Below are 114,382 nucleotides of genomic sequence, written 5' to 3'. Positions count from 1 at the left end.
CTCTTTCATGTAGGCGATAGGGCTAAGACCTTGCAGGCCGTTCCGGCTCATGCCGCTAACGTGCCAGATATCACGCGCCGCAAAGCGCCCGGATGAGCCATCCGGCAGAGTGGTATCATAAAACATACTCTGCCCGGTTGCCCGCTCGAATGACTGCAACGGCAATGTGCCAAACGGATCAAGCCGCGTAAGTGCCACAGGTCGCATAAAGGCATCCCGCGAGACATACGCGTAGAAATTCCCGGCCATCAGCAGATCACTCATCAGGATTTCCCGAAAAGCGAAGCGGCTTTGCGCGTCATTTGGTCGCCCGTTCATCAGATGATAGAGCGGATCATCCGTCAGCCGGTGCGTGCCAGTGCCATCGTGCTGGCAATAGTGCATAGGCACCATGGCAAACACGCCAGACAGGATGCGCAGGGCCTGCATGACGGCAGGCAGCGAAAGCGTGGTGCGCTCATTGACCAGCACGCCAGAGCGGGAAGGCCCACCCATTGGAAACGAAACCCATGGCCCACCTGCCTGAAAATTATCAGCAGGAGAGCTGACACCAGCTTCCGCATGAAGGCGAGGCTCCCGGCGTGCGGATACCGGCGGCCCAGATCCACGCAGGAAATCCAGAAGCCCCATTATTACATTCCTTCGTAAACGAAACCTTGTTCAGCTCCATGCAGAGCCACACCCAGCGCCATGATCAGAGACACAGCACCGTCAATCTTGTTTTCCACTCGCTCTTTGCGCGGGTAGATGTTGTCCTTTGCATCCGTGTGGCAGACCACGTTGGAGATGCACCATTCCAGAACCGGGTTGCCGTCATGGTGCAGCCTTCCGGACAACACCAGGGCCTCCAACTCTTTCATAGCTTCGGAAAAATTCTGCACGGTCTGGCGATATTCGCGCATGGGCACATCTTTTTCAGACATGCGCTGCGCCAGTTGGGTAGCCTGCCATGGGTCATAGGCAACATCCGTGACGCTGAAGCTGTTTTTATCTTCCAGAAGGCCGGTTTCGACTGTTTCAAAGTCTGTCACATCACCCGGTGTGGTCTGAAGATATCCTTCAATCGCCCAGCCCTGATATTGCGCGTTTGCTGCCTCATCTACAGCCCGCTGAGGCAGGTAGAAGGTGGCAAAGGCGTAATAGTGAGTCACACCATCTATCTGACGCTGGAACAGCCGGATTTTGCACGCAAGGTCGATCTTGCTGGCCAGATCCAGTGCCTCAATGCAGTCATCACCGGCAAAATCATCAATGGACAGCCCATAATCAGCGCATTTTTTCCATGCCTGCATGTCCATCCATGCCTGATCCGCATTCACCCAGGCATCCAGATGCTTGGTTTTGAAGTTGTTCTGCGCACTGGCGAGCTGCATGGCCTTGTTAGCAAGGCCTGCAACGTAGTCAGGCATGACAGAAACACCCCAGTTCGGGTTGGCTTTTTGCCACGAGGCAGGGTCTGTCCAATCATCACCATCATCTATGGTGTAGATGATGCCGAAAAACTGCTCATCTTCTGCCTGATCGCCTTTGAGTGGGTAGGGGCTCTCTTCCCAATCCGCCAAAACCTTGCGCAACACGGCTTCCAGATAAGTCCAGAGCTCATAACCAATGCCGGATCTGTTTGAGCCTGCCGTTGTGATGGCCCAGATCAGGGATTGGTCACGCTTGCCGGCACCAGTTTCCACCACGTCATACACTTCACGGGTTTTATGGGCATGCACCTCATCCAGACACCCAAAATGGATGTTCAGACCGTCCTGTGTATCGGCATCACGCGAGAGCGGGCGGAAAATGCCATCATTGCAGGCCGAGATAATCCCGCGCTGCTGAACATCCAGCCCATACTTGCTTGCCAGAGGTGGCGTTTTACGCGTCATGGCCTGAGCATCACCAAACACGATCTTGGCCTGGTCACGCGTGGTGGCCGCAGAATAGACTTCTGGCCCAGGCTCACCATCAGCCGTGAGCATGAACAGCGCCACCCCAGATGACAGTGTGCTTTTGGCATTCCCACGCGGCACGCCGATAAAGGAACGCCGGAAGCGCCGGAAGCCTGTTTTCTTATGCAGCCACCCGAAAACCGTGGTCAGAATGAAGCACTGCCAGCCTTCAAGTGCTATCAGCTCACCATCGCGGGCCTTGGGGCCTTTGATATGCGGCATAAGCTCCAGAAAACGGCAGATGCGTTCTGCTTCTTCCTTATCAAAGCGATACGGCCATTTCTTCTGCTTGGCCCGCGCCAGATCCTGCTGCTGCCGCTGGCATGCTGCCACCACCTGCCATGAAGCCGGAATTTTCCCAGATAGGACATCCTTGATGTACCGCTGCGCTTTCCGAATGTAGGGGTAGCTGGCCATACTCACACGTTGTCAAATGGGTTGAACAAGTCACCTTGCCCGACATCCTTCAGGCGCATGCGGGCAACGGGCGAAAATCCATAATTGGAGCCAATGCTGGTCATGAGCCTGATCTGTTCAGAAATGATGCCCAGCTCTGGCCGTGTCCGGATCATGCGTCCTTGCCTGCCATGCGTCTCGAAGGTTTCCTGACCGGCATCCTTCAAGGACTGTTCATGCTTGCGCCACCGGCTGAATGCTTCGCAGTAGGCCGCGATGCTGTCATGATCCAGAACTGTGAAAAGCCCGCGCTCCACTAAAGGAGGGACAAGGCGCTCCCACGCAGCCCGTGCCACCTCATCCAGAAAATCTGGTGGCGCCGCATATTCGGACGGGAGCCGGACACCATCTTCGGGGAGAGACCGTTTTCCCGGATTGCCTTCAATCACACGAAGGTGGCGTGGCTTTGGTTTTCTACCTCTCATGATGACCTTCCCTCATGCGAATAGGCAGGAGGGTTTCCATCCAACCATCCTGGTAACTTTTTTCCTCAATTTCGCGGTTGCAAAAATTTGCCCATGGCGCGGTTCAGGTGCTCGCCGCCGGCAGAGATTTGACACCCCCCACCCGTTTTGACGTGTTTTTCGTCAAAAATGGCGGTTTTCTGCCGTTTTTTGCCGATTTTCAGCGGTTCCAGCTATGATCTCGGCTTGTTCTGGCCGAATGATGCGACTGGCAAAGCGTTCTCAGGTTGCTTGGATCTAGCCGCCTGGACGGATTTTCCCGCACGCTTTCGATATGATCCACGTTCAATCTGTCACGCGGCGTTCTGCATCCAGGCACGCAGCAGTTTGGATGCAGCGCCAAGTGTTGGGCGCGAACCTTTTCCCAGGCGGCATCGTAACCGCGTTGGCGCGATGTGCCGCGCTGCTTATCGAACTCCTGCCGGCGTTGCGCTTCTGGCTTATGCCAGCGCGGCCGGAAAACTGGAGATCTGACAGGCATGGTTCGCTTTCATTTGGGCATAAAAAAAAGGCCGCGTAGCCTGTTGGCTGCACGACCCCTGATCATGGTGTCTAAAAAACTGCATTTTCCGGAATTTGAGAAGTAAAAAATGCAGTTAGGCGTAATTTTTTTTCGTGATGTCAGCTATCCCTCTGATAAAAAAGGTTTTTGCTGTTTTGTCACTCACGCCCAAAACCTTACCAATCTTGCCCCAGCTATAGCGATGCCGATGTGACAACGGGTGGATCATCATCCACAGCAGAATGGCGCGACGCCACGCATCGTTAGAAATACCCTGAACCCAGGTGAATGCCTCATCCATGCGGCTGATGGCAGCAGCTGTTGGCATGGGTGGCCGGACTTCACTTTCTGCCGTGAGTGTCAGCAGATCATCCATGTCCATCAGCGTTTCGCCCCAGCCTTTGCCCCAGCCTGCTGGACGAATACCGTGGGCAGGCAGGCAGGCCAGTGTGTATCCGGCCTCAAACAACCGATCTTCCACGGCCTGTGCCATTTCCTGCCCGCTTATGGGCTTGATGGCTATTTTTGAGGAAACCTGCGCTGTTACCATCATGTTTCCTTTCTGTTACCTTTAATATCTATATATCTCAGTTAGTTATTAGTAATGGTAACAAGGTAACAAAGGTAACGCTTATTTCTTGCTCAAAAAGGGTAGGAGCATGAGGAAGGGATTTTGCATATATAGACGCAAAAAAGGCGTTACCAGTGTTACCTTGTTACCATGCTGTTTTCATTGGTTTTTTTGGTAACTCTTTGTGTTACCGCGGTGTTTTCAATCTAGGATATCATCATCGGATAGACCAAGCTCGCACGCTCGAACCCAAAAACACCCACGATGAACAGACCCTTTGGCGATTTTCACCAACTTAGGATTTTTCCGCACACTCTCTAGTCTGCTGAGATCTGTTATCCATCTATCACCACTCCAGTTTGAATCTGTAAACAGTTTTTTCAGCATGGCGCTACCTGGCCATATCCAGACACCTGCGCCATCAGAAAGCCGCGGAGCATCGCGTCCAGATTTAGATTTAGGCTCATTGGCACGGATAACTCGCATACCATATTGCGCTAGAATGGTTTTTGCATTGGTGCGGGAGAATTCCAAATCTGGCACATCACCTTCCTGACGTTCAAATTCTTCATCGCTTAAGCATCGTGCAATCAGGTCACTTAGCAATCTCTTTTCGGTAGTGCGCATCATCTGCACTTGCTGCGACATCAGGTAATCAATCATGCGCTGGCTGCCATCATCCGTTTCCACCAACTCGGCCGTACGAATATACCCGGCGACGCACCGGACAACATGATCTGCCTCTGTTTCTGTTGGCACGGTATCATTGGTGAGCGTCCACCAACCAGCCAGCAATGAGCCCATCTGATCCATTTCACGCGGCTGACATCCTGCGCGACCCACGGCGGCACGGAGAACAACGCGAGCAGCACCATAACGCTGCCAACCAGCCAATGTGCGACCCCATAGCTTTGGCCCGATTTCCTTTGCCCATTCAGCAAATTCCCGATGTTCTGCCGTATGGTCTGCTCCATTCTTTGGCGGACGCATTTCCACCAGTGTAAAGCGGCCTAGATGCTGCGCCTCCATATCCGGTGGCCGGATGGATGCCATGATGATGGAACCAGCCACCGCAATCTTGCGGGCGATACCATCCGAACCACCGCGCGCGCCTTTTGTGCCTTCGCCACCGGTTGCGGACAATACCAGATCCAGCAGAGCACGGGCAGCACGTTGATCCACACGGTCAGACGCTTCATCCACCAGCATGGGAATGGCACGACCATCCACCATCTGTTCAATACCGGCCTTTGATGCGTCATTCGTGGCGAATTTGAGCGGAATGGCATTTTGCAGCACACGTAGCAGGGAAGATTTACCGCAACCGGCAGGGCCTGTTAGAAATCCGGCAGGACGCCACGGAATGGCCGCGCCATAATACGCGCAGGCCAACATGCCCATAACAATGATATCGCTGCCTTCCAGCCGGAAATCCCACAATTCCCTGACTTGGCGCTGAAATTCCCGCGCATCAATCGCCTCGCACGGCTCTGCTGGACGTGGCTCAGCTGGTGCAGCAGCCCAGATCTGATTGCCAATGCGCGTGCCTGGTAATTCCAGCTTTGAACCCACCAGAACACGGTCGCCACAATGCACCACCGGCATACCTTCTGACGTAGGCCAGATGCCCGGACGGCGGATCTGTATGTGATCACCGAAAAGCCCAGCAGAAAAGCACTCACGCTGAAGGAACTGGCAAGTGTGATTGATATTAAAGTCAACCACAACTTCACGCGCTGTTTCATTGCCTTCTGCATCCTTGTCTTTGACTTTTGCCGTTTTCGGAAATGTTTCTTTCAGCCAGTCGATATTGCCACCGAACAACGCCACCAGATCTGGCCGGCGTGTCATTTGCGATGCCTTGAGCACGCGCAGCTGACCAACGCGATCAAGAAAGTAAAAAGACCCGTCCAGATGCCCGATGGTGACAACAGGGCAGGGCTTCTTTTCTTTGGTTTTGGGAGGGCGTCCACCATTATCGGCATTTTTGCCACCCTCAATAACTTGGAACTGCCGTTCTGCCGTATTGATGGCCGAGCGGATGGCGTCTAGGCCGCTTTCTTCATCTTCCGATAACATCGTTGAAATCCTTGCCTTTTGGCGGCCAAGCCACATCTACCGTGCGCCCTGCTGACAGGTGCGTGTCTATGGCTTTACGCAGGCCTTTTTTGGCCGCCGTGCTTTCATCCCGATCTGCCAGAATGAGCACGTTGCGTGCTGTATCCGGCAGACGGATTGTTCCGAGATTTGCGAGAGAGATTGCTGCGAGTATCCGCAGATCCGGACGGGCCATGGCAACGGAAAGGCACGTTTCTATGCCCTCACCAATCGCAATCACCTCATCCGGTAAAACCTGTTTAAGTGTTGTGCCGGCGGCACCTTTGCGCAACCGGATACAGGCACCACGGAAACTGCCCAGAACTTTCTTGGGAATTTCCAGTTGTGCCTTGGCCCATTGACCACCATGCTGGCCGAGCCACGTCTGATGCACGGCAACGCACCGCCCGTTCAGATCTGTGATGGCAGCCAGCATGGCAGGCAATGGGGCATTGATTTCTGCACAGTAATGCTCTGGCGCAAACCGCAATGCACCAGGAGGCCGGTCAAACTTTTCCAGCTTGATACCGCGTGCCTGTAAATAGAAATCTACTGGTGTGTTCAAGATATTTGGCTGGGCATTCATCCAGATATCCCGCGCACGGATAACACGCTTTTTAGCGTCTTCTTCCTCTTTTGCCTTAGCCTGTTCAGCTTTTTCACGGATTTCCGCACGGCGGACTTCCACCGTTTCCGTGCTCAAGCCCAGCCAGTTGCAGGCCCAGCGATATGCCGCACTCAGATCTCGGTTTGTCAGGCAATGCGCGACCAGATCCAGCGGATCGCCACCGATATCTTGAGAAAAGTCTTTCCACACACCGGCTTTTGCACCGTATAGATGCACAGCCAGTTTTGTGCCTGGCTCACCTGCTACAGATCCGGCCATCCATTCAGCGCCGGTTTTTTTGCCACCGGGCAGCAGCTCACGCGCCAAAGCCTCCATCTGGCTGGCCAGCATGGCGGAAACTTCCGCAGCTTTCAGCTTGCCGCTCATGCTGCGTTCCGAACAATAAAGCGCTGCACGGGAAAGCCGTAACCCAGCACGTTAAGCACCGGCATAACCCCACGCCGGGCATTCTGGATGTTGGATAGATGCCCTTTGCTAATACCAAACCGGCGTGCAGCAGCTTCCTGCGTTCCGCAACGCCGGATAAAAGTATTCAGTTTTTCTTGGATTTCGCGGAGTGATGCAAACCGACCACTGCCGTCCCGCGCTGGATAGCGCAAAACTTTCACCAAGCCAAGAGCTTTGCAGACACCATCACTGATGGATTGCATAGCTTCTGCATCACGCACGGACTGTTCTTTCAGCCCATGTTTGCGGGCAAAGGCAGCAAGGCTTTTTTCCGCAGCGATGGCGTTACGCAACCGACCGCAGAAATCATATCCGTCCAGCAGCACCTCAGCCATTGTAATACGCCGCATGCCGAATGGCCTTGCGTGGTGCACGCCATGTGAAACCACCGGACACACGCGACTGCATGGAAAGATCAGGCTGCACGCGCGCGCTTTCACGCAATGCTCGTACATTGAGGGGACGACGGCGGAAAAACCGGCGTGCGGATTTTGCGTTTTTAAGACGCGACATAAGAAGAATTCTCCTGCGCTGCATGCTTTTTCTTGCGACCGATACCCAGGGCATTGCGGCGCAAATAAATGGCGCGCTCAGATATATTGAGTTTATGAGATTGGCGTTTGATACTAAAACCACAGCGGGCATAATGCCGGATTTTAGGATCTAGCTCCCGCCAGTTGAGTGCCTCACGCGCCATCAGCGATGCTCACCTGCAATGGTTTGCCTTCAGCAATGATCTTGTGCGCTGTGGCCTCAATATGATGCAATGATGTACGGGCACGTTGCGCATGTATGAGGATTTCATGCGCTTCCTGCACATCCACATTGCCATCTGCCATACTTTCAAAGCCCTTTTGCAGAACTTCGCTGGTAGCCTTGGCAAACTTGCCCATATCGTGCGGCAGCAGACCGTTGCCGAACTTGACCGGCACCAGGGCAAAACCTTCTGCCTGAGCCATAACGGAAAGAATAAGCGGTTCTTGCGCTTCTTTATCCAGCTCAACAGCAACATCTACCGGCACCACAGATGCTTTTTCACGGTTGCAGTAATCGGAAAGCTGCGTGATGCCGACACGCACAGCGCGGGATATTGAATCCAGCCCACCGCAGGCTTTGATGGCCGTGCGTGTGGCTGTTTTGATAGCTGCGGTTAGCATGGCGCATGACCCGCAGCAGAGGTGCTGGCAGCGGCATTGATGCCGCTGTCAGCTACGTCCATCATGCATGTGTCACCAACATGAAAGGACGATTCTGATGGAGAAAAATGATCCTCAGAAATCTTTGAGAGATATGCACGAACTTGAAGGGGCGCGCGCACGTGCAGAAGCCATGAAAATAGCGTTAAGGGTTGCAGTGAAGTTACTGCCTCACGAAAGTCAGTTAGAACTGCAAAGTATTTTGCAGAATTATTGCTCCGGCGCGATGCCATTGTTAGGAATGGATGAAGCGCTTCAGATTGTGAAAGATAGCTCACCGCCGACACCCCACATGCAGTAAAAATTCCGCAGTAATTTGGCGCATTCTTTGGCGCTGTTTTTCAGGAATAGGCGGGAATTTTTTTGGGCACTTTGCACTGGCCTGATCACAAGCAGCAAAATAATCTTCCAGACCGGTCATAAGTGGATCAGGGTTGCTGGTGGCGGCATCGCTGCCGCCACCAGCTTTTGGAGACGGCTGTGCTGAAGGAATATGTCCCTCCATGTGCGAAGCCCTTAAAGAAGAATGCTGCCGACCTTGATCTTCCCGCTCTTTTTGACGACATTCCTCCAGCCAATCCAGTGTCTCATCCACCCAAGTAACGTAGGGTTTGAGAAACCACTGCACGGCGCGAAACTGCGCAAGATAAGATCCAGTATCCTGAGTTAATGCGCGTGCGCAATCGCACATCCAGACCGGATAAAATCGAGCAACCCAAAGGGTTTGCGCCAATTTATTGCTCGTATGCGCCTTAGCTTGCATGAAGGTGTTTGGTTTAGGTGGGTAATTCTGTTTCATGCTGCGCCATCATGCTTTGCAGGCAAAGAAAGACGTTCGCTCGCATCTTGCGAAGGATCTGAAACGGTAAACGCAAACCGCCGGGTTTTTGAGCGAGGGCATACAACTACGGTATCGCCCACGCTTACCGGCATATTTTCACAGATAGCCGGTTTTCCGTTCACCTCAAGCGCCCCGCCGCGCACAAGTCTACGAGCCTCACCATTCGTTCTGCAAAACTGCGGCGCATAGATCGGAATAAGACTGAAGAGTGCGAAAGATGCCCGAAACGATTCCGGCTGACAGGGTGAGGGCTTGGGCTTACTGCTCTGGTTATGGTTCATGCGAGTTCACCCTCATGTTTCCCGAGAAAAGGAGAGCTACCAGCAGCGGCATTGATGCCGCCGCTGGCTACGTCCATCATGTATGTGGAACCAACATGAAAGGACGATTCCGTGTTTCTTCCCGATGAAGATCCCAATGCTGCAAAACCAGGCATTAGGAGAATTGAAGTACTGCCACCTTCTGATGGTCGGTCCAGAGTGATTTTGTGGCCTTTCCACCAGAACCCTGAGAAAGAAACTTTTTTGGAAATATCAATTTTGATGGGGCCAAATGACTTATTGCCTGAAGCTAGTTTTGGTGCATATGAGGCAAGAGCTTTAAAGAAAGTTATCGATTTCTGCTCCAAAAGACTTGAATCTTTAGAAGCAGAAATGAGCAAGTAGGTATTGATTCCTTGAAAAGGAATTTTGTTACCTGCGGCATGGTTGGTTTCATGGAAATCGGTCATGCCGCAACTCCAGCGTTTTCAGGTTTTAGAAAGATGTCTGGACGCAGTTCTTCGCGCGGAATACCGAAGGCCTCCTCAATGATTGGACAATATTGTGGAGGCACAACATTCCATTGCGCTACGGCTCCACGCGTAATCCCCAATTCTGCTGCGATCTTCGCAGAAAGCCCTCTGCGTGATCGTATCAGTTCCATCCCAGTAACATCGCTCATGAATTACGCTTAGCACTACTGAGCGAATGAGGCAAGGGATTTTGCTTAGTGCTGATAAGCGGCCATTAAGGCAGTATCGATACATGGAATTGAAAGACCTAATACGTGCTGCCCGCAAAGCTAAGGGGCTATCTCAAGCTGCTTTGGCAGACTTGCTTCACGTTAACAAAAGTGCAGTTGCGCAGTGGGAATTAGGCTCTACACGTCCAACTAATGAAAGTATGGCAGCTCTAAAGTCTGTTCTTTCTATCGGTGAGCAAATCTCTCCAGTTGGATCTGCTCCATATGCAGGTGAGATCGTTGAAGATCCCGATGAACTCGCCCTTCTTCGTTTCTGGAGATCTCTGTCTATTGAGAAGCGGCGCGCAGTCGTTGAGCTTCTGCATATTGGCAGACCTTCTGACCGCTAATTTTCGCTTCTTTCTATGCATCACCCTAAAATCTAAGTTCAAGTTCACATTATGTTCTTATTGGCACCCACGCTAGGGATTAGTCAATAAATTTTACGCGCTAAGAATTTTGCTTAGATACACTAATTATTTTCCTTGACCGCTTAGTAATGCTAAGCGTAAACATACCCCCATCGCCACAACGCGATGGAGGAATGAATGACACTTATTGCGGAACTCCGCACGGTATCGGATGCTGCGCTAGAGCGCTCCCGTGCTGCATCGCAGCTGATCACGGCCATTGGCCCGCTGCTAGACCCAACATTACCCACACCAAACGCCATGCAGGCCGCCCGCGTGCAGCGTGCTGCCCTGAAACTGGTGGATACCGCACTGGAAGAAAGCGGCGCAGATGCCACCCGGTACGTAGGCTTTGGCTTGGCGGCCCTGTATTGTGGCCTATCACCAGATACCTTCCATAGCCTATGTGAAAAAGGCAAAGGCCCGCGCTGCACCATAGTTGAAGGCAATGGCCTGTTTACTGTGGCTGCTCTGGATGAATGGATGGAAAGCATCCACCAGAAGGAAGGTGCGTGATGGTTGATCCAGCATCCGCGCTCACGAGCATTGCCCCCTTCGGTACAGAAGGATCCCGAACAAAAGCAGGGCCGGTAGAATGCCTTGGTTTTACAATAAAAGGTGAAAACCAGCGCAAGATTTTCTTGTTTCGCGATAGCGTTGGTCAGGTAAGGGAATTAAGGGAAATCCAATTATTCCGCCGACCGGATATTGTTGCGTTGTTTGGTGGAGATATTAGCTGGCTGAAAGAGCATTTTCCAAAGAAATCTACTGTCAGCAAAGTTTTTCCGAGTGGAGAAGTCGCCATTGGCGAGATGGTGGTTGATTTTGTAATAAGGGACGCAGCAGCTTGCCTTATTAAAGGCTGCTACATACAGCATCTTACAACCCCCCATACGGCAGATGTTCAAAATCCCGCTGAAAAGGCCACTATCATTACTAATGATAGTGAGAATGCGAGATCAGAACGTGCTCCTGTTCTGAAAATCCTTTTCTATGCATTTATGCTTGCTGCAGGAGCATTTGTGCTGGGCTCACGCGCAGGTAGGACGGCATGTCATGGTTAAAGCTCCTGCGCCGCCACGCCCAATTCCGCCGACTAAAAACGGTATTGGAACGCCCCGTCCATCAATATTCACGCAGCATACAACTCCAAGAGGCGGATATGATGCAGCATTACCTGCAATCGCCATAGTGTTTACTGCTGGAATATTGGTCGGTTTTGCCTTTGCTTTTGGGGTTTTGAATTAAATGCCCGAACGCAGCAACATACGCGTGCCTAATCAGGATGCCCGCTTGCAGGATCTGATTACACAGTTTCTCCAGCAGGCTGACTACATGGATCGCGTTTCTATCGACTTCCGTGCAGAACTGTTCATTCCCGCAGCAAAAGCTTTTGAAAACATAGCTACCTGCATGCGCGAACAGGCCAACGAACTGCAACCGCACCTCAAACACACAATTCTTGCAGAGGATCATACCCCATGACCTGCACACAATCCGCCACGTTCCCTGGCATGCGCATTATTCCCGTAGCCCGTGATGTTGTGGTGAAAGACCCATCCGGCAAAGGCCGGCACGCATACCCAACCATTGGCCGTGAAACACGCACGCTGATGTTTGGAAAAACACCCGTAAAACACACGGTAGTTTTTGCTGATGGCCAAACGCTGAACTTTCCACCAGCTTGGATTGTGCCGATTGCGGACGCACCGCAGCATGGATCATTGGCGGAGTGCATGGAATGCCCCGATACCAGGCAACACTAACGCGCAATCAGGCAGGCAGATACCAAGGCACGGTAACAGACCAGCGCACAGGCAATCAGATTGAATTCCCTGATTGCAGCAAGGAGCGCAAAGAAGGCCGCTGGATTGTATCGGGCAAAAGCACAACACCCAGCCTGCCTGAATGGTTTTTGGAAATGCGTTCGATGGGTGATGGCCTGTTTGAAATAACAGCCACAGAGGACAGGAATTTTCTCATCCGGTTTCCTGAATGCGAGCAGGACGAAATAGACGGACAGAGCGGCATCATTGGCTGGGCAGACGATGTGCAGCTGATTGAAGCGCGAAAGGAGAGGGCGGCATGAGCAATCCAATTATGGAACGCTCATATGTAACAGATCTTCTGGTTACAGCATTGCTGGAGGCTGGTGTTGGGCAGATTGTCCAATACAAAGATCTCCAGCAGCTGGTGAACCATGATGTTCAGGGACGGCACAGATATCTTCTGGAACGTGCCCGGCATATCTGCATGCGGGATCATAAACGCGCCTTCACAACCGTGATGAATGTTGGCCTCCAGCGTACAGCAGCAGAAGATCTGGTGAAGTTAGGGAAAGGCCAGATCAAACGCGTGCGGAACGCCGCCAAAAAAGGTGCGGTTATTATGGATACCGTGCAGCGCGCCGATCTGACAGAGCAGCAGGCACTTGAGCACGATGCCACACGCGGGATTCTTGCGGCCATACAAACCGCCAGCAAGCCACGCAAAAGCATGCAGGCATCCAGAGCAAATGCAGATCCACAGGTGAAACTATGAGCACGGCGCAGAACGGTTGCGGCCTGCTAGCTAGATGGCAGGCAGACCGGAGCCGTTTGGTTCTATCATGCGTCACGGCGCTCCGCTGCGCTCCACACCACAGCATGCCGCAGCGCATCACTTCACATCGCAACGCTACGGGGAGCAGAGCTTCGGTTCTGTTCCTCGGAACGGTGCTTATCGTTCCACGATGCGCCATAGCGCGTCGCAGCTCCCCGCTCCGCTCCGCGCAGCAACACAACACAACACAATGAAAAGACGGGCGGCATCATGCTGCCCGTCACCTAACGGAACAAAACCATGATCATTCGCAAATGTAACGTTAATATCAAAGGAATTTCACCTTATTCACCGTCCAAACCCATTGCAGAAAAACCAAAGGAATATTCCCACAAGGAATGGGAGGAAATGCAGTGGCGTAACAAGGCGCACGTTGATGAACGGACAGGAAAAGTTTTTGTGCCGTTTATGTCTTTCAAAAAGGCACTGACATCATCAGCAAAGCTGACAATCCGCAAGGTTTCCGGAAAGGGAAATAAGACGTTCTCCAGCATTGTCCAGGCGGGCATCATGATTGATACGCCGCTGATGCTGGACATCACCCGTGATGATCTTATTCCGGAAAGCTTCCTATGCTCAGCTACAGGCGACCCAACAGGGAAAGGCTCACGCGTAATGCGCACCTTCCCGCGCATTGATGATTGGGGCGGCATGCTGACTTTTCATATTTTCCAAGAAGACCTCTCGAAAGATGTTTTTGAAGAATATCTGGAAGAAGCCGGCATGATGATTGGTGTAGGACGCTTTCGCCCAGAAAATGGCGGCGTAAATGGCCGCTTCCAGATCCAGAAAACCGAGTGGGAAACACTATGACTGAAACCCGCGCACCGTTTAACGGGAAGAAGAAAGATCCCATAGGCGTGTTCGTACGGTTGCATGATGGCATGTTGAATGAGAAGCAGATTGCCGCTCTGTGCAACCCTAAGCGCTCTAGCACAGAAAACATCCTTACCATCGGCACCCCTGTCACTGGCGGCGAGATGGACTACTATGCTCAGATAATCTGGTTTGAAGACGCTCCAGAGCCTGAAATTGTCGCGTGGCGGAATAGAGATATTAAGAAAGGTGATAATGTAAAGGTTGTCCGTCAATCAGATGCCCTCGCAAAACTTGTCGAGCGCGATGCGGAGATTGCGCGACTAAACCAGAAGATCACCAAACTGAAAGATATAATTGCAGGGGCAATGATACAATCGTGCTTACATGGTGCGGATGGAGATATTGGACGACTACGGCGCGTTGAAGCTGAACTGGAAGCAGTCAACGCCTTGAACAGATCGGAAGGAATGAGCCGTGAAAACTGCCCATGAGCCAACATGCTGCCGTATTAGCGCCCTAGCGCAGAGATGGGATTGCTCACCAACCAAGATCCGCAGAATGGTGGAAACTGGCGAGCTTCCATCCCTGCGCCTAGGCAGAATGGTGCGGATACCTATGCAGGCCATCAAAGAATTTGAAGAAAAACAATGCCAAACTCAGACGCAAAAGAGCCCAGATTGTGCCGAGTCTCCAAACGAAGCACATGGCACATCTATTACCAACGCAAACGCATCTCTACGGGCTGCGAGGATAGGGTTTCGGCTGAATTAGTCCTTCATAAGTTCAAGGAGGGGCTTCTAAAGCCAGAAATCCGGGCTGCTGGCATTTCTGGTATATTAGATGCGTATCATGCAGACCGCGTGAACAATGAAAAACCCGGAGCGGAACGCATAGGCTGGTCTCTCAAGCCGCTGAAGGTATTTTTTGGGGATAAGCCACCAGAAATTATTACACCCGATTCGTGCAAGAGATATACGGCGTTCAGGCTAGATCAGGGCGTTCAGATCAGCACTGCCAGAACCGAACTAGGTACACTACGCGCTGCAATGCGGTGGGCTGTTAGAGAGGAAATTGTTTCCAAAGCCCCGCGCACAAAGCTTCCACCGCGTCCAGATGCACGCCAGCGCTGGTTAACCAGAAGTGAGGCGGCTGAATTGGTAGATGGCTGTGTTGCCCACCATATTCGATTGTTTGTGCTGCTGGCGCTGCACACAGCAGCCAGAAAATCTCACATACTTACACTGACATGGAGCCGTGTAGATCTACAGGCGCGGATCATTGATTTCCGTGACCCAGCTAAACCACGCACCAAAAAGGGCAGGGCACGCGTGCCTATTAACGATACGCTCTATGAAGCCCTGAAAGAGGCTTATGAGCTGCGTGAAACAGAATTTGTTGTGGAATGGGCTGGTGATCAGGTTTCCTCCATCAAAACAGGCTTCAGGGCGGCAGCCAAACGCGCTGACCTGAGCGGAATTACACCACATACGTTGCGGCACACGGCAGCGACATGGATGGCGCAGGCCGGAATATCTCTGTGGGATATTGCTGGCTATCTAGGCCACAGCAATATTAAGATGGTGGAAGAAACATACGCCCACCACTGCCCAGACTATTTGCGGACAGCAGCAGGCGTTTTGGGGTGATTCTCTCGCTAAAATAAGCAACAGTGCTCGCTTGTGTTCATGAACACAGACACCCGGAAACTGGCGGAAATCCATGATCAAAAAGAGCGTTTCAAGAGCGGGCAAAATAACTTAACCCGTTGAAATATAACAACGGGTTACAGTATTGCAACACACGGCGCTGGCTGTACGTGCGGATATTCCATTTGAGCAAAACCCGGATGTTACAGCGCTGGATACCTATGCAACGGCCCCGGCCACCCACCATCATTTACGCAGTGGGCTAGATATTACGCTGCACCAGAACGGACAAACCCTGCGTATTCTGGTTGTGCATCTTAAAGCCGGATGCCCGGATAATCTGCCCCATGCTACACGCCCCACCTGCGCAACTCTTTGGCAGCAATTTGCCGTGCTGGATGCTTGGGTAGCCATACGCACCCAACATCATGAAGCCTTTGCCATTATGGGAGATTTCAACCGCCACCTTACGGTGCATGACCCACTATTTCTCACGCTTTTACGCATTGCACCGCTAGATCTGGTAACGGCAGGCACAGCAAGCCCCTGCCAAAACGGCAGCTACTTTATAGATCATATTATTCTGGGCGGAGCCGCACGGGCATGGAAAATACCAAACTCCCTACGTGTAACTCCTTTGGCAGAAGAAGTCGGTCAAACACTCTCTGACCACTGCCCCGTTTCCATCACGCTGCAACTGCCATCCGCCAAAGAGCAGCCGCAGCCATAGCGCCCGGAAACAAAAAAAGCTGCCGCACCCAAAGATGCGGCAGCCTTATTTTACAAGCTATCAGCCTGAAATATTACATGCGGCCAGCAGGCGCACCGGAACGGCCACCATTACGAGCACCACCACCGGAACGGCGCGGGCCACCACGGCCACCACCCGGAGCCCCCCACGAGGCGCACCGCCGCCGCGCGGGCCACCACGTCCTCGGCCACCGCCACCCAGAACAGGCGGACGCATGGTGGAAGCTTCTGCTTCATCAGAGTGCCAAGGATGATCCCGAACCACCGGCACAGTTTTGCCAATGGTGCGTTCAATATCGCGCAGCCAAGCCCGCTGTTCTGCATCACAGAAGGAAACAGCCCAGCCATCACGCCCGGCACGTGCTGTACGACCAATGCGGTGCACGTAGCTTTCCGGCACGTTTGGCAGATCGTAATTAAACACGTGGCTGACATCGTCCACATCAATACCGCGGGCGGCAATATCCGTTGCCACCAGCACTTTAACAGAACCAGAACGGAAGCCCTTCATGGCCCGCTCACGCGCACCCTGAGACTTGTTGCCATGAATGGCTTCTGCCACCACGTTGTTCTTGTTCAAAAATTCCGCAACCTTGTTGGCTTCATGCTTCATGAGCGTGAACACCACAGCGCGAGAAACCTTGGGAGATTCCACCATGTTCAGCAGCGCATCGCGCTTATCACCCGCGCCATTTACAAACATGACGGCCTGCTGAATACGATCCACCGTGCTGGAAGGCGGCGCCACTTCAACGCGTGCCGGATCATTCAGCAAAGATGCCGCCAGATCTTCAATGCTGCGCGGCATGGTGGCGGAGAACAGAAGCGTCTGGCGCTGTTCTGGCACAAAGGTCATGATACGGCGGATATCGCGCACAAACCCCATATCCAGCATGCGGTCTGCTTCATCCAGCACCAGAATTTCCAGACCAGACAGATCAATAAAGCCTTGGCCCATCAGATCAAGCAAACGGCCCGGCGCAGCCACCAGCACATCTACGCCACGACGCATGGCTTCAACCTGTCGGCCCTGCCCCACGCCACCAAACACAACGGCCTGCGTAAACTTCATATGGCGTGCGTAAGCTTTAAAGCTATCGCTAATCTGGGCCACAAGCTCACGCGTAGGCGCCAGCACCAGAACGCGCGGCTGTTTGGGCGTGTTTGCACGTGGGTTTTTAATCAGATGTTCCAAAATAGGCAGCGCAAAAGATGCGGTTTTGCCTGTGCCTGTCTGGGCCAGGCCCAGCAGATCACGCCCCTGCAACAGATAGGGGATGGAACGTTCCTGAATAGGAGTGGGTGTATCATAACCCTGCTCTGCCAATGCCTTCAGCAGTGGTGGAGCAAGAGCAAGATCGGAAAATTTAGTCATCAGGGCCAACCTTATTTGTGCAGCCTGAAAACGAGATCGAGAGACCGCACCCTTTTCAGTTATGCACTGTATGTTTTGTGGCGCACACGGAACATTTTTGCACCGGCTTGCAGCTGAGCGCCCACAAAATTTTGAACACATCAAGATCCATAAAGGAAATTTTTGAACTGCGTTCGTTCCTTATAAACCTTGTAAAGCTGTATATAAGGGGACTTCCCAAACCTCGCAAGGCTTCCGTACCATATTAGTCCTAAAATGATGTTCGTGTAATGTTGAGGAATTTTTAGAAATCGGGTGAAAAATCGTTATAACATTGCCGCATTTGAAAGTTTATTGCTGATATCTTAAAGGTATTTTTGAAATATTCCTATTTAGGAAATTTCGGAAGATCTTCACAAAAAAGGCATAAATCTAACATTATTTTTAGGCAACTTATTGGCAGCAAGCCTTCAAACCTTAGTCATTTCGGCGCCGGAGCAGGAAAAGAGCTTGCTCGCCAAACAGGTTTGCCATTCGGATAGAGCGCCGCCACGGGGCACGCTCCCCTTCCTCATCCACAGCCATCCATTGCTCTACAATGTAGCCATCCTGCTTACACAGTTCCAGAAAATCCCGAATGGTACAGGGGTGGATGTTTGGGGTTTCATACCACGGTGTGTGCCACACAGATGTCATGGGCATGCGGCCGCTCAGCAGCAGTTTAAGCCGCAACTGCCAATGCCCAAAATTGGGAAATGAGACAATAGCGTGCCGCCCAATACGCAGCATTTGCCGCAGCACTTCCCGCGGGCGCGCAACAGCCTGCAAGGTGCGTTGCAGCACCACATAATCAAACGCGTGGTGCGGATAATGCGCCAGATCGTGGTCGGCATCCCCATGCACCACGGGCAGCCCATGTGCGACAGACTTGGTAACAAGCTCCATGTTCAGCTCAATACCGCGCGCATCACACCCACGGTAGCGGAACAGATGGTCAATAAGCGTACCATCTCCGCTGCCAATATCCAGCACACGGGTGCCGGGGGCTATCATTTCGGCAATAAGCCGCTGGTCAAGACGCATCAGGCAAGCCCCGCATGTTCGGCCACACCACACAGAAAACCACGTACCGTGCGGTCAAAATCCGGTTCTTCCAACAAAAAGGCATCGTGCCCCTTGTCTGTTTCTATTTCTACAAACGAGACATTGGCCGCCGCCCGATTAAGCGCACGCACCAACGTACGGGCAGCCGATGTGGGAAACAACCAATCGGACGAGAACGACACCACACAAAACCGCACCGGCGTACCCGCAAAAGCGTGTGTAAGTTCGCCATCATGGTCTGCGGCAATATCAAACCAATCCATTGCACGGGTAATGCTGAGGTAGGAGTTGGCATCAAACCGCCGTACAAAGGTAGAACCCTGATAACGCAGGTAGGATTCCACCTCAAAAATATCGCTGAACATGGAAACAGGGCCTTCTGGCCCCTGCCCACCAACAGGCCCGCGCCGCATACGGCGGCCAAATTTGCGCGTTAAGGCTTCTTCCGAAAGATAGGTGATATGGCCCATCATGCGGGCCACAGCCAAACCACGGGCAGGCACAACATCATCCGCCCAATAGCGGCCACCGCGCCAGTCTGGGTCTGCTATAATAGCCTGCCGCCCCACCTCGTTAAACGCAATGTTCTGGGCGGAATGGAAGGGCGCTGTGGCAATGGGCATGGCTGCCAGCATCATCTGTGGGTAGGTCACTGTCCATTCCAGCACCTGCATGCCACCCATGGAACCGCCAATAACGGCAAACAGTTTTTCTATGCCCAAAGCCCGCACAAGTTTGTGCTGCGCGCGCACCATATCGCGGATGGTAATGGGCGGAAACGCCGTACCCCAAAGCTCCGTGCCATTGCCTTGGGCATCTGTGCGGGTAGAGCGCGGGCCGGTGCTGCCCATGCAGCCCCCCAGCACGTTGGAGCAGATAACAAAAAACCTGTTGGTATCAATAGGCTTTCCCGGCCCAACCATCCGGCTCCACCAACCGGGCTTGCCCGTAAGCGGGTGTTCTTCCGCTACGTACTGGTCCCCCGTAAAGGCATGGCAGATCAGGATGGCGTTATCCCGCTTTTCTGAAAGCGTGCCATAGGTGCGGTAGGCAATATCAACAGGGGCAAGGGTAACGCCGCAATCCAGCCCCAGCCCTTCGGCAAACCGGACATGCTGCTGTTCACCAATGGCCAAGGGTGTTGTGCTGTTCATAAAAACGCCGAATGCTCCAAACAATCCCCTCCGGCATACGGACGTTTACAGGACAAGGCAAGTCCGGTTTCCAACGGCCCTGCCCTGTTACGCCCGATGTGCTGGAAAGTTCCGCCCGGTCCTGTTTCAGTGTTCCATTTTAAGCGCAGCCAAGAAGGCGCTTTGCGGAATTTCCACCTTACCAAACTGCCGCATGCGCTTTTTACCTTCCTTCTGCTTTTCCAGAAGTTTGCGCTTACGGGAGATATCACCACCATAACACTTGGCCGTTACATCCTTGGAAAGTGCGCCAATGGTTTCACGCGCAATCACCTTACTGCCAATGGCCGCCTGAATGGCAATTTTAAACAACTGGCGGGGGATAAGATCCTTCAAGCGTGCGCAAATCGAACGCCCGCGAGATTCCGCAGCCGTGCGGTGCGCAATAAAGGACAGTGCATCCACTGGCTCCTGATTAACCAGAATGGAAATACGCACGAGGTCACTCTCCTCATACCCATCCATCTGGTAATCAAAGCTGGCGTAGCCACGGGTAAGAGATTTCAGGCGGTCATAGAAATCAAACACCACTTCGTTCAGTGGCAGGCGATACACCGCCATCGCACGGCTACCCACATAGGTCAGATCTACCTGCACGCCGCGCCGTTCTGTGCACAGCGTAAGCACCGCGCCCAGATATTCATCCGGCACCATGATGGTGGCTTTAATCCACGGTTCCTCAATGGTTTCAATCAGGGAGGAATCGGGCATATCCGCCGGGTTGTGCAGTTCTTCCCGCTCACCATTGGTGCGGGTGATTTTGTACACCACGGAAGGCGCTGTTGCGATGAGATCCAGATCGAATTCGCGCGACAGACGTTCCTGAATAATTTCCAAATGCAACAGGCCAAGGAAGCCACAACGGAACCCAAAACCAAGGGCTGCGGATGTTTCGGCCTCATAGTGGAAGGAGGCATCGTTCAGGCGCAGCTTGGCAAGGCTATCGCGCAGTTTTTCAAAGTCATCGGCCACAACGGGGTAGAGGCCACACCACACCACGGGAATGGAGGGTTTGAACCCCGGCAAAGGCTTTTCTGCCGGGCGGCGATCATCTGTAATGGTATCACCCACATTACAGTCTGCCACGGTTTTAATAGCCGCGTTGATAAAGCCCATTTCACCCGGACCAAGGCTTTCAACACTGGTCATGCGCGGGGCAAACACGCCCACCTGATCCACCTGATGCACAGCGCCGGAGGACATCATGCGCACTTTCATACCGCGCTTGAGCCGCCCTTCCTTAATACGCACCAGCACGATCACACCCAGATACGGGTCGTACCAGCTATCAATCAGCATGGCCTGCAAGGGCTTTTCCGCATCACCTGTTGGAGGTGGCAGGCGGGTTACAACGGCTTCCAGCACGCCTTCAATATTCAGGCCGGTTTTGGCGGAAATTTCCACCGCATCATCAGCCGGAATACCAATAACTTCTTCAATCTGGGCCTTTACGCGCTCAGGCTCTGCTGCGGGCAGATCCACCTTGTTGAGCACGGGCACAATTTCGTGGTTGGCATCAATGGCCTGATACACGTTGGCCAGTGTTTGCGCTTCCACCCCCTGAGAGGCATCCACCACCAGCAAAGAACCTTCGCACGCCGCCAAAGACCGGCTGACTTCGTAAGCAAAGTCCACGTGTCCGGGGGTGTCCATCAGGTTCAGCACATAGGTGTTGCCATCCTTGGCCGGATAAGTCAGCCGGACAGTTTGCGCCTTAATGGTAATGCCACGCTCACGCTCCAGATCCATGTTGTCCAGAACCTGATTGGTCATTTCACGCGCGGTTAGGGCACCGCACGCCTGAATCAGGCGGTCAGCCAGAGTGGATTTCCCATGATCGATATGTGCGATGATGGAAAAATTGCGGATGAGCGAAAGGGGTGTATCGGTCATGCTGCTCCTTTAAGCGAAACGGAAAGAAAAGTCAGCCGCTTCCGCACGGGCTTGGGCCATTATCAGATAAATTTTTTCCCTATTGCGCACACTGCCGCATTTGGCACCAGCCCGCAGCCTGTTTTTTAGCCAGATATCAGCACAATACGGTGCAGCCATACGCCAGCAGCGGCCGCGGGCACAGGTTGCAAGGCGCTGCGCCCAAAGGGCTGGATGGCCCGCACAGGTTTTTCTTGCAAAATGCCCACCACCGGGGCTTGCCCTGCGCGTATCAGCACCACGCGGTCTGCCCCACGTGGGTGCAAGGCAGGTTGCACCACCAAGGAACAACCCAGCCGCAATATGGGTTCCATGCCTTCCGTATCTACCCGCAACATATAGGCCGAAGATGACGGCAGGCTGAAAAATGTTTCCTCCTGCTCCCACAATCCTCCGGCGGGCAGGCCTGCACGATCCAGCACGCCGCCCTGATCCAACCATGAAAGCGGCAAGCTGCGCATAAAGCATGGTGCCGGAGTTTTTGCCCCATCTGGTTGTTCATACCCCCAGAGATGGGCCTCAAACTGAGCGAGGGAAACACGCAACACATCCAGCGCACGCAGCAGGCTTGGCAGCGCAGGCCAGCGCCACACGCCATGCCCCGTATGGCGGCGCGAGGGGTTAAAGGTCGTGGCATCCAGCCCCGCCGCCCGCGCCAAGCCAGAGGGCGTAAGCCCTCGCTCCTGTGCCAGCGTATCCAGTGCGTGCCATATGCGCTCTGCCGGTATCATGGTTTTTTGGTGTGGAGCTTTTCCTGCTTCAGCACATCGCTGGCGTGGCGGGCTGTGCCTTCATCGGTAATAAAAAAACGCCCCTGTGCATTCTGCTGCGCAAGGCCCTTACCAGCCAGACGTGTCAGGCAGGGATCATCCTTCATGCCAGTTGGGCGGCCTGCATCCCCCGCAAGGCAAAGCCTGTGCAGCGCGGCGCGGCAACATGTTTCAAGGTAGGGTTCGTTCCACATGAATGCAGGATCACGCATCCCGCACGCGGCGGCAAGAGGATGTTTTCATGCAAAGCCGCTCCCCCAAACACAAAGCGGGCACACGCATGATACGTGTGCCCGCCAAAACCTGCCCACACAAAGCAGAGTTAGTGTTTTACCTGCGCATCTGGCAGCGCATAGGCCACCACGTAATCCCCCAGCTTGGTGCCAAAGGAACCATGGCCGCCATCTACCGAGAGCACATATTGATGGCCGTTTTCTTCATACGTCATGGGAGTGGATTGCCCCCCTGCTGGCAAACGATCCTGCCAGAGCTGCTGGCCTGTCGTCACGTCATAGGCGCGGATATACATATCCAGCGTGGATGTCAGAAACGCTACACCACCTGCGGTAATGATTGGCCCACCCAATGAGGGCACTCCAACACGAAAGGCCAGTGGCACGGGGGAGCTATCACGCGTGGTGCCATTGCGGTGCTTCCACAACACCGTGTTGGTGCGCAAATCCAACCCTGCCACATAGCCCCAACCCGGCTGTTTGCACGGAATACCAATGGGGGACAGGAATGGGTGCAAGTCCACCCCAAATGGTGTGCCATATTGTGGCTGCAAACCAGCCTCTCCACCAGAAGGGCCTGCATTCTGCGGCGGCTCTGCCGGGTTATTTGGCCCACGCGGCACAAGCCTAGAAACAAACGGCACGGCAATGGGGTTGGTAAACGCTACCTCCCGCACCGGATCTACCGCCAAGCCGCCCCATTCAAACATGCCCAGATTACCGGGGAACACCAGCGTACCCTGCGTGGAAGGCGGCGTGAATGGCCCCTCATACCGCAGGCGTTTGAACATGATACGGCAAGCCAGTTGATCAAACATGGTTGCGCCCCACATATCCGCATCCGTGAGGTTGTTTTTGGGGCGGAATGTAAGTGCGGAGAACGGCTGGGTAGGAGAAAGGTGATCCCCCGGAGCAGCCCCCTGCGGCACAGGCATTTCTGGCGCGGGTACCAGCAAATGGCCATTGCGCCGATCCAGCACAAAAATATTGCCTGTTTTGGCGGGTGCATACAATGCGGGCACAACGGCGCCATCGGCCTGTTTTATGTCTACAAGGCTGGGTTGAGATGGCACATCCATGTCCCACAGATCATGATGCACTGTCTGGTAAAACCACACTTTGCGCCCGGTATCTGCATCCAACGCCAGAATGCCAGAGGCATAGCGCTCCTGATCCGGCGTGCGGTGGCCACCCCAGATATCCGGCGTGGCAACACCCGTGGGAATGTAAATCTGGTTCAGCCGCGCATCATAGGCCGACGTAATCCATGAATTGGGAGAATTGGCCACGTAATGATGCGTGGCGGAGGGCAGTTCATTGGGGTTCGGGTTGCCCGGATCAAACGCCCATATCAGCTTGCCGCTATACAGATCATACCCGCGCGTAACGCCTGAAGGTTCGTGCGTGGAGTAGTTATCTGTAACCGCGCCAGAAATAATAGCTACCTTGGAGGTAATAACCGGCGGGGATGTGGGCTCGTAAAACCCCGGCGTGCGCATGGGCATGCCATCCGTAAGATCCAGCGCGCCATCACGCCCAAAACCACGGCACAGGGCACCGGTATCGGCATTTAGGGCAAACAGGCGACCATCATTGGTGGGCAGGAAAATACGGTGTGCGCAATCATCCGCCACGGCAACATCGTGGGCCTGTTCTTCCGCCACCGGCGTTTCTGCGTAAGACACGCCGCGGCATGTCATGTGCTGATAAGAGGCGTTGTAGGTAATTTTGGGGTCAAAATGCCAGCGCTCATGCCCGGTGGCGGCATCTACAGCAAACAGGATCTGGTGTGGTGAGCACAGATACAGCGTATCGCGCACCTTTATGGGCGTGGCTTCATCTGTAATTTCTCCCGGATCATCCGGGCGCTTCAGATCATGCGTGCGAAACACCCATGCCACTTTCAGATCCCGCACATTGCTGGCTGTAATCTGAGAAAGTGGGGAGTATCTGTCCCCCGCCTGCGTGCGGCCATAAGCGGGCCAATCTGCTGCGGGCACAACCGTATTATCTCCCGGCAATGGAGAGGATGAAGCCTGCACACCAGCCCGAGGCAGAACACCCGCAACATCCTGCGGGTCTTGCGTAAGGGCATAGCCATACACACCGGCCCCGGCCACAACACCGGCCAGCAAGGGCGCGCTGTTCCAGCCAGAAGACGGCAACAATCGAGAAGAAACAAAAGGCAACACAAGCCACAACCCCAGTGGCAACAGCACATCACCACGCGGGGCCAAGGCCCAGAAATCAAACCCAGCTTCCCCAACAGACCATACAAGGGTGGCCGCAACCAGCACCGCGTAAAGCCACAGAGCCTCGCGCCGCCGCCGCCATAGCAGCGCCGCCGTAGCCAGCAGCACAACGCCGCACACCACGTAAAAGCAGGAGCCGCCCAGCAGGGCCAGCCAGATGCCCCCACCTGCAAGAAAAACGCCTAATATTGCAAAAACTGCTGCGGTAATCCGCAATACAATATCTGGCTGGTGACTATTTGTTTGTATCATGTTGCCTATTTTCTGCCCTGCACACGTTCACATCCAAATTTTTCTGCACAAGAAAAACCGTTTCAGAATAATCAATACAACAGCGCGGCATTGCATCCCAAGAAAATACTGTAAAAGACACAAAAAACCGCCTGCTGCAAATATGTTAGCGCACTTTTTGTAAAATTTGCGCCGCCCATGGTTTTAAGCACCACGCAGTTGGTGGGAGCACCTGCCGCCGTAATATCGCACCGCGCCATCACGCGACCTTCCAGATTTTTGTTTTCTTCCGCTGCCGGGTAAACGGGGGCTGCCGTGTTGATACGGTTAAGCCGCACAGTTTTATCTACGGCAGACATGGCGTTGATAACGGCGTATTCGTCCTTATCTTCCGTGGTATGACGCCAGTTGTACAAGGTTTCCAAACTTCTGGATAAACCTTCTGTGCCATAATTGAGTGTATAAGCTGCTTGGCCCGGCACCTTAACTTTCACGCTCAACCGAGGTGCCTTGGCAATCTCCTGTGCCGTGGCAATTGGCAGAAAGATACCGAACACTTTTTGCGGTGTGTCATTCGCAAACACCAAGGGAAAATTATAGTGCTGCTTGTTTGGCGTATCTGCCTGTAACTGCACAGAAACACCCGCTGTTGGCTGGTTTTTGGGCCACTGCAAGCCAAGCAGGAACCGGCTATATGTTTGGGAATTGAAGGAAAGCGCCGCGGTATCTGCCAGATCCGCCCCTGTAAGCACATACATGCTCATTACCACCAGGCCATTACTTTGCCCATCTGCCGTCAACAGCGGTTGCGTAGGTGCGGGTGCAGGGCGCGAGTAAATAAAGCACGCTTGTAGCGTCTTGGCGTTTTTCAGGCTTTTGGCAATATAATCCTTATCATCCTGCTGAAGCGGCAGTTGCACAGCCAGCTTGCGAATATCCTGCGCACAGTAAACCTCGCCCCATGAGGGAGACAGCGAAGTAACATTGAGCAAGGAAGGCTTATCTGCCGAAAGCGCAGGATTACCTGCACCAGAAGCTGTTGCAGATGCCGGGGGCTGCACCGGCGCAATGGCTTGCGGCGCAGTAGCAACATGCCCACCGGGCACAGAACCAGAAGTTGCACACCCCGCCAGACACAAAAGCCCGAGCGCAGAAAAAATGCGTGTTTTCAATACCATTCAGCAATCCAATACAAAAAAGCGCGGCCCCTAAGGAGCCGCGCCTTTTATTTCCGATATCTTCCCTAAAGGAAAGAAAATCAGACGGAGTAATACATTTCAAATTCAACCGGGTGCGGTGTGTGTTCGAAACGGTACACATCATCCCATTTCAGGGTGATGTAGCTTTCGATCTGATCTTTGGTGAACACGCCACCAGCCAGCAGGAACTCATGATCCGCAGCCAGAGCTTCCAGAGCTTCACGCAGGGAGCCAGCAACTGTCGGGATCTGCTTCAGTTCTTCCGGCGGCAGGTCATACAGATCCTTGTCCATGGCATCGCCCGGGTGGATCTTGTTTTTAATGCCGTCCATACCAGCCATCAGCATGGCAGCGAATGCCAGATACGGGTTGGCTGTGGGATCTGGGAAGCGCACTTCAACGCGCTTGGCTTTGGGGCTTGTTGCGTACGGAATACGGCACGAAGCAGAACGGTTGCGGGCGGAATATGCCAGCAGCACAGGTGCTTCAAAGCCCGGAATCAGGCGCTTGTAGGAGTTGGTGGATGGGTTGGTGAAGGCGTTCAGCGCCTTGGCGTGCTTGATAATGCCGCCAATGTAATACAGGGCTGTATCGGACAGATCTGCATAACCATTGCCAGCAAATGTGGGCTTGCCGTCTTTCCAGATGGACTGGTGAACGTGCATGCCAGAGCCGTTATCACCATAGATAGGCTTGGGCATGAATGTTGCTGTCTTGCCGTAGGAATTGGCAACATTGTGCACACAGTATTTGTAGATCTGCATGAAGTCTGCTGCGCGCACCAGCGTTTCAAACTTGGTGCCAAGTTCGTGCTGAGACTGCGCCACTTCATGGTGGTGTTTTTCAATCGCCAGACCCATTTCGCCCATGGCTGCCAGCATTTCTGCGCGCAGATCGCTTTCGCTATCCACTGGCGGCACGGGGAAGTAACCACCCTTCACACCCGGACGGTGGCCCATGTTGCCTTCAGGATATTCCTTCAGGGATGCATCGGGGCCTTCAATGCTGTCGAGCTGGTATTTGCCATAGTTCGGGCCGGTGCCAAACAGCACGTTATCGAAAATGAAGAATTCAGCTTCCGGGCCAAAAAATGCCGTATCACCCAAACCGGAGGACTTGAGGTACTGCTCAGCCAGCTTGGCGGTGGAGCGCGGATCGCGGTTGTAAGGCTGCCCGGTGGAAGGTTCAATAATATCGCAGAACAGGATCAGCTGCGGACGAGCAGAGAACGGGTCCATCACTGCGGATGTCGGATCCGGCAGCAGAACCATGTCGCTTTCGTTAATGGCTTTCCACCCGCCGATGGAAGATCCATCAAACATGAAGCCATCGGTAAAGCTATCTTCCTCGATGGTGCTGACATACTGGCATGTATGATGCCACTTGCCCTTTGGGTCCGTAAAACGCAGATCCACCAGTTCCACAGAGTGTTCCTGAATCAGATCAAAAACCTTGGCAATTGCAGCAGCCTTGCTGTCACCCGCCGGAGCTGTTTTCTTTACCATGCTCTCTTCACCTAAGCTTTGTCAGCATGCCGCACTTTGCGGGCACGCGGTCTGCGGGAATAATGTACGCGCATCTTAGCGCCCCATACCTACGCATGGAGCGTGTTAGATTGCGTCTTCCCCTCGTTCTCCGGTACGGATTCGCACCACGTCATCCACCGGACTCACGAAAATCTTGCCATCGCCAATGCGGCCTGTGCGGGCCGCTGCGGAAATGGCTTCTACCGCCCGCTCCACCATGGAAGCAGGGCAGACAACTTCAATCTTCATCTTGGGCAGGAAATCAACAATGTATTCCGCGCCGCGATAAAGCTCCGTATGCCCCTTTTGCCGACCGAAACCCTTGGCTTCGATTACGGTAATACCCTGCAATCCAAGCTCATGAAGGGCTTCTTTCACCTCATCCAGCTTGAAGGGCTTGATTATGGCCTCGATCTTCTTCATCGCGCGTCGTCAACACACCATTGTTGTGCCCGTATTTTGGGCCTGTCCGTTCATGATGCCACCCTGCCCCTATAGGCAGAAGGCACCCCATACCGTTACACTTGCACGGCTTGCCCGTGCGGGCAATCAGGCAGATGCAAATTTGTATCGATAAAGCACCAAATCAACTGTTTACGCCAAATGTTTCGGTATCGCGTCTTATTCGCCTCTTTCCGCCAGCGGGGCAAGGAACTTTGTAATGACAAAATTGCTTAACAGGCAGATTGCAAACCAGCCTGTCACTATTTTTACGCTTATGTCCGAGCTGGCGCGCAAGCATAACGCCATCAATCTTGGGCAGGGTTTTCCTGATACGGAAGGCCCGCAAGACATGGTGCAACTGGCCGCAAATGCCTTACTGGATGGGCGCAACCAGTATGCGCCCCTTACAGGCCTGCCAGAACTGCGCGCCGCCGTTGCGGATGCCTCCGCCCGATTCCAGAACATTTCTGTAAATGCCGAATCGGAAGTGGTGGTGACATCTGGCGCTACCGAGGCCCTGGCGGCATCCTTTATGGCGCTGATAGAACCGGGCGATGAAGTGGTGCTGATAGAACCGCTTTACGATACCTACCTGCCTGTTGTGCGCCAGCTTGGCGGCATTCCGCGCCTTGTACGGCTGGAAGCGCCAGATTGGGCGCTCCCGCAAGAGGCCTTAAAAAACGCCTTTAGCCCCCGCACCAAAGCCATTGTGCTAAACACCCCCATGAACCCCACCGGCAAGGTGTTTAACGCTGAGGAGCTGGCCTTTATTGCCGACCTTATGCGCCAGCACGATACCTACGCCATTTGCGATGAGGTGTATGAGCACCTTGTGTTTGATGTGCCGCATCTCTCGCTTATGGCCCTACCGGGCATGCACGAGCGGTGCATTCGTATTGGCAGCGCAGGCAAAAGCTTTTCCTTTACCGGGTGGAAGGTGGGTTACGTTACCGCCCCTGCCCCGCTGGCTGCGGTGGTGGCCAAAGCGCACCAGAACCTTGTGTTTGCCACAGCCCCCAACCTGCAACGTGCCGTGGCCTTTGGGCTGAACAAGGATACCGCCTACTTTACCCAACTGGCGCAGGAGATGGATACAAAACGCCAGATCCTTTCTGCCGGGCTGGCGCGGGTGGGCTTTGGCGTACTGCCCTGCCAAGGCAGCTACTTTGTGATGGCGGATATTACCCCGCTGGCAAACGGGTTGGATGACATGGCCTTCAGCCGCCTGCTCACAGAACAGGCCGGTGTCACCACCATTCCCGCCTCTGCTTTTTATGATGCGCAAAGTGGCACGCCCCCGCGCAACCTGATTCGCTTTGCCTTTTGCAAGCGTGAGGAGGTGCTGATTGAGGCTGTGGCCCGTCTGGAACAATGGAAAAGCCGCCAGAGCTGATTTTTCTATATAAAAACGCCAGAAGTGATTGACGAACGACGCAGTTTTCTCTAAACGTCCGCTTGCTGTGCGGCGGACGTAGCTCAGCTGGTAGAGCGCCGGTTTGTGGTACCGGTGGTCGCGGGTTCAAGCCCCGTCGTTCGCCCCAGCATTTTTCCCTTGAAATTCAAAATACCTTACGCACAGTACCATACTGCGTGCACGCTGCCGCCTTATGCTTGCATCTGTGCAACTACTCTGCTGGCTTGCACCTGCTACAACCGGCTGAAGGTTCTGCCGCAGATATTTCCTTGCAATTAAACCCCGAACAAAAAAGCCGATCAGACCAAGCTGACCGGCTTTTGCCAAAACACCCTAATTAAGCGTTGTCCTGCATAAACTGGCGCAGATCCTGTTCTAAAACAGCGCCATCATGTTCCAGCAGCGCATCCTTGCCACCTACATGGTGTGGCATCACCATTAGGGATGTGCCCTCATCCATAAAGCGTATCCGCAAGTCATTCCAACGTGGTGCAACAAAGCGAGAATAAGCCTGTGCCAGTGCACACTGATCAATGCACCAGTTGCTTGGATTTTCCGGGCTATATGTCCGCTGAACATAATTGTGCAGATACCGCCCGATCTGGGGCAGAAGTTCCGTTTCCCCAAAATAGGACAGGCCCGCACCAAAGCCCCACGGTTCTCCGGCTATCTGTTTGCCTTCATGATTATACGCATACAGCCGGAACCCGTAATCCGAACCGGATTTGAGTTCCTGCCACAAAGCAGGGAAATCGTGCGGGAAGTAGCCATCACAATCCGCTGTCAGCACTGGGCAATGCCACTGGCCCACAATATGCGGCAGCATAAGGTAACGGATGCACGTATAGGCGGCCTTGTTCGCATGGTTAAGCTGCCCATGCGTGAAGGAGACATCCATCCCCCTGTCTTTTTCCGAGAAAAAGGCCACCAGATCCCGCATCAAGGTCAACTGCTCATCCGTTGCCCGATCCACCCCTAAACAAAGGCGGAAGCGCCCCTGTTCTGGATGAGCCTGACACACCCGCATTAAAGACATGACAAGCTTGGGCACAAAGCGGAAATACGCACTATCGCACCCAAAAACCAAACAGGCATCTGGGGCATCTGGCTCTGCCCGGCCGGGCGCCACACTGGAATGCCAGCTCCAGCCCGCAATGCCCAACTGGTCTGTTACCTGTTGTTCATGCAGGTTATATGCGGCGGCTTCTGGCAACCATATGTAAACACCGCAATTGTAATCAACAGCCTTGATACCGGAATCTTTGGAAAGCTTGCGGGCCGTAACGTAATGTGGGTCTGCGCTGGCCCGATCCTGATTGAGCCATGCGTAATGGCCTGCCACAACTTGGTTCCAGTATTGCGCCCTGTTCTGGGCTTGATCGGCCTGTACCAGTTGCAGCCGCTCTTCCTGCGTGCTGGCAGAAGCCACTTGCTCAAACTGATATGAATACGCCTGCCGCACATCTTCTGCCCGCAGCATAGAAGCAGGCAAAGGCACCATTAAAAAGTTAAAGGCGGGGTCAAACTCTTCTGTATCCGGCAGTTCCTTCAAGGCAGAAGGCAGCAAAAGCAACGCAGCCTCTCCCTGTGCTGTCCGCTGTACCAGATGTGTGAGCTGTTCGGGTATGGGGGCATCACCAAACCGGCCTTTCAGCGCCAGATTGGCTAAATCTGCGGCCTGCTGGGTCTCACCTTCCCGCAATGCCAGAATAGCAGAAAAGAGATATAAATCTGGCCGGAAATCCTGCAACGCGGCGCACAATACCGCCGTGCGCGCCAAGCCGAATTGCCCAATTTTGGCGCAATTTTTTGCCAGATCCAACAAACAGCCTGAATCTTCTGGGGCTACAAGCAAACGTTGGCGGGCGGCCTGTGCGGCTTGCACAAATGGGCTTTCACCCATTGCCTTTATCTGCGCCGCCAACGCCACCATAAAAGTTTTTTGCACAGGCAATGGGCTTGGTTGCAGAACACTTTCCGGTTCCCGCCCATCGGAAATAATAATGGCATCACCTTTTTCACGCAGGAAAAGCGTACGCAAATCCCAATTATGCTCGCCAAGGCACAGCTTGAAATAAGAAAACGAAACCCGCTCGGCGGTCTGCTTGCCCGCAATCAGCCATTTCCCCTGCGCCAAACGGGCCAGCAATGGCACATGCTGGCTGAGCACTGGTGCAAAACGCTCCCAATTCTGGTTATGGGGCACCCAACCCAACAAGCCATCTGGTTGGTTCCACATAAACTGCGTACCATTTTTTAAACTTACCAGACCTTTTGCTTCGCCACTTTGTTCAACCTGAGGCCGGATATCTGCAAACCCAAGCAGGCTGTTTCCATCAGCCGATAACTGAACCACGTTCCACTGCGGAGAAACGGCCTGTGCAACCGGAATACCCATAAGATAAAAATCACGATGTGCCAGAATGTGCCCGTGAAATGATATAAAAGAAAACATGCCTCAGCTTACCCCGGCTGCCCGTTCCATATGCGGAATCATGATTTTGGCTGACACTTGCATACAGGCGGCCAGCCATTTTCCTTAATGATGCACATAGTTAGCATAACATCTCCCGCGCGGGCACCTCTTGAGCGGTATGGGATAATCCGCCATCCCAACCCTGACATGTTTGTGATAACAGGGCCTACCCCGCAAAAAACAAAGATTTTGGCCCGCGCATAAGCGCCATTGCGCCTGATAGCGGCAGTTCTGTCCTGATCGTGAACAGCGCTGTGTTGCATCCCCGCTTATGGTCTCAATTCGCGCACTGCATGATGCCTATGCGTATTCCGCATCTGCGCGCAACGAATGCAAGACACTCTTCGAATCGGATGCAGTATTATGGCTAAAATCAAGGTCAAGAACCCGGTGGTGGAAATGGACGGGGATGAAATGACCCGTATCATCTGGCACTTCATTCGTGAGCGCCTGATTCTGCCCTATCTGGATATTGACCTGAAATATTACGATCTGGGCATAGAAAACCGCGATGCCACGGATGACAAGGTAACCGTAGAAGCCGCAGAAGCCACCAAGCGCTACGGCGTGGCCGTAAAATGCGCCACCATCACCCCGGATGAAGCACGGGTGAAGGAATTTGGGCTGAAAAAAATGTGGCGTTCACCCAACGGCACCATCCGCAACATTCTGGATGGCACCATCTTCCGTGAACCCATTATCTGCTCCAATGTACCGCGCCTTGTGCCGCACTGGACAAAGCCAATCGTGATCGGCCGCCATGCCTATGGGGATATCTATCGCGCTGCGGAAACCAAAATTCCCGGCCCAGGCAAGGTGACGCTCAACTACATTCCCGAAGATGGCGGTGCGCCCATTACGCTGGATGTGCATAACTTCAAAGGCCCCGGTGTGGCGCTGGGCATGCACAATACCCGTGCCTCTATTGAAGGGTTTGCCCGTGCCTCTCTCGCTTATGGGCGAGACCGCAAGCTGCCAGTGTATCTGTCCACCAAAAACACCATCCTGAAAGCCTATGATGGCATGTTCAAGGATGTGTTTCAGGAAGTGTACGAAAAGGAATTCAAGGCCGAGTTTGAAAAGCTGGGCCTCACCTACGAACACCGCCTGATTGATGACATGGTGGCCAGCGCCCTTAAATGGCCGGGCGGTTATGTATGGGCCTGCAAAAACTACGATGGTGATGTGGAAAGTGACATTGTGGCACAAGGCTTTGGCAGCCTTGGGCTGATGACATCCGTGCTGCTGAACCCCACGGGCGATGTGGTGGAATCCGAAGCCGCGCATGGCACCGTAACGCGCCATTACCGTGAGCATCAGAAAGGCAAGCCCACCAGCACCAACCCCATTGCCTCCATTTTTGCATGGACACGCGGGTTAGCTTATCGCGGCCGCTTTGATGATACGCCAGACGTTGCGCACTTTGCCGATACGCTGGAAAAAGTGTGCGTGGATACGGTTGAAGGCGGGCAGATGACCAAGGATCTGGCACTGTTGGTTGGCAACGGCACCAAATGGCTGGACACGCAGCCTTTCCTTGATGTGCTGGATGAAAAACTCAAGCAGGCTTTAACCAAAGGCTAAGCTTTCTGCCGCACATCTTTATTGTTTTGTCATGTCTGCGTACCCCGAAGCAATTTTTTGCTTCGGGGTGTTGCTTATTCTAGGCCATTGCGCACCAGCCCGTGCTGGCGCAAAACAGAAACTGTATTTTAATGTAACCAGATAAGGGAGCATCACGCCACGCCATGACTGATACGCCAGCAGAAACAGACGTAGCCATAATTGGCGCTGGCCCAGCCGGGCTTTTTGCCGCTTTTCAGTGCGCCATGCTGCGGCTGAACTGTGTATTGATTGATGTGCTGCCAGAAGTAGGCGGCCAATGCGCGGCCCTGTATCCGGAAAAGCCAATTTACGATATTCCCGCCTGCCCCGCTGTAGAAGGCGCGCAGCTTATTGCCCGGCTGGAAGAACAGATTGCCCCGTTTAACATCCCACGCCTGCTAAAACACCGGGTAGAAAGCCTTACAGGCAACCGGGGCAACTTTACACTGGGTACCAACCAAGGCACCACGCTAAAAGCCAAGGCCATTATTATTGCCGCTGGTGCGGGGGCATTTGGCCCCAACCGTCCGCCGCTGGATGGTTTGGAAGCGTTTGAAGATACCGGGGCCGTGCAATATTATGTACGCCGCAAAGCCGATTTTGCAGGCCGCCGTATTGTTATTGCAGGCGGCGGCGATTCCGCGCTGGATTGGGCGCTTTCCTTAAAAGACAACGCCGAAAAGCTCTACCTCGTGCATCGGCGGGACAGGTTCCGGGGTGCGCCAGAAAGCCTGCGCCAGTTGGAAGAGGCTGTAGCTGCCGGGCAGATTGAAAAGGTTGTGCCCTATCAGCTTCATGCCCTGCACGGCCAGAATGGCGCGCTAAAAGGTGTAGAAGTAGCAGACCTGGATGGGGCCACCCGTATGCTGGAAGCCGATGTGCTGCTGCCTTTCTTTGGGCTGGCAACAGATCTGGGGCCTGTGGCGCGGTGGGGAATGGATACCATGCGCTCGACTATTCCCGTCACACCTTCCAGTTGTGAAACCAGCCTGCCGGGCGTGTTTGCCGTAGGCGATGTGGCCACCTACCCCGGCAAGCTCAAGCTGATTTTGCAAGGGTTTAGCGAAGCCGCCATGGCCGCCCATGCCATTTACCCCATTGTAAACCCGGATCAGGCACTGCACTTTGAATATTCCACCAGCAAAGGCGTGCCTGCCTAAAACCAACATCCTTATGGCGACATGGCTCAAACTGGGCGCAACATGCCGCCGTTTTTTAAATCATTTTTGCTCAGCCCCACTTACGCATACCTCCTTACAGTGTGCGCCATGGCCGTTTCCTTACAGGTTCTGGCGTGGTGGGGCGCAGCAAGCTATGGTGCCCGCCTGATCTATTTACCTTTTTTGTAAGGATAAAACCGTGCAAGTCATCATTCTCGGCGCTGGCGTTATCGGGGTGACATCGGCCTGGTATCTGGCCAGCCTTGGGCATGAAGTCACGGTTATAGACCGCCAGCCCGCCTCAGCGCTTGAAACATCGTTTGCAAATGCGGGGCAGGTTTCACCGGGGTATTCCACACCTTGGGCTTCTCCCAGCCTGCCACTTCAGGCCGCCAAGTGGATGCTGCACCCCAAAACCAGCCCGCTGGTTATTCGCAAACGGTTTGATCTGGCCATGCTGCGCTGGATGGAACAGCTTTTAAAAAACTGTAACGCCCATGCGTATGACATCAACAAATCCCGCATGTTGCGCATTGCCGAATACAGCCGCGATTGTCTGGATGCCCTGCGTGCAGAAACCGGCATTACGTATGATGACAGACAGCGCGGGCTGATCCAGCTTTTCCGCACCAACAAACAAATAGATACCGCCCAGCACGATATGCGCCTGCTGGCAGAAGCCAACATTCCGCACCAGCTTTTGGCGGTGGATCAGGTTCTGGAGCACGAACCCGGCCTTGCCCATGCCAAACATCTGCTCACGGGTGGGCTGTTCCTGCCCGGTGATGAATCGGGCGATGCGCATGTTTTTACCCAAAGATTGGCCCGCATGGCGGAGGCCAAGGGGGTGAAATTTGTGTATAACACCACCATTTTGGGGCTGGATGCCGCAGCGGACAAAATTATGTCTGTACGCACCAGTGCTGGGCACTTCCGGGCCGATGCCTATATTGTGGCCATGGGCAGCTATAGCCCGCTGCTGCTGCACCCGTTGCGCGTGCATCTGCCGGTTTACCCCGTAAAAGGCTATTCCCTTACCCTGCCCCTTACGGATGAAACCCACGCCCCCATGTCCACCGTGAATGATACATCTTACAAGCTGGCCATTACGCGGCTTGGCAACCGTATCCGGGTAGGTGGCACGGCGGAGCTAACGGGTTACAGCCAGAAGCTCAGCCCAGACCGGCGTGAAACTCTGGAACTTTCTTTTTCAGAACTGTTTGGTGGGGGAGATCTTTCCGCCGCAACATATTGGACAGGCCTGCGCCCCTGCACGCCAGATGGCACCCCCGTTATTGGCCCTGTGCCCAATTTTAAAAACCTGTGGCTCAACACCGGCCACGGTACGCTGGGCTGGACAATGGCCTGTGGTTCTGGCCGCCTGATTGCAGACCTTGTGCATGGCAAAAAGCCCGATATTCCGGCGCTGGATCTTTCCATCAGCCGGTATAACTAAGCGCACACCGCGCTTATGGCCGCTGCAGCGCAAACCCCGATGGCAGCAAGCTGAATACGCATGGGCTGGCCCCCATAAAGCTGCCTGCACACCATGCTGATAATCTAGCCCATTCCTAAAAAACACCCTTTGCATAGCACACAAAAAAGGCCGCGGTGGCAGATACCACCAGCGGCCTTTTTGTATTCCGCAGCTTTACGCCACAGCAGGCAGGGTGCACCACGCCTGTAACGCAGTGCCCCTTTCTACCGGGTGATTACTGAGCAGATTCGGAAGAAGAAGAGTCAGCAGTTGCGGCCTTCTTTTTGCCGTGGTGCTTGCCACCTTTGTGCTTGCCTTTGTGGCCTTTGTGCTTGCCCTTATGAGCAGCTGCACCTTTGCCTTCTTCGGTTGTTTTACCAGCTTCTTCAGCAGCCGGAGCAGCACCTTCTGGGGCCGGAGCGCCAGCTTCTGGGGCGGCGGCAGCAGCCGGAGCCGGAGGAGCAGCTTCCTGAGCGAAGGAAGGAGCAGCAACACCCAGCAGGGCAACGGTGGACAGAGCCGCAAGCAGACGACGAGAAATCATAGAATATCTCCAAAAACCTGTGGTCCAATCCGCCTCATGCAGGACAACCCCGCATCCAGCACATAGACCGGTTTATGTGTTGATTGTTATCACGGCAGAAGCATAGCGTCTTGAGCTAAAATTTGTGCAATCTTTGCACATATCATCGCCCCGCCACTTGACAGCCGCAAACCAGCCATATTGGCGCTGGCAAAACCTAAAAAACCGCCCGGTAACAGGCGGTTTTTATAGGAAAACGCACTTTAAACGCTCTGTATGTGACAAAATGATGTAACCGAAAAAAATACGCCCACACCACAAACGCGCCACACTTACAGGCTGCCCAAACGCTGGGCAGCCCACAAGTTACAGAATCAGTCTGCTTTTTTGCCGCGCTTCTTGCGTTCGTTCGGGTCCAGATACCGCTTACGCAGACGGATGGCAGATGGCGTTACTTCCACCAGTTCATCGTCTTCAATGTAAGCAATTGCCTGTTCCAAAGACATACGGCGCGGCGGGGTCAGCAGCAGGGCTTCGTCCTTACCGGCAGCACGCATGTTGGTCAGCTTCTTTTCACGGATCGGGTTTACTTCCAGATCATTCTCACGCGAATGCTCGCCAATGATCATGCCCTGATAAACCGTTTCACCCGCATCTACGAACAGCGTGCCACGATCCTGCAATGAGAACAGGGAATACTGGGTGGTTGCCCCGTTTTCCGCAGAGATCAGAGACCCGTTGCGGCGGCCTTCCACGGTGCCTGCATAAGGCCCGTAGTGGGAATACAGACGGTTCATAATACCCGTGCCGCGCGTGTCGGTCAGGAACTCACCATGATAGCCGATCAGCCCGCGGGATGGGATGATAAACGTCAGGCGCACCTTGTCACCACCAGAGGGGCGCATGTCCTGCATCTGGCCTTTGCGGAGAGACATCTTTTCCACCACAACGCCGGAATAGGGTTCGTCCACATCAATGGTCACTTCTTCGTAAGGCTCTTCGCGCTCACCCGTTTCTTCATTGGTGCGGAACAGCACGCGCGGGCGGCCGATTGTCAGCTCAAAGCCTTCACGGCGCATGGTTTCAATCAGCACACCAAGCTGAAGTTCGCCACGGCCAGCCACTTCAAACGCTTCACTTTCCGGGCTGTCTGTGACGCGAATAGCAATATTGCTTTCGATTTCCTTGAACAGGCGGTCACGAATCTGGCGAGACGTTACCTTCTTACCTTCACGGCCACCCAGTGGGCCATCATTCAGGCGGAAGGTCATGGACAGTGTTGGCGGATCAACCGGAATAGCTTCCAGCGGGGCATCTACTTCCGGAGCAGCAATGGTGTCTGGAATAGTGGCTTCGGACAAACCAGCCACGGCCACAATGTCCCCTGCTTCCACTTCTTCCACACCCACGCGGTCCAGACCACGGAAGGAAAGCAGCTTGGTCAGGCGGCCTGTTTCCACCACGGAGCCATCGGCCCGCAGCACCTTAACAGGCATGTTCACCTTGGCGCGGCCCTGTTCCACACGGCCTGTCAGCACGCGGCCCAGAAAGTTATCACTTTCCAGAATTGTGGCTGTCATGGCGAAGGGCTTGTTTTTGTCCAGATTCGGGGCTGGCACATGGCGCAGGATCAGCTCGAACATCGGGCTCAGATCTTTACGTGCACCGTCCAGCGTTTCATCTGCCCAGCCCTGACGGCCAGAAGCAAACAGCATCGGGAAGTCAAGCTGTTCATCATTTGCGCCAAGGGCTGCAAACAGATCAAAAATTTCGTTGTGCACTTCATCGGGGCGGGCATCGCCACGGTCAATCTTGTTCACAACCACAATGGGCTTCAGGCCACGGGCCAGTGCCTTGCCAACCACAAACTTGGTTTGCGGCAGCGCACCTTCGGCGGAGTCCACCAGCACAATGGCGCCATCCACCATGCTCAGAATACGTTCCACTTCCCCGCCGAAGTCGGCGTGTCCGGGTGTATCAATAATGTTGATACGGGTATTGTTCCAGACAACGGAAGTGCACTTGGCAAGAATGGTAATGCCACGTTCGCGTTCCAGATCGTTGCTGTCCATTGCGCGTTCGGCAACGTGCTGGTTTTCGCGGAACGAACCCGACTGCTTGAGCAGTTCGTCAACCAGAGTCGTCTTGCCGTGGTCAACGTGGGCAATGATGGCGATATTGCGGATATCCATGTAAAGGCCTGATATTCCCTGCGGGCCACGCCACCGCTTTCTGCCTGAAAGGGTGGAGGATGGCTTTGCTAGTGTTTGCTTGGGCAGACAAATAGCCGCCCGCGCGCAGGAATGCACGCAAAATCCTCACCAGTGCGTATCATGGCTGCCACCGGGGGTGGCCGCACAAGGGCCGCACAGCTTGCATTTACCCCCTTATGGTGGTGTGCTTCCGGCCTTGGAACACATTATATTGAAAGGGTTTTTAGCATGGATATTCAGGCCATAGATCAAACTTACAACCAGTTTCAGGCACAGGCCCAACAATCTGCCACCGCCCTGCAAACACTGTGCGGCAAAATGCAAACCGCTGCCGATGGCGGGGATATGCAGGCGCGTGAATGGTTGCTGGATCTGAAAGAACTGGCCCTTTCCCTGCGGGATGAGCAATCTCAGATTATCAATTTGCTTCAGGCTTTGCACACGGCCCTTGCCACGCAGGTGCAGCAGAATGTGGCCCCGCCGCAGCCCTCCGCCCTAAGTTCCGTTAAGCCGGAAGTAGAAAATGTGCTGGATGATGTCATTAACTCCGGCTTTGCGCATTCCTTGGCATCTGGCGCGGGTTTTGGCATTGGCAACACACTTATCAATAAACTGTTCTAAATACGCGCACGCCTAAGGGTGTGAAGGCTGGCTCCGGCGCACGCAACCCGCTACAAGCCAGCCTATGCTGCTTCACCCTCCTGCGCGCTCTATTGTCAGCGCCGCCCCTACTCTTTCCCTTACTGTTGTAGGGCTAATGTTTGGGCTGGTTATGGGGCTGGGTGCGCCCCTGTTTACGCTGGAAATGGTGGATCTGGGGTTTGGCACCGGCATGATTGCCGCCAACACCATGATGCACGCTATCGGCTCCTTGGCCATTGCACCGTTTATTCCGCGCATCAGCATGGCTTTAGGCCCCAAACGGGCTGTTACGCTGGCTTTGCTAACAGGCGCGGCCACGCTGGCCCTTTTTCCGCTGTTGCCGTCCATCTGGGTGTGGTTTGGCCTGCGCGCCGTGCTGGGGGCTGCGTGCGAGATTATTCTGGTGCTTTCTGAAAGCTGGCTGAACCAGATTACGCCAGACCACGCCAGAGGCCGCGTGATGGGGCTTTACAGCACGCTGCTTTCCGTTGGCATTGCCGCAGGCCCTGCCTTGCTAACGGTAACGGGCCGCACCAGCGCCCTGCCCTTTGCCTGCGCCAGTATTGCCCTTTTGGTTACCACCTGTTTGGTTGCCGCGCCGTGGCTGCCACATCCGCAGCTTACACCCCCGCAACGCCCCAGCCTGCTGCGCTACCTGCCTTTGGCCCCCATAGTCATTGCCGCCACGTTGCTGATTGCCATGCTGGATTCGGCAGCCACCTCTTTTCTGGCCCTCTACGCCATGCACTCCGGGTGGTCAGAACATGCGGCCACACTGTTGCTGAGCATCATGCTGCTGGGGGCCACGGCGTTTCAGATTCCCATTGGTTGGATAGGAGACCGCACAAGCCGCCGCTGGCTTCTGGTCTCATTAGCCGGGTTGGCTGCGGGGGGCGCGTTGTTGTGGCCGGTCGCCATTCACCACATTGGGTTTGCCCATGTGCTGCTGTTTGCTTGGGATGGCGTGTTTGCCAGTATTTACACAGTAGCCATGTCTGTGGTGGGAGACCGCTATAAAGGGGGCGATCTGATAGCCATTTACACCCTCAGTTCCCTGGCATGGGGCGCGGGGGCGTTTGTTGGGCCTGCGCTGGCGGCCAGTTCCATGGCGATAACGCCAGATGGCTTGGCATGGTTTGCCGCCGCTGCCTGCGCGCTGTTTGGCCTGCTGCCCTTACTGCTGAAAAAAAGCGCTTAACCCCTCTGTTTTCTCAGGCTGGGGCTGCGCCTTGGGTGTTCACCTGCAAGCGATAGAGCGAATCCCCCGCGCACATAAACAGCCAATCCCGCTTGGGGCCGCCAAACGTAAGGTTAGAAACGCTTTGCGGTAGGCGAATACGGCCAATAAGGTGCCCTTCGGGGTTGAACACAAACACCCCGCACAGCCCCACCGGCCCGCTAACGCCGCACCAGATATTGCCATGCACATCGGCCTTCATGCCATCTGGCCCCATCTGCACGCCTTCAAAACGCATGTTGGTAAACAGGCGCGGGTTGGAAAGTGGCAGTTCTTCCTTGTGCAGATCAAACACATGCACGGCCTGATCTCCATCATGCCCATGCCCGCCCGGCTGCTTGCCAGAGGAAACAACATAAAGCCGTGAAAAATCGGGCGAGAAGCACAAGCCATTGGGGTTGGGCAACTGTGCCTGCGTAAGCACCACATCAAGGTGGCCCATTGCATCTACACGGAAGGTATGATCGGCCTGCCGCCGCGTGCCACCCAATGTTCCAATAAGTTCTTCCCCTATTTTCCAGCGGATATGCCCATCTGGGTTGGCCTCACCACCCGGCATGTCGGCATGGCCCTCGGCCACGTTGTCTCCATACCCCGGATCGGTAAACCAGATGCTGCCATCTGGGTGGGCTATCACATCATTGGGGGAGTTGAGGGAGTGGCCCTCAAACTTATCTGCCACCACATGGGCAGACCCATCATGTTCCCACCTAATCACGCGGCGCAAAAAATGCTCGCACGTAATCTGGCGGCCCTGATAATCAAACGTGTTGCCGTTAGCGTGGTAGGATTCCGGGCGGAAAACCGTTACCTCTCCCGTTTCCCACAAATAGCGGTACTGCTGGCTTGTCACCACATCGCTGAACAGCAGATACCGCCCTTGAGAGGACCACGCAGGCCCTTCCAGCCATGTGCCTTTATTCCATACCCGATGCAGGCCAGCATTGCCGTACAACAGATCCCGAAAGGAGCGATCAATCACCAGCACATCGGGGTCTGGCGTGTAAACGGGAGGAGCATTTGCCCCCCATTGGCGTGGTGGATTGGTGGTAACATCGGGCGGGCGCACAGTATCGGGCAAAATCTCATCCGCCCCACGGGCCAGCACCGGGGCCGCCACGGTTGCAGAAAGCGCGGTTATGCCTTTAAGCATTGCACGTCTTGCCAGCCTGCTACGTGGGGGTGCCATTATGCCTCCTGCGTTTACCGGACAATCTTTGCCGTATGGAGCGGGTGCATACTGCCTTGGCCCTGCACTGTCACCCCTTTGCTGTGGCAACCCCTTTGTGCAAAGGCAAAGGGCCATTGCAAACCCTTTGCCCTACACGGGTTTCAACCAATACGCGCCACACGCAAAAGGTTGGTAGAACCGCTTACGCCAAAGGGCACGCCAGCGGCTATCACGACGGAATCACCTTCCTGCCCTATGCCAGCACGGTTCACGACATCCAGCGCTGCTTCCACCACATCTTCCACCGTGGTTGTGGGTTTATGCGGCGCGCTTACAAAGGCCCGCACGCCCCACACCAACGCCAAGCGCCGGGCAGATGTATGCGTGGGGGTAATACCCAGAATGGGGCATGTGGGCCGTTCACGCGCAATACGCAGCGCCGTGGGGCCACGGTGCGTATAGGCCACAATGGCCGGAGCCTTGAGCGTATCCGCCACTTGCTGCACGGCGCTGGCAATGGCATCGGCCACATAATCTTCTGGGGCCAGACGGGCGGCGGCCATGTGGGCCTGCCAACCGGCATCTTCTTCCACCCGCCATAAAATACGGTTCATAATCCGCACAGCCTCACGCGGATATTTGCCCGCCGCAGATTCGGCAGAAAGCATCACCGCATCTGCACCATCAAACACGGCGGTTGCCACATCCGATGCCTCGGCCCGCGTGGGGGTTGGGGCGGAAATCATGCTTTCCAACATCTGGGTGGCCACCACAACGGGTTTGCCCAGCCTGCGGGCCGCACGAATAATGCGCTTTTGCACCAGCGGCACGGTTTCGGGCGGGAGTTCAACGCCCAAATCTCCACGCGCTACCATCACCGCATCAGACAGCGCCAGAATGGCATCCAGATTTTCAACGGCCTGCGGTTTTTCCAGCTTAACCAGCACGGCGGCGCGTTCACCCACCAGCGCGCGGGCCTGCGCCACATCCTCGGCCCGCTGCACAAAGGAGAGAGCCACGTAATCCACCCCCAGATCCAACGCAAAAGCCAGATCCTTGCGGTCTTTTTCTGTAAGAGCGGGAATAGGCAGCGCCACATCCGGCACGTTCACACCTTTATGGTCAGAAAGCGGGCCACCTACATCCACCCGCGTTTCTATCCAGTCTGGCCCTACCTTTTCCACCACAACAGCCAGCTTGCCATCATCCATCAGCAGGCGGCTGCCGGGGCGCACGGCACTGATAATTTCTGGGTGTGGCAGATTAACGCGGTGTTCATCCCCCGGTGTGTCAGACAGATCAAACCGAAAGGCCGCACCGGGCTGTAGGGTTACACGGCCTGCGGCAAAACGGCCCACACGCAGCTTTGGTCCCTGCATATCAGCCAGAATACCAATGGGAGTGCCCAATTCTGCCTCTACCTGCCGCACAATGGCATGGCGGGCGGCATGATCTTCATGCGTGCCGTGAGAAAAGTTAAAGCGGAACACATCCGCCCCGGCCAAAGCCAGATCGCGGATGGTTGCATAATCTGAAGAAGCCGGGCCGAGTGTGGCCACAATTTTAGTACGGCATGTTTGCGCCTGTTCTGCACCCGCACCCTGTTGTGTGGATTCAGCCATGTCTGTTTCTCCTTCTAGTCCGCCGGGGTCTTTCAGGAGGGGTTCACGGCCTCATCAGCATCTACACCCCAGATGGCCTTACGCGGCACCCAGCCATTATACTGTTTGACGGAAACCCTGCACCACGCAGACCCCGCCGCACATTCTTTAACAGAGCCTACCGCACCGGGTTTCAGCACCGCTACAACGGGGGCATCATCGCTGGCACTTGCGCGGAGCATAACGGCACCCGCAATGCTTTTGGTATCATCCAACGTGGGCACTGTTTCTACAACGCGCGTATCCATGTGGCCGGATGCGGGAATTTTTTCACCATTCTTGTCTAGCTTGGGGGCAATAGGGGTATCATCCCCCGGTGGTTCACCCGGCACCAGAAAATCTCGCCCGCCCGCAAGGGTGGCCTGCTGCATCCAGCCTTTCTGGCCTGTGGGGTCTTCTACCAAACGCCACACATCAAATTCACGCTCGATACGCATTGGCATCCCACGGCGATGATACACCCAGATAATGGGGAAGCGCTGCCCCGGCCCGGCACGCATGTTCACTTCATCCGCCCGCAATGCCGCATAACGTGGCAGCGGCAGGCCCGTTACGGTGCCTTTTGGGGGTTCTGGCGCGGCATCTGCCGGAGGTGTGGCCGGGTTTGCGGCATCTGCTGCGGCAGTGCCAGCGGCTACGGCACCCGCCCCCACTGCGGCACCGGCAGCAACCGTGGCGGCGGGGTGGTGCTTGGCGGCCGCCGTGTGCGCGGCCTCGTGCCCTGCGGCATGGTGCTTTTTATGATGCTTGCTCTTTTTAGCGTGTTCGGCCTTAGCATCGGCGCTGTCTGACTTGGCGGAAACCTTTTTTCCGGCTTTGGCAGAAGCACCCTCATGCGTGGCTCCGGCATGATGAGCGTGGTGGCTGTGCGCCGTGGTTTTTTTCTGCTCTGCCGCATGGGCAGAAACCGTGGGAACACTGGCAAAAGCCACGGCACAGCCTGCCGCACAGGCCAGCAGGTGAAGCCGGAAAATAGAAGAGCGTGTGAACATCATGCCTGCATCCCTGCCAAGAGAGACGCGCCGGGGCAAGAGGCATCGCTTCTTATCCCATGCGCGAAGGCAGATAAGGTGGCATACCCTGCCCTGCCAAAGCTGCGGCAAATCTAAGACAAACCTTACATTCCCGCCAGACATGCCCTGCATACACGCCCTATGCCCAACATGCCATGCTGGTGCAGCCCCAGTGTGTCAGGCCTGTGTTTTTTGCCGCTGTAACGTGCCACGCATGCACGTGGTATCAGGAGTCGCAAGCATGTGTGCCGGTGCGCCGATTTACCCGGCTGAAGGTGTAGCCTGTTGCTGGGGCGTGCAGGCCTGCTCCACCCCCATGCCGCCGCAAACAGGGCAGTTGGGGTCTGCCTCCAGCATAATGGTGGTAAAGCGGGTGCGCAGGGCATCCCACATAAGCAAACGCCCGGCCATGCTTTGCCCTATGTTCAAAAGCTCCTTCAGGGCTTCTGTGGCTTGCAACGTGCCCATAACACCCGTTACGGCCCCAAATACCCCGGCCTCACCACAGCTCAGGCCAGAGGCTTCACCATCGGTTTGTGGGTAAAGGCAATGGTAACACGGGCCGCCACACCACGGGCGAAAAGTGGAAAGCTGGCCCTCAAACCGCTGCACGGCGGCAGAAACAAGCACTTTGCGGGTTTTTACGCAGGCAGCGTTTACCACGTAACGGGTGGCAAAGTTATCGCACCCATCACACACCAGATCGTACTGGCTTATCAGCCCTTCCGCCGTGGTGGCATCCAGCCGCTGGGGGTATGTTTCTACTACAATACCGGGGTTAAGCGCCTCTAGCGTGGCGCGGGCGGAATCTATTTTCCTACGCCCCACATCAGCCGTGGCATGCAGGATTTGGCGCTGAAGGTTGGAAAGCTCCACCACATCATCATCCACCAGCCCGATGCGCCCCACACCAGCCGCTGCCAGATACAGCGCTGTGGGTGACCCCAAGCCCCCCGCACCAATAATCAGCACGGAAGCCCCTTTCAGCGCCATCTGCCCGATTCCGCCAACCTCAGGCAAAAGAATGTGGCGAGAATAGCGCTGGATCTCGTCTTCAGAAAACTGCGAAATCATGGTGGGGCGTCCTGAAAAAAGTAAAAAAGACAGTGAACCGATCGGTCAGAATGGCGTTAAACAGCCAACATGCTTCGTGTTGCGGCAAAAATCACGTTTTTGTAATAACACCAAAAACATGACATGTTAGTGTGCATCAGAGGTATGCTTCTGTTATAGTAACCTGCAAAATCAACATAAGAGGAATGCAAACATGATATCCCTTCCTCAGTTCGGGCAGCCTGCCCGAGCAGCCAGTCTGACCCCGCGCCAGACCGCGCGGGGGATATGTGTTGCCTCAGCCGTAGCGGCACTGGGTGTATATCTGGCTTCCCCTTTTGTAACGCTGTGGAGTGTGGGTTCTGCCCTGCACACCCACGATATGGCGGCCCTTGGGCAAGTGATTAACTGGGGGGCGTTAGATGCCTCCATCAAGCACCAAACGCTTAATGGCCTGCACCTTATACCTGCATCGGACGATCTGCCCGAATTTGGTGAATCCTTTGCTGCCACGGCTGTTTCCAACGCAGTGGATACCACGGTAACGCAAAACAATCTGGGCATGCTGGTAGATCAGGCCATTCCGGCGGCTGTGCCTGTCAGCCAGCCCAATATTTCCTTCGCTTCTCTGGCGGCTCATGCGTCCGTAAGGTTCGCACGGCTTGATCAGTTTGTGGCGGAAGTGCCCCTGCCAGGGCATGAGCGTGAAACCCCCCTGCGCATTGAAATGCGGATACAGGGGTGGCGCTGGAAAATTACCAATGTGGAATTCCCCACGGCGCGGGCTCCAGTGCTTCAGGCCTCTGCTGCGCCATCCAACGCCTGAACTCTAACCCGCCTGCACCCTAGCGTATATGTGGGTGGCCCTTATAAAAAAGGCCACCCACCCGTAGGCGGCAGCGTACTGCCTGCCTACGTATGAAGTGGCCTTGCAAGCCGTTGCGCCAGATTTATTTGGCGGCGGGCAGGTCTTCTTCCAGCACCACAATATTTACGGCGTAGGACACATCACCATCTTCATCATCACGATGGATGGTGCCAATCACTTCACCATCTGCTGCCAGTTCAACAGACATACCTGCACGAGGTGCGGGGTTGATTGTCAGCTTTTCGGAACCCAGCAGCCTGCGCAGAGCTGTCTGAAGCCGGGTGATTTCTGAAGGAGATATGGAACCGCTCATGTCATTCTTTTCCTGCTGGCATAACTTTGCGCCAAAATAAGGCAAACCGCGCAGGCACGGGCCACTCCGCCCGAAAACGGTGGAGCAACCGGGCACTGGCGCGGTCGCCTTTCCGATCTGTGGCCCCGCTATAGGACAACCACCCACGCTGCCGCAACCTTTCCGCAGCATTGCCCTGCCGCCGCCACTTTCTGCTGTGCATGTGACTTACTGGTTAGAGGAGGATCTGCCCATGCGTTTCTTGCGTGCTCTTGTGCCGATGCTTTCTGCCTGCGTGCCTGTTGGAATGTGCCTTTTTGCCCTGCAACATGCGCCACCGCCCCCGATGCAACCAGAACGCACAGCCCATATTCTCAACATGGTGGCACATGATGGCGCGGCCCAAACAGCTCAAGCCCTCTCCCGCCAAAAAGGCTGGGCGGATGTGCAGCACGCCGTAACCTCTGGCCAGCCCGATGCCGCGCGCCTTGTGCCCGCGCTTTTGCCATCCGCAGATTCGCACACAACGCGTACACTTTACAAAACCATGCAGGCCGCCCTGCCCAAACACCCGGCTGTTGTGCTGGCTGCTACCAAGCAAGGGACGTCCATACAGGCAGATTTGCAGGCTGTATGTTCCCCCATAGGCATGAGCCACACATGGCGCCAACAAGCCCGCCAAGCAGTGGCCCATGTGCATGATGTTCATCTGTCTGACCGTGCGCAACGGTGCCTGAACAGACTGGATGGCTGAACACTTTTTTGTTTATTTCTTAAATCAGTTTTTATGAAACCCTGAAGCTGGCACAAAAACCCAAGAAATACTGCCAGTTTCAGCCGGTCTATGCGCGCCTTTTCAGCCGCAAATGCTACACAAGCCAGAAATGCACCACACGCAATTTAGATATGACCTGAGCGCGTGAAGTGATAACATCCAAATATTAGATATTCATTATTAGAATATCTCCCAAAAAAAATAACAAGAAGCGAACCCCGGCCCATGACCGCATACCCCGGATTTTCTCGTCCCGGACAGGCCATTGCCGCCGTTTACTGTCCGGCTTTTTCTTCTCCTGCTCTCCCTGCCCGCACGCCTGTTTATTGGCCTGCCTTTGGCCTGCACGCTCTGCTTGCAGCCTCTGCCGCCGGATTTGCGGTGTGTCTTGCCCCCTACGCTACGGCGGCAGAAACAGCCCCTAACGCCGCGCATCTGCATTACCCACACACACCTGCCGTTGTGCGCACAACACCAACCACTGTTGTGCCCGCCAAGGAAGCACCAGCAGAAGTTACATCCTCTGCCACACCTGCCGCCAAGCCGGGGTTTTGGGATAATGCACGCCTGCTGCCCCCGCTCACCAGCCGACCAGAAGCATATGGTCAGCCGCAATCTTTGGAGCTTTCCCCTTTATCTACCGCCCTGCTGCACCAAGGGCCGTGGGGGGTATTTAACGCCAATACCGGAGCTGCCGCAGGGTTTGGCACCGTGGGGTATTATGCTGTTTCGCGGTGGGCAGAGGATTGGTCCAGCCTGCGGGACAAGCGCAACCGCATAGATGCCATGGATGCGCTTAAATACATTCCCTTCAATCAGGAAGGAGATATCTACCTGTCCTTCAGCGGCAACTTCCGCCAGCACAACTTTTATGATCAGCGTGCAGGATTTGGCACCACCAAAAAAGATCCTGCCTATCGCAACAACTTTCGCTGGAATCTGGGCGCAGACCTGCACTTGGGCGAGCACGTCCGCCTGTATGGGGAGCTGATGAGCGGGCAAGCCGCAGGTGTAAACTACTATGGCTATGCCGGAGGCCGCTGGCGCAGCAAGCTGGATGCCCAGCAGGCGTTTGTAGAAGTGCGCGGCAAAGTGCTGGGCGCCACCGTAGGCGGCATGGCCGGGCGCATGACCTTTTTGGATGCCCCCCCATATTTTACGGCAGGAAGCGTGTACCCCACCCTGCCGTATTCATGGAACGGCCTGCGCGGCTATGCCTTTTGGAAGAACTTTCGCGTAGATGGCTTTTATCTAACCCTAACAGATAACAGCCCGCCCATTGCCTTCCATGATACCGTGGGGTGGAGATCTCGCCTGTTTGGGGCTTACACATCCTACGCGCTGCCCAAGTTCTCGTTTCTGGGCAAAAACAGCCAAGTGTTTGTAGATAGCTTTTACTACGGCATTATTCTGGCCAGCAGCGCTCTGCCCACAGCAGCAGGCGGCAGCATTGCGGGTTCTACCCACCGTGATACGCCGGGCATGCGCGTATGGGGTAACGCTGGGCCTGTTGAATTTTCTGTTGGCGGCATGTGGCAGGGGGGAGAATTCCGCGCGGCCAAAAGCGGCCCCACACGGCCTGTTTCTGCTTATTCCATCAACGCCACACTCTCATGGCGCTTTGCCAAATGGGCGGGGCATCCGGCTGTGGGGATTCAGGTGGATGATGTTTCTGGCGGCAACATGAACAAAAGCCAGAGCAGCAGTTGGGGCAGCTTTCTTTCACCCTACGTGCCCAGCGCCTACTACCTGGATATCAGCACCTATATCGGGCAATCCAACATTATTGATGTAGGGCCTATTGCCACGGTTTCCCCCACCCCCAACACCACCTTGCTGATGAAGGTGCCCGTGGTGTGGCGCAACAGCAAACAAGATGCCATTTATGCCAGCGGCACAGCCTTTTATAACCTGCGCCCACATGGGGCCTATACGGCCACTATGCCGCAGGCCAGCTTTACGTGGCGTGCCACGCGCCACATTACGCTAAGCGTTGATGGCGAATATATTTTTGCTTCCAAAACCATGATTAACGCGGGCGCATCCTCCGGCGCGTTCGTGCAGAGCAACTTGGAACTTACCTTTTAACCCTCGCTTTTGTGCCCATTGGGCCACAGCGGTACAGACAAACTGCCCCGTCCATCGTAATGCTTGCAGCATATACAAACCAGACGGGGCAGCCCCATGCGCCACGCATGTCCTGCACATGCATCCATCGGGCCGCCTTGCCACAGCCAGACCAAGCAAGCAGCCCGAGGCCCCAGCATGACGCCATCCCCCACCCGCCGAGAACTCACCCTGCGCGGGCTTGTGCTGGGCGCACTCATCACCATCGTTTTTACTGCTTCCAACGTGTATCTGGGCCTGCGTATTGGGCTTACGTTTGCATCCTCCATTCCCGCTGCGGTTATTTCCATGGCTGTGCTGCGGATGCTGGGCGGTGGCTCCATTTTGGAAAACAATATGGTGCAAAGCCAAGCCTCGGCAGCGGGCACGCTTTCTTGCGTGTTTGCCACCTTTCCGGGGTTGGTTATGGCGGGGTATTGGCAGAACTTTCCGTTCTGGCAAACGGCGGGGCTTTCACTCGCCGGGGGCATATTGGGCGTGCTGTTTACAATTCCACTACGGCGCGCACTGGTTACAGAAAGCAGCCTGCCTTACCCAGAGGGCGTGGCTGCGGCAGAAATTTTGCGCGCCGGGGCAGAAAAAGGCCATAGCCACGGGCTGCGCGCCCTTATTGGCGGCGGTGTTATTGCCACGCTTTTTTCATTCGCCAGTGCTGGGCTGCGGCTTTTGGCCGATACACTCACCCTTACAGCCACCGCTGGGGCTGCGGTGTTTCAGTTTTCCGGCGGGCTTTCCCTCGCTCTTGTTGGGGCGGGCTATCTGGTGGGGATAGCTGGCGGGTTGGCCATGCTGCTGGGCTGCATTCTGGCGTGGGGCATGGGTGTACCGTGGTTAACGGCCCATTTGCCCAACCCGGAACATCTGGCCCCTGCTGCCTTTGCGCATGATGTATGGCTGCACAAGGTGCGCTTTATTGGTGCGGGGGCCATTGCCGTGGCCTCACTCTGGACATTGGTGGAACTTATGCCGCCTGTGCTGCGTGGCCTGCGCGCCATGTTGACAGGCCGCGGCCAAACGCTGGTGCCCGATACAGAGCGCGATATGTCTGGCCGCAGCATGGGGCTGTTGCTGCTGCTTTCCGCCGCCATGCTGGCTGGGCTGTTTGCGTATTTTCTGGCCCCTGTTGCGGTGGGGTTTTGGCCTGTTGTGGCCGCTGCTGTGCTGTTTTGCATTGTGTTTGGTTTTATTATGGCGGCAGCCTGTGGCTATATGGCGGGCATTGTGGGGTCTTCCTCCTCCCCCATATCGGGCATTATCATTATTGGCGCTGTGCTTTCCGCCCTGATGATACTGGCGCTGGAAGCCTTGGGCCTTACCCCCACCAGCATGATGGCCGAGGGGCAAAAACTGGCCACGGCGTTTACCATTTTGGTGCTTTCGGCCATTACGGCCACGGTGGCCATTTCCAACGATAACCTGCAAGATCTTAAAACCGGGCAGCTTGTTGGGGCATCGCCATGGAAGCAGGAAGTGGCGCTGATTGTAGGCTGTGTGGTGGGGGCTGCGGTTATTCCACCCGTGCTGAACCTGCTTTACCAAGCCTATGGTTTTGCTGGCACCATACCCCGCCCCGGCATGGACCCCACGCATGCGCTTTCCGCCCCACAGCCTGCGCTTATTGCCATGATCGCCAACGGCATTTTTACGCACTCGCTGGATTGGAGCATGCTTTCCATTGGCATGGCGCTGGGGGCTGTTCTGGTGGGGGTGGATCAGCTTTTGCGCCGCCGCCATATGGCGTTGCCACCTTTGGGCGTGGCGGTGGGGCTGTATCTTCCTGCCTCTGTTAGTATCACGTTGGCTGTTGGGGCTATTCTGGGTTGGGGGTTAAAACACCACACCAAAACCCGCAGGGCACAGAACCACCAAACAGAACCTGCTGCCAACGCCGCCATTGGCACCATGCTGGCTTCTGGCTTTATTGTGGGGGAAAGCCTGACAGGTGTTGCGCTGGCCGTGCTTTCTGGCGCGTTGGGGCAGGATGATGCGCTCTCCATCGCGCACTATGTGCCCGCAAACCTGCCGCCTGTGTTGGGCACTGCTGCTTTTGTGGCTGTCTGCTGGTGGTTTGCGCGTAAAACCCTGCAAGCTGAAACACAGGGGCGTTAAACGCGGCCTACGCAAAAGGCTTACCCCAGCAAGGGCGCACAACACGTAAACACCCTTTAAGATATGCGGCGGGAAGATATGCGGCGGGTGGAGCGCGCTACGTTCTGTTTGGCAAACCTGTAAGGCATTCAAAGGAATATTACAGCCTTGTTGGATTTTTTCTTTGTAGAAATCAGGACTTTTTCATTTTTGTCTGCGACTAAAGCCCAATCCCAACACCCCCAAGCCAAACACCAGCCCCGCCCAGCCCCACGCCATACCGGGTGGGGTAAAGGAAAAGCAAATATCCGCGGCCCCTTTTGGCAAAGTGATGCGCTGGAACAGGTTTTCTTCATATCCAATAGCAGCTTCCTGCCCGTTGATGCGCACATGCCAACCGGGCAGCATAAGTTCGCGCCGAATAAGTAGGGCAGCCGTGCGACAATGTGTGCGGAGTACGGTGCGGGAGATTGGGTGGATCTCGCAGCCCTCTGCGGTCTCAAAATACGGGGCGGGATGAGGCAGGCGGTACAGATCATTCGCGGCACTGCTGTAAAGCAATTGCAGACGTTTTTCGGCGGGGGCCTCCTGCTGGCCCGGCAGCACCATACCATGCGGCACAACTGCCAGAGCCACACCCAAGCGTTCCAGAACCTCCGGCTTTTGGCCCAGAACATCCTGCAAAAAGAAGTGCCCATTCGGGGTGTTGGGCGTAATGCCATCAAACGTAACGGGGTTAAGGTTTGCGCCAAAATCCTGCTGCAAACGGGCAATCCACGCAGCAGGCATGGGCACGCCGTTGTGGTTGAGAGAGGCCAGCCCAAAATACGCACCATAATTGGGAGCCAACCCGCCGAGAGATACAAACCTGTTCAGCCCGATTTGTGCCTTCATGGTGTTGATAAGCGTGGCATCTACCGGCAGCACGCTGCGGGTGGAGAGTAGCGGCACGCAAAACAGAAAAAGCGCTTCTGCCACCACGGCACTTGCCAGAACAGCACAGCGCCACCGCACCAAAACCGGCAATAGCAACGCGGCAAGGCACAGCGCCACCAATGCACCACCTGCCAGCACAGAGCCAAAAGCATAAAAGCGGGAAGGCACAGGCCCTTGCGCAAAGCCCCATAAATCGGCCCGTGCGGGGGCGTTCCAGCGCCACACGGCATAGGTGGACAGCAGCAGAACACCACCGGCACACAGCGCAGGCCATGCGGATATCAGCCAGCTTTTGACACGTTGTTTTGCAACACCCGCGCCCGCCTGAGCACCAATATTGCGGCACACATCATCCAGCCCGAAGGCGGCTAGAAGAATAAGCGCCATTTCCTCCATCGGGTAGCAAAAGCGATGAAAAAACGTGAGGGCTATACCGGGTATCATATCCATAAGCGGGGCTATGCCGGGCAGGTTGGCCTGCTTGCCCACACAAGCCACAAAATAGGCTGCCAGCATAATACGTGCCGCCCGGTCTCGCCGCCCCCATAGGCCCAGAAGTGCCAAAAATGGCAGCACAGCCCCCCAATATCCGCCAACACTCCACCATGCCTCGTACCGAGAGGCCGGGCCGTAAAAAATGGGGCCATTGATGTAAGGAAACAGCGCCATAGCCCAGCATGTGATGGGCTGGGTGATGGAAATACCCGCTGCGTGGTCTCCCACCCACGCATGGGGCAAATAGGTGGCAAACGCCACAAGCTGCGGGGCAGCTAAAAGCAGGGCCGTGCTGCCGCCAACCGCAATGGCGGCGGCAAACGGTGCGCGTGCCCCCGCAGGCTGTTGCGCCAGACGCAAAAAAGCCCAGCACAATACCAATGTGCCCTGCAAAAACGCGGTTTCGGGAAAGCTGGAAAGCACCATGCCCCCCAAGCCAAGGGCCAGCAGGCCCCAGTTACGCATACCGGCCCAGCCATGTGCCGTGCCACGCAACACCTCCACCCCCAGCAAGGCCAAAGGCAAAAAGGCCAGCGGCTGGCTTGGCCCATCCGATGCCCACGCAAACGTGCCGTTAAACGCCCACAGCACGGCACCGGCCAACACCACGCGCGCATCCAGCCCCAGCTTGCGCAGCAGGGCGTACATGCAAAAACCTGCCAGAATTTGCAGCGCAATTTTAAGCAGCAACAGCCCACCGGGCAGGCCTAAAAGCAGCACAAAAGGCAAAAAGAACGCGCCGGGCTGATACTCCCCCGCCAACGGCATGCCCACGCCGCTATACGGGTTCCACCACGGCAAAATACCATGCCGCCAATCTGCTGCGGCCAAATGGCCCAATGCCTGCACAATAACACCCGCGCAGCCATCTACCCACCCCGGCAAACCGGGTAACATGCCGCCTTCCAGCCAGTTGCGCCGCGTTTGCGTGCCTGCCGAAAGCACAGAAATAGGGTCGGACGTTGCGCCACCCCACAACATCGGGCCCAGAAGTTCTGGCAGATGCACCAGCACAGGCAGCAATGCCAGCACAACCACGTGCCATACAGGCCAGTGAGCACAAAACCGATGGCGGGCAAAAAAAGAAAAAGCGGGCATATGCCCGCCTTAGCAAAGGGGAAGCCGTATTCCTACACAATACGCCCCTTGTATGTGCGTTAGTGCTGCAAAAAGACCGGCACATCCGGGTGGGCCAGAATATAATCCGTAGCACTGCCCATAAGCCGATTATACAGCATGCTGTGCTGATACCCGCCTATCACCAACAAATCCGCCCGCCGGGCATCTACCTCACCCAGAATGGATTGTGCGGCCTTGCTGGCATCATCACTTGGATTCATCTCCACCCGTTCGGGCGTAATGCCGGGCAAGATATCCATCGGCATGGGGGAAGCCGGTGTTTGCAGCACATCCACCTGTTTGGCCTGCGCCAGCAATACGCGGGCAGAAGCAAACGCCTTGCGGCAACCCTCCGTATCTTTCCATGCCATCAGAATATGGTCCCCACTTGGGCGATCCCAAAAAGGTGGCACAAACAGAACGGGGCGACCTGTTTGAAAAATGGCTGAACGGGTGGCCAGTTTTTTCTGGTCACTATCCCGGCTATCGGGAAAGTTCATAATCAGCAAATCAGCATCCTTGCCATAACCGCTGATAATTCTGTCCACCGTAATTTCGGGGTCCAGCCAGTTTACTTCCACCTTGCTTAACCGTTCTGCGCCAGAACCATATTCCTCCGCCAGCCAGCGGTGGAAAATTGTGTGCAGGCTATCAGCCCATTCACGCTGGTTTTCGCGCAGCACGGCAGCGCTTTCATCTGTCAGGCCCATATTGCCCAGCACCTGCGTAGGGGGTTCCCGCGCGGCCAGAACATCCATGCGGTTGCCGTTTACGCGGGCCAAAAACTGTGCGGCCATGTTCAGCAGCACTTCCGCCTGATCCTGCTGGCTGAGAATAACAAGACATCTCTGCATTGCCTGCGCTCTCCCGTTTTTATCTGTGGCGTGTCACCACGCACACCTATGGTGGGCCAGCGCCAGAAAGCATTCACACCAAACGTGCCCGCCGGCTAAAGGGTTGCCCATCCCTCCAACTGTGCCACGCCTGCCCTCTCTCTGGAAGGTGAAGAAAAAACATGCCGCCCCCTCTCGCATTTCGGGGCAAAGCGCGGCACAACCGCAAGGATAACACCAGCCCTTACGCAAAAAAGGATACGGCCACCGTGTTGCTGAACGTGATTGAACGCGGCCCCGATGCCCCCTCTCCCCTGCCGCCGGTTGTGCTGTTGCACGGGCTGTTTGGCCGTGCGCGCAATCTGGGCTTTGTGCAACGTAAGCTGGCCGCCACCCGCCAAACGCTGGCAATGGATTTACGCAACCACGGCAACAGCCCCCACGGCCCCATGAGCTACCCCGCCATGGCGGAAGATGTGCTGGAAACCATGCACCATCATGGCATCAAAAAAGCCTTGGTGCTTGGCCATTCCATGGGTGGCAAAACCGCCATGATGCTCTCCCTTATTCACCCACAGGCCGTGCAAAGCCTGCTGGTGGTGGATATTGCCCCCGGCCAGGGTGGCTTTGCGCGGATGGATCTGCCGCCGGGGCTGGATAAGCTGGTTTTTCCCCCGCATCTGGATTTACGCAGCGCAGATGAGCTGTTGCGCCCGCTGATAAGCAATGATGCCGTGCGGCAATTGATGATCCAGAACATCCGCATGGGGGATAACCCCGGCTGGGCCATTGGCATGCACGATATTCTGGCCGGAATGCCCGCCATGATGGGCTGGCCCACATTGCCCCCTAGTGCGCAATATAGTGGCCCCACGCTGTTTATTCGGGGGGAAACATCACCCTATATTCAGCCCACCAATTACCCACAGATGCGCCATCTGTTCCCGCACTATCGGTTGGAAACAATCAACGGCGCAGGCCATTGGGTGCATGCAGACGCCCCGCGCCGGTTTATGGAACTGGTGGAAGAATTTGCCACCCAGACAGAAGACGCCTCCACCCCCTGAAGGCGCAAAAAACCTAACGGGGTGGCAGTGTGGCTGGCTTGCCTGCCAGATTAAGGGCCACGGCCTCCGCAATGCGGATACCATCCATAGAGGCAGAGAGAATACCACCCGCATAACCTGCCCCTTCACCCGCCGGATACAGGCCCGGCGTGTTGATAGACTGCCCGCCCTCATTCCGTGGAATGCGCAAGGGAGAGGATGTGCGGGTTTCCACCCCGGTCATCACCGCGTCTTCCATGGCAAAGCCGCGGATCTTGCGGTCAAATTTCGGCAGGGCCTCACGCAGGGCTTCCACCACAAAATCGGGCAGGCATTTTGAAAGATCGGTGGGGGTTACGCCCGGTTTGTAGGAGGGCACAACATCCCCCAACGTGGTAGAGGGGCGGCCTGCCAGAAAATCTCCTACACGCTGGGCGGGGGCACGGTAATCTCCACCTCCCAGTTCAAACGCCTTGCGCTCCCATTGGCGTTGAAAGGCCATGCCCGCCAGCGGGTCATCCGGGTAATCCACACCGGGGCGCAGTTCCACCACTATGCCGGAATTGGCGTTACGCTCGGCGCGGGAATACTGGCTCATGCCGTTGGTAACCACCTGCCCTTCTTCCGAAGTAGCCGCCACCACGGTACCGCCGGGGCACATGCAAAAGGAATACACGCCCCGCCCATTGCTGGCATGGTGCACCAGCCGATATTCCGCAGCGCCCAGCAGCTCGTTTCCCGCGCTGGGGCCAAACTGCGCCACATCTATGACAGATTGCGGGTGCTCAATCCGCACCCCAATGGAAAATGGCTTGGCCTGCATGGCCACATCTTCGGCCTGCAACATGGCAAACGTATCACGCGCGCTGTGGCCCACGGCCAGAATAACATGATCGGCGTGTATGGTCTCACCCTCAGCCGTGCGCACACCTTCTACCGCGCGGGTTTGCGGGTTAAGCACCAACCCATCCACACGGGTTTGAAAACGGTATTCCCCACCTGCTTCCTCTACCTCGCGCCGAATATGCTCCACCATGGAAACAAGGCGGAATGTGCCAATATGCGGGTGGGCCAGATACAGAATATCCTCCGGCGCGCCAGCTTTTACAAACTCCTCCAGCACCTTGCGGCCTAAAAAGCGTGGGTCTTTAACCTGGCTATACAACTTGCCATCAGAAAAGGTTCCGGCCCCGCCCTCACCAAACTGCACGTTGCTTTCTGGCGTAAGTTCAGAGCGCCGCCATAGGGCAAACGTATCCACTGTGCGCTCACGCACCACCTTGCCGCGTTCCAGCAGCAGCGGGCGCAGGCCCATGCGCGCCAGCACAAGGGCGGCCATAAAGCCGCACGGCCCGGCACCTATAACAATAGGGCGCTTGTAACCGGGCTGAGCAGCCAGTTCTGCCCCATTAGCAATAGGGGGCACCCATTCCATGTTGGGGGATGGCTGCACGTGGTTATCCTTGGGGTGGGCGGCACGGTAACGGGCCAGCACGGCGGCCTCGTCCCTTACGGTGCAATCCACGGCATAAACCAGCTTAATGGCCACCCGCTTGCGGGCATCGTGCCCGCGCTTGAACACGCTGTAATGCTCCAACGCATCTTGGGTAATGTTCAGCCGCTCGCAGATTGCCTGTGCCAACGCCTGTGGCGAATGGTCTAGCGGAAGCCGTAATTCGGTCAATCTGAGCATGCGCTGTGCCCTTACCTTTCAAACAGGCGTGAAAAAAAATCTGCTCTTTCCCTAAGCTGCTCTGCCGTGTGGCGCAATATTGGCGGTGTGGGTCACAAAAAAGATGTTGCCCTTCCCTGTCATCCTTAGCAGACATAGATAAGACAGACCGGGTTGGTCATGTTGGTTTGTCCCTGCCCAGCCATTATTGTTCCATTCATTCAGGAATGCTTCTTCCCATGCCTTCGCCGCACGATCATATGCCATCTTCCCAGCCTGCGGATTCAGCCTGTGGTCATGCACACCACACGCCGGGCCAACCAGACGCACACAGCCATGCAGAAGCCTGCACCGCAGAGCATGATCACGCAGCAGATGCGCACACCCACGCGCATGAATGCAGCGCAGAAGAACATGACCACGCCCATGATGATCACGCTGGGCATGATGACCATACCGGGCACAACCATGCTGCGGGTGGAAGTTGCGGGCACAGCCACGGTTTTGGGCACGCCCATGTGCATACGCCAGCCTCCTTCGGCAAAGCGTTTGCCATAGGTATTGCAGCCAACAGCCTTTATCTGGTGGCCGAAGCGCTGTGGGGCTTTTTCTCGCACTCGCTGGCCCTGCTGGCCGATGCAGGGCACAACCTTTCCGATGTGCTGGCGCTGGCGGCGGCATGGATGGCCCAGCACCTTTCCCAACGCTCGCCCTCGCTGCGGTTTACGTATGGGTTACGGCGCTCATCCATTCTGGCGGCACTGGCCAACGCGCTGGTGTTGATGCTGGTAACAGGCGGCGTAGCGTGGGAAGCCATTACCCGCTTGTTTGACCCCGCCCCTGTAGCTGGCAAAACCATGATGATTGTGGCCGCCCTTGGCATTGTGGTGAACGGCGCCACCGCCCTGCTTTTTGCCTCTGGGCAGAAGGGAGACCTCAACATTCGCGCGGCCTTCATGCACCTTATGGCGGATGCTGTTACCTCCCTTGCCGTGGTGATAGCGGGCGGTTTGGTGGTGCTAACGGGCCTGAACTGGATAGACCCTGCCATAAGCTTGGCCATTTCCATTGTTGTGGTGGCCAGCACATGGTCTTTGCTGCGGGATTCCTTGGATATGGCGCTGGATGCCGTGCCCCGCGCGGTGGATGCCGGGGCCGTAGAAGGCTTTTTGCGCACCCTGCCCGGTGTAGCGGATCTGCATGATCTGCACATCTGGCCCATTAGCACCACGGAAACAGCGCTAACGGTGCATTTGGTGCGCACCTCCGCCACGGTGCAGGAAAGTGATACCGCCCTGCTGGAAAAAGCCGCCGCCGCCCTGCGTGAACGCTTTGGCATTGTGCACCCCACCTTGCAGATAGAAGGCGCAGATTATGCCCCATCCTGCGCCTTAACAGACCCGCACACCGTCTGACACGCCTTTCCCTTTCCCGCGCATTTTATGCCGCCACGCCAGCCAGAATTGTTGTTTACGTGCCAGAACTTCCCCTGCCCTCCAGCAATCGTGGCATTGCTGTTGTTAGCCTTGGTGTTAGCTTTGTCGCACTGGGGCTCAAATACGCCGCCTATGCCACCAGTGGCAGCATTGCCCTGTATGCCGATGCGCTTGAAACCATTATTAACGTGGTAGCCGCCGCCGGAGGGCTGTGGGCGCTAAGCGTGGCTGAAATGCCAGCAGATACCAACCACCCCTACGGCCACCACAAGGCGGAATATCTTTCTGCCGTGGCAGAAGGCGCGCTGGTGGTTGTAACAGCTTTTGTTATTGGGGATGAAGCGGTGCATGGCTGGCTGCACCCCAACCCACCACAGGCCCCATGGCTGGGGTTGGGGCTGAACGCCCTTGCCACCGTGGTTAATCTGGCATGGGGGCTTGTTATGCTGCGGGTGGGGCAAAAGCGCCGCTCTCCCGCCCTTGTGGCAGGCGGGCAGCATGTGCTTTCCGATGTATGGACAGGCGTTGCCCTTGTGGTGGGTGTTACCCTTATTCCGCTTACCGGCTGGGTGCGGCTGGATGCTATTCTGGCAGGGCTTTTGGCCATAAACGTGCTGCGCGTAGGCTGGGAAGTCATGCGCGAATCTGTTTCCGGGCTGATGGATGAAGCCCCCGAACCCGAAACAATGGAAGAAATTCGCACCATTATTGCCGCCAACGGCAAAGGAGCGATTGAGGCGCACGATATCCGCACCCGCATTGTGGGGGCTGTTACGTTTTTGGAGTTCCATCTGGTGGTGCCCGGCGCCATGAGCGTTAACACCGCGCATGATATCTGTGACCGCATAGAAGCTGCCCTGCGCGCCAGCATGGGCAGCACGCTGGTGCATATTCATGTAGAACCAGATACGCACGCCAAGCACGAGGGCATTGTGTTCTGGAAAGGCCCGGCAGAAACCTACCCCACACCCGCTGCACGGCCCGATAATGGGGCCAGCGCATAATAAAAGCGGCGCGTGCCATAAATATTCGGCACTAAAGAACTATCGCCTCTTTCATGTTGTGTATGAAATGCTACACTCGGTTGCATCCTTTTTCCTACCCTTTATGCCTTTACGGATGCCGCCCATGTCTGCCAGCGTGTTCCCCACGACTGAATCCCTTCGTCATTTGCGAGAACACGCCAAAGCGGGCACCGTAAACTGGCGCAGAAAGTTTATTTACTGGTCTGGCGCCATTATGGTGGGCGTGGTGGCCGTAGGCTTTGCCGCACTGGCCGATGCCGCCGCCCATGTGCGAGACCACATTTTAAAAATAAGCCCGTTGCTGATGTTGCTGGTAACCCCCGGCGGGCTGGCACTTTCTACATGGCTAACGCGCACATGGTTTAGGGGCGCACAGGGCAGCGGTATTCCGCAGGCCATTGCGTGCATGCACCTTAATAACAATGCCATTGTAGATAAGGTGCTGGCGCTGCGCATTGCCTTTGCCAAAATTCTGCTAACATGCCTTGGGCTGCTTTCTGGCGCATCCATTGGCCGAGAAGGGCCAACCGTGCAGGTGGGGGCTTCCATCATGCATACGGTGGGCCATTATATGGGCATTACAGATATTACCCGCCAGCGTGCGCTTATTAAAGCCGGAGGGGCGGCAGGTGTGGCCGCCGCCTTTAACACTCCGCTGGCTGGCATTGTGTTTGGCATTGAGGAACTGGCCCACTCCTTCGAACAACGCACCAGTGGCACCATGCTGACATGCGTGGTGATTTCCGGCGTGACAGCTATCGCACTTGTGGGCAACTACACGTATTTTGGGCACACCTATTCCTCCGTGCCGGTGGGTACAAGCTGGCTGGCCGTTCTGGCGTGCGGCATTATTGGTGGGCTGTGCGGGGGTGGGTTTTCTGCCCTGCTTGTGCGCATATCTCGTGGTATTCCGGGGGCTTTTGGGGCGTTTATTACGCGCCATCCGGTTGCGTTTGCAGCCCTGTGCGGGGTGTTGCTGGCCCTTATCGGCCTGATTTCTGGCGGCATGACATACGGCACAGGCTACGTGCAGGCGCGTGACATCATTATGGGGTCAGACCAGTATTCGGCCTCATTTTTTGTGCTGAAACTGCTGGCCACCATTGTATCTTACTGTTCGGGCATTCCCGGTGGGCTGTTTGCGCCCTCGCTTTCTGTGGGCGCGGGCATGGGTGGCTGGGTGGCGCAGTTTTTGCCCCACACCGCACCGGGGGCCGTGGTGCTGCTGGGCACCGTGGCCTATTTTGCAGCGGTTACACAATCTCCGCTTACCGCCACGGTTATTGTCATGGAAATGTGCGATAACCAGCAGATTACCCTTGCCCTGCTGGCCAGCGCCTTTCTGGCCTTTGGCGTTTCCCGCACCCTGTGCAGCCATGCCTTGTATGGTGCGCTGGCCGTGCGTTTTGTGCGCACCACCGCCCCCAAACAAAACAGCGCATCTGTTGTTACAGCCACAGATACAGCACGCCAGGCCTCTCGCGGGCAGTCTTCCCCCTCAAAGCAGGGCTGATCCGCCGGTTGGCTTAGGTTCTGGCCTAGAGCGCTATTGCACCCTATATGTTGCAACAGTTGTTTGTACTGGAAAGGTTCATTCCCGATGTCCGATGCATCTTCAGCGCCTGCAAGCGCCGCCGCGCCCGATAGCCGCATACCGGTAACCGTGCTGACCGGCTTTTTGGGCGCGGGCAAAACCACGCTGCTCAACCACATCCTAACTGCCGAGCACGGCCGCAAATACGCCGTGGTGATTAACGAATTTGGCGAACTGGGCGTGGATAACGATCTGGTTGTGGATGCAGATGAAGAAGTGTTCGAAATGAACAATGGCTGCATCTGTTGCACCGTGCGCGGAGACCTGATCCGTATTTTAAACGGGCTGATGAAACGGCGCGGCAAATTTGATGGCATTATTGTAGAAACCACCGGCTTGGCAGACCCTGCCCCCGTGGCCCAAACCTTTTTTGCCGATGAAGATGTGCGTGCAAAAACCAAGCTGGACGCCGTGGTAACCGTGGTGGACGCCAGTAACTTCCTGACCACGCTAACGGAAAGCCCCGAAGCGCACGAGCAGGTTGCCTTTGCAGATGTAATTATCCTGAACAAGACAGACCTTGTAGATGCCGCCGAGCTAAAAACGGTGGAAGACGCCATACGCAAGATCAATGCCGCAGCGCCCATCTACCCCGCCAAAAAAGGCAACGTAAAGCTTACAGACGTAATGGACCGCGGCGGGTTTGATCTGGAACGCATTTTGGAAAACGCCCCGGATTTTCTGGAACACACGCCAGAACATCACCATGAAGGGGATATCACCAGCGTTTCCCTTACCGTCAAGCAGCCCTTAGATGCCGGGCGCTTTCAGGCATGGGTAAGCGCATTGTTGCAGGAAAAAGGCGGAGATATCCTGCGCACCAAGGGCATTCTGGATTTTGCAGGCCAGCATGATCGCTTTGCTTTTCAGGCCGTGCACATGATGGCGGATGGAGACAACATCGGCCCGTGGAAGAAAGATGAACCGCGTGAAAGCCGCCTTGTGTTTATTGGCCGCAACCTCAACCGGCCCCAACTGCGCCGCGGGCTTGAAAGCTGCATTGCCGCATGAGCACCGAGACACAAAGCCTACGCGGCCTTATTGAAAAACGCGGCGCCCATCTACAGATGGAAGGTGAAATTACCGCCTGCGCCGCCACGCGGGATAACAGCCGCTTTGCCTTTACCACGGGTGAAGGTGATGTGGTGGTGGTACACCGTGAAGACCAGCTTACGCCAGAGGCATGGAACACCTATGCCGTGCATGATGGCCCTGCCCTTTGCCTTTCTGCCGATACGCTGCCCGATTGCTTTTTAACGGGGGGTGATGATGGCCGCCTGTGCCGCCTTGATCCATCTGGCGAGATTGAGGAACTGGGCAAAGGCCGCCGCTGGGTGGAACATATTACCACCTATGCAGATGCCAAATCTGCCGTAATTGCCGCCGCTGCGGGCAAAAATGTAGAACTGCGCGATGCCACGGGCCGCACCGTAACCCGCACGCTGGAACACCCCACCACCGTGGGCGGCATTGTGTTTGACCCCAAAGGCAAGCGCATTGCGGTTTCTCACTACAATGGTGTTTCTGTGTGGTTCACCCAATCCAAAGATGGCAAGCCCCGCCAGTTGGAATGGAAAGGCAGCCACCTTGATATTGCCATGCACCCGGCGGGTGATGCCGTTGTAACCGCCATGCAGGATAATGACCTGCACGGTTGGCGGCTGGCAGATGGCCACAACATACGCATGAGCGGATACCCTACCAAGGTGCGCTCGCTCTCCTTTTCCAAAAACGGCAAATGGCTGGCCACCAGCGGTGCTGACATCGTTGTGATGTGGCCATTTTTTGGGGGTGGCCCTATGGGCAAACCACCCATGGAACTGCCGGGCGCAGGCGGTGCGCTGTGCACCCGCGTAGCCTTTCACCCAGAGCAAGAGGTTGTGGCCGCTGGCTTTGCAGATGGTACCGTTGTAATGATGGAACCATCTACCCAGCGGGTTTTGCCCGTATCACTGGGCAAGGCGGGGGCCATTACGGCGCTGGCCTATAGCCCAGATGGCTGCACGCTGGGTTTTGGCACCGAAGAAGGTGTAATTGGTGTGGTGGATTTAGCCGCTTCCTAATTACGCCCGCTTTGGGCATCAAAACGGCGCGTACCACGGTAGAACACAATAAACGGGTGCGTGAGATCAACAAGTAGTGGATTGCACGGCACTCCTCCGCACCGCATGGTGCGGAGCAAGGGGGATATTGTGGGATGAGTGATCGGTTTAGGGTGGTTATTGTTGGCGGCGGTGTTGCAGGCATGGCTATTGCAACGCGGCTGGGCAATAGCCTTGGGCGCTCCGGCAAGTTAGATATTACGTTGGTGGACAAGGGCTTCAGCCATGTGTGGAAGCCCATGTTACACTGCTTTGCTGCGGGCACAGCCAGAAACGAGAATGACCGCATCACCTTTATCTCCCACGCTGCGGCGCATGGGTTCCGCTTTTGCTATGGTGAAATTGCCGGGATAGACCGCGCCGCCAAACGCCTGAAGTTGGCCCCGCTGGAAGAAGAAGACCACGAGGTGCTGCTGGATGAGCGGTATCTGGATTACGATGTGCTGATTTTTGCCATTGGCAGCCGTGCGAATGATTTTGGCACACCGGGCGTGGTGGAAAACTGCATCTTCCTAGACAACATTGTAGAAGCCAATAACTTTAACGAGCGCTTCCGCCATGCGGTTATTCAGGCCTATGGCCGAGGATCTCCGCTGGATATTGCCATTGTTGGCGGGGGCGCTACAGGCGTGCAGCTTGCGGCTGAACTGCACAAGGCGCTGGATATTGGCTCTTTGTACAACTTCACGCCTGTTACGCCGGAAATGCGCGTAACATTGTTAGAAGCCGGGCCGCGCATTTTGCCTGCCTTCCCCAAAAATGTATCTGCCGCCGCGCAAAAGCAGCTTGAAGCACTTAAGATCAAGGTGCTTACCAGCACAATGGTAAGCGGTGCAGATGAACACGGCTTTATGCTTAAAGATGGCTCCCGTGTAGATGCACAGTTTCGCGTTTGGGCGGCGGGCGTAAAAGCCCCCGATGTTACCCGCCAAATGGATGGTTTGGAATGTGGGCGTGGCGGCCAGTTTTTGGTGCGCCCCAATTTGCAAACCACGCTGGATGACAGCATTTTTGCTGTGGGGGATTGCGCCTTTATTAGCGATAGCCCGTTGGCCCCCACCGCACAGGTGGCCCGCCAGCAAGCACACCATCTGGCACGCTATCTGCCGGGCTTTATCTTTAACAAAAAGCCCGTGCCTGCCTTTAAGTTCAGAAACCGCGGGGCCATTGTGGCCTTGGGGGATTACAACGGCTGGGGCGCATTTGCAGATGGCAAAACCTTTGGCGGCGGCTTTATGCACGGCCTTAGCGCGCGTTTGGGCCATATGGCGCTGTATCGGCAACATCAGTTTGAACTGTATGGGCCATTCCGCGGCATGATTGCCTGCTTTACGGATTGGCTGGATGGCTTTGTGCGCCCACCCGTGCGGATGGACTAAGCCACACTTTACACCGTTTATAAAAAAGCATTCCCGCACCGGCCTGTTGAAAACATCAGCCAGTGCGGGAACCTGATAACGCAAACCTGCCACACAGGGGCGGCCCACCCGTATAAGGGCCAGACCAGGCAGGTTCACCGCATCCTGCCTGCCCCTGTATTTTTAAAGCGCCCGCTTTGTGTGTTGGGTAAACCCCACAATGCGGGCCTTTATACACCCTGCCAACAGCAACACCTTTCTATCCGGCTTCTTAATTAGTCCAGATACTTGGCCTTGCCTTCGTTCAACTGGGTAATGAAGGAATCACTTGTCATTTCCTCCACCTTGCCTGCGCAGTCCTTCAGCCGCACCTTGCTGTCACCATCATTGATAACGCCCAGCATTTCGTATTTGGTGCTGCCGATCTGTACTGTTTTGTTTTTCGTGCTCATAAATCTATCTTTCCTAGCGGGGTTTTAAGGTTCCGCTGTTTTCAGCCTGCCTTAATGGCAATCTGGCGTTCTGCCGGTTTGGCTTCTGCTTTTTTGGGCATGGTTACTGTCAGCACACCGTTTTTAATGCTGGCAGAAATTTTATCCACATCCACATCTTCGGGAATAGCAAAGGAATCTTCAAAAGCAGCAAACTGGCGGCCCGCAACGTGGTGCTTTGTGCCTTCTGCCAGTTCGGGCTTTTTCTTTTCGCCGCTAATGGTCAGCAGCCCGTTGGCTGTGCCCAGCTTGATATCATTTTCAGAACAACCCGGCACTTCCGTGGCAACCACGTAGGCGCTAGCGTTTTCTGTAATATCGGTTGCACCCAAGCGGCTTGTAGCGGCGGCTGCCCCTTCTGGTGTTTTGAAATCTTCAAACAAACGGCTCATCTGCCGCTGCAGAACAGAAAACGGATCTGCCACCCGTACCGTGCCAACAGGAACACGCACAACTGGGGAGCGGCCTGTATTCACGTAACTGGTCATTTTATCCTCCTTGTTCTGGCACAAGGGCCCGGCACGCGGCGCCCTTGTGATCACGCTTAGGAGTATCACCGCTTTCTGATCGCCTCTCCCTTGATCCAGATCAATTTCATGCACCCGGATTCAGCGTGCCGGAAATGCGTGCATGTCATAACATGGCTTCCCATATCTAAAGAACAATGCAGCGTTTTTAACAAACAATATGCAGATGCCCTCTACACTTTATGTATAGAAGGCACCTGCATTACGGGGCATGTTGGGGAGAGCTTGGGGTATTAGGCTGTGGCGTCCATCCGGGCCATGCTCAGCGCGGCTTCGGGGTCTTTTACAAACACGGCAATGGCTTTGTTAATATCTGTTGCACGCTCAAGCTGCGGCAGATGGCCTGTTTCTTCAAACACTGTTACCGGTATGATATCCGGCAGGCCAGAGGCGTTGGAGGCAGAAAGAATTTCATCTTCCTTGCCCCAGAAAATCTGGGTAGGTGTTTCGGCCCCGGCCAGCACGGAGCGCAAATCATCCGCCTGATGCCCGTTAGGGAAGCACGCCTTGGCAATAACGTGCAAAGCATCCCGCGCGCCATCCAGCCTGCGGGCACGCAGCACGGCATCCACCATTTTGCGGCCAACAAGTGCCTTGTTATACACCAGCATTTGCAAAACAGCCTTCATATCCCGGCTGCTTTCACTATCCACAAAAGCGCTGATGAAATCTGCATTCACATCCTTGCCCAGCCCGGCGGGGGCCAGCAGGTTTAGGCTGGCAACCTGCTCTGGGTGGTCTCGCAGCAAGGTCAACGCTATGCCGCCCCCCAAAGAATGGCCCACCACATGGGCTTTTTCTATCTTGAGCGTTTGCAGCAGATCGCTCACCACACCGGCCAGAAACGCCAGCGTGCCTGTACCCACGTTTTTAGAGGAAGCCCCATGCCCCGGCAGGTCAAATGCTATCACGCGCCTGTCTGCCGCCAAAGCATCCTGCGTGAGCAGCCAGTTGCTGATATCTCCACCAAAACCATGCACCAGCACAATGGGCGTGCCCTGCTGCGTGCCTACATCACGCACATTCAGCGTGTGCTCGCCCACCGTGATCTGCTTGGGTTCCCCGGCGGTGGCATCCTGCGTTGCGGCGGCATCCTGCGGGTTGTCTGCATGAAAGTTCTTGATAAAGGCTTCAATATCCACATCTGGCGTTTCAGCATCTGCCAGAACGCCAATCAGTGCGCCCACGGGCAAGGTTTCCCCTGCCTCTGCCACCTGTTTGCGTAGCACGCCTGCGGCGGGGCTTTCATAACTGCTGGTAATTTTGGTGGTTTCAATATCCGCCAGCTCATCACCCTGCTGCACGCTTTGGCCAACAGATACTGTCCATGATGCCAGCTTGCCTTCTGTCATGGCCAAGCCAAACTTGGGCATTGTCAGTGCTGTAATGGTGTCTGTCATGGCTTATGCAACCTTCTGCTTCTGGCTGGAGGTAATGGAGCGCACAGCGGCGGCAATTTTGTTTGCATCCGGCATGTACAGCTTTTCCAGCGGGGTGGAAAACGGCACTGGCGTATGGGGTGGCACCACACGGCGGATAGGCGCTTTAAGGCTGAAAAACGCTTTTTCCGCCACAAGGGCAGAAATATCGCACGCCATGTTGCAGCGCGGGCTGGCTTCATCCACCACCACAAGGCGGCCTGTTTCGGATACAGATTCTAAAATGGTTTCTTCATCCAGCGGGGATGTGGTGCGCGGGTCTATCACTGTACAGCCAATGCCCTGCTTTTCCAGATCATCTGCTGCGACGTTGGCCATGCCAACCATACGGCCCATGGCAACAATGGTGACATCTTCTCCTTCACGCGTCACGTTCGCTTCACCAAACGGGATGGTATAGGCCTCATCCGGCACGTCTTCCTCATCATCATACATCACTTTGTTTTCAAGGAAGATCACGGGGTCATCATCCCGGATAGCTTCTATCAGCAGGCCCTTGGCCTCGTAGGGTGATGACGGGATAACAACCTTAAGCCCCGGAATATGCGTAAACAGCGGGTAAAGCGCCTGGCTGTGCTGGGCCGCCGCACTAAACCCGCCACCATACATGGCCCGGATAACCAACGGCGTAGTGGCCTTGCCGCCAAACATGTAGCGGAACTTGGCCGCCTGATTCATGATCTGATCCAGACAACAGCCCACAAAATCTACAAACATCAGCTCGGCCACGGGGCGCAGGCCGGTAGCGGCCGCACCTGCGGCGGCACCAATGTAGGAAGCTTCGGAAATAGGCGTGTCCAGCACGCGATCATCTCCAAATTCTTCCCACAGCCCTTTGGTTACGCCCAGCACGCCGCCCCAGGCATCTGTAATGCCAGCGGTGCCGCCACGGCCCCCGGCAATATCCTCGCCCATCAGGATCACCCGTGGGTCGCGCCGCATTTCCTGCCGCAGGGCTTCGTTAATAGCCTGTCTGAAACTCTTTTTACCCATTGTTCTGGTTCCCGTTTGCCTGTGTGGCTGAAAAACTGGTGGAAGGGTTAGTACCGCGCATACACATCGGCCATCAGGTCTTTGTCCTGCGGCCACGGCGCCTGCTTGGCGGTGACAACCGCGCTTTCCACCTCATCCGCCACGGCGGCGTCTATTTCATCCATATCGCCTTCGGGCAGCAGGTTTTCCGCCACCGCGCGGGCGCGAAACTTTTTGAGGCAATCATGATCTTTCTTTTGCTCGGCCACTTCCCCGGCCTTGCGATAGGTCATGGCATCGCCTTCAAAGTGCCCATACCAGCGGCTGAGATGCACATGCAGCATCACCGGCCCCTCGCCAGAGCGTGCGTGATCTATGGCGTTGCGGGCTGTTTCATACACTGCAAAAAAATCATCTCCTTCGCAGGAGAAATACGGCAGGCCAAACCCGGCGGCCCTATCCTTTTGCGTGCCTGCGCAGGCGTAAGATGCCCCTGTGGCCTCTCCATATCCGTTGTCTTCCACCACAAACACAGCGGGCAGATGCCAAACAGAGGCAAGGTTCATGCTTTCCAGCGTGGTGCCCTCGTTAGAAGCGCCATCACCAAAAAACGCCACGGCCACACCGTTATCCTTAAGCGTTTTATGAGAAAGAGCAGCCCCGCAAATAAGCGGTGGCCCGCCACCCACAATGCCATTGGCCCCCAGCATGCCTTTAGAAAGATCCGCAATATGCATGGACCCTCCCTTACCGCGGCACACACCGGTATGGCGGCCATAAATTTCGGCCATCATGCCGCCTACTTCCACGCCTTTGGCAATGCAGTGCCCGTGGCCACGGTGCGTACTGGCAATGGTATCGTTATCTGTCAGGTTAGCGCACACCCCCACGGCAGAGGCTTCCTCGCCGCAATAAAGGTGCACAAATCCGGGAATTTCCCCTGTGGCAAATTCCACGTGCAGGCGTTCTTCAAAAACGCGAATGGTACGCATGCTCCGATACGCACGCAGCAGGGCTTCTCTTGAAATCTGAACCGACATGTTCTGCCTGACCTTTCCATACATCTGCACAGCGTTACACGGGTGCCAACGTAGGGAGGAAAGGCGGCGTTCCGGCCTATAGAAGGTATATATATGTTTTTAACGCATATGTGATATTATTATTTCAATATAATAACATGTTTTCAGAGCGTTAGCCTTACTCTTTTGCGAGCGGTTCTCAACGTTTGTCATGAAAGCGTCACGCACAATAGGCCAGCAAGGGGCTAAAGGACTGCTCATCCTGTTTGGAGGAGAAGCAGACAATGTGTGCTGAACCAGTTACTGCAATGCAGCCCGATGCACATAAGCCAAAGTGGCGCGAAGCCGTGCGTGAGCGCTGGCGCACCACTTTGCTCTATGTATGGGAACGTAACGGCACCCCGCACCCGTATGCAGCCCTGCCGCATACCGCACGCCGCAAGGTGTGTGCTGGTGCACGCCCTGCTTCAGCGGCCCATGCGGCCGGTAAGCCGGCCCACGCCGTCTGAAACCTGACAGCAGGACGGGAAAATATCTGCTTTTCCCCCATAGAGTGAAATTGACAGTCAGGAAAAATCCATGTCCGGCACGTTGCTGAGTCCGGCTGCCGCACCACGCCCAAACATGAAGGGAGGCACCAACCAGGCCTTCCGCATGTTCTTTATGGGTGTGGTGACGGCTGCTCTTGTTTTTGTAGGGTATAGTGTTCTGGCAGACCTGCGGTCTGCTGGTGAAAACGGCATGGCCATTGGGGCCTTTGCTTTATTGGCCTTGGCGCTGCTGATTGCGCTGGGGTTTGAATTTGTAAACGGCTTTCACGATACGGCAAACGCCGTGGCCACCGTCATCTACACCAACAGCCTGCCCCCATTGGTGGCGGTTGTGTGGTCTGGCATGTGGAACCTTGCGGGCGTTCTGGTTTCATCCGGGGCGGTGGCGTACAGCGTTGTTACGCTTCTGCCAGTAGAGCTTATCTTGCAAGTTGGCAGCGGCGCTGGCCATGCCATGATTTTTGCCCTGCTGCTTTCCGCCATTATCTGGAACCTGGCCACATGGGCCTTTGGTATTCCCAACAGCTCCTCCCACGCTTTGGTGGGGTCTATCCTTGGTGTTGGCTTTGCAAACCAGCTTATGTCTCCTGCTGGTAGCGCCCTGTATGGGGTGGACTGGTCTCAGGTGCGCAAGGTTTTTTCTGCCCTGCTGTTTTCCCCCGTTTGCGGCTTTGTGCTGGCTGCGGGCATGTTAATCCTGATGCGTCTGGTTATCCGCAACGCAGCCCTGTATCGCGCCCCAGAGGGTGATGCCCCGCCGCCACTGTGGATCCGTGGCTTGCTGGTAGGCACCTGCACGGGTGTTTCCTTCTTTCACGGCAGTAACGATGGGCAGAAGGGCATGGGCCTTATCATGCTTATTCTTATTGGTGCGGCCCCTACGGCGTATGCGCTTAACCGCGCCATGCCCGATGACATGATGCCCGCCTTTGTGCAAACCGCACAGCAGGCCGCGCATGTGTTTGAAGTGCATGGCTCCCCCGCCCCTAGCCTGCCAAGTGCAGAAGAAGCCCGCGCACAGGTTACCGATGCGCTGCGCACCAAAGCAATCGCCCGCCCGGAAATCTATTCCGCCCTTGGCGTGCTGTCTGATGACATTGCGCAATCTGTTGGCAGCTATCACTCCCTCCAGGCTATTCCGGCAGCAGCCGTGCCAAACGTGCGCACAGATATGTATCTGGTGGCGGAAGCCGTGCGCAACATGGGCAAGGTTTCTGGCTTTACGGGGGATGAAACCGCAGAGCTAAGCAAGTTTATGGGGCAGCTTAACGCTGGCACACGCTTTATTCCCACATGGGTTAAAATTGCCGTGGCGCTGGCTCTGGGCCTTGGCACCATGGTGGGCTGGAAGCGCATTGTTGTGACCGTTGGTGAAAAAATTGGCAAAACTCACCTCACCTACGCGCAGGGTGCTGCGGCAGAACTGGTGGCCATGGGCACCATTGGCCTGGCAGAACGCTATGGCCTGCCGGTTTCCACCACGCATATTCTTTCCAGCGGCGTGGCTGGCACCATGGTTGCCGGGGGCGGCGGCCTGCAATGGGCCACACTGCGCGCCATGGCCATGGCATGGGTAACAACCCTGCCCGCCGCCATGCTGATTAGCGGCGTGCTTTACTTCATCTTCCGCCACATCTTCTAACACAACATAAGCGGGGCACCCCAAAGTGCCCCGCTTTTTGCTTGAGGGCCTTGGATATGACAGATCAGGCAACAGAAACACTTCGCGCTGCAGAACATGAACGTGAGCGGATGCGCCAGGAAATTATTGATGACCTGGACGAAGAAATAGAACTGGAATTGCAGGAAGACGATCTGGACGGAACCATTTCCGAATCTGAAAACGCCTTCCGCCGTGAATATTTTAGAGAACTGGTTCGCCTGCAAACAGAACTGGTAAAGTTGCAGGATTGGGTGCAGGCCACGGGCCAGCGCATTGTGGTGCTGTTTGAAGGGCGAGATGCCGCAGGCAAAGGTGGCGTTATCAAACGCATTACCCAGCGGCTTAACCCCCGCATCTGCCGCGTGGCCGCCCTGCCCGCCCCAACAGACCGTGAAAAAACCCAGTGGTATTTCCAGCGTTATGTGGCGCACCTGCCTGCTGCGGGGGAAATCGTGCTGTTTGACCGCAGCTGGTATAACCGCGCCGGTGTGGAACACGTAATGGGCTTTTGCACCGATAAAGAATATGAAGAATTCTTCCGCTCTGTGCCGGAATTTGAGCGCATGTTGGTGCGCAGCGGCATTAAGCTGGTGAAATACTGGTTCTCCATCACCGATGATGAGCAGGAAGCCCGCTTCCGCGCCCGCATGGAAGACCGGTTGAAGCAGTGGAAGCTCAGCCCGATGGATCTTGAAAGCCGCCGCCGGTGGGAGGCCTACACCAAGGCCAAGGAAACCATGCTGGAAAAATCCAGCATCGAGGAAGCTCCGTGGTGGGTTGTGCAGGCCGTAGATAAAAAGCGTGCGCGGCTAAACTGCATGAACCACCTGCTCTCATTAGTGCCGTATAAGCCTGTGCCACGCCCCGAAGTGGTTTTGCCACCGCGCGTGTATCATGCAGATTACGAACGCCAGCCCACGCCAGACACCATGATTGTGCCCGAAATTTACTAACCCTCTGTTTTCGGTAAAGCATTGTCAGTTCATGCCTTTTATCACAGTCATGAACTAACAATTGCCAAAAGTTTTTTCCTTTTATAAAATAAAAAAAGCATTCCCCATTAAAAAATGTGTCTTTTCTTTGGCATTCCAGAAAAGTTAACCCGAACACACAAATAAATAAAAACAACTTTAAATACACGTAAACTTATTTGAAATAAATACTTATAAAATATAATTTAATCTCATTTATTTGTTAAAATATTAGCAATAAATACCAAAACGTTAACTTAATTATACTATATCTATAAAATAGATAATTTTATATTTACATTTATAAAATAAAATAATTACCACAATAATTTTTTCTAAAAACATTATGTATTACTGCCCATTTATATATTTAAAAATGCTTGCAGAATCTTATCGTGAGTTTATATGTTGCGAATTATATAACTTTTTAGGGCAACTTATGACAACCGATACATGGACAGGCACCGCAGGTGATAGCAACTGGAACAACGCAGCTAACTGGTCTAACGGCGTCCCAGGTTCAGATTCGGATGTTGTCATCGACACAAATGCCACGCAAAACCAGACAATCAACATTCCATCTGCGGTTGAAATCTCCAGCCTGACCATTACAGGTGATACAAATATTGCGTTGAACAATTACACCGGAGATTCCTCGCAACGCGTTGGCTTTACTGTTGGTAACAATATCAGCATGGATGATTACAGTGGCACGCTTCGGGTCAACTCTCTGTATGTGATAAGCTATGGAGATATGACGGGCGGCACCGTTCTGATTGATAACTCTACCGTGCAGCCTTCAGGCAGTTTTACGTCTGTTGCGTCTTTCTGGCCAACACCCAACAATGGCAACACCAATTATCTTAATCTTTCGGGGGCGCAAAACACTGTTCCCTCCGTTATTAACTTTTCCAGTTACGACGCCATCACTTTTGGCAGCCGCCAATCTTCCGATGGTAGCGCGGGCATCCATATCAAATGGGTTCCTTTGGGCAGTAACACCTACAAAGTTGTTAACGCCGCAAATGCAGATGATGTTCTGGTAGGTTCCCTTACCTTTGTAGATGGAGAATCCCCCGATAAAATCGGCTATGATGGCGATACCGCAACTATCGACTGCTTTCTTGCAGGCGCCCTGATTGAAACACCACAAGGCCCGCGCGCCATTGAAGATATTCAGATTGGCGATGCTGTTTTTGTCTATTCAGATGGTGCAAGAAAAGTCAGCCGCGTCACATGGGCTGGTCATGCCCCGGCAAAGGCAAACACCGCCCTTACGCAGGATGAGGCAGGCTACCCCATCCGCATTGTTGCCAATGCGTTGGCTGAGCATGTACCCAGCACAGATCTGCTGATCACACCAGAACATTGCCTGTTCTTTCATGGCAAGTTTGTACCAGCACGTATGCTGGTGAATGGCAGTTCCATTTTCTATGATACATCCATTGTATCTTACGAATATTACCACATTGAAACCGCAGAACACACCATCATCATGGCAAATGGTGTGCTGACGGAAAGCTATCTGGATACGGGCAACCGCGCATCCTTCCAGCAGAATGGTAGCGTTGTTATGCTGGGGCGCGCGCCCACCAAAAGCTGGGAGCACGATGCCGCAGCGCCTTTATGCATAGATCGTACTTTTGTGGAGCCTCTGTTTCACGCGCTCTCCTATCGTACAAACAACATTGCCGGATGCCATGTATCTGCAAGAAATGTTGAAACAACCACCAACCCCAACCTGCACCTTGTTACGCAGTCCGGGGCTATTGTGCACCCTGCGCGCCACACAACGCACCAGTACAGCTTTATGCTGCCACCTAACACACAATCCGTACGCATTGTTTCTCGCGCCAGCCGCCCGGTAGATATTATTGGCCCGTTTGTGAATGACCGCCGCTATCTGGGCATTGCCATTGCGAACATACACCTTCTGTGCGCCGAAGATGTGCATAATATTAACGTGCACCTTCAGGCAGAAAAACCCGCAGGTTGGTACGCTGCGGAAGCCGCAGGCTGCGCATGGACAGATGGAGATGCCCTGCTGCCTCTGGATGGATACCTTACCGATGGCAAAATTGGCATGCTGTCCATTACCGTACAGGCAGGTGGCCCCTATGTTGTGGAAAACCACCAAAAGGCAGAAACACACACACGCTCTGCCTGATGTTAATCTGTACGCATGGCCTATATAAGCGGGCCCTTATCTCCCCTGTAGCAGATAAGGGCTTGCAGCTTTTAACGGGTCGGCTTTGGCCATAAGCTAATTCAGCACATGGCCATTTGCCACTTTTGTTACAAAGTCATTGCCAATCTGGGCTACGGCTTTTTCACTCGCCTGCATCATGGCGTGTTTAAGCGCCCCGCAGCTTCCGGCCACCGTGTTGCTGCCCTGCCCGGTAATAGGCACCACCTGCACAGGCTGGCCCTGTGCGTTAAGCACCTGCACAGTGCCTTTTAGGGTGGTATCCACCGTGTATTTGTTATCCCACAGGCCCGGTTTAACGCTTACCTGCTCATCCGCTGTTTGCAGGGAAAGGGCCATTGTATAACCGCGTGTTTCTGGGGTTTCCTGCTGCGCATGGGCAAAGCTGGAGCGAATGGCCTGCTGCAACCGCTCCTCTGCAGAAGCTCCTAAATTTGTGGTGTAATTTATGCCAAGGCTGCACGCTATTTGCGCATTCTGCTTGGCAAAGCCCGGCGCAAAACTATAAGCCACCGGCGTTTGCACCAAATGCTGCACCGGCAAATCCTGAATAGGAAAGGAGGCCTCGTTAAGGGCAATGCGAGAACTGCACGCCCCTAAAAGCACCGCCAAAGCAATCAGGCACGCACCGTTTTTACCGGCCACAACCAGACCTCCGTTTCAAAAACAAGAACGGAGGTAATACAAGCAGCGTTACCCGTAAATAAGAAATAGATTTTTAGTGACCAGTTCCGCCCTATTTCTCTCAAAAACGTGAATCACGCGCTTGTTATACTTGATTTAATACTTAAAATCCGCAGGAAACCCGCCCACCAATAAAGCGTGGCTCACCGGGAATATAGAAATACGTGGTGGTGGCCATACCGCCGCTTTCTGCGTAGCGTTTATCCAGAATGTTGCGGGCGTAAAGCGTGGCTTCCCACTTGCCCGAAGGCGGGCGGAACGTTACGTGCGCCCCCAGCAAAAAGTAAGATGGCAGGCGCTGATACCCCGTGCCGCCCACCACAATGGCCTGACTGCCCCGGTATTGCCAATCCGGCCCAAAATCCAGCCGATACCCTTTACCCAAGGGCTGCCGCCACATGGCCTCACCATTCAGTGTGAGTTTGGGGGAACCATTATCCACCCCGGCAAAGTTACGCTCCATTGCTTTCCATGTGCCGTGCTGGGCGTAATAGGCGTTGGTGGCGGGGCGATCCACATTGGGGAAGTTCTGAAAATCCCCGCGCTGCCAGCCAATGTTTTGCATAATGTGCAAACGGCTTATGGGGTTGGCCTCCAACGTGGCCTCAAAACCCCAGCTTTCAGATTTAGGGGCGTTTGTAATTTCGCTTAACGGGCCGTAATTGGGAATCAGCACCGTGCCCACAACCTGCTGGTTGTGGTAATCATTATAAAACGCTGCACCGTTAATGCGCAAACGGTTGGGTATGGGGTCTGATTTAAAGCCCAGCTCGTATGTTAGCACCGTTTCGGGGTGAAAGGGGTCTAGCTGCGCCTGCACCTGCGTATTGTTGGCCGTAAAGCCACCGGGCTTAAAGCCCTTGCTCATTTTGTAATACAGCATGGCATTGGGCACGAACTGCCATGAAACCCCCACCTGCCCCGCAAACTGGTTGGAGGCCGTGTTTTCTGCGTGGAAGTTATGCGTAGCCCCGCCAAATATCTGCGATGTCAGGCCCGTTATGCCGCGATCATCCAGTTCATGCAGCAGCCCCGCCCAGATGGTGACGTTATGCGGCAGCCGGTAGCTGACATGCCCAAATTCCGAAACGCTCTGCTGGTTCTGCCCGAAGGAGGTGGACATCATATACCCACGCGCGGCGTAATCTGTGTAGTTAAAGAAGAAGCGCTGGTTCATCTGGCTGCGCTGATAATACCCGCCCACAACCCAGTTCAGCCGCCCACCAAGGGCAGAGCCGTTAAGCCGCGCTTCCTGCGTAAACACGTTGCCATCTATGGTGCGGTAGGTATCGGCCTCCTGCCGTGATGTGCCATCCTGATCCGTGTATTCTCCACGCCGTTCGGTTTCAAACGCGCTTACAGATGTAAATGTTACCGGCCCGAAATCGTGCATGATATGCACATCTGCGCCCCAGTACTGGTTGTGCTCGCTGGGTTTTAGCCCATCGCGGCGGCCTATCAGCTTGTCAAAGGTGGAATTGGAAGACCATTGCGCATCTGTTCCCATGCCGTAATCGGGCAGCGGGGTAGAGCCAATAATGCGGTGCACGGCTTGCGGGGTTACAACCTCGCTGTTGTCCTGCACAAAATGGCCGCCAAGCTGGATGGTGGTTTTATCATCCGGCCGCCAGCGCAGCTTGCCGCGAAGCGCCCATAAATCTGCATCCCCTAAATGGTCTCCATTTTCGGGGTCTCGCTGCCAGCCGCCGCCTTGGCGTGTTTGCCCCGCCAGCCGAAAATCCAGCCCCTTGGCCAATGGGCCAGAAACATAGGCCTCGCTCCGGCTGCGGGCGTAAGAGGCAATATCCTGCGATGCCCCAAAATGCCACGTATCTGTTGGGTCTGCCGTGCGCAAATGCACTTCCCCACCCGTGGTGGACTGTCCGTGCTCTGTGCCTACTGGGCCGGGGGTTACGCTGGCGCTGGCCAAATCAAACATCATGCCGTCTGTCATGGCGGCATAGGGGTAGGCAACATCGTCCACATAGGTCAGCACGGTGGGCATGTTGTTCTGGGTGAAGTCATTAAACCCGGAACCACGCAGGTAAAAGTTGGTGGAGGCTGTGCCGTTGATGCTTTGCATCGTTAAGTTGGGGGCTACGTGCTCCAGCCCGCGCAGGGTGGTAATATCGCGGTTGCGCAACAGCTCCGCCGTAAGATGCGTGGTGGCATCTGGCTCATGCTGGGCGGATTGAAACATGTAATCGTAGCGGTGGGCGTTTACCTGCACAGATGTACTACTGCGCGCTTCCACCGCCGCAGGTGGGGCTACGTGGTGCCCCCGGCCTACACCCGTAACAGGCCGCCCATGTGCATGCTGGGGTGTATGTGCTGCTTTGGGCTGGGTAGCCTGCGCCATAATGGGCCACAAACCCAGCGCCATAATGCTGGCACAGCGCAAAACACGGCGCGCCCGATGCGCCGCAACACGCACGCGCTGTTGCTGTGGCCCCCACCATATGGCGGCATGCTGCCTGTATTTTGCTCGGCCAGAAATAACGCCATACCCCTTGCTTGTGTGCACCCGCGGGCCGCCGCATAACGTGCAACGCATAACATTTATGTGTGTTTCAGCCCCCTAATGCGGGGGATGCCTGCAAGATGCAAGCACACATACAGGGCTGGCAGAAAAATTCATTCTCGTAGGGCCTGCTAACATTGCCCTTACTGCACGGGGTAGGCAGCCTTCCATGCCAAGGCTAAGGTGGGGCAGAATATTCTTTGTTTCCGAACACTCTGAGAGGTGGGGCTTGCCCCACGCATCAGACCCAGAAGAAAGAAAGCGGAGACTCCATTTGTCCAATTTCCTCTCCCGTTCCTCCCTGCGTGGCGCATTGTTGCTTTCTGCCGCCCTTGTTGGCGCCACTGCCAGTGCCCCCGCACATGCTGCGCCATCTGCCCCCACAGCGCAGCCAGCCCCCGCCAGCTTTGGTGCTTGGGGCGTAGATCTGGAAGGCCGGGACTTAAGCGTAAAACCGGGGAATGACTTTTTCCGCTACGCCAACGGCACCTATCTGGACCACCTGCAAATTCCCGCAGATATGACAAGCTATGGCCCCTTCAACGCGCTGGCCGAGCTTTCCCGCACACGGGTACAGGATATTCTGAACGATCTTTCCGCCCATCCGGTGGAAAACCCACGGAGTATTGAAGAAAAGCTGGGCACCTTTTACGCCTCCTATATGGATGAGGCAGCCGTAGAAAGCCTTGGCAGCCGCCCGCTTAAGGAAGATCTGGACGCCATTCGCGCCATTAAAACACCTTCTGATCTGGCAGCCCTTACAGGCTCCTGCCCCGGCAACTTCCAGTTCTCACCGTTTTCTCTGGGTATCAACCCGGATGCAAAAGACCCCACACGCTATGCGCTTAATCTGGATCAGGCCGGGCTGGGGCTGCCAGACCGCGATTATTACCTGAAGCCGGAATTCGCCAGCAAGAAAAAGGCCTATCAGGCTTATGTAGAAAAGGCGCTAACGCTGGCAGACTGGCCAGAACCCGCAAAAGCCGCCACAGCTATTGTTACGTTTGAAACACGCCTAGCCAAAGCCCATTGGGCGCGTGAAACCCTGCGCGACCCGCAAAAAACCTACAACCCGATGACGGTGGCAGACTTGGCCAAAAACGCGCCGGGGTTTGAATGGTCTATCTGGCTCTCTGCCGCAGGCCTGCCCGAACAGGGGCTGGACAAGCGCGTGCTGATTGTGGGCGAACCCTCCGCCATTACGGAAGAAGCCCGCGTGGTGGCCGATACGGATATGGATACGCTGCGGGCATGGCTGGCCGCGCATCTGGTAGAAAACGCCACATCCTACCTGCCAGATCGGTTTGAGCAGGCGCGTTTTGCGCTTACCAAATCCCTTACCGGCCAGCCCTCTCTGCCTGCACGGTGGAAGCGCGGCGTGCAGGCCACCAGCTCCGCCATGGGTATGGCGCTGGGCAAGGTGTATGTGCAGCGTTACTTCCCGCCAGAAAACCGCGCCACCATGCAAAAGCTGACCACGGATTTGAAAGACGCCTTCCGCATCCGCCTGCGCAACAATACGTGGATGAGCCCTTCCACCAAGCAGGCCGCGCTGCGCAAGCTTGAAAACTTTGAAGTTCAGGTAGGCTACCCCAATAAATGGCGCGATTATGCCAGCCTTGAGGTGCATAAGGGCGATGTGTACGGCAATGCCCGCAACGGCGTGGCGTATGAATGGCGCTACTGGCTGGCACGGCTAGACCAGCCGGTAGACCGTGATGAATGGGACATGACACCCCAAACCGTAAACGCCTACAACAACCCGCTGTTTGATCAGGTTGTGTTCCCCGCTGCCATTCTGCAACCGCCATTCTTCAACCCCAAGGCGGATATGGCCGTAAATTACGGGGCCATTGGCGGCGTGATCGGCCATGAAATGACCCATTCCTTTGATGATGAAGGCCGCCAGTTTGATGAACACGGCCGCCTGCATGATTGGTGGACAAAGGAAGATGCCGCCCGGTTTCAAAAACTGGCAGACCGGCTTGGCGCACAGTTTGATGCGTTTGAGGTGCTGCCCGGCGTACACGTAAACGGCAAGCTGACAATGGGTGAAAACATTGCCGATCTGGGTGGGCTTACGCTGGCGCTAGATGCGTATCATGCCGCACTTAAAGGCAAGCCCGCGCCCGAACTGGATGGCCTGACGGGGGATCAGCGCGTGTTCCTTGGCTGGGCGCAGGTCTGGCGTGAAAAACTGCGCGAAGAAACCATCCGCCGCTTGGTGGTGACAGATCCGCACTCCCCCCCGCAGGCGCGGGTGAACATGCCTATGCACAATATTGATGCATGGTACGAGGCGTGGAAGGTGCAGCCCACAGATAAGCTCTACCTTGCGCCAGATCAGCGCGTAAAAATCTGGTAACGCTATCTCTGCCCCACACCGTATGGCCCGTGCATGTGCTAGGCCCATACGGTGTGGCAAACTTCGTGCAAACTTCTCTCTGGCACCACAGCAGCAGCCATGACACAATACGCACCACACTGGCATGGGGCCGGTATGCGTAAACCCTGCGGAACAGGTGGAGAATAACGGGCGGGTCATGATCGACAGGTTCAGTTCTTCCCGCCATCCTGCCAGACAGGAACCCCGGCTGCTGCCCGACAGCGGCACAAACGCTGCGGAAAACCCCGCCAGCCAGCGCACATCCCAACCGGATACGGAAGATGTGCGCGCACGGCTTTTTCCCGCAGCACCTGTGCCGCGCACACGCGGCGTTAACGTACGCGGCACCTCTACCCCGCTTATCCGCAAGGAAATATACGCAGATCCCACATTGGGGCCTGTGCTTACGGCCTCTTTTCTCGCACATGTGCTGCTGCTGGCCGCCTTGTTGTATAAGGCCACGCACCATCAGCCCCAAGGCTCGCCCGATGCCGCCCAGCAATCCGCCGGGGTGGAAATGGTGTTTTCTCAACCGCAGGCTTCCAGCGGTATGGTGGGCGCACAATCCCCCGATGCTGGTGGCGGGAACGAGGCCAAACACGCCGCCCAAACCAGCAGCGAACCCCCAACCCCAGCAGATGCCGAACCCACGCCCACACCCCCGGCAGAGGAAGCACCCTCCGCCCCCATTCTGCCGCCATCTGATGATGGGCTGCCCAAGCCGGTGGAAAATAAAACACAAACCAAACCCTCTCATCCGGTTACGGGCCACAAACCCAAAACGCCACAGCCTGCGCGCCCCACACCGCACGCCAAGCCCACGCCCCGGCCCAGCCACCACAAGCCCTCTCCGCTGGACCACCCAATGGATATGTCCTTTAACGAGGCCCCAGCCCCACGCCGCAAGCAGCGTGGCCGCCCCGGTGGTTCCAGCGCCCCGGTTGATCTTTCCATTGGCCCGATGGTGGAAAATGGTGAGCTGAACGCCCATTACGCATCGCGCACCACAGTGCATGGCGTGAGCAGTGATTACGCGGCAGAAATTGATGAATGGATCCAGCGCCACCTGTATTACCCGCCAGATGCGGCAGAACGAGGGGATGAAGGCCCATCCTCGGTGCATGTTATTCTGGATCGCACGGGGCATGTGTTTAAAGTGTTCCTGACCAGCGGCTCTGGCTCCTCCGATCTGGATTCCGCAACAATAGGCATGTTCCACGGGGCGCAACTGCCACCCGTGCCGCCGGATATGAAAGATAAGTTCATTAACTTTGATGTGACGGTTAATTACATGCTCATCCGCAACTAACGCGGCAGTACCTTACATTTTCATGCACCACGCGGGCCAATATGGCTGCCCTTGCAAGGCTTTGTAGTGGGCACACCGCATGGTGTGGGGTCTGCACGCCGCACAAAAAACCCAAAGCCAATAAAAAAACGGGGCTCCGGCTTGCACAAAAGCAGCCGATACCCCGTTTTTTAACGTGTAGAGCAGGGTGTTTTTAAACCACCCCACTTTTTATACCAAACCTTCAGGCCGTTTTGGCAAGCCGATGTGCTGGCGTGTCTGATGCCAGATACGGGCCAGCAGCCAATACCTGCATGCTTAGCATACGCAAGCCAGATGTTGATTGGCTTTCCAGATCCAGCATGGCGTTGCCATTTGTCCAGCGGGCTGCGCCACCGTGTTCCAGAACGTACCAGCCGGGGATATTTTCATTTTGTAAATGCGTTGAAATTTCCTGCATATTTTGGGTATCACACAGGGTTACCTGCCCAATGGCCACACCCAATTTGCGCCGGTCATCTACAAACGGGCCTTCTACATCACACGGGCGGCTTGCGCGGGAGACAATCTGCACGCTTTGCACATTTTCTGGCAGCATAAAGGTATAATACCCATCCTGCACCTTTATGGCCCGAATACGCTTGCCGGTGTTGGTTTGCAGGCAGATATCCGGGTCTGTCAGCAACTCACGCGGGGCAGGCTGTGCAGGGGCATGCCCCAAAGCGTTATCCCTGTTTGCAATTTTTTCAAACAAAGGCTGCACAAATTCTTTTTGCGTGCACAAAGGGGCTGCGGCATCTACAGACCAATTGCGCGGTTTGCTGCCAATGCTGGCCAGTACAACGCCAGAACTGCGGAAGCTGGTACGATTGCCCGTATCCAGGTAGCTTTCGCTCAGCACACCATCCGCCATGATAACAGCATGTTCGGGCGTTTCTATGTGGTAATAGGTGTAGGATGTAAACGTACGATCGTAAAAAATGCTGCTGCCATTTACAAGCATACGTACCGGCACAAAGCGCCCATCAAAATACAGGCAGTGTTCGGGCGTTACCAGCATATCCTTGTAAGGCACGCCATCTGCTATGGCATCCTGCACAATACGCACGGGGTATCCGGCCTCATCATCCGCCAAGGTGGGGTTTACCGTAGCCTGTGCATGGCATGGCCTGCCCATACAATCTGGCGGGGTTCTGCTTCACCCCTTCCATAAGCCAGCACGGTATCACCCACGCGCAGGTCTTCTACCGCTACATCACCATTGGGGGTGCGGATCATGCTGCCAGCCAGATAGCAGATAAGAATACCGCCCGTGCCATCCGGGTTGGAGGTGTTTGTCCATTCCTTGGGAATATACCATGTTAATCCAAATGGGTTGCCAGATACCTTAATGCTTGGGCCAAGCGATACGTCAATAACGTTAAGAATATTCAGATCCAGCCCCACCGTGGTGGTGTTTGTGAGTGGATCATAATACCCCCACACATTGGAGGAATCCGGAAAATCTACCGTAAAGTTTGGGGGAACGGTGCTTGTTGTTTTACCGTTTGAATCAATAAACGTGACCACGTTGGAAAGTACACCCACACCAACGCCTGCACTATCCACCTTGATGTTGCCGCCATCTGGCCCAACATTGATAGAACTTAGCACATTGGCGGAAATAATATTTCCCCCCAGTTCCAGCGTGCCACCATCTACCGTAATATTTTTAATGGCCCCAACAGATGCCAGGCCGCCACCCGCCACCACTGTTGCGCCGTTTTCCACCACAATGCGGCTGAGCGCCTGCACATCGGCAATATTACTCAGGTTTACCACCACGGGGTCTCCCGCCGGGGTGCCAGCATCCCGCGTGACCAGAATGTTGCCAGTTACGTTAAGGTTAAGCAGATCCTCAACAGAGTAATCTATAACCTTGTCAAACAGTAGATTGATGGCCATGGCCAACGGGTCCTTTTGCATGAATAAAGCCCCGGTTAATTATTTATTAAGCATTAACGCGGGACGTTATTTATTTTTATTTTAAATTCCTTTATAAACAGTAAACGTTTTGAAAAAATTTACATTACCGTCGCACAGAGCCCGCACGCGCCAGCCAAACCGCCCCCGCGTTACGCTCAAGGCAGGTTTGATCACGAAAAACTGAAGCTGCACCCCGCCATGTTTACGCGCTATCCTGCTGGCAATGCTTTCGTGCAGGGCGGCTCTCTTCCCTGCAAGTCAGAACATAAGGCCCTTGCCAGAAGGAACAGTACTGCATGCCCCGTTCAGATAACTCGCAAATCCCAACCGATATCCCCACCATCCGCGTGGTGGCCATGCCCACAGATACCAACCCGGCGGGAGACGTGTTTGGGGGATGGATTGTTTCTCAGATGGATCTTGCAGCGGGCACCACGGCAGCTTTTCGGGCCAATGGGCGGTGTGCCACCATTGCCATCAACAGCCTTGTGTTTATGGAACCCGTGGTGGTGGGGGATGAGGTTAGCATCTACACCCGCATTATCCGCGCGGGCCGCACATCGCTTACCATTCATGTAGAAACATGGCGCCGCGCCCGCCACACGCATCTGACATCCAAGGTAACGGAAGGCGAATTTATTTTTGTGGCGCTGGATGAAAACCGCCGCCCCCGCCCGCTTCCGCCCGCGCAGCCGGGTGATGAGCTGCCAGAAATTGTGCCCCCCAACGCAGGCTAAAACAGCACGCAGCACCTTTATAAGCCCCTGCCGCGTTATAGTAAGGCAGCCAGAACACACCTTGGGTGTTATCTGGCTGTAGGGCCTTTTTTCAGCTTTTCACGCCAAGGCCGGATGGTCTAGAAATCCGGCCATCAGGTTTTTTCATGCCTTGGCTCTGGCGCAAACCCAACCTGCACGGCATATAAACCACGCACATGCGTAAACAAAGGCAGGAAAGGGAGGCCCGGGCTTATGAAACACTGGCAGATCGACCAACTGCCTTGGGATCAGTTTGATCCCTCTAAAGTAGATCCGCAATTGGTGCCTGCCATCAAGGCGGCCTCGGTGGTGGAACGCAACAGTGTGGATTACGCGCTATACCTTAATAATGTGTTCCGCGATGATCCGGACTTTAGAGAAGCAGCAGACCACTGGGCCATAGAAGAAGTGCAGCATGGTGATGCACTGGGCCGTTGGGCCATGCTGGCAGACCCTACGTGGGATTACCACGCCGCCTTTGAGCGCTACCGGGATTTTTACCAGATTCCGCTGGAAGTGGAGCAATCTGTCCGTGGCTCCCGCACGGGGGAACTGATTGCCCGATGTATGGTGGAAACAGGCACCTCCTCTTTTTATTCCGCACTGGCCGATGCTACGGAAGAACCCGTTTTAAAAGCCCTTTGTAAACAGATAGCCGCGGATGAGTTCCGCCACTTCAAACTGTTTTACGACCACATGAACCGCTACCTAAAACGCGAAAAAATTGGCACGCTGCAACGCGCACGCATTGCCCTTGGCCGCGTAACGGAAAGCGAGGATGACGAACTGGCATCCGCCTACCACACCACCAATGACCCCGCAGATATGCCGTATGACCACACGCGCTGCATTGCGGCGTATATGTCCCGCGCCATGAAAAACTATCAGCCCCAGCATCTGCGGCGCGTCACCAACATGGTGTTCAAAACCATTGGCGTTCCCCCCCACGGCAAATGGCAGAGCGCTGTGTTCTGGATTGCTGAAAAACTGTTTTTCAGCCGTCAGCGTAAATTTGCGCGCATTGCGGGCATAAGCTAAGCGGCCTTTCCCTCTTGCAAGCAGGCGCGTAAGGTTCGTTCCGTCATAACAGACGGAGATTTACATCTGATGTTTACGCATATTGTGGTGGGCAGCAACGATATTGCCCGTTCCAAAAAATTCTACGATGCTATTTTTGAAGCTATGGATATTCCCCCTTCAGAAATTCACCCCAATGGCCGCCTGGTTTACGCCAAGCACGGCCAGCGCTTTGTAGTCACCAAGCCGCTGGACGGCAAACCCGCCACCCCCGCCAACGGTGGCACCATTGGGCTGGAAGCCGCTACAACCGCTATGGCCGACGCATGGCACAAAGCTGGTGTTGCCAATGGCGGACAGGCCATTGAAAACCCACCCGGCGTGCGCCAAACCTCCATGGGCCCGCTGTATCTGGCTTACCTGCGGGACCCGGATGGCAACAAGCTGTGCATTGGCTGCAAGGTTCCGGCCTAAGCCTAGCCCGTTGCGTTTAACCTTGGCGGAACGCCCTTCCGCCGGGGGTGAACACAAAAAAAGCTGCGTTCCGTTTTGCGGGCCGCAGCTTTTTTTGTGCCAAATTTTATACTGTGTTCAAGGCTCTATGCGCATATGCTGCTTATCCAGCCTGCCGTGACATCTGCTGGGGCGCGCATGCACCAATGGCTGCTGCCAAAGCCTGTTGCACCTGCTGGGCTGTAAAGCCTGCGCGCATAAAGGCCCGCCCGGCTCGGCTGGCCTTGCTGTTGGCACTGGCTTGCTGATGCAACAGTACAATGGCAGCAGCCAATGCATCTGCATCCTGCCCCACAAAAGCAGCCAGATCCTGCGGCAGTTCCAGCCCTTCTGCCGCTGCGGGGGAAAGCGCACAGGGTACCCCAGCGGCCAAACTATCCAGCACCTTGCCTTTTACACCTGCGCCAAAACGCAGCGGCGCAACGCTTAGGCGCACGCTATCAAACAGGGCCTGCAAATCCTGCACATGGCCCAGAATTTCTACACCATCACGCGCAAGGGCGCGCAGTTGGGCGGGCATACTGGCCCCGGCCAAAAGGCAGCGAATTTCCGGATTGGTGGCCCATACGCGTGGCATAATATCCTGCACCAGCCAGCGTGCGGCATCTGCATTGGGAGCGTGTGCGTAATTGCCCACAAACACCACACCATCACGCCGGGCAAACCCCGGAACACGCATGCGCACTGGCACATCCCACGGTGTAACCTGCACCCGCACTTGCGGCAGTTCACGCCGCAGCAGATCAGCCTCAACGGTAGAATGGGTCATTACCACATCGGCCAACAGCATAGCGCTGTATTCTGCCTGTTTTACGGTACGGGCACGGGCCATAAGTTCTGGCCGACCCTGCACCTGCGCCTGCCTGCCCAAACGCAGCCAGTGCAGATCGGCCAGCGCATACACAACCCGTGCCTTCGGCTGGTGCCGCCGTGCGAGCGCCGCATAGCGCGTGGCCGTATCCATGCGGTGCAGATACACCACATCAAAGCTACCAGCCTGACGGCGCAGCACATCTTCTACCGATGAATAGAATGGCAACGTGCACACCGTAACTTCTGGCAGAACTTCCAGCGTGGCGGCCCCTTCCATCTGATCTGCCGCAACAAGGCTGACATCATACCCCAACGCCACAAGTGCACGCATATGAGACAGCACGGCATGAGACCCAGCATCACGCCCGGTATCGGGGCGCAGTGTATCCACCACCAATGCCCGTTTGCGCACAGCCAGCGGCGCCACACCCTGCCCCCTGCGTGCACGAGCCGCGGCCAGATTGCGCATATCCTGCCCGCTTTGTGCACGTGCATGGGCCTGCGTAAGTTTTTCTACCTGCCCCAGTAAAAAGGAGAGCACCTGCGCCTGTTCAGCCTCGCCCATTGCGGCTGTAACCGCCTGCGCAATAGCCTGCTGCATTGTGGGATCAAACGCATCTACCGCTTCCAGCACATGCGGGGCACCCAGCAATGCGCCATCACTTTCACGCCGGATTTCCAATACATGCCGCGTAAAGGGGGAAAGACCTGTGGGGAGCAGCACATCAAACCCGCAGCGCTCTGTTGCACAGCCGCCAGCGCGGCGCACATCTGGCCGCAAACCGTTGGCCACAATGGAAGCCACAAGCTGCCCGTTATCCAGAATCTGCAAAGCTACGGGTTCATCCGGCATGGTGGGGCTGTGCGCCCAGCCAGCCACATGTTCACGGGTTGCGCAGTCCACATATCCAAGCAGCGGTGTTGCGGGGGTACGGGCCAGAACGGCCTGCACGGGTTTGGCTGGGGCCAAATCCAGCATCCACGGGCTGTTGCCAAGGGCTGTATGGTCGGCCACGCGCTGCACTTCCAGCACATGCCTTTCGTGCACGCTCAGGCCGCCGGGCACTTCAAACACAAAGCCAACGGCATCTTGCATATCGGCACGGGGCTGGTTGGCCACAACCTCGCCCAGCACTACGCCGCAATCCAGAATACGCAAGCGCACAGGGGCGCCGTTTTCCGGGTTCCGGGCCCATCCTGTCAGACGGGTGCGGGTTATCGTATCAATATAGCCTTCCAGCGGCCCCTGCGCGCGTGGCCGCACGCCAGCACGGGCGTTCAACCGTTTCCGAATGGCCTCCAGCCGGGGGCCTTCTTCTACCCTTGGGGCGCAATATTGCGCAGGCTGTTTGGGGGCTGATGGATAAAGTGCCGCGTATTCCGCCGCATTGTGGAACATGCCGCGCGATTCATCATCCACAAAGGTTTCAGACCACGTTCCATTGGCAAAGATAACATCATGGCTTTCCAGTTCGATATGGAAATACGCCACCTCATCCATCGCCTCTGCCTGCATGATGGATGTGCCATTCACCAGCGCCACAGCAGGCACCAGCACGTTATCCAGATACATGGCGTGAAGTGGAGAAACAGAGAGATCCTGCCGGGGCAGCCCCTCCGCCAAGGAACCTCGGCGGAAAATAACTGGCAGCACATCCGGGTTGCCTGCTGCAAACTGGCCAGAATACGCACGGCGGCCGATCCAGCGGATAGGCCGAAAACCATGTTCCAGCGTGCGCACCTGATCACCAATTTGCAGGTGTTCTACCGGCACTTCACCCCGATCTGTTTCTATCAGCGTGCCGCGGCAATAACAGGGGGTGCCATCTTCAATCTCGTAAATACCCTGATCATCCAGAACGCCCAGCTTATAGTTGCCAGAACCACCCTCTATTTGCAGTGTTTCCACCTGCCCCGTTTCCGAATTGGTGAACGTAAACGTATTGCCGCTTACGCCCATGTCACCATAAAATTGCGGAATCAGGATAGCCCCGTCCTGCAAGATATCATTTTGCAGGTTGGAGTTTTGGTTGAACTGAAGCGTAGCGCCAGAAACAATGGTGGTGTTGCTAAGCGAGGCATCCGCCCCAACGTAAACAGAAACGGCAGTTTCCATTGTAACATGGTTGGCGCTACCTAAATCAAGTTGCAGCGTAGCCCCGTTTTGCAGTGTCATATTTTGCAGGGTATCTTTGGCGTTCTGCACCACTTCCGAAACACCACTGCCCAGGATATCTGCTGTTTGGGCAACGGTACCTTCCAGAACAATAGAAGCGCCAGATGTATATGTATTGCTGGTAAGTGTTTGGTTAGACCCAAACACAAGAACCGTGCCACCATTTACGGCGTTGTTTGAAAACTGCGTATCCTCACCATAGATGATTGCGCTGGTTTTGCTGGCAAATGTGTTGCTGGCAATTGTGGCTGGCGCAGCCTGTATGGATGAGGTGGTGCCTGAATAATGATAGATATCAGAATTCTGGGCGCTTAGTTGGCTGCCGTCTTGAAAGGTTTGCCCGCTCAGACTCCCGCCCGCAGCCAAAAGCTGTTCTTGCGAACCGGCTTCAAACGTCTGGCCGCTTGCACTGCCACCTTCTACGGTTACCAAAGCGCCGGATGTTACTGTAACATTCCCTGTAAAGGCGGCTCCACTTTTAACCCATAGGCTGGAAGCAACCTGTTCATTCCCATATATCCAGACCCCTCCGCCCACAGTTGCGTTTTGCAACGTGGTGCCGGATTCCATAGAGATATTCAAAGCAGGGATAGTGCCCGAAACAGTAGCAGGTTTGCCACCACTGATAGTGCCTTCCAGCACTGCATTATCATAAGCAAATATGGTGCTAACCGGGCCGGTGTAAGCGCTGGCATCTGCTGTGGCAACGGTTACGCCGCTAAGAGTGCCGTTTAAAATAACATCTGTTTTGTTGCCCTCATGATTGGGAGCGGCAAGCTTTAAGGCATCAACTTCTGCGCCAGATGTTACATACATCATCAGCGTGGCATCCTGCTCTGCTGGCAGGGTAGAAATATCTACACCAGAAAAAGGCTTGCCATCTGCTGTAACGTGCGTTTGCAGCACCACATCATCATCTGTGGTAACGGCATAACCCGGCAGCACACCTGTTACATCGCTTACATTGGCGCCACTTTCCGCCATGAAAAAACCACCGCTCTGGATTGTTTCATGCGAGACAGAAGCCCCTGAATCCACATATTCCATTGCGCCGGACTGTATGGTGCTGCCGGAAAAAACCCCGCCCGTTTCTGCTGCTTCTATATACCCGCCCGCCAAAACATTTGCGCTGGTTACAATACCGCCTGCCTCGGCATATATGTTCCCGCCAGAAGAAACGGTGGCACCACTAAGGTAGGCAGAGGTGTTAAACGTGCCGCCCTGATCATCCCCAACGGTAACAGCCCCGGCACTTGCAACCTGCACATTTGTGGCGCTACCGCCTACATCCACGGTAAGTTGCGCGTTGTTGCCTACTGTTACGCCAGAAAGAACGCCGCCATTGTAAACCTCTACATAGCCATCGTTCATCTGCGTGTTCAGCGCAGAGCCATGCACGTCCAGTTCAGCAGGATCAAGGCTATCATCCTGATTATAGGCATTTGTAGGGTCCAGCACTGTATTTACAACAGCGCCACCCTTGGCCACATTTACAACTTCATTCGTGTTGATGATGTGCCCGGTTAGGGTCTGCCCGCTGGAAACGGTAAGGGTTGAGTCAGCCATCAGCGTGCATGCCTTTTCTTAAATACCCGGACAACCGGCAACATAAAAATTACGAACTCACCCCTATCGCATTTTACCCCTTGAAAATAGAAGAAAAAAAACAGCCTTACACTTCTTCTTCCGTGTTGGTTTGTGCCACCAAAATGGCGTGGGAATTCATGCGAGATGCCAGCATGTGCCCCATAGCCACCGCCCCAACGGAAAGTGCTACAGAAAGCACCACATTCACCAACGCACGGCCCCAGCCCCCAACCCGAATAAGATCCAGCGTTTGCAGGCTGAAGGAAGAAAACGTGGTGTACCCGCCGCATATGCCCAGCATAACAAACAGCCGCGTGGTTTCCGATACCGGATACCGGCCAGATGCCAGCGTAAGCGTGCCAAAAAAGCCGATAACAAAGGACCCCACCATGTTAACGCCAATAATGGTGCCCCACGGAATATACCGGCTGATAGGCGCTGTAAGAACAGAAACAAAATAGCGCGCCAGTGTGCCCAGCGCGCCCCCGACCATAACAATCAGGCAGGAATAAAAAGACATTCGTAAACCTTACTCCGCCATTGTGCGATCTACCGCCAAACCGGCAGAGGCCTGGCAGGTGGGCATCATTTCCACATGGTTGATGTTCACATGTGCAGGCAGGCTTAAAACCCATGCTACCGTTTGGGCAATATCTTCGGGCAAAAGCGGGTGCGTGCCTTTGTAAACATCCTCGGCCTTGGTGGCGTCTCCCAACCGCACTTGGCTGAACTCACTGCCGCCGCACAGGCCGGGGGCAATGGTGGTGGCCCGCACCTGCTTGCCCAGCAGATCACTCCGCAAATTGCGCATGAACTGCTCAACAAACGCCTTGGAGGCCCCATATACGTTGGAACCGGGGTACGGATACGTGCCGGCCGTGCTGCCAAGGGCCACAACATGCCCCCAGTTACGCGCCACCATGCCGGGCAGCAATGCGCGCGTTATTTCCACCATGCCTGTTACGTTGGTGGCAATCATGCGCTGCCAGTCTTCCAGCTTGGTTTCCCACGCTTTTTCCAAGCCCAGCGCCAGCCCGGCGTTGTTCACCAGCACGTCCACCTCCTGCCAGCCTGCGGGCAGGCTTTGCGGTAAGGCGGCAAGGGCTGGGGCGTCTGTCATATCCAGTTTAAAAGGCAGGATCTCGCCTTTGGCTTGGGCGGCCAGTTCCTCCAGCCGTTCCTGCCTGCGGCCTGTGGCAATAACGCGGTAGCCCTGCTGGGCCAAAAGCAGGGCAATGGCATGCCCAAATCCGGCGGTGGCGCCCGTTACCAAAACAGTTTGTGGTTGCTTGCGTGTCATACCCGTAGCCCTTTTTTGTGCATGAAACGGGGCGAGCCCCAAAGCAGAAAAGCCGCAGCAATGGGCGTGCACCATGCTTTTCCGCTGTGCCTGCAACTGTAGGGCAAGGCGGGCCAAGTTTCAAAATCCCATCTTGGAGATGGCTGGCTTTAGGGGGTTACGGGGGCCTGCTGGTTGGCTTTGGCTTCCTGCAAAATCTGGCGTTCTGGCGTGTGCAACATATCGGCCAGCGTGCGGCTATCCAGCACCGCCATAAACGCATCCAGCGCCTCACCCAACGCGCCACGTAAATGGCAGGCACGGGCCAGCAGACATTCCGCACTGCCCGGCACACCGGGGGAAGGAGACATGCAGCTTACCAGCGCCATATCATCTTCCGTATGGCGCACCACATCGCCAATGCGAATATCCTCTGGCGCACGCCCCAGCATAAGCCCACCACCCCGGCCGCGCAGCGTATCTACAAACCCGCCCCGGCCCAGATGATGAATGATTTTAACCAAGTGGTTTTCGGAAATGCCATAAACCCGCGCAATCTCCTTTATGGAAACACGGCGGTTGGTATGCACGGCCAGATAAAGCAACGTGCGCAGGGCATAATCTGTGTGCAATGTCAGACGCATGGGGCCTTTTACACCATGAAAGGCAGGTATGCCCATTCATCTCTTTAAGATGCCTTAAAAACACATCTTAATTGAAACTCTAAAACCACAAACGTTCAGCATAAGCAGAGGCCACAATGCCCCATCAGCCCGATATCTGCATCCGCCGTGTATATGAAGACGCCCAGCCCGATGATGGTGCCCGCGTGCTGGTAGATAGGCTGTGGCCGCGCGGCGTGAGCAAGGAGCGCGCGCACCTTACCTTGTGGTTGAAAGACATTGCCCCCACCACCGCCCTGCGTGAATGGTTTGCGCATGACCCAGCCAAGTGGGAGGGCTTTTGCCAACGCTACACGGCAGAGCTGAACGCCAACCCGCAAGCTGTGCAGCAACTGGCCGATCTGGCCCGCAAAGGCCGCGTAACCCTGCTGTTTGGCGCGCGGGATGAAGCACATAACGAGGCCGTGGTGCTGGCCGCCTATATGGCCGCGCATCTGGCCCACCGCGCCTAAAAAAACGCCCCCCTTGGGCATGAGAGAACAAAGCAGGAAACGCGGGAAAACACTATGGGCAAGCTGCCTTCCACAAATCTATCCACAGGCTTTTCCCGTGTTCTCTCCCCCTTTTCTGTGGATAAGATTTGTTACAAAGCCAGAGAACAAATGTTTAGAATCGGCTGTTTTCTGGGATTTTTAGGGATTCGTTATATGACAAGCGCAGAATTGGCTTGACCATAAAAAAACATCACGAGTCGGGCTTGCCACGATTCATCCACAGGCCATCCACACATTTCGCCCAACGCCCCACCGATTATAAACAGGTGGCAACACAAGCTATTGCGCAGCCCCCTGTGCACTGGCACAAGATGAGGCCATTGCGCCCCTGCGCCCTTTAATCAGGCCCAGTAGAAGAACAAAGGAGCATACGCCACCGCATGCAGTTTATTCTTACTTTTTCCTGCCCGGATCAGCCCGGCATTGTTGCGGCTGTGACATCCGTTCTGGCGGAGCGAGGTGCGGACATAACCGAAACCCACCAGTTCAGCAACCGGAAATCTGGCACATTGTTCATGCGGCTGGCCTTTAATGCGCCCGCACCGGGGAATTTGGCAGAAATAAATACTATTCTGGCCCCCGTGGCCCAACGCTTTGACATGAAGATGCGCCTGCATGACGCCGCCATGCTGCCGCGCATTATTATTATGGTGTCTCGCTTTGACCATGCGCTGCTTAACCTGCTGTATCAGGTGCGGGTGGGTTGGCTGAAGGCAGATATTGTGGCCATTGTTTCCAACCACACAGATAGCGCTGCCACGGCGGAACAGGCCGGAATTCCCTATTACTGCTGGCCCGTTACCAAGCAGAACAAGGCTGAGCAGGAAGATAAGCTGCGCGCCCTTATAAAGGAAACAAAGGCGGATCTGGTGGTGCTGGCCCGCTATATGCAGGTGCTTTCGGATTCGCTCAGTGCAGAATTAAGTGGCCGGGTGATTAACATCCACCACTCCTTCCTGCCCTCCTTCAAAGGGGCCAAGCCGTATCATCAGGCCTATGCGCGCGGGGTTAAGCTGATTGGCGCAACCGCCCATTACGTGACAGCGGATTTAGATGAAGGCCCGATTATCGAGCAGGAAACCGCACGCGTAACGCACAACCTCTCTGTGGAAGATTACATTGCCACGGGGCGCGGTGTGGAATCGCAAGTGCTGGCGCGGGCCGTAAAAATGCATGTTGAGCATCGGGTTATGATCAACGGCCACCGTACTGTGGTGTTTGGCTAAATACCCAAGGCTGCCGCCCCATTGTGGGCGGCCCTACCCGGCTACAACCATAAAAAAAGGCGCCCCATTTGGAGCGCCTTTTTTATGCAACCCATAAAGGGCCACATGTAGCAAGATTAGTTGCTGCTGTTGTTTTCGCCGCCGTTCGGGCCGCCATGTTCACCACCTGGGTCACCATGTTCGCCGCCCTGCTGGCCGCGGTCACCACGATCACCGCGTTCGCCACGGTTTTCATCACCACGGCCGTTCTGGTTATCGCTGTTTTCGCTATGCTTGTGTTTGTGGTGATGGCTTTCTGCGTGAGAAGCAACCGGCATAGCAACACCCAGAGCAGCAAGCAGAAGAAGAGCTTTTTTCATCGTGAACAATACTTTCATTCAATGCGTTTGGCACCGCACTTGGCAGTGCGTGTCAAAAATGACGCTAGGAAAGAATTAAGACAAAATAAAGGCTCGCAGACATACATTATATTAATTTGATTTATGCCTTGCGTTGCATCCTACGCAAGCCGCCTGCCTTACCCTTTCATATAATGTGAGAAAGCTGGAACGTAATTCTGCCACAAGCGTATGTGAAAAATAGATTTATTATAAAATAGAGGTTTGACATGAAATTCCATTATTTTGCAGCCGCTGCCATGATGGGTGTGATGTGTGCATCCGCCCCTCTTCATGCCGAACCCCAGTTTAATGGCCGTGGTGGCCCCAATGGTGGCCCCGGCGCCATGCGCGGCGGCCCACAACATGGCGGCCCCGGCCCAGCCATGCACAACAACCGCCCCGGCCGTGGCGGCCCCGCGCGCGGTGCTGACAACTTTGATATGAACCGCACATGGCGTAAGGGAGACCGCTACGATGGCCCCCGCAACAGCCGCTGGATGATCACAAACTGGCAGAGCCAGCGCGGCCTGTACGCCCCGCCATCTGGCTATTACTGGATGCGCTATGGCAACCAGTTTTTGCTAACATCTCTTACCACGGGCATTATTGCTGGTGTTGTAAGCGCCACCATTGGGGCCGTTGCCACCCCAGCAACCCCCACCTATGCCACACCGGGCTATACAGCCCCCGGTTATGCCGCGCCCGGATACGCCGTTCCGAGCGGTTACTAAAAATAGCCTGATACACCATAGAAAAAAGCCAGAACGTATTTTACAATCTGGCTCTTTTCTACATATAAAAAAGCCGCTGCCCTTGATATATTGGGGCGCGGCTCTTTTCTTTTTACAATGGGTTTATGGGCTGCGTGCCACCACATGCCGCCACCGCCACCAGCCTTGTGCAGCAAGGCCCACAAAGGCCGTGTACAGCACAGCGGTTACAAACAGCCTGCGTTGCACAAACAGCAGCGCATACAGAACATCCACCACAATCCACAACACCCAGCAGGCGCGGTAGCGTTTGGCTGTCCATATCTGGCCCAGCACGCTGTAGGCACTTAGCCCAGCATCAGAAAGGGGCATGGGGTCATCCGTTATGCCGCGCAAGGCCAGCCCCAGGGCCAAACCTGCCACGGCTGTTATGCCGGTATCTCGCCATAAGGTGTGCCGGGTTAGGCGTGCAATATGCACCTGCCCGCTTGCCTGCACACCACGTTGCCAGCACCACAGGCCATATAACGCCAAAACCCCAAACACGCCCTGCAAAGCGGCATCTGCATAAAGATGATCCTGCGCAAACACCACGCCATATAATACCGAGGCCAGAAGCATAACCGGCCAACACCACACCGTTCTATGCCCCGTAAGCCACACGCCCAAGGCGCTGGCAACTGCCGCCAGCCATTCCAGCCCTGTCACCGCTGTTGCTCCGCCAGCAAGGCAGGCAAACGGGCCAGAAGTTCCTGCCCCTCTGGCGCTTGCGCAAACCACTGGGCATGGCCAAGCAGATACGCGGTATAGGCAACCTCCGCTGATGCCTCATCTTGCAGCAGAGTTCCAAAATATGCTGTTTCAGACAGCGCAAATTCAACATGCACCAAAGGCAAAAATGCCACCACCTGCGCACGTTCTGCCGCACTTAAAGGCCGGATGTGCTGATACCCCGTTACAAACGCAGCAAGCTGATCCCACTCCACCATATGCGGGGCCTGTTGTGCCATTGCGCTACAGCTTGGCAAAGCCAGCCAATCCACCATGCTGCGTTCTATGGCCACAGCCACATCAAACGCGGCGCAGGTGCGGTCTGCCATGCCAAAATCCAGCACGGCAACAGGTGTGTTTGCATGCCAGAACAGGTTGGAAGGGTGCCAGTCTCCATGCCCCCAAGCGGGTTTTATGCCGGGTAGCAAAGGGCGCAAACGTTCATGAAACGGCACAACAACCCGCGCCACATCCTGCTGCCACGGGCGGTTGGCCAATGCCGCCACCAACCCCGGTTGCCGCGCCACCCATTGCTGGAGTGCAGGCATAAAATCTGCTTGCCCCACCACGCACATGCTGGAAACCAGCGGCACCACCGGGGCGGTTTTATTGGCGCTGCGTTCGGAGGCTGTATCATCCGCTGCGGCCTTGTGCAGTTGCGCCAGCGCCACCCCCGCCGCATGCGCCTGCGCGGTGGAGAAATACGGTTTCCAGGACATCACATCCCGGTAGGTGTCTTGCCCTTTGGCGGGTAGAAAAGCCTCGTATGTCCAGTTTTCAAGTTCCAGCGCGGTGCGCCCGTTATGTAAGGCCAATGCGGGGCATACGGGCAGGCCCTTGCTGGCCAGATGGCGGATAAACGCGTGTTCCTGCTCCAGCATGGCGGCACTGCGCAATGCGCGTGCATGGCGTTTGAGCACGCAGCTTGTGGCTTGCACCACCTGCCCGCCTATATTGGCACTGGCACTGGCACTGGCACTGGCAGAAGCCTCTCCCGCAAGCTGCACCACGCAGGCGGCAGAAAACGGGCGCATGCTATGCCATGTTACCTTTTGCGCAGGCGGCATATTGGCAAAATGCGCTAGCACAGCAGAAACTTCATCCAGCGTAAGGCATGGCCAATCTCGCTTTTCCTGCACACCGTGAACGCCAAACTGAGCCGTATTCTGGGGGAAAGGATCTGCCACGCCTAAAACCCGGTAGAAGCTGTAAACAGGGCCGCAAACCCGCCGCCAATATAATAATCCGGGGCCTGCCCGGCTATGGTGGTGCCATAGCGGCCCTGTGTGTCATGCGCGTTCATGGTGGGGTCTGCCACGCCGGAAAGATAGTGCTGGTTGGTGATGTTAATAAAGTTCATGCGGAACTCTGGCCGATGCAGCACAGAAACATCATCCATCCGATACCCCAACGCCAGATTACCCGTAACATGGCTGGGCATGCGCTCATCATTCATGAATGTTGCGTATTGATGGCCGGTGTATTTTACGGTCATCACGCCAAAAAAGTGCCCGTCATCATATGTCAGGCCCGCGGCGGCTTGCAGCGTGGGGCTGCGTACGGCGCGTTTGCCGCGTGTGGGCAGCAGATCTCCGCCCGAATACAGATCATTATCAATGGTGGCGTGCAGATATTCGCCCGAAAGATACGGGCTAATATGGTGCCACGGGCGCAAACCTATTTCTACATCCACCCCGCGAGATGTCTGCCCACCTGCGTTGATGGTGGAATCCACCGGGGCGCCATTTATCATTGCCAAAGTGGCAATCTGGCGGTTTGTGAAGTTATAGTTAAATAACGTCAGGCTGCCCACAACGCGGCTGCCTGCGTAACGGTAGCCCAGTTCTTCTGCTATGGAATATTCATTTTTCAGGCTGGAAGTGCCTTTTTGTGTTACCGCGCCGGATGTGGGGTCATACGCATCATACAAGGCGGGTTCTGCCGGGGTGCGGAAGTTGGTGGTGGCATTGAAAAACACCTGATGTTCCGGCGTAATCTGAAAACGCACACCAAAGCGCGGCAGGGGCACGGCGGTGTTCATATTGGCGTGGTAGGGCGCGCCCGGCACGGCGTTTGTGCCTGTGCGCGAGAACATTACTTCCTTAAAACCGGCTGTCAGCAACAGCCTATCCTGCAACAGGGAAACCCTATCCCCCACAAACAGCGCATTGGTTTGCGAGAGAGTGTGGTTGCTGGCCCCCAGCAGCATGTTGCCATCGGCCAGCGTAATGGGCCGCCCACCCCATATGCTGCCCGCATTGCCGCTGCCATTTACGGCGGCAAAGGTTTCGCGCTCGGTGTCATCACCGTAATCATACCAGTAACCCAGCACCAGATCATTTACGCCGCGCTTCCATTCCAATGCGGATGTAAAGCCAGAACGAAAGCTGCGCTGTGTGTAATCTGCCCGCACAGTGCTGTAACCATCTGCCGTTACGGGCAAATCCAGCACATCGGACACGGCCTCTGTGCCATTATACAGGCCAGATGTGGGCAGTTGCGTACCGCCTGCGGCATTGCCATACGCGCCTTGCGCATAAGGCGTAACGTGCAGGCTTAGCCCCTCCGCCAGTGTAAATTGCAAAGGCGCGGCCAGATACAACGTGCGCTCCGGCTGGCGAGAAAGCCGCCAATAATCCGAACCCCCGTAATCATCATCCGCGTGGAAGTGCCTGTCCAGATTATTGGGGCCGCCTATGCCGTACGTGCGCCAATCATCCTTGCTAACCTGCGGGTAATAGCTGTCCACCGCTTGGTTCCAAGATCCTAACAACCCCGCGCTGTTGCCTTGGCCCCATGTTTTTTCCAGCTTGAAATCAACATGCTGGCGTTCATCCCGCCCGGCACCACGCCAGTTATCCGTAGCCCCGTGAGAATAGGAGACAAAGCCCCGTAGGCCGGTATTATGCCCGATCTCGCCCGTATCCAGCCGCAGGAACTCGCGGTTGGTATCGTAAGAGCCGTAGGAGGCGCTAAGCTGCCCACCCGCCTTTTGTGCTGGCGCGCGGAAACGCAGCTTCATTAACCCGCCAGCGGCGTTTAACACCGGGCTATCCAGATCGGGAGATCCCTGTTGCAGGGCAATGTTTTCGTAATTTTCGCTATCTGCAAACTGGCTGGGGTAGCCGGTGTAATAGGCAATATCGTTCAGCGGCATGCCTTCCAGCACGTAGCCTATGGCATCTCCATTCATGCCGCGCACGCTGATATTGGTTTGCGGTGAAAACCCAAACGGGTCTGACCCGCTAACATTGGCGCCCGGTAGTTGGGAAACAAGCTCAAACGCCGTGGCGGTGGGGGATTGCAGGCGAATATACTCCTGCCCCACCACGCTTTGGGCCTGAGGTTCGGTTTGCGAATGAATCAGCCCGCCGCCAGCACTGGCATGCAGCGGGTTGGCCCGCACAATAACCACCTGCGGGCGGCCAGAAGCCTGCACCGGCGCACCCTGCGCTTTGGGGGGTGTAGCCGCATGCGCACCCGTGGGCGCTGCCGCATGCTGGGCGGCTTTTGGCACGGCCACTGGAGGCACAGATGCAGCCTGCGCCTGCCCAACCCAAACCGGCCACGCCATGCTGCAAAGCAGCGCGCCAGAAGCCAGCGCACAGGCCATCCACCACCGTTGGCGGCAACAGGGCCGCACTTTGGGGGCCACGCACCAGCATACTGCACGTTGTATTAAGGCAGGCATCTGGTTTTATCCTTCTGCCGCACCAAGGCGCACCTGCCGCACCACGCGCTCCATCGTTAACCCCTGCACTAAAATGGTAAACACAACCACCGCATAACACACTGCAAGCAGCACATCACGCATAGGCCCGTGTTCCAGGCTTAACGCAAGGGCTATGGAAATACCGCCACGCAGGCCGCCCCATGTCATAATAGCCAATACGCGCCAGCGCTGGGAATCCCGCAAATATACGGGCAGCATGGCCAGCAGCACGCTAAGCGCCCGCACGGTAATGGAAAGCGGAATGGCCAAAGCGGCCGCCAGCAACACCGGAACACGGATAGGCACGCTGAGCACATAAAACCCTATCAGCACAAACAGACAGGCGTTAAGCACCTCATCCACCATCATCCAGAAATTTCGGATTTCGCGGTGCCCGTGCTGGCTAAGCGCCCCCAGTGCGCGGGGCATGCCCAGCACCAGCCCGGCTGTAACGGCCGCCACCGGGCCAGAAACTTCCAGCATTTTGGCAAGGCTGTACACCCCGCTGGCAAGAGAGATGGAAATAAGCAGTTCAAGATGCGCATCTGTTACCAGCCGCATGCACCATACCGCCAAGCACCCGCACAAAAAGCCCAGCAGTAGGCCGCCCCCCACTTCCTGCACCATTTGCCACACCAGATCCCCCAATGGGCCAATGGTGCCCGCCTCTGCCAGTTGCACCGCTACGGCAAACACCACAACACCCACGCCATCGTTAAACAGGCTTTCCCCCGCAAAAATGGCTTGCACTCTGGGGGGCAGCCCCAAGCGGCGCAACATGCCCACAACAGAAACAGGATCTGTTGGGGCCAGAATTGCCCCCAGCACCACACACCACGGCAAAGAAACCGCAAGCCCCACCAGCGGAAACGCCATCCACATGCCCCCGGCAAGCAGCGCCACAGCCAGCAGTGTGCCTAAAAGCGCCAGTGCCAGAATGGAAAAACGGTTCTGCCATAACTCGCGCTGATCTACAGATTGCGCACCCGCAAACAGCAGAAAGGACAAAGCCCCATCCAGCAAAGTGGCTGGCAGATTTATGCTATCCAGCACCGCGCGGGCGGCATCCATACGGGGCATGGGCACGGCCTGCTCCAGAAAAAGCAAAACCGTGGCCACCCCCAAAGCCTGTGCCGTAATGCCAATAGTGGTGGGCAGGTGCAGGTAACGGTGGTTGATAATGGCAAAAGCTGTTGCCAGTGTGATCACAATGGCAAACAGCGCCAGCGGATTGAAAAAAGGCGGCATGAGCGGTTTCCAGTCTGATCAAACAGGCTGATGACGGGCGCAAACCAGAAAACCGCAAAACCGGATGCCAGATCAGGCGTTATTCTGCGGCTGCCCGGCCTCATCCATATTCACGATCGTCTGATCCGAAATGGAAACGTCTGTAAGTTCGGGGCGTTGCAATGCCTCGTTGGTAGAGCGCGCCAAACCGGCTGTCTTGTCTTTCAGATCTGCCAGTTCCTCCCGCACATCTCCCAGAATTTCCAGAAGGGCCTGATGGTCTTCTGCTGCGCGCCGGTCTGCCCCACGGCTTAGCACCGCATTACCCACCATAAGCGCGGGCAGCGCCACAAGCTGGATACAGTTGCTGATATATAGCAGCGTGTTCTGCCACTGGGGCACAACCGCTGGCACCAGAGAAAACAGGAAAAACACATACACGCACCAGATACTGCCGAACATGACTGTCATTTTAACAGCCACGTTCTCGTTAAATCTGTTCACAAATGAATCGGCCTGTTGCTGTGATTTAGGTTTCATTTCTATACCTTTGCCTGAAATACCCACCGCGTTCGGGTGGGCTATCTATTTGCTCCAAGGTGTATCACAGCGTTGTGGGCTTGTCCGCTTGCGGGCAGCAAGGCTGGCTCCCACGCGCATGCTTCAGGCCAGCAGATAGGGCTGGCCGGTGGGGGTGGTTAGCACGCCTTGGGGGGCCAACAGGGCATTGGGCGGTATGGGCGTGCCATCTGCCAGCGTGGGCACCTGTGGCGGCGCGGCGGCGGCACTTTCTGCACTGATGTAAAGCTGCACGCTGGCCGTAACGCTGCGCCCCTGTACGGTGTGCAGCACCATCTGCACTGTCTGCACCGTATCTGGCGGGCCGCTGCCCAAAAACACGCAGGCCATGCCTTGTATAATTGTAACCCACAGCACAGCCAGATCCGTATCCTGCCCGGTTGCAGTGGGCACGCTGGCCGTCACACTGGCCAGCGTATCCCCCGTGCCTTCCAACCATGCGGCTGGGGTAAGGGTATAATCCAGCGCATCTGCACTGCTGCGGGCAGGCCATGCCTGCACCACCTGCTCTGCCAGTTGGCCACGCAGGCATAGCCCCGGCGCCATCATAACCGGCAACACGCGTGCGCGGGCGGGTTGCCACCCCGGCGCCAGCACGGCCCCTTCTGGCAGCACAGAACAGGCCGTGCCTGCGGTATTGCAAGAACATGTCATGGTTTTTTACCTTGGCCCGATAGCTGTAACCCATACCGTTATGGGGGTGGAAACCGCGCCATCGTGATCATCCACCACATAGCGCACGCCCACAGCGCCAATGCCCGTGGCGGTAGGGGCCTGATCGGGCATGGCAAGTGTCATGCGTTGTTCATACTGCATGCACTGCAACTGCACAGATGTGGGCACCCCCGCAAAAGCCTGCGGAAAAGTAATGGCATCTCCATCCTGAATGGTAACGGAAAAGGACTGAATGCGCTGCCCGTATGGCAGGTTGATCACACGCCCATCCTGCGTGGCAAAATCGGCCTGATACGTGCCCAGCCCCACATAACTGCCAGCGGGCTGAAACACCCCGTTGGCCCAGCTTTGCGTAGCCACCACCGCGCCATCTGGCATACGGATGGAGCCATCCTGGCGGAACTGCCATTCATGCCATCCGCCTGCGGCATCTGTTAACTGCACGCTGGCAAACGCATATTGCTCAAACGCATCACGCAGGCAGAACAGCGCCTTCATGCTGGCGCTATACCCCAAGCGAGAAATAAACTGTGGCCCCCACGGCATATCACCCGCCTGTGGTGCGCCATTGCTGCCGCTGCCGCCCCATGTGCCGGTGCTATCGTAATAACCGTTGCTGATTTTACCACCCGTAAGCGGAAAAAAGCTTTGCGCGGCTTGGGCAGATGTAAGCAGCCCGCTAAACAGGTTTGTCCACGCCGCACCCTGCGCGCCGGGGGTGGACAGGTTGTTATCCTGCCCAGAAACCCAAAACGTGCCCACAACGCTGCCCGCCACCACAGCCCCAGCCGGGTAGCCACCAATAGCGGCGGCAAAACTGGCATCAAACGGGCCAACATAACCTGTTTGCAAAACCTGAATGGCAGCAGAAAGCGTTTTCAAAAACCCGTTCATATCCGCCCCACGCGGGGGTACGCCACCGGCTGCGCGTTCTGTAAAGGTTTCGGGCGGAAAACCCAGCGCCATGCTGGCAGAGCCATCGCCCGCCGTGGTTTGCGCTGTGGGAATATCCGCACAGTTGGCCGCTGTGGCGGAGGCCGCAATAGGTGTTGTAAACCGCCCGGAAATATCTGCTTGTTTCATAAGGTCTTCAGCCCCTGATGCTGTAAGATACCGCAACCCCGGCGGGGCGCGGCAGCACACCGGCGTTTTCGATAATGGAAACCTGCACATCTGTTGGCACAAAGCCAAAGGCGTAGGTCACGCTCATGTTGGTGTTATCTTCCACCCACGCATCGCCCTGCCCGGCAAACAGCGTGCGCAAAATGGCGTTAAGCGAAAGCACAGAACAATCCGTAATATTGGCCAGCGCCTTGGCATAAATAAGCTGCCGAAACCCGACATCTGACAGGCTGCAATTTGTAAAATCACCCACCACAACACGGCCCGCATACCACGGGGCGGTGTTAAAGCCCTGCTCTGTCAGATCATTGGCCTCGGCAAAGCCCAGATACTGGCCAGAGGCCATGCGCAACACGCGCGAAACCCCAACAATGCGGCCCCATACATCCAACCCGTAGCCTTGGGCTGTTTCTATGTTCCATAGATTTTCAAACCAGTTTTCTATACTCTGCGCGGGGTCGAAACACTGGTTCCAGCCCTCTAGCAGCGCATTCAGGCTGGGCGAGCACGCATATTGAGAAAGCACCGTTTGCCCGACATTCTGCATCAGGCAAACTCCACGGCAATATCAGCCAGTTCCAGCGTGAAAATCTGGTTGATATTTGCCTGCGCCGTAACACCCGTGGGGTTGGCCGCTGTGCCCACCCGAATATCCACCACCTGCGCCCAACTGCCCACCGCCGCCACGCAGGCGTAAAACCGGCTGGCATATAGCGTGCCACCAATACCCACGCGGGCAGAACCATCCTGCCCCAAAAAGCACGCCAGAACAGCTTGCTGCACGGCAGATGTTGCTGTGTTTGGCACGCCAGAACCGGCTGCCAGTGTAAGCACAATATAAAGCGGCGTGGGCTGGGCACGCTCAAACGCCACTGTATAGCTGGGTGGTGTGGTGTACGTGCCAGAAGTGTCTGTTACAGAAACACTGGTGCTGCCAGTATAGGCACAGCCGGGTGGCTTTTTACGCAAGATAGCCAAAGCCACGGCGGCATCCGTACCGCCATTTACGCACACATACAGGCTATTGGGCGCAAGTGTTATGCCCCCTTGCGTTACTGCAACATTGCTGCTGTTATCTGCAACATACGCATCGGTTACGCCATCTACCGCCTGCACGGCCGCCAATATGGCAGCCAATGCCCCTACGGAATTCACAGCCACGGCGGCCTGCCTGCGGGCTTCAAACGCTGCACGGCCTTCTACCGCACGCCCCGTAACCCCTGCCACCGCGTTGCCCACGCCAGACCACCCGGCAACAGATTGGCACAGCCGCACACTGCCCGCCGGGCAGGATACCTCCCCCAACGTGGTGCAGGAAAACGTGCCCGTGCCTGTGCCCGTGGTATCCAACGTAATAGCCGCATCTGCCGCATAGGTATTGCCCGCAGCATCTGCCACCAAAGCCCCTTGCGGAATAACCGTGCCCTCCACCCCCGTGCATTGGCATGTTACCACCGTGGGCGTAGCGGGTTTGCGCTCCATAAAATAAATACGGCCAATGGCATCCTGCATGCGGCCAAAAGCACGCGCAGGGTCCACCCCGTTAAACACAGCCAGCATTTGATCATACGCATCGCCCAAAATGGCGGTAAGCGATGTGGCCAACTGTCCTTGTGGGGTAGATAAATCCGTGTTCAGCGTATTGCCAAAAGCGGCGTTTATATCTGCCAGAACACCGGCCAGCATGTCTGCCTCCTGCGGCAGCACAAAGCCGGTATCATCCAGCAAGGGCGCAGGCACAGATGTTGTGCCTGCGGCAAGTGAGGTTTTAGAAACTGGCAAGGGTTGTACTTCCGTTTTCCAATGTCAGATAAATCTGGCCGCTTAGCTTGCGGTCTGCCCCAAGGCTGGCCAGCACACAGGTTGCGCGCGCCACGTTGGGCACAGCAAGGGCCGCCTGCGCAACATCGGCCCGAAACAGCGCGGCAGACTGGTTGCGCCCCAAAACACCTGCCAGATAGGGCAAGCCAAGGGCCGTGTTGTACCAGCATTCTCCCTTAAACACGCGCACCGCGCTGGAAACATCCTGCGCGGTGGCGTAGGGCACATCCGCCACGGCAATATTGCCCTGCGCATCCACCACCAGATCCCACGTTGCACGATCTAGCAACAAGGTTTTCATACGTGCTTCTCCTAACCCTGCGGGGCGCTGGTGGTGCCACTGCCGGGCATAACGCCACCATGCACATGCGATACCAGCGAAACACCACCGGCCTGCACATCCTGCCCCACATTCAGGCTGCCACTTATGCTGGCATCTCCTGAAATCTTGAGTAATTTTGCAGATATTTCCACAGTTCCGGGCGTATGTATAACCACCCCATCAGGTGTGAACTGAATATACTGGCTGGGTGCCGCATTTAAAAAACCGCCCAAATACAGCGCATCCGCCATACTGTTGTGCCGAAAACTGCCGGGCGGAGCAGCAGTGCGGGCGGTTTTTACGTTTAGAATATCCCGATCCGCCATGACGGCCAGCCCGATATCCCCCACTGCGGGGTCTAGCACCACAGCGCTGCTGCCACCCTGAAGCCGAAAATATGGCACGTTATACACCACACCATGCGGCATGGTTTGGCCTGCGGCATCTTGCTGATGCACCATAGGTTGCACATCCACAAACCCAACAGGGGCCAAGCCTGCGCCAGAAACCGCACACACCTTAACGGGTATAGCGGTGCGCACCTCCACCAACATGCGGCGCATAACGGCCACCAGCGCGTTGTAATCCGATGCCGCCGCCCCGGCCCTATCAAACACCGCCTGACCAGATGCGGGCATATTGGGCGGAAAGCCTGATGCAAAACTTCTCTGATCTGTCATGAATTTTTCAATCCTACGGCCTGCGCCACCACATTGGTAAACCACGGGCCATCTGGCATTTGCGCGCTTAAACTGTGCCGAAGATGCAAAACCTGCCACAGCCCCGTTGCCCCTCCACCGGGCTGATACGGGCTTTGCAACGCCAGCACGCCGCCACAGCCAATGCGCGGGTTAAACAGCATGTCCAACGACACCCCACCACCAGACCACGTGGGATACCCCACCAGCCCCGTGCTGGCCGAAACCTGAATAGCGGCAGATGTATCCACTGTTGTGCTGGTTCCGCCGGTTCTGGCGGGCCATGCCGCTAAACGCCCCCGCCCTAATGCGGCCTGAAAAGGTTGCGTATTCAAACACTGGCTGATCTGCTGCCCCGGTGTGCCATGAAAATACGGATCATGCAGCACGGTGTTCAGCCCGTTATTTTCAAATGTCAGCCCGGCTTTTGCGGCAATACGCGCCAATACCTGCGCCAGCGGCACCGCCCCCCTAAACCCGGTGGGCAAAGCAGGCAGCGCATTTGGCAATACTGTAGAAAACGCCTGCACCACAAAAGCAACATCTGGTGCTGTGCTATAATCTGCATAAGCCAAAGCAACCCCACCCTGAAACACCAAAGCCTGCGCGCCAGAGGCCCCATCGGGCACCATAAGCAACACTTCGCTGGCGCTCTGGTTGGCAGGGTCTGGCGCGCTCAGGCTCAGGCGGTTCATTAAATCTGGAGGCATGCCGGTGATACGGATAGACACGGTTTCTCCCGTTGGGTACGGGGCCTGCAAAATATCCGCCTGCACCTGCAAACCAGAAAGCGTAACCGTATCCACCCCATCTGCCGTACCAAACACGCCATTAAGCAGCCGAAACATTACCTGCACATCTCGCGTGGCCCAGTCTGGTGTTTTTGTGCTTGGCATGCTGCTCATGCGGGCCATCCGCTGCGCCATAACAGCACATAGCGCGTGCCAAGCCCGGTGCTTTGCGGGTTCTGCGTGCCTTGGGTATCCATAAACGCCAGATCACCCGGCAGGCCGGTGGCGGCATTCCGTGCCAGCCATGTGCGATCTTGGCACAACACGCCAGAAAGCACGCGCGTGCCAGCGCACCATATATCTGCATACAGCCCCGTAGCACGTTGGCGCAGGGCTATCTGGAGTGTTTGTGCTGCCAGTGTAATCTTAAACATCTGTGCAGGCACGGCACTTATGGGCACCTGCACCAGTGTTGTTGTGGGGGTGCTCATGCAATTTCTCCGGCATCTGCATAACTGGTGGCCGCATAGGCTATGCCGCCGCATTGTATCTGCTGGCCCTGCGGCATGCGGGTGCTGGCAAACTGCGTGCTTCCGGTTATACGCACTTCCTGCAAGGCAATTTCTACAACTGGCATGGTAATGCCTTGGCGAGCTTCCCTCATCCAACGGTGGCCGATAATGTTAACGCTATCGTATTTCTTTTCCGGGGTGATAACGGCATACAGGTTTGTATCGGCCTCCAACGCCTCCAGCGTGGCAAAAAAACCTGCACGCACATACAAAGCCCCTGCCTGCCCGGCCCCTGCCAAAACATCCAGCGCAAGGTTGGTGGCATTGGCATCCTCCATTCCGGCTTCTGAACCATCGCACACCATCACAATCCGATGCTGCCGAGACATGCGCACTTTGCTGTAGGATAAAAATGCACCACCCTCCAGCGGGGCTTCTGCAATGCGCCACGTACTTTGCATATCGGCAGAAAGCACATGGGCAGATGTTAAAACCCTCTGCCCATCCTGTGTAAAAATACCCCACTGGCTGGCGGCCTGCGTAATTTGCAGATCATCCAGCAAACTGCCAACTGTAACAGATGCCGAAGCCTGCACCCCGGCAGAAACAGATTGCCCCATAAGGGCAGGCACCCCCGCTGCAACAGGAATATTCCATACAGATGGCAGGCTGACAGGCAACATGGGCATATAACAGAACTCTTTACTGAACAGGAAAAGGGTTTTTAAATAGAACCAAGCGTAGAAAGTGCTGCCAAAGCAGTGCTATCTCCCCCGCCAAAGCCCTGCATGGCCACACGTGGCGGCAGAGGCGCAGGTTGTTGAGGTAGTTCCGCAAACGGGCTGGTCGTTGAGCGCACAACACTTTGCCCCTGTGGTGCTGGAGCGGATTGCCCCCAAGGCAGAACAGGCTGAACCGCCACCTGCATAAGAGGAGAGGACGGCAAAAATGCCCCCACCCGCCCTTGTGCACCGGGCGCCGCAGCACGTGGCGTGGTTTGCAAAACAGTGCGCGCGGGCTGTTGGGGAACAGAAACACCTTGCCTGAACACAAAAGGCTGCAAACCATTCTTGCGTTGTAGGTATTGTGGAAAGTGCTGTATGTGCCGTGAATATTCTGCAATAACCGGCATCTCCCTCAAACTTGCAGACACGCGCACAGCGCCTGCTGCCAGCTTTGAGATACCACCTGCCACAGGCCCAGAACGCTCTGGCAAATATGCAGATAAATAGCCTGGCGACACAGAAAACGGCCTGCGTGCCAGAATATCCGCAACTCCCTGATAAAGCTGACGCCCGCACGGTTTTGGAGGCTGCGTAAACTCTAGGCCGCTTACCGCCCTTGGTTGCGCCGTGCTGGCCACCAATACCGCGCGATAAGGGAGCGGGGCCGCATTCTGCAAAACCCTTTGTGATACTGTTTGCGTTTCCCGCAAAACAAATGGCACATATGCACTTTGTCCCATATATCCAGCACGTTCCGCACGGCCTGTTGTCGGCGCAAACACAGATGGCCCTGCCCCCAGCGCAGGGAGAGGAACAGAAAATACAGGTTTCTGCTCCCCCACCCCCAAGGGCATATGCACGCCCCCCAGACTATACTGGTGCAGAAGGTGCAATAACGTTAAAAGGCCCTTGTGTTCCTTCTTTTTTACCTGTGCATGGGGCTGCATAAAGCGTTCCAACACACGGCGCAGCCGTTCTAGCAACGGCAAGGTTGCACGTGCGCTGCTGTGGGGCAAAGTATTTACAATTTTGGCCATGTTTGGGGGCTTTCCTGCGCGGGAGCATGCGCCATATTCCAGTTGCGGACAGAAAGTATTTCGACAAGCGTATAAAAATCTTCGCTATCGTAAATTGTTTTCAGATCATGTAACGATGCAAGACCCGATGCCACAACCGCCGCCATAGCGGGCGAGATATTTACACAGTTTACAACGGGGCCTGTGCGGCCTCTTCCCCCAGCAAAGCCGCCACTAGGGGGAAAAGCTGGTGCGCGGCGGCCCGCAAAAAACCCACATGCAACCTAAAAGCCTCGGCCCGCACCATGCCCAGAGTTTCGGGTTCTGCAAAATCGGCGGAAATAACAGCACGTGTTACTTCTGGCCGGTGCGGATCTGGCCGCATTTTAACGCATTGCATCAGCCGGGCCAAAGCGGCATCTAAATCGGCTTCTTCCATAAAACCAAAAATTTCCAGCCCAAAAGCGGCAAGTCCGGCAAGGCCTGCCTGCGCCATATCCGCCCCCACGCGCGCGCCGCCCCGTATGGCAGCCTGCAACACGTGGCGCGCCCAGCTATCTGCGGCAAACGCATCCATGCGTGTCAGCACAAATACCTTGCCTTGGTCTTCCCCCGGCAGGGGGTGCGTGTATTCCACGGTTTTCATGCCTGCTCTTTCCTGTATCTTTTTAAAAACATCTGTTTTTTACAAGGCAGCAGGCAACACGCGCTCCCACAGAATTTCAAAACTGCGGCCTTCCAGCACGCGGCCTGCGCTGGGCATAACAGCCACGGCCTGCAAAAGGCCGCGCACCATGGTATATTTGCGCCCAATGGAAGGCAGTTGAATTTCCGCCCCCAGCCGATACAGCCCGCGCTGGGCATCCTGCGCTGCGGCAATGGCCTCAAACACCAAGCCACTTTCACTGCTGGCCGCCAAAGAGATTGTTTGCCGAACAGGGGTGGGTATCCAACCAGCGCTCAGGTAGCCATCTATGCTCATTGAGGTTTCTGCCAGATCCCGCATGGTGGTTTCAAAAGCACGATCGGCGGCGTAGTTTTCCAGCGTAATGGGTGTATTGTATAACCCCGGCACCGTAATGGTAAAAACCGAGTTGGCGGCGGTAATATCGTAATCAGACATGCTTACTGCACCTCTACTGTAGCCAGAGAGATAGACTGGACAGACTGCCCATCCATGTAAAAGAACCGCGCCTGCACTGGCCCACGTTTGGCCCGTGTAGCGGCAGATGCGGTAGAAGCACCGGGCAGCAGATACCACCCGCGTGTGGCCAGCGTATCTGCAATGCTGCGCCCTGCCTGTGCATTTACCACCTGCGCCTGCGCGGCAGAAAGCGATACGTTGGGCTGGATAGCGCCAAAAGCTACAGCAGTATCAATCGTATTTTGCACAGCGGTAGCCAGCAGCGTATCACCCTGCGTGGCATAAGGAATTTGCCCCACGGAAGAAAACAGCGTGAGCAGATCAGACTGGAAGGAGGATGTCATCCAGATCTGGTTGAGATAACTGTCTGCCCATGCAAACGGGCCAGACACTGCACCGTTATTGAGAAAACTGAATGTGGAATCCCCACTTTTGTAGGAACCATAAAAGCTGTAGCCATTTTCTAGCAATGCTTGTGCTTGTGTGGCCGTAATATCTGCCGGGGTTACGCCCCCATTGTTGCGGAACATCAGCGTGGTACGCCCGGCATTGCGCTGCGGGTTCATGCTGGCGGCCCAGCCCAAACACAGGGCGGCGGCCAGTGTGCCGTTGCCATCCGTATTGCACAGGCACGTTAGCCCCGGCGTAGCCTGCGCTGTAACCGTGCTGCCAAAACAGGCTGATCCTGCCTGCAAAATGCTGGCATCACTATCCTGCATAATGCCCCAGTAGCGGTTGGGGTTTGTGGGCATCCATGCGGCAATAGCCGTTTTGGCTGTGGCATCTGGTTCCTGCGCAAACGCAAAAGCGCACCAATCTGCACTGGCGGCGGCAGCATTTGTAAGGGCTGTGGTGTAATCCGTATCTGCCGGGCTGGCGGGCAGTTGGTAAAAATACAGCGTTTGCGGCAGATCCTGCGCATTGGTGTAGCCCGCAAAGTAAATGCTGGCCATGCTGGCTTCAATACTTTCCGCACCGCATGTGGCTGCTACTTCCGCCGCCGTTGTAAAGGTGGAAAGGCCCGAAGAAAGCGCCATATTTGTAGAAAACACAAGCCCATTCAGCAGGTTTGTGGTGCCCCCCGCCGCCAGCACACCCGGCGTGACAGACACAAGGGAAGAAACAGGAAGGATCATGCAGGTTTTACTCGCATTTCAAAGCCTGTCTGCGGCCACGCTGTGCACTGTGGCAGTGGTGGCGGTGGCGGCTGGCAGGGTGATGGAAAAAGTAAGCTGGCTGTGCAGGGTAAGCTGCCAGTGGGGTTCGTATTGTTGTTGCGCGTTAATGTAGGGCAGACACTCGGCGTTATCTGCATATAAAGGGGCAATGCGCGGCATATCTTGCTGTTGTGCCACAAGGTTTGTAAAAAACGTGGTGCTCCATGCATCACGCCAAAGGGTGAGCAGTGTTTGCGCGGCATCTGCGGCATCCGTGCCAAAAAGGCTGATCTGGGTAGCAAGCTGCTCCTGCCGCAACAGGGTGCAACTTTGCGCCCCATAACGTGTGCTACCCGTGCCAATAGGCTGGCGATGCAAAGGCGCCATTAACACCAACATGCCGCGTGGAGGTGGCGTGCGGTTTTGCCGGGCCTGCAAAACGGTTGTACCTGCTGGCAGAACTTCCGTTAAAAAAGTGCGCAAAGCGGCAAATACCGTTTCTTCATCTGGCTGTTGCACAACTTGGGGGCTCATGCCGCCACCTGTTGGGTTACCAACACGCGGCACCATTGGCCGCCCCATGCCTCGGGCTGGGCCGTTACCAGCCAGTGCGCGTTATCAAACACAAACACATCGCCCCCAAACTGATGCGTACGGTCCACCCCGCAAATTGTGCCGGGCATATAGATTTCTCGCTGAATGATGCTTTGGTTTTGCCCATCTGTTTGCGTAAGCTCATCTGTAGGCACGGGCTGCACCCGAATGGTTACGGCAATATCCATGGTGCATGGGGTGGTGGTGCCATCTGCTGCGGTTTTATAACCCGTGTTAACACGCAATATGGCGGGCACAGATGGCAACAAAGCCGCCGTGGCCCCCAACGCCATGTTGAACACTGCGTTCATGGCCATGAAATCACCCTCTGTGGCCAGCCCGGCACATAGCGCCCCATACGCAAAAAGGCAGATGCCGCCCAAAAGGTTGCGCCATAAGGTGTTTGCACCCACCACGCCTGCGTGGGGGAAACCGTGCCCATATCGGCCTGTACCTGCACGCTGCCCATGCGTGCGGTGGTAATGCGCCCTACAAGGGCAGGCGCACCATCCCCCGCCCCGGTGGCATACACCCCGCTATTTAGGCCAAGCTGAAGCAGATGTGCTGTAATCAGCATCAGCAAATCTGCCCGGCGGGCCGGGTTGCGCACGGGGGATGTGGCCGAGTTGTTTAAAAACAGCCCTGCACGGGCAAAACACGCGCTTGCGGCATCTGCCCCCGCTCTGGCCACAAGGGCTGGGTAGCGCGCCTTAAAAGCTGCGGCATCAAACACAACGGCCCCATCTTCCGCCATGTTGCAGGCAGTAGATAAGGCAGCCGCTTGCATTGGCTGGTTTTCCGGCATGAAAAACATCCTTTTACATGCTGCAAAATAACGGAAAGTTTGGCTTTATGCGGGTGTAATGCCAGGGGCTGGTGCTGCGGGGTTAAGTGGTTCCATACCCGTGCGCAGGCTGGCTTGCTCCTTGGCTTGGCCTGCGGCTTTTTCTGGCGAGGTTTGCGCAAAAATCAACCCGGCTTCCAGCGGTGGAAAGCCTGCGTATTTTTGCGCCCATGCCTGCCAGAACTCTGCTGGCACGGGGGTAAGCCCATACCCGCCCGCCTTGGCTGTGCGTGCGCCTGCCAGTTCGTGCTTCTGGCCTGCCAGTTCCAGCACAAGCCCGTTGGGCAGCTTGCACCCAACGGTAACTGTTGATGATGTTGCCATGTGTTTTTCCGTTTTTATGCAGGGTTTGCGTTACGCGGGCTGTGTTTTACAGGCCTGTCATGGTGGCAAT

General features: G+C 55.7%; 116 protein-coding genes, 1 tRNA gene and 1 pseudogene (2 of these 118 cut by a window edge). 44 read left to right on the top strand and 74 right to left on the bottom strand.

Annotation, left to right across the window (positions count from 1 at the left end):
* The 11 genes from DS739_RS03310 to DS739_RS03260 all read right to left on the bottom strand — a co-directional run.
* Positions 1-630, bottom strand: the beginning of a protein-coding gene (locus DS739_RS03310) for a phage portal protein (protein ID WP_006117358.1). The gene continues 648 nt to the left of window position 1, outside the view; 630 of the gene's 1,278 nt are visible here — the first part of the coding sequence; its start codon is at positions 628-630; its stop codon lies off the left edge, out of view.
* A 2-nt stretch (positions 631-632) separates the two neighbouring features.
* Positions 633-2,357: a terminase large subunit gene (locus DS739_RS03305; RefSeq protein WP_039891993.1), complete on the bottom strand. Its 1,725-nt coding sequence runs from the start codon at positions 2,355-2,357 to the stop codon at positions 633-635.
* Positions 2,358-2,359: 2 nt separating this feature from the next.
* Entirely contained in the window at positions 2,360-2,821 is a 462-nt protein-coding gene (locus DS739_RS03300) for a phage terminase small subunit P27 family (RefSeq protein WP_006117360.1), read from the bottom strand.
* A 199-nt stretch (positions 2,822-3,020) separates the two neighbouring features.
* On the bottom strand, positions 3,021-3,341 hold the full coding sequence (locus tag DS739_RS03295) for an HNH endonuclease signature motif containing protein (protein ID WP_081461475.1): 321 nt from the start codon (positions 3,339-3,341) through the stop codon (positions 3,021-3,023).
* Between the two features lie 115 nt (positions 3,342-3,456).
* Positions 3,457-3,915 (bottom strand): DUF6362 family protein, encoded by a 459-nt coding sequence (locus tag DS739_RS03290; RefSeq protein ID WP_006117361.1) that lies wholly within the window; start codon positions 3,913-3,915, stop codon positions 3,457-3,459.
* A 219-nt stretch (positions 3,916-4,134) separates the two neighbouring features.
* Entirely contained in the window at positions 4,135-6,012 is a 1,878-nt protein-coding gene (locus DS739_RS03285; RefSeq protein ID WP_035351154.1) for an ATP-binding protein, read from the bottom strand.
* Positions 5,996-7,024: a toprim domain-containing protein gene (locus DS739_RS03280; protein ID WP_006117363.1), complete on the bottom strand. Its 1,029-nt coding sequence runs from the start codon at positions 7,022-7,024 to the stop codon at positions 5,996-5,998. The genes DS739_RS03285 and DS739_RS03280 overlap by 17 nt, the downstream gene beginning before the upstream one ends.
* Positions 7,021-7,455, bottom strand: a complete 435-nt coding sequence (locus tag DS739_RS03275) for a hypothetical protein (protein ID WP_123809125.1) — start codon at positions 7,453-7,455, stop codon at positions 7,021-7,023. Before DS739_RS03275 ends, DS739_RS03280 begins: the two co-directional genes overlap by 4 nt.
* A complete protein-coding gene (locus DS739_RS03270; RefSeq protein ID WP_035351160.1) occupies positions 7,433-7,618 on the bottom strand; it encodes a hypothetical protein in 186 nt (61 codons plus the stop codon). Before DS739_RS03270 ends, DS739_RS03275 begins: the two co-directional genes overlap by 23 nt.
* Positions 7,605-7,802, bottom strand: a complete 198-nt coding sequence (locus tag DS739_RS03265; RefSeq protein WP_035351162.1) for a hypothetical protein — start codon at positions 7,800-7,802, stop codon at positions 7,605-7,607. The genes DS739_RS03270 and DS739_RS03265 overlap by 14 nt, the downstream gene beginning before the upstream one ends.
* The gene (locus DS739_RS03260) at positions 7,792-8,262 is read right to left on the bottom strand and encodes a hypothetical protein (protein ID WP_035351165.1); all 471 of its coding nucleotides are present in this window, start codon (positions 8,260-8,262) and stop codon (positions 7,792-7,794) included. The genes DS739_RS03265 and DS739_RS03260 overlap by 11 nt, the downstream gene beginning before the upstream one ends.
* Positions 8,263-8,359: 97 nt before the next feature.
* Here DS739_RS03260 and DS739_RS03255 point away from each other — a divergent pair, with 97 nt between their 5' ends.
* The gene (locus tag DS739_RS03255) at positions 8,360-8,602 is read left to right on the top strand and encodes a hypothetical protein (RefSeq protein ID WP_035351168.1); all 243 of its coding nucleotides are present in this window, start codon (positions 8,360-8,362) and stop codon (positions 8,600-8,602) included.
* Here the strand turns inward: DS739_RS03255 and DS739_RS03250 are convergent.
* From DS739_RS03250 to DS739_RS03235, 4 genes are read right to left on the bottom strand one after another with little or no spacing between them, the layout of a single operon-like run.
* Entirely contained in the window at positions 8,576-9,100 is a 525-nt protein-coding gene (locus tag DS739_RS03250; RefSeq protein ID WP_035351170.1) for a hypothetical protein, read from the bottom strand. The two genes, DS739_RS03255 and DS739_RS03250, sit on opposite strands and share 27 nt — an antisense overlap.
* Positions 9,097-9,423 (bottom strand): S4 domain-containing protein, encoded by a 327-nt coding sequence (locus DS739_RS03245; protein WP_114012458.1) that lies wholly within the window; start codon positions 9,421-9,423, stop codon positions 9,097-9,099. The genes DS739_RS03250 and DS739_RS03245 overlap by 4 nt, the downstream gene beginning before the upstream one ends.
* Entirely contained in the window at positions 9,420-9,872 is a 453-nt protein-coding gene (locus DS739_RS03240) for a hypothetical protein (RefSeq protein ID WP_039892023.1), read from the bottom strand. The genes DS739_RS03245 and DS739_RS03240 overlap by 4 nt, the downstream gene beginning before the upstream one ends.
* Positions 9,869-10,084 carry a YdaS family helix-turn-helix protein gene (locus DS739_RS03235; RefSeq protein WP_081461479.1) on the bottom strand — a complete coding sequence of 72 codons (216 nt, stop codon included), beginning with the start codon at positions 10,082-10,084 and terminating at the stop codon, positions 9,869-9,871. Before DS739_RS03235 ends, DS739_RS03240 begins: the two co-directional genes overlap by 4 nt.
* Positions 10,085-10,167: 83 nt before the next feature.
* On the opposite strand from DS739_RS03235, the gene DS739_RS03230 reads away from it, so the two are divergent.
* The 12 genes from DS739_RS03230 (at position 10,168) to DS739_RS03175 (ending at position 16,350) form a co-directional block, all read left to right on the top strand.
* Positions 10,168-10,494 (top strand): helix-turn-helix transcriptional regulator, encoded by a 327-nt coding sequence (locus DS739_RS03230; RefSeq protein WP_039892019.1) that lies wholly within the window; start codon positions 10,168-10,170, stop codon positions 10,492-10,494.
* A 198-nt stretch (positions 10,495-10,692) separates the two neighbouring features.
* Positions 10,693-11,070, top strand: a complete 378-nt coding sequence (locus DS739_RS03225) for a hypothetical protein (RefSeq protein ID WP_039892018.1) — start codon at positions 10,693-10,695, stop codon at positions 11,068-11,070.
* Positions 11,070-11,618 (top strand): hypothetical protein, encoded by a 549-nt coding sequence (locus DS739_RS03220; RefSeq protein ID WP_039892017.1) that lies wholly within the window; start codon positions 11,070-11,072, stop codon positions 11,616-11,618. Before DS739_RS03225 ends, DS739_RS03220 begins: the two co-directional genes overlap by 1 nt.
* On the top strand, positions 11,611-11,802 hold the full coding sequence (locus tag DS739_RS14120; RefSeq protein WP_139018877.1) for a hypothetical protein: 192 nt from the start codon (positions 11,611-11,613) through the stop codon (positions 11,800-11,802). Before DS739_RS03220 ends, DS739_RS14120 begins: the two co-directional genes overlap by 8 nt.
* Positions 11,803-12,039: a hypothetical protein gene (locus tag DS739_RS03215; protein WP_139018876.1), complete on the top strand. Its 237-nt coding sequence runs from the start codon at positions 11,803-11,805 to the stop codon at positions 12,037-12,039.
* Positions 12,036-12,320: a hypothetical protein gene (locus DS739_RS03210; RefSeq protein ID WP_039892013.1), complete on the top strand. Its 285-nt coding sequence runs from the start codon at positions 12,036-12,038 to the stop codon at positions 12,318-12,320. Before DS739_RS03215 ends, DS739_RS03210 begins: the two co-directional genes overlap by 4 nt.
* Entirely contained in the window at positions 12,296-12,643 is a 348-nt protein-coding gene (locus tag DS739_RS03205; protein ID WP_039892011.1) for a hypothetical protein, read from the top strand. Before DS739_RS03210 ends, DS739_RS03205 begins: the two co-directional genes overlap by 25 nt.
* Positions 12,640-13,095 (top strand): hypothetical protein, encoded by a 456-nt coding sequence (locus tag DS739_RS03200; RefSeq protein WP_089179837.1) that lies wholly within the window; start codon positions 12,640-12,642, stop codon positions 13,093-13,095. The genes DS739_RS03205 and DS739_RS03200 overlap by 4 nt, the downstream gene beginning before the upstream one ends.
* A gap of 300 nt (positions 13,096-13,395) precedes the next feature.
* On the top strand, positions 13,396-13,968 hold the full coding sequence (locus DS739_RS03195; protein ID WP_089179836.1) for a hypothetical protein: 573 nt from the start codon (positions 13,396-13,398) through the stop codon (positions 13,966-13,968).
* A complete protein-coding gene (locus DS739_RS03190) occupies positions 13,965-14,465 on the top strand; it encodes a hypothetical protein (protein WP_035351009.1) in 501 nt (166 codons plus the stop codon). Before DS739_RS03195 ends, DS739_RS03190 begins: the two co-directional genes overlap by 4 nt.
* Positions 14,466-14,621: 156 nt before the next feature.
* Complete coding sequence (locus DS739_RS03180) at positions 14,622-15,620, top strand: site-specific integrase (protein ID WP_050793174.1); 999 nt, start codon at positions 14,622-14,624, stop codon at positions 15,618-15,620.
* Between the two features lie 145 nt (positions 15,621-15,765).
* Positions 15,766-16,350: an endonuclease/exonuclease/phosphatase family protein gene (locus tag DS739_RS03175; RefSeq protein ID WP_240190201.1), complete on the top strand. Its 585-nt coding sequence runs from the start codon at positions 15,766-15,768 to the stop codon at positions 16,348-16,350.
* A gap of 73 nt (positions 16,351-16,423) precedes the next feature.
* Here DS739_RS03175 and DS739_RS03170 read toward each other — a convergent pair.
* The 10 genes and pseudogenes from DS739_RS03170 to DS739_RS03125 form a co-directional block, all read right to left on the bottom strand.
* A pseudogene (locus DS739_RS03170) lies at positions 16,424-17,745 on the bottom strand (DEAD/DEAH box helicase).
* A 456-nt stretch (positions 17,746-18,201) separates the two neighbouring features.
* Positions 18,202-18,807: a methionine biosynthesis protein MetW gene (gene metW / locus DS739_RS03165; protein WP_035354136.1), complete on the bottom strand. Its 606-nt coding sequence runs from the start codon at positions 18,805-18,807 to the stop codon at positions 18,202-18,204.
* Positions 18,807-19,982: a homoserine O-acetyltransferase gene (locus tag DS739_RS03160; RefSeq protein ID WP_035354139.1), complete on the bottom strand. Its 1,176-nt coding sequence runs from the start codon at positions 19,980-19,982 to the stop codon at positions 18,807-18,809. Before DS739_RS03160 ends, metW begins: the two co-directional genes overlap by 1 nt.
* Positions 19,983-20,108: 126 nt before the next feature.
* Entirely contained in the window at positions 20,109-21,914 is a 1,806-nt protein-coding gene (gene lepA, locus DS739_RS03155; RefSeq protein ID WP_012812615.1) for a translation elongation factor 4, read from the bottom strand.
* A 125-nt stretch (positions 21,915-22,039) separates the two neighbouring features.
* Positions 22,040-22,684, bottom strand: coding sequence for a helix-turn-helix transcriptional regulator (locus DS739_RS03150; protein WP_006117151.1), 645 nt, complete (start codon positions 22,682-22,684; stop codon positions 22,040-22,042).
* Positions 22,681-22,935 carry a hypothetical protein gene (locus DS739_RS03145; protein ID WP_006117150.1) on the bottom strand — a complete coding sequence of 85 codons (255 nt, stop codon included), beginning with the start codon at positions 22,933-22,935 and terminating at the stop codon, positions 22,681-22,683. Before DS739_RS03145 ends, DS739_RS03150 begins: the two co-directional genes overlap by 4 nt.
* A 110-nt stretch (positions 22,936-23,045) precedes the next feature.
* On the bottom strand, positions 23,046-25,460 hold the full coding sequence (locus tag DS739_RS03140; protein ID WP_006117149.1) for a membrane-bound PQQ-dependent dehydrogenase, glucose/quinate/shikimate family: 2,415 nt from the start codon (positions 25,458-25,460) through the stop codon (positions 23,046-23,048).
* 71 nt (positions 25,461-25,531) lie between these two features.
* Positions 25,532-26,617, bottom strand: coding sequence for an energy transducer TonB (locus DS739_RS03135; protein ID WP_006117148.1), 1,086 nt, complete (start codon positions 26,615-26,617; stop codon positions 25,532-25,534).
* 80 nt (positions 26,618-26,697) lie between these two features.
* Positions 26,698-28,143, bottom strand: coding sequence for a type I glutamate--ammonia ligase (gene glnA, locus DS739_RS03130; protein WP_003622499.1), 1,446 nt, complete (start codon positions 28,141-28,143; stop codon positions 26,698-26,700).
* Between the two features lie 105 nt (positions 28,144-28,248).
* On the bottom strand, positions 28,249-28,587 hold the full coding sequence (locus DS739_RS03125; RefSeq protein WP_003622497.1) for a P-II family nitrogen regulator: 339 nt from the start codon (positions 28,585-28,587) through the stop codon (positions 28,249-28,251).
* A 238-nt stretch (positions 28,588-28,825) separates the two neighbouring features.
* On the opposite strand from DS739_RS03125, the gene DS739_RS03120 reads away from it, so the two are divergent.
* Positions 28,826-30,001, top strand: a complete 1,176-nt coding sequence (locus tag DS739_RS03120) for an aminotransferase (protein WP_006117147.1) — start codon at positions 28,826-28,828, stop codon at positions 29,999-30,001.
* A 72-nt stretch (positions 30,002-30,073) separates the two neighbouring features.
* Positions 30,074-30,149: transfer RNA gene (locus DS739_RS03115), tRNA-His, on the top strand.
* A 210-nt stretch (positions 30,150-30,359) separates the two neighbouring features.
* Here the strand turns inward: DS739_RS03115 and DS739_RS03105 are convergent.
* Positions 30,360-32,477 (bottom strand): hypothetical protein, encoded by a 2,118-nt coding sequence (locus DS739_RS03105; protein WP_035354143.1) that lies wholly within the window; start codon positions 32,475-32,477, stop codon positions 30,360-30,362.
* Between the two features lie 384 nt (positions 32,478-32,861).
* Here DS739_RS03105 and DS739_RS03095 point away from each other — a divergent pair, with 384 nt between their 5' ends.
* From DS739_RS03095 to DS739_RS03085, 4 genes are all read left to right on the top strand, one after another.
* Positions 32,862-34,082 carry an NADP-dependent isocitrate dehydrogenase gene (locus tag DS739_RS03095; RefSeq protein WP_035354144.1) on the top strand — a complete coding sequence of 407 codons (1,221 nt, stop codon included), beginning with the start codon at positions 32,862-32,864 and terminating at the stop codon, positions 34,080-34,082.
* A 164-nt stretch (positions 34,083-34,246) separates the two neighbouring features.
* Positions 34,247-35,263: an NAD(P)/FAD-dependent oxidoreductase gene (locus DS739_RS03090; RefSeq protein WP_006117144.1), complete on the top strand. Its 1,017-nt coding sequence runs from the start codon at positions 34,247-34,249 to the stop codon at positions 35,261-35,263.
* Between the two features lie 21 nt (positions 35,264-35,284).
* Positions 35,285-35,452 carry a hypothetical protein gene (locus DS739_RS14115; protein WP_156100446.1) on the top strand — a complete coding sequence of 56 codons (168 nt, stop codon included), beginning with the start codon at positions 35,285-35,287 and terminating at the stop codon, positions 35,450-35,452.
* Positions 35,453-35,462: 10 nt separating this feature from the next.
* On the top strand, positions 35,463-36,719 hold the full coding sequence (locus DS739_RS03085; protein ID WP_006117143.1) for a D-amino acid dehydrogenase: 1,257 nt from the start codon (positions 35,463-35,465) through the stop codon (positions 36,717-36,719).
* Between the two features lie 256 nt (positions 36,720-36,975).
* On the opposite strand, the gene DS739_RS03080 is transcribed toward DS739_RS03085, so the two are convergent.
* Complete coding sequence (locus DS739_RS03080) at positions 36,976-37,284, bottom strand: hypothetical protein (RefSeq protein ID WP_035354148.1); 309 nt, start codon at positions 37,282-37,284, stop codon at positions 36,976-36,978.
* 353 nt (positions 37,285-37,637) lie between these two features.
* Positions 37,638-39,455, bottom strand: coding sequence for a translational GTPase TypA (gene typA / locus DS739_RS03075; protein ID WP_035354155.1), 1,818 nt, complete (start codon positions 39,453-39,455; stop codon positions 37,638-37,640).
* Positions 39,456-39,596: 141 nt separating this feature from the next.
* Here typA and DS739_RS03070 point away from each other — a divergent pair, with 141 nt between their 5' ends.
* Positions 39,597-40,097 carry a hypothetical protein gene (locus tag DS739_RS03070; RefSeq protein ID WP_081461462.1) on the top strand — a complete coding sequence of 167 codons (501 nt, stop codon included), beginning with the start codon at positions 39,597-39,599 and terminating at the stop codon, positions 40,095-40,097.
* A 64-nt stretch (positions 40,098-40,161) separates the two neighbouring features.
* The gene (locus DS739_RS03065; RefSeq protein ID WP_006117139.1) at positions 40,162-41,316 is read left to right on the top strand and encodes an MFS transporter; all 1,155 of its coding nucleotides are present in this window, start codon (positions 40,162-40,164) and stop codon (positions 41,314-41,316) included.
* Positions 41,317-41,329: 13 nt separating this feature from the next.
* Here the strand turns inward: DS739_RS03065 and DS739_RS03060 are convergent, their stop codons facing one another.
* From DS739_RS03060 to DS739_RS03045, 4 genes are all read right to left on the bottom strand, one after another.
* The gene (locus DS739_RS03060) at positions 41,330-42,544 is read right to left on the bottom strand and encodes an SMP-30/gluconolactonase/LRE family protein (protein ID WP_035354156.1); all 1,215 of its coding nucleotides are present in this window, start codon (positions 42,542-42,544) and stop codon (positions 41,330-41,332) included.
* Positions 42,545-42,687: 143 nt separating this feature from the next.
* A complete protein-coding gene (gene pyk, locus DS739_RS03055; RefSeq protein ID WP_006117137.1) occupies positions 42,688-44,148 on the bottom strand; it encodes a pyruvate kinase in 1,461 nt (486 codons plus the stop codon).
* Positions 44,149-44,180: 32 nt separating this feature from the next.
* Positions 44,181-45,182 (bottom strand): SH3 domain-containing protein, encoded by a 1,002-nt coding sequence (locus DS739_RS03050; RefSeq protein WP_035354301.1) that lies wholly within the window; start codon positions 45,180-45,182, stop codon positions 44,181-44,183.
* Between the two features lie 279 nt (positions 45,183-45,461).
* Positions 45,462-46,274 carry a molybdopterin-synthase adenylyltransferase MoeB gene (locus DS739_RS03045; protein WP_006117135.1) on the bottom strand — a complete coding sequence of 271 codons (813 nt, stop codon included), beginning with the start codon at positions 46,272-46,274 and terminating at the stop codon, positions 45,462-45,464.
* Between the two features lie 193 nt (positions 46,275-46,467).
* Between DS739_RS03045 and DS739_RS03040 the strand changes: the two genes are divergently transcribed.
* Positions 46,468-47,079, top strand: a complete 612-nt coding sequence (locus DS739_RS03040; protein ID WP_006117134.1) for a DUF2939 domain-containing protein — start codon at positions 46,468-46,470, stop codon at positions 47,077-47,079.
* 124 nt (positions 47,080-47,203) lie between these two features.
* Here the strand turns inward: DS739_RS03040 and DS739_RS03035 are convergent, their stop codons facing one another.
* Positions 47,204-47,434: a DUF3126 family protein gene (locus DS739_RS03035; protein ID WP_006117133.1), complete on the bottom strand. Its 231-nt coding sequence runs from the start codon at positions 47,432-47,434 to the stop codon at positions 47,204-47,206.
* 196 nt (positions 47,435-47,630) lie between these two features.
* On the opposite strand from DS739_RS03035, the gene DS739_RS03025 reads away from it, so the two are divergent.
* The 3 genes from DS739_RS03025 to DS739_RS03010 all read left to right on the top strand — a co-directional run bounded on the left by DS739_RS03025 (position 47,631) and on the right by DS739_RS03010 (position 52,424).
* A complete protein-coding gene (locus DS739_RS03025) occupies positions 47,631-48,167 on the top strand; it encodes a hypothetical protein (RefSeq protein ID WP_006117132.1) in 537 nt (178 codons plus the stop codon).
* 246 nt (positions 48,168-48,413) lie between these two features.
* A complete protein-coding gene (locus DS739_RS03020) occupies positions 48,414-50,276 on the top strand; it encodes an alginate export family protein (protein ID WP_006117131.1) in 1,863 nt (620 codons plus the stop codon).
* Positions 50,277-50,453: 177 nt separating this feature from the next.
* Complete coding sequence (locus DS739_RS03010) at positions 50,454-52,424, top strand: OPT family oligopeptide transporter (RefSeq protein WP_035354165.1); 1,971 nt, start codon at positions 50,454-50,456, stop codon at positions 52,422-52,424.
* 183 nt (positions 52,425-52,607) lie between these two features.
* Here DS739_RS03010 and DS739_RS03005 read toward each other — a convergent pair whose 3' ends face one another.
* Positions 52,608-54,932, bottom strand: coding sequence for a hypothetical protein (locus DS739_RS03005; RefSeq protein ID WP_006117129.1), 2,325 nt, complete (start codon positions 54,930-54,932; stop codon positions 52,608-52,610).
* A 59-nt stretch (positions 54,933-54,991) separates the two neighbouring features.
* Positions 54,992-55,807: a universal stress protein gene (locus DS739_RS03000; RefSeq protein WP_006117128.1), complete on the bottom strand. Its 816-nt coding sequence runs from the start codon at positions 55,805-55,807 to the stop codon at positions 54,992-54,994.
* Positions 55,808-56,055: 248 nt separating this feature from the next.
* On the opposite strand from DS739_RS03000, the gene DS739_RS02995 reads away from it, so the two are divergent.
* Positions 56,056-56,853, top strand: a complete 798-nt coding sequence (locus DS739_RS02995; RefSeq protein ID WP_035354304.1) for an alpha/beta fold hydrolase — start codon at positions 56,056-56,058, stop codon at positions 56,851-56,853.
* Between the two features lie 13 nt (positions 56,854-56,866).
* Here DS739_RS02995 and DS739_RS02990 read toward each other — a convergent pair whose 3' ends face one another.
* A complete protein-coding gene (locus DS739_RS02990) occupies positions 56,867-58,525 on the bottom strand; it encodes an NAD(P)/FAD-dependent oxidoreductase (RefSeq protein WP_006117126.1) in 1,659 nt (552 codons plus the stop codon).
* A 206-nt stretch (positions 58,526-58,731) separates the two neighbouring features.
* Here DS739_RS02990 and DS739_RS02985 point away from each other — a divergent pair, with 206 nt between their 5' ends.
* The 6 genes from DS739_RS02985 (at position 58,732) to DS739_RS02960 (ending at position 66,040) form a co-directional block, all read left to right on the top strand.
* Positions 58,732-59,919, top strand: coding sequence for a cation diffusion facilitator family transporter (locus DS739_RS02985; RefSeq protein ID WP_035354168.1), 1,188 nt, complete (start codon positions 58,732-58,734; stop codon positions 59,917-59,919).
* Positions 59,920-59,978: 59 nt separating this feature from the next.
* Entirely contained in the window at positions 59,979-60,944 is a 966-nt protein-coding gene (locus DS739_RS02980) for a cation diffusion facilitator family transporter (RefSeq protein ID WP_006117124.1), read from the top strand.
* A 124-nt stretch (positions 60,945-61,068) separates the two neighbouring features.
* Positions 61,069-62,478, top strand: coding sequence for a chloride channel protein (locus tag DS739_RS02975; protein WP_050793164.1), 1,410 nt, complete (start codon positions 61,069-61,071; stop codon positions 62,476-62,478).
* Positions 62,479-62,565: 87 nt separating this feature from the next.
* The gene (locus DS739_RS02970; protein ID WP_035354171.1) at positions 62,566-63,570 is read left to right on the top strand and encodes a GTP-binding protein; all 1,005 of its coding nucleotides are present in this window, start codon (positions 62,566-62,568) and stop codon (positions 63,568-63,570) included.
* Positions 63,567-64,622: a WD40 repeat domain-containing protein gene (locus DS739_RS02965; protein ID WP_006117121.1), complete on the top strand. Its 1,056-nt coding sequence runs from the start codon at positions 63,567-63,569 to the stop codon at positions 64,620-64,622. The genes DS739_RS02970 and DS739_RS02965 overlap by 4 nt, the downstream gene beginning before the upstream one ends.
* Before the next feature lie 134 nt (positions 64,623-64,756).
* Positions 64,757-66,040, top strand: coding sequence for an NAD(P)/FAD-dependent oxidoreductase (locus tag DS739_RS02960; RefSeq protein WP_006117120.1), 1,284 nt, complete (start codon positions 64,757-64,759; stop codon positions 66,038-66,040).
* A gap of 254 nt (positions 66,041-66,294) precedes the next feature.
* Here the strand turns inward: DS739_RS02960 and DS739_RS14260 are convergent, their stop codons facing one another.
* The 5 genes from DS739_RS14260 to DS739_RS02935 all read right to left on the bottom strand — a co-directional run bounded on the left by DS739_RS14260 (position 66,295) and on the right by DS739_RS02935 (position 70,512).
* A complete protein-coding gene (locus DS739_RS14260) occupies positions 66,295-66,471 on the bottom strand; it encodes a hypothetical protein (protein ID WP_006117119.1) in 177 nt (58 codons plus the stop codon).
* 41 nt (positions 66,472-66,512) lie between these two features.
* Positions 66,513-67,067, bottom strand: coding sequence for an Hsp20/alpha crystallin family protein (locus DS739_RS02950; RefSeq protein WP_170315330.1), 555 nt, complete (start codon positions 67,065-67,067; stop codon positions 66,513-66,515).
* 203 nt (positions 67,068-67,270) lie between these two features.
* On the bottom strand, positions 67,271-68,437 hold the full coding sequence (locus DS739_RS02945) for an acetoin dehydrogenase dihydrolipoyllysine-residue acetyltransferase subunit (protein WP_006117117.1): 1,167 nt from the start codon (positions 68,435-68,437) through the stop codon (positions 67,271-67,273).
* Positions 68,438-68,440: 3 nt separating this feature from the next.
* Positions 68,441-69,469: an alpha-ketoacid dehydrogenase subunit beta gene (locus DS739_RS02940; protein ID WP_035354176.1), complete on the bottom strand. Its 1,029-nt coding sequence runs from the start codon at positions 69,467-69,469 to the stop codon at positions 68,441-68,443.
* 47 nt (positions 69,470-69,516) lie between these two features.
* The gene (locus DS739_RS02935) at positions 69,517-70,512 is read right to left on the bottom strand and encodes a thiamine pyrophosphate-dependent dehydrogenase E1 component subunit alpha (RefSeq protein WP_035354178.1); all 996 of its coding nucleotides are present in this window, start codon (positions 70,510-70,512) and stop codon (positions 69,517-69,519) included.
* Between the two features lie 239 nt (positions 70,513-70,751).
* On the opposite strand from DS739_RS02935, the gene DS739_RS02930 reads away from it, so the two are divergent.
* The 4 genes from DS739_RS02930 to DS739_RS02915 all read left to right on the top strand — a co-directional run bounded on the left by DS739_RS02930 (position 70,752) and on the right by DS739_RS02915 (position 75,819).
* Positions 70,752-70,976, top strand: a complete 225-nt coding sequence (locus tag DS739_RS02930) for a hypothetical protein (protein ID WP_170315329.1) — start codon at positions 70,752-70,754, stop codon at positions 70,974-70,976.
* Between the two features lie 70 nt (positions 70,977-71,046).
* Positions 71,047-72,660, top strand: a complete 1,614-nt coding sequence (locus DS739_RS02925; protein WP_006117113.1) for an inorganic phosphate transporter — start codon at positions 71,047-71,049, stop codon at positions 72,658-72,660.
* A gap of 56 nt (positions 72,661-72,716) precedes the next feature.
* Positions 72,717-73,634 carry a polyphosphate kinase 2 gene (gene ppk2 / locus DS739_RS02920; protein WP_035354181.1) on the top strand — a complete coding sequence of 306 codons (918 nt, stop codon included), beginning with the start codon at positions 72,717-72,719 and terminating at the stop codon, positions 73,632-73,634.
* 457 nt (positions 73,635-74,091) lie between these two features.
* Complete coding sequence (locus DS739_RS02915) at positions 74,092-75,819, top strand: Hint domain-containing protein (protein ID WP_035354310.1); 1,728 nt, start codon at positions 74,092-74,094, stop codon at positions 75,817-75,819.
* A gap of 96 nt (positions 75,820-75,915) precedes the next feature.
* On the opposite strand, the gene DS739_RS02910 is transcribed toward DS739_RS02915, so the two are convergent.
* A complete protein-coding gene (locus DS739_RS02910; RefSeq protein ID WP_006117110.1) occupies positions 75,916-76,503 on the bottom strand; it encodes a hypothetical protein in 588 nt (195 codons plus the stop codon).
* 142 nt (positions 76,504-76,645) lie between these two features.
* Positions 76,646-79,096, bottom strand: coding sequence for a TonB-dependent receptor (locus DS739_RS02905; RefSeq protein ID WP_006117109.1), 2,451 nt, complete (start codon positions 79,094-79,096; stop codon positions 76,646-76,648).
* Between the two features lie 136 nt (positions 79,097-79,232).
* Here DS739_RS02905 and DS739_RS02900 point away from each other — a divergent pair, with 136 nt between their 5' ends.
* Positions 79,233-81,428 carry a M13 family metallopeptidase gene (locus DS739_RS02900; RefSeq protein ID WP_006117108.1) on the top strand — a complete coding sequence of 732 codons (2,196 nt, stop codon included), beginning with the start codon at positions 79,233-79,235 and terminating at the stop codon, positions 81,426-81,428.
* 124 nt (positions 81,429-81,552) lie between these two features.
* A complete protein-coding gene (locus DS739_RS02890) occupies positions 81,553-82,758 on the top strand; it encodes an energy transducer TonB (protein ID WP_035354184.1) in 1,206 nt (401 codons plus the stop codon).
* A 223-nt stretch (positions 82,759-82,981) separates the two neighbouring features.
* Here DS739_RS02890 and DS739_RS14395 read toward each other — a convergent pair whose 3' ends face one another.
* Both DS739_RS14395 and DS739_RS14565 read right to left on the bottom strand, forming a co-directional pair.
* On the bottom strand, positions 82,982-83,914 hold the full coding sequence (locus tag DS739_RS14395) for a Hint domain-containing protein (RefSeq protein ID WP_255411719.1): 933 nt from the start codon (positions 83,912-83,914) through the stop codon (positions 82,982-82,984).
* Positions 83,881-84,681 (bottom strand): Hint domain-containing protein, encoded by an 801-nt coding sequence (locus tag DS739_RS14565; protein ID WP_255411718.1) that lies wholly within the window; start codon positions 84,679-84,681, stop codon positions 83,881-83,883. The genes DS739_RS14395 and DS739_RS14565 overlap by 34 nt, the downstream gene beginning before the upstream one ends.
* Before the next feature lie 317 nt (positions 84,682-84,998).
* Between DS739_RS14565 and DS739_RS02880 the strand changes: the two genes are divergently transcribed.
* The 3 genes from DS739_RS02880 to DS739_RS02870 all read left to right on the top strand — a co-directional run bounded on the left by DS739_RS02880 (position 84,999) and on the right by DS739_RS02870 (position 86,951).
* Positions 84,999-85,439 (top strand): acyl-CoA thioesterase, encoded by a 441-nt coding sequence (locus DS739_RS02880; RefSeq protein ID WP_006117106.1) that lies wholly within the window; start codon positions 84,999-85,001, stop codon positions 85,437-85,439.
* A 234-nt stretch (positions 85,440-85,673) separates the two neighbouring features.
* Entirely contained in the window at positions 85,674-86,498 is an 825-nt protein-coding gene (locus tag DS739_RS02875; RefSeq protein ID WP_006117105.1) for a ferritin-like domain-containing protein, read from the top strand.
* Between the two features lie 69 nt (positions 86,499-86,567).
* Positions 86,568-86,951, top strand: a complete 384-nt coding sequence (locus DS739_RS02870) for a VOC family protein (RefSeq protein WP_006117104.1) — start codon at positions 86,568-86,570, stop codon at positions 86,949-86,951.
* A 142-nt stretch (positions 86,952-87,093) separates the two neighbouring features.
* Here the strand turns inward: DS739_RS02870 and DS739_RS02865 are convergent, their stop codons facing one another.
* From DS739_RS02865 to DS739_RS02850, 4 genes are all read right to left on the bottom strand, one after another.
* Positions 87,094-91,545: a Hint domain-containing protein gene (locus DS739_RS02865; RefSeq protein ID WP_006117103.1), complete on the bottom strand. Its 4,452-nt coding sequence runs from the start codon at positions 91,543-91,545 to the stop codon at positions 87,094-87,096.
* Positions 91,546-91,651: 106 nt separating this feature from the next.
* Positions 91,652-92,086, bottom strand: coding sequence for a fluoride efflux transporter CrcB (crcB, locus tag DS739_RS02860; RefSeq protein ID WP_006117102.1), 435 nt, complete (start codon positions 92,084-92,086; stop codon positions 91,652-91,654).
* Between the two features lie 9 nt (positions 92,087-92,095).
* Positions 92,096-92,866 (bottom strand): SDR family NAD(P)-dependent oxidoreductase, encoded by a 771-nt coding sequence (locus DS739_RS02855; RefSeq protein ID WP_035354319.1) that lies wholly within the window; start codon positions 92,864-92,866, stop codon positions 92,096-92,098.
* A 149-nt stretch (positions 92,867-93,015) separates the two neighbouring features.
* On the bottom strand, positions 93,016-93,525 hold the full coding sequence (locus DS739_RS02850; protein ID WP_006117100.1) for an Rrf2 family transcriptional regulator: 510 nt from the start codon (positions 93,523-93,525) through the stop codon (positions 93,016-93,018).
* 80 nt (positions 93,526-93,605) lie between these two features.
* Between DS739_RS02850 and DS739_RS02845 the strand changes: the two genes are divergently transcribed.
* Both DS739_RS02845 and purU read left to right on the top strand, forming a co-directional pair.
* Positions 93,606-93,980: a DUF488 domain-containing protein gene (locus DS739_RS02845; RefSeq protein ID WP_006117099.1), complete on the top strand. Its 375-nt coding sequence runs from the start codon at positions 93,606-93,608 to the stop codon at positions 93,978-93,980.
* Between the two features lie 422 nt (positions 93,981-94,402).
* Complete coding sequence (gene purU / locus DS739_RS02840) at positions 94,403-95,248, top strand: formyltetrahydrofolate deformylase (protein ID WP_006117098.1); 846 nt, start codon at positions 94,403-94,405, stop codon at positions 95,246-95,248.
* Positions 95,249-95,364: 116 nt separating this feature from the next.
* Here the strand turns inward: purU and DS739_RS02835 are convergent, their stop codons facing one another.
* Positions 95,365-95,607 (bottom strand): hypothetical protein, encoded by a 243-nt coding sequence (locus DS739_RS02835; protein WP_039891923.1) that lies wholly within the window; start codon positions 95,605-95,607, stop codon positions 95,365-95,367.
* Positions 95,608-95,855: 248 nt separating this feature from the next.
* Here DS739_RS02835 and DS739_RS02830 point away from each other — a divergent pair, with 248 nt between their 5' ends.
* Positions 95,856-96,359, top strand: a complete 504-nt coding sequence (locus tag DS739_RS02830) for an RcnB family protein (RefSeq protein ID WP_006117097.1) — start codon at positions 95,856-95,858, stop codon at positions 96,357-96,359.
* 123 nt (positions 96,360-96,482) lie between these two features.
* Here the strand turns inward: DS739_RS02830 and pnuC are convergent, their stop codons facing one another.
* The 24 genes from pnuC to DS739_RS02715 form a co-directional block, all read right to left on the bottom strand.
* Positions 96,483-97,046, bottom strand: coding sequence for a nicotinamide riboside transporter PnuC (gene pnuC / locus DS739_RS02825; RefSeq protein WP_006117096.1), 564 nt, complete (start codon positions 97,044-97,046; stop codon positions 96,483-96,485).
* Positions 97,043-98,296, bottom strand: a complete 1,254-nt coding sequence (locus DS739_RS02820; RefSeq protein WP_006117095.1) for a phosphotransferase enzyme family protein — start codon at positions 98,294-98,296, stop codon at positions 97,043-97,045. The genes pnuC and DS739_RS02820 overlap by 4 nt, the downstream gene beginning before the upstream one ends.
* Before the next feature lie 2 nt (positions 98,297-98,298).
* The gene (locus tag DS739_RS02815) at positions 98,299-100,800 is read right to left on the bottom strand and encodes a TonB-dependent receptor (RefSeq protein ID WP_006117094.1); all 2,502 of its coding nucleotides are present in this window, start codon (positions 100,798-100,800) and stop codon (positions 98,299-98,301) included.
* A gap of 6 nt (positions 100,801-100,806) precedes the next feature.
* A complete protein-coding gene (locus tag DS739_RS02810) occupies positions 100,807-102,069 on the bottom strand; it encodes a sodium:proton antiporter (protein WP_035354190.1) in 1,263 nt (420 codons plus the stop codon).
* A gap of 72 nt (positions 102,070-102,141) precedes the next feature.
* Complete coding sequence (locus DS739_RS02805) at positions 102,142-102,588, bottom strand: hypothetical protein (RefSeq protein ID WP_035354323.1); 447 nt, start codon at positions 102,586-102,588, stop codon at positions 102,142-102,144.
* Positions 102,589-102,711: 123 nt separating this feature from the next.
* Entirely contained in the window at positions 102,712-103,281 is a 570-nt protein-coding gene (locus DS739_RS02800; RefSeq protein WP_006117091.1) for a hypothetical protein, read from the bottom strand.
* Between the two features lie 6 nt (positions 103,282-103,287).
* A complete protein-coding gene (locus DS739_RS02795) occupies positions 103,288-104,385 on the bottom strand; it encodes a hypothetical protein (protein WP_035354193.1) in 1,098 nt (365 codons plus the stop codon).
* A 7-nt stretch (positions 104,386-104,392) separates the two neighbouring features.
* On the bottom strand, positions 104,393-104,971 hold the full coding sequence (locus tag DS739_RS02790) for a DUF2612 domain-containing protein (RefSeq protein ID WP_006117089.1): 579 nt from the start codon (positions 104,969-104,971) through the stop codon (positions 104,393-104,395).
* Positions 104,971-106,164 (bottom strand): baseplate J/gp47 family protein, encoded by a 1,194-nt coding sequence (locus tag DS739_RS02785; RefSeq protein ID WP_170315336.1) that lies wholly within the window; start codon positions 106,162-106,164, stop codon positions 104,971-104,973. Before DS739_RS02785 ends, DS739_RS02790 begins: the two co-directional genes overlap by 1 nt.
* Positions 106,165-106,192: 28 nt before the next feature.
* Positions 106,193-106,546 (bottom strand): hypothetical protein, encoded by a 354-nt coding sequence (locus DS739_RS02780; RefSeq protein WP_006117087.1) that lies wholly within the window; start codon positions 106,544-106,546, stop codon positions 106,193-106,195.
* Positions 106,547-106,557: 11 nt separating this feature from the next.
* Positions 106,558-107,247 (bottom strand): Gp138 family membrane-puncturing spike protein, encoded by a 690-nt coding sequence (locus DS739_RS02775; RefSeq protein WP_035354196.1) that lies wholly within the window; start codon positions 107,245-107,247, stop codon positions 106,558-106,560.
* Entirely contained in the window at positions 107,244-108,170 is a 927-nt protein-coding gene (locus DS739_RS02770; protein WP_035354199.1) for a baseplate hub protein, read from the bottom strand. The genes DS739_RS02775 and DS739_RS02770 overlap by 4 nt, the downstream gene beginning before the upstream one ends.
* Positions 108,167-108,487: a phage baseplate plug protein gene (locus tag DS739_RS02765; protein WP_006117084.1), complete on the bottom strand. Its 321-nt coding sequence runs from the start codon at positions 108,485-108,487 to the stop codon at positions 108,167-108,169. Before DS739_RS02765 ends, DS739_RS02770 begins: the two co-directional genes overlap by 4 nt.
* Positions 108,484-109,197: a hypothetical protein gene (locus tag DS739_RS02760; RefSeq protein ID WP_006117083.1), complete on the bottom strand. Its 714-nt coding sequence runs from the start codon at positions 109,195-109,197 to the stop codon at positions 108,484-108,486. The genes DS739_RS02765 and DS739_RS02760 overlap by 4 nt, the downstream gene beginning before the upstream one ends.
* 35 nt (positions 109,198-109,232) lie before the next feature.
* Positions 109,233-110,270: a hypothetical protein gene (locus DS739_RS02755; protein WP_006117082.1), complete on the bottom strand. Its 1,038-nt coding sequence runs from the start codon at positions 110,268-110,270 to the stop codon at positions 109,233-109,235.
* Positions 110,255-110,404 (bottom strand): hypothetical protein, encoded by a 150-nt coding sequence (locus DS739_RS14110; protein ID WP_162269444.1) that lies wholly within the window; start codon positions 110,402-110,404, stop codon positions 110,255-110,257. The genes DS739_RS02755 and DS739_RS14110 overlap by 16 nt, the downstream gene beginning before the upstream one ends.
* A 35-nt stretch (positions 110,405-110,439) precedes the next feature.
* A complete protein-coding gene (locus DS739_RS02750; protein WP_006117080.1) occupies positions 110,440-110,895 on the bottom strand; it encodes a hypothetical protein in 456 nt (151 codons plus the stop codon).
* A gap of 39 nt (positions 110,896-110,934) precedes the next feature.
* The gene (locus tag DS739_RS02745) at positions 110,935-111,372 is read right to left on the bottom strand and encodes a phage tail fiber protein (protein WP_006117079.1); all 438 of its coding nucleotides are present in this window, start codon (positions 111,370-111,372) and stop codon (positions 110,935-110,937) included.
* Positions 111,373-111,374: 2 nt separating this feature from the next.
* Positions 111,375-112,529 carry a DUF3383 family protein gene (locus tag DS739_RS02740; RefSeq protein WP_006117078.1) on the bottom strand — a complete coding sequence of 385 codons (1,155 nt, stop codon included), beginning with the start codon at positions 112,527-112,529 and terminating at the stop codon, positions 111,375-111,377.
* Between the two features lie 18 nt (positions 112,530-112,547).
* Positions 112,548-113,084: an LIC_12616 family protein gene (locus DS739_RS02735; RefSeq protein WP_170315335.1), complete on the bottom strand. Its 537-nt coding sequence runs from the start codon at positions 113,082-113,084 to the stop codon at positions 112,548-112,550.
* Positions 113,081-113,461, bottom strand: a complete 381-nt coding sequence (locus tag DS739_RS02730) for a hypothetical protein (RefSeq protein ID WP_035354202.1) — start codon at positions 113,459-113,461, stop codon at positions 113,081-113,083. Before DS739_RS02730 ends, DS739_RS02735 begins: the two co-directional genes overlap by 4 nt.
* The gene (locus tag DS739_RS02725) at positions 113,452-113,958 is read right to left on the bottom strand and encodes a DUF4054 domain-containing protein (RefSeq protein WP_006117075.1); all 507 of its coding nucleotides are present in this window, start codon (positions 113,956-113,958) and stop codon (positions 113,452-113,454) included. Before DS739_RS02725 ends, DS739_RS02730 begins: the two co-directional genes overlap by 10 nt.
* A gap of 36 nt (positions 113,959-113,994) precedes the next feature.
* Complete coding sequence (locus DS739_RS02720) at positions 113,995-114,312, bottom strand: hypothetical protein (RefSeq protein WP_006117074.1); 318 nt, start codon at positions 114,310-114,312, stop codon at positions 113,995-113,997.
* A gap of 46 nt (positions 114,313-114,358) precedes the next feature.
* Positions 114,359-114,382: the end of a major capsid family protein gene (locus tag DS739_RS02715; protein ID WP_035354206.1), read on the bottom strand. The gene runs 1,014 nt beyond the window's last position; the window shows 24 of its 1,038 coding nt (coding positions 1,015-1,038); its start codon lies beyond the right edge, outside the window — the gene reads right to left on this strand; it ends in the stop codon at positions 114,359-114,361.

The organism is Acetobacter sp. JWB (assembly GCF_003323795.1).
Lineage (GTDB): Bacteria > Pseudomonadota > Alphaproteobacteria > Acetobacterales > Acetobacteraceae > Acetobacter > Acetobacter oryzifermentans.
Note: the sequence above shows the minus strand (reverse complement) of the source record. Positions and strands in the feature narration are given on the sequence as shown.

Excerpts from the sequence above, each read along its gene's own strand:
- DS739_RS03305 (WP_039891993.1), bottom strand. The coding sequence starts at position 2,357 with ATGGCCAGCTACCCCTACATTCGGAAAGCGCAGCGGTACATCAAGGAT.
- DS739_RS03300 (WP_006117360.1), bottom strand. The coding sequence starts at position 2,821 with ATGAGAGGTAGAAAACCAAAGCCACGCCACCTTCGTGTGATTGAAGGC.
- DS739_RS03295 (WP_081461475.1), bottom strand. The coding sequence starts at position 3,341 with ATGCCTGTCAGATCTCCAGTTTTCCGGCCGCGCTGGCATAAGCCAGAA.
- DS739_RS03290 (WP_006117361.1), bottom strand. The coding sequence starts at position 3,915 with ATGATGGTAACAGCGCAGGTTTCCTCAAAAATAGCCATCAAGCCCATA.
- DS739_RS03285 (WP_035351154.1), bottom strand. The coding sequence starts at position 6,012 with ATGTTATCGGAAGATGAAGAAAGCGGCCTAGACGCCATCCGCTCGGCC.
- DS739_RS03280 (WP_006117363.1), bottom strand. The coding sequence starts at position 7,024 with ATGAGCGGCAAGCTGAAAGCTGCGGAAGTTTCCGCCATGCTGGCCAGC.
- DS739_RS03275 (WP_123809125.1), bottom strand. The coding sequence starts at position 7,455 with ATGCGGCGTATTACAATGGCTGAGGTGCTGCTGGACGGATATGATTTC.
- DS739_RS03270 (WP_035351160.1), bottom strand. The coding sequence starts at position 7,618 with ATGTCGCGTCTTAAAAACGCAAAATCCGCACGCCGGTTTTTCCGCCGT.
- DS739_RS03265 (WP_035351162.1), bottom strand. The coding sequence starts at position 7,802 with ATGGCGCGTGAGGCACTCAACTGGCGGGAGCTAGATCCTAAAATCCGG.
- DS739_RS03260 (WP_035351165.1), bottom strand. The coding sequence starts at position 8,262 with ATGCTAACCGCAGCTATCAAAACAGCCACACGCACGGCCATCAAAGCC.
- DS739_RS03255 (WP_035351168.1), top strand. The coding sequence starts at position 8,360 with ATGGAGAAAAATGATCCTCAGAAATCTTTGAGAGATATGCACGAACTT.
- DS739_RS03250 (WP_035351170.1), bottom strand. The coding sequence starts at position 9,100 with ATGAAACAGAATTACCCACCTAAACCAAACACCTTCATGCAAGCTAAG.
- DS739_RS03245 (WP_114012458.1), bottom strand. The coding sequence starts at position 9,423 with ATGAACCATAACCAGAGCAGTAAGCCCAAGCCCTCACCCTGTCAGCCG.
- DS739_RS03240 (WP_039892023.1), bottom strand. The coding sequence starts at position 9,872 with ATGACCGATTTCCATGAAACCAACCATGCCGCAGGTAACAAAATTCCT.
- DS739_RS03235 (WP_081461479.1), bottom strand. The coding sequence starts at position 10,084 with ATGAGCGATGTTACTGGGATGGAACTGATACGATCACGCAGAGGGCTT.
- DS739_RS03230 (WP_039892019.1), top strand. The coding sequence starts at position 10,168 with ATGGAATTGAAAGACCTAATACGTGCTGCCCGCAAAGCTAAGGGGCTA.
- DS739_RS03225 (WP_039892018.1), top strand. The coding sequence starts at position 10,693 with ATGACACTTATTGCGGAACTCCGCACGGTATCGGATGCTGCGCTAGAG.
- DS739_RS03220 (WP_039892017.1), top strand. The coding sequence starts at position 11,070 with ATGGTTGATCCAGCATCCGCGCTCACGAGCATTGCCCCCTTCGGTACA.
- DS739_RS14120 (WP_139018877.1), top strand. The coding sequence starts at position 11,611 with ATGGTTAAAGCTCCTGCGCCGCCACGCCCAATTCCGCCGACTAAAAAC.
- DS739_RS03215 (WP_139018876.1), top strand. The coding sequence starts at position 11,803 with ATGCCCGAACGCAGCAACATACGCGTGCCTAATCAGGATGCCCGCTTG.
- DS739_RS03210 (WP_039892013.1), top strand. The coding sequence starts at position 12,036 with ATGACCTGCACACAATCCGCCACGTTCCCTGGCATGCGCATTATTCCC.
- DS739_RS03205 (WP_039892011.1), top strand. The coding sequence starts at position 12,296 with ATGCCCCGATACCAGGCAACACTAACGCGCAATCAGGCAGGCAGATAC.
- DS739_RS03200 (WP_089179837.1), top strand. The coding sequence starts at position 12,640 with ATGAGCAATCCAATTATGGAACGCTCATATGTAACAGATCTTCTGGTT.
- DS739_RS03195 (WP_089179836.1), top strand. The coding sequence starts at position 13,396 with ATGATCATTCGCAAATGTAACGTTAATATCAAAGGAATTTCACCTTAT.
- DS739_RS03190 (WP_035351009.1), top strand. The coding sequence starts at position 13,965 with ATGACTGAAACCCGCGCACCGTTTAACGGGAAGAAGAAAGATCCCATA.
- DS739_RS03180 (WP_050793174.1), top strand. The coding sequence starts at position 14,622 with ATGCCAAACTCAGACGCAAAAGAGCCCAGATTGTGCCGAGTCTCCAAA.
- metW (WP_035354136.1), bottom strand. The coding sequence starts at position 18,807 with ATGCGTCTTGACCAGCGGCTTATTGCCGAAATGATAGCCCCCGGCACC.
- DS739_RS03160 (WP_035354139.1), bottom strand. The coding sequence starts at position 19,982 with ATGAACAGCACAACACCCTTGGCCATTGGTGAACAGCAGCATGTCCGG.
- lepA (WP_012812615.1), bottom strand. The coding sequence starts at position 21,914 with ATGACCGATACACCCCTTTCGCTCATCCGCAATTTTTCCATCATCGCA.
- DS739_RS03150 (WP_006117151.1), bottom strand. The coding sequence starts at position 22,684 with ATGATACCGGCAGAGCGCATATGGCACGCACTGGATACGCTGGCACAG.
- DS739_RS03145 (WP_006117150.1), bottom strand. The coding sequence starts at position 22,935 with ATGCGTGATCCTGCATTCATGTGGAACGAACCCTACCTTGAAACATGT.
- DS739_RS03140 (WP_006117149.1), bottom strand. The coding sequence starts at position 25,460 with ATGATACAAACAAATAGTCACCAGCCAGATATTGTATTGCGGATTACC.
- DS739_RS03135 (WP_006117148.1), bottom strand. The coding sequence starts at position 26,617 with ATGGTATTGAAAACACGCATTTTTTCTGCGCTCGGGCTTTTGTGTCTG.
- glnA (WP_003622499.1), bottom strand. The coding sequence starts at position 28,143 with ATGGTAAAGAAAACAGCTCCGGCGGGTGACAGCAAGGCTGCTGCAATT.
- DS739_RS03125 (WP_003622497.1), bottom strand. The coding sequence starts at position 28,587 with ATGAAGAAGATCGAGGCCATAATCAAGCCCTTCAAGCTGGATGAGGTG.
- DS739_RS03120 (WP_006117147.1), top strand. The coding sequence starts at position 28,826 with ATGACAAAATTGCTTAACAGGCAGATTGCAAACCAGCCTGTCACTATT.
- DS739_RS03105 (WP_035354143.1), bottom strand. The coding sequence starts at position 32,477 with ATGTTTTCTTTTATATCATTTCACGGGCACATTCTGGCACATCGTGAT.
- DS739_RS03095 (WP_035354144.1), top strand. The coding sequence starts at position 32,862 with ATGGCTAAAATCAAGGTCAAGAACCCGGTGGTGGAAATGGACGGGGAT.
- DS739_RS03090 (WP_006117144.1), top strand. The coding sequence starts at position 34,247 with ATGACTGATACGCCAGCAGAAACAGACGTAGCCATAATTGGCGCTGGC.
- DS739_RS14115 (WP_156100446.1), top strand. The coding sequence starts at position 35,285 with ATGGCTCAAACTGGGCGCAACATGCCGCCGTTTTTTAAATCATTTTTG.
- DS739_RS03080 (WP_035354148.1), bottom strand. The coding sequence starts at position 37,284 with ATGATTTCTCGTCGTCTGCTTGCGGCTCTGTCCACCGTTGCCCTGCTG.
- typA (WP_035354155.1), bottom strand. The coding sequence starts at position 39,455 with ATGGATATCCGCAATATCGCCATCATTGCCCACGTTGACCACGGCAAG.
- DS739_RS03070 (WP_081461462.1), top strand. The coding sequence starts at position 39,597 with ATGGCTGCCACCGGGGGTGGCCGCACAAGGGCCGCACAGCTTGCATTT.
- DS739_RS03065 (WP_006117139.1), top strand. The coding sequence starts at position 40,162 with ATGCTGCTTCACCCTCCTGCGCGCTCTATTGTCAGCGCCGCCCCTACT.
- DS739_RS03060 (WP_035354156.1), bottom strand. The coding sequence starts at position 42,544 with ATGGCACCCCCACGTAGCAGGCTGGCAAGACGTGCAATGCTTAAAGGC.
- pyk (WP_006117137.1), bottom strand. The coding sequence starts at position 44,148 with ATGGCTGAATCCACACAACAGGGTGCGGGTGCAGAACAGGCGCAAACA.
- DS739_RS03050 (WP_035354301.1), bottom strand. The coding sequence starts at position 45,182 with ATGATGTTCACACGCTCTTCTATTTTCCGGCTTCACCTGCTGGCCTGT.
- DS739_RS03045 (WP_006117135.1), bottom strand. The coding sequence starts at position 46,274 with ATGATTTCGCAGTTTTCTGAAGACGAGATCCAGCGCTATTCTCGCCAC.
- DS739_RS03040 (WP_006117134.1), top strand. The coding sequence starts at position 46,468 with ATGATATCCCTTCCTCAGTTCGGGCAGCCTGCCCGAGCAGCCAGTCTG.
- DS739_RS03035 (WP_006117133.1), bottom strand. The coding sequence starts at position 47,434 with ATGAGCGGTTCCATATCTCCTTCAGAAATCACCCGGCTTCAGACAGCT.
- DS739_RS03020 (WP_006117131.1), top strand. The coding sequence starts at position 48,414 with ATGACCGCATACCCCGGATTTTCTCGTCCCGGACAGGCCATTGCCGCC.
- DS739_RS03010 (WP_035354165.1), top strand. The coding sequence starts at position 50,454 with ATGACGCCATCCCCCACCCGCCGAGAACTCACCCTGCGCGGGCTTGTG.
- DS739_RS03005 (WP_006117129.1), bottom strand. The coding sequence starts at position 54,932 with ATGCCCGCTTTTTCTTTTTTTGCCCGCCATCGGTTTTGTGCTCACTGG.
- DS739_RS03000 (WP_006117128.1), bottom strand. The coding sequence starts at position 55,807 with ATGCAGAGATGTCTTGTTATTCTCAGCCAGCAGGATCAGGCGGAAGTG.
- DS739_RS02990 (WP_006117126.1), bottom strand. The coding sequence starts at position 58,525 with ATGCTCAGATTGACCGAATTACGGCTTCCGCTAGACCATTCGCCACAG.
- DS739_RS02985 (WP_035354168.1), top strand. The coding sequence starts at position 58,732 with ATGCTTCTTCCCATGCCTTCGCCGCACGATCATATGCCATCTTCCCAG.
- DS739_RS02975 (WP_050793164.1), top strand. The coding sequence starts at position 61,069 with ATGTCTGCCAGCGTGTTCCCCACGACTGAATCCCTTCGTCATTTGCGA.
- DS739_RS02970 (WP_035354171.1), top strand. The coding sequence starts at position 62,566 with ATGTCCGATGCATCTTCAGCGCCTGCAAGCGCCGCCGCGCCCGATAGC.
- DS739_RS02965 (WP_006117121.1), top strand. The coding sequence starts at position 63,567 with ATGAGCACCGAGACACAAAGCCTACGCGGCCTTATTGAAAAACGCGGC.
- DS739_RS02960 (WP_006117120.1), top strand. The coding sequence starts at position 64,757 with ATGAGTGATCGGTTTAGGGTGGTTATTGTTGGCGGCGGTGTTGCAGGC.
- DS739_RS14260 (WP_006117119.1), bottom strand. The coding sequence starts at position 66,471 with ATGAGCACGAAAAACAAAACAGTACAGATCGGCAGCACCAAATACGAA.
- DS739_RS02945 (WP_006117117.1), bottom strand. The coding sequence starts at position 68,437 with ATGACAGACACCATTACAGCACTGACAATGCCCAAGTTTGGCTTGGCC.
- DS739_RS02940 (WP_035354176.1), bottom strand. The coding sequence starts at position 69,469 with ATGGGTAAAAAGAGTTTCAGACAGGCTATTAACGAAGCCCTGCGGCAG.
- DS739_RS02935 (WP_035354178.1), bottom strand. The coding sequence starts at position 70,512 with ATGTATGGAAAGGTCAGGCAGAACATGTCGGTTCAGATTTCAAGAGAA.
- DS739_RS02930 (WP_170315329.1), top strand. The coding sequence starts at position 70,752 with ATGTGTGCTGAACCAGTTACTGCAATGCAGCCCGATGCACATAAGCCA.
- DS739_RS02925 (WP_006117113.1), top strand. The coding sequence starts at position 71,047 with ATGTCCGGCACGTTGCTGAGTCCGGCTGCCGCACCACGCCCAAACATG.
- ppk2 (WP_035354181.1), top strand. The coding sequence starts at position 72,717 with ATGACAGATCAGGCAACAGAAACACTTCGCGCTGCAGAACATGAACGT.
- DS739_RS02915 (WP_035354310.1), top strand. The coding sequence starts at position 74,092 with ATGACAACCGATACATGGACAGGCACCGCAGGTGATAGCAACTGGAAC.
- DS739_RS02905 (WP_006117109.1), bottom strand. The coding sequence starts at position 79,096 with ATGCGTTGCACGTTATGCGGCGGCCCGCGGGTGCACACAAGCAAGGGG.
- DS739_RS02900 (WP_006117108.1), top strand. The coding sequence starts at position 79,233 with ATGCCAAGGCTAAGGTGGGGCAGAATATTCTTTGTTTCCGAACACTCT.
- DS739_RS02890 (WP_035354184.1), top strand. The coding sequence starts at position 81,553 with ATGGGGCCGGTATGCGTAAACCCTGCGGAACAGGTGGAGAATAACGGG.
- DS739_RS14395 (WP_255411719.1), bottom strand. The coding sequence starts at position 83,914 with ATGGGCAGGCCATGCCATGCACAGGCTACGGTAAACCCCACCTTGGCG.
- DS739_RS14565 (WP_255411718.1), bottom strand. The coding sequence starts at position 84,681 with ATGGCCATCAATCTACTGTTTGACAAGGTTATAGATTACTCTGTTGAG.
- DS739_RS02880 (WP_006117106.1), top strand. The coding sequence starts at position 84,999 with ATGCCCCGTTCAGATAACTCGCAAATCCCAACCGATATCCCCACCATC.
- DS739_RS02875 (WP_006117105.1), top strand. The coding sequence starts at position 85,674 with ATGAAACACTGGCAGATCGACCAACTGCCTTGGGATCAGTTTGATCCC.
- DS739_RS02870 (WP_006117104.1), top strand. The coding sequence starts at position 86,568 with ATGTTTACGCATATTGTGGTGGGCAGCAACGATATTGCCCGTTCCAAA.
- DS739_RS02865 (WP_006117103.1), bottom strand. The coding sequence starts at position 91,545 with ATGGCTGACTCAACCCTTACCGTTTCCAGCGGGCAGACCCTAACCGGG.
- crcB (WP_006117102.1), bottom strand. The coding sequence starts at position 92,086 with ATGTCTTTTTATTCCTGCCTGATTGTTATGGTCGGGGGCGCGCTGGGC.
- DS739_RS02855 (WP_035354319.1), bottom strand. The coding sequence starts at position 92,866 with ATGACACGCAAGCAACCACAAACTGTTTTGGTAACGGGCGCCACCGCC.
- DS739_RS02850 (WP_006117100.1), bottom strand. The coding sequence starts at position 93,525 with ATGGGCATACCTGCCTTTCATGGTGTAAAAGGCCCCATGCGTCTGACA.
- DS739_RS02845 (WP_006117099.1), top strand. The coding sequence starts at position 93,606 with ATGCCCCATCAGCCCGATATCTGCATCCGCCGTGTATATGAAGACGCC.
- purU (WP_006117098.1), top strand. The coding sequence starts at position 94,403 with ATGCAGTTTATTCTTACTTTTTCCTGCCCGGATCAGCCCGGCATTGTT.
- DS739_RS02835 (WP_039891923.1), bottom strand. The coding sequence starts at position 95,607 with ATGAAAAAAGCTCTTCTTCTGCTTGCTGCTCTGGGTGTTGCTATGCCG.
- DS739_RS02830 (WP_006117097.1), top strand. The coding sequence starts at position 95,856 with ATGAAATTCCATTATTTTGCAGCCGCTGCCATGATGGGTGTGATGTGT.
- DS739_RS02815 (WP_006117094.1), bottom strand. The coding sequence starts at position 100,800 with ATGCCTGCCTTAATACAACGTGCAGTATGCTGGTGCGTGGCCCCCAAA.
- DS739_RS02810 (WP_035354190.1), bottom strand. The coding sequence starts at position 102,069 with ATGCCGCCTTTTTTCAATCCGCTGGCGCTGTTTGCCATTGTGATCACA.
- DS739_RS02805 (WP_035354323.1), bottom strand. The coding sequence starts at position 102,588 with ATGAAACCTAAATCACAGCAACAGGCCGATTCATTTGTGAACAGATTT.
- DS739_RS02800 (WP_006117091.1), bottom strand. The coding sequence starts at position 103,281 with ATGACATGTTCTTGCAATACCGCAGGCACGGCCTGTTCTGTGCTGCCA.
- DS739_RS02795 (WP_035354193.1), bottom strand. The coding sequence starts at position 104,385 with ATGAAACAAGCAGATATTTCCGGGCGGTTTACAACACCTATTGCGGCC.
- DS739_RS02790 (WP_006117089.1), bottom strand. The coding sequence starts at position 104,971 with ATGCAGAATGTCGGGCAAACGGTGCTTTCTCAATATGCGTGCTCGCCC.
- DS739_RS02780 (WP_006117087.1), bottom strand. The coding sequence starts at position 106,546 with ATGAAAACCTTGTTGCTAGATCGTGCAACGTGGGATCTGGTGGTGGAT.
- DS739_RS02775 (WP_035354196.1), bottom strand. The coding sequence starts at position 107,247 with ATGACAGATCAGAGAAGTTTTGCATCAGGCTTTCCGCCCAATATGCCC.
- DS739_RS02770 (WP_035354199.1), bottom strand. The coding sequence starts at position 108,170 with ATGAGCAGCATGCCAAGCACAAAAACACCAGACTGGGCCACGCGAGAT.
- DS739_RS02765 (WP_006117084.1), bottom strand. The coding sequence starts at position 108,487 with ATGAGCACCCCCACAACAACACTGGTGCAGGTGCCCATAAGTGCCGTG.
- DS739_RS02760 (WP_006117083.1), bottom strand. The coding sequence starts at position 109,197 with ATGCCCATGTTGCCTGTCAGCCTGCCATCTGTATGGAATATTCCTGTT.
- DS739_RS02755 (WP_006117082.1), bottom strand. The coding sequence starts at position 110,270 with ATGGCCAAAATTGTAAATACTTTGCCCCACAGCAGCGCACGTGCAACC.
- DS739_RS02750 (WP_006117080.1), bottom strand. The coding sequence starts at position 110,895 with ATGAAAACCGTGGAATACACGCACCCCCTGCCGGGGGAAGACCAAGGC.
- DS739_RS02745 (WP_006117079.1), bottom strand. The coding sequence starts at position 111,372 with ATGTCTGATTACGATATTACCGCCGCCAACTCGGTTTTTACCATTACG.
- DS739_RS02740 (WP_006117078.1), bottom strand. The coding sequence starts at position 112,529 with ATGATCCTTCCTGTTTCTTCCCTTGTGTCTGTCACGCCGGGTGTGCTG.
- DS739_RS02735 (WP_170315335.1), bottom strand. The coding sequence starts at position 113,084 with ATGAGCCCCCAAGTTGTGCAACAGCCAGATGAAGAAACGGTATTTGCC.
- DS739_RS02730 (WP_035354202.1), bottom strand. The coding sequence starts at position 113,461 with ATGGCCATGAACGCAGTGTTCAACATGGCGTTGGGGGCCACGGCGGCT.
- DS739_RS02725 (WP_006117075.1), bottom strand. The coding sequence starts at position 113,958 with ATGTTTTTCATGCCGGAAAACCAGCCAATGCAAGCGGCTGCCTTATCT.
- DS739_RS02720 (WP_006117074.1), bottom strand. The coding sequence starts at position 114,312 with ATGGCAACATCATCAACAGTTACCGTTGGGTGCAAGCTGCCCAACGGG.